Source organism: Kitasatospora sp. NPDC040550, assembly GCF_055594965.1.
This window is the reverse complement of record NZ_JBVIWC010000001.1, coordinates 379,952-495,048: the sequence shown is the minus strand read 5'-3', so window position 1 is coordinate 495,048 and position 115,097 is coordinate 379,952. Positions and strand designations below refer to the sequence as shown.

At 75.1% G+C, this 115,097-nt stretch carries 87 protein-coding genes and 1 pseudogene (2 of these 88 running past the window's edge); 43 read left to right on the top strand and 45 right to left on the bottom strand.

What is annotated here, in order from left to right; genetic code table 11:
- The 3 genes from ACZ58X_RS02210 to ACZ58X_RS02200 all read right to left on the bottom strand — a co-directional run.
- Positions 1-358 carry the 5' portion of an NAD(P)/FAD-dependent oxidoreductase gene (locus tag ACZ58X_RS02210; RefSeq protein WP_470331752.1) on the bottom strand. 875 nt of this gene lie to the left of the window's left edge, so 358 of the gene's 1,233 nt are visible here — the first part of the coding sequence; its start codon is at positions 356-358; its stop codon lies off the left edge, out of view.
- Between the two features lie 118 nt (positions 359-476).
- Positions 477-908 carry a nuclear transport factor 2 family protein gene (locus ACZ58X_RS02205; RefSeq protein ID WP_470331751.1) on the bottom strand — a complete coding sequence of 144 codons (432 nt, stop codon included), beginning with the start codon at positions 906-908 and terminating at the stop codon, positions 477-479.
- A gap of 7 nt (positions 909-915) precedes the next feature.
- Positions 916-1,719: an MBL fold metallo-hydrolase gene (locus ACZ58X_RS02200; RefSeq protein ID WP_470331750.1), complete on the bottom strand. Its 804-nt coding sequence runs from the start codon at positions 1,717-1,719 to the stop codon at positions 916-918.
- Positions 1,720-1,998: 279 nt separating this feature from the next.
- On the opposite strand from ACZ58X_RS02200, the gene ACZ58X_RS02195 reads away from it, so the two are divergent.
- Positions 1,999-4,770, top strand: a complete 2,772-nt coding sequence (locus tag ACZ58X_RS02195) for a SpaA isopeptide-forming pilin-related protein (protein ID WP_470331749.1) — start codon at positions 1,999-2,001, stop codon at positions 4,768-4,770.
- Between the two features lie 115 nt (positions 4,771-4,885).
- On the opposite strand, the gene ACZ58X_RS02190 is transcribed toward ACZ58X_RS02195, so the two are convergent.
- Together ACZ58X_RS02190 and ACZ58X_RS02185 are read right to left on the bottom strand one after the other, a co-directional pair.
- On the bottom strand, positions 4,886-5,455 hold the full coding sequence (locus ACZ58X_RS02190; protein WP_470331748.1) for a hypothetical protein: 570 nt from the start codon (positions 5,453-5,455) through the stop codon (positions 4,886-4,888).
- A gap of 31 nt (positions 5,456-5,486) precedes the next feature.
- On the bottom strand, positions 5,487-6,767 hold the full coding sequence (locus ACZ58X_RS02185; protein ID WP_470331747.1) for an MFS transporter: 1,281 nt from the start codon (positions 6,765-6,767) through the stop codon (positions 5,487-5,489).
- Between the two features lie 99 nt (positions 6,768-6,866).
- On the opposite strand from ACZ58X_RS02185, the gene ACZ58X_RS02180 reads away from it, so the two are divergent.
- Positions 6,867-7,961, top strand: coding sequence for a DUF5937 family protein (locus ACZ58X_RS02180; protein WP_470331746.1), 1,095 nt, complete (start codon positions 6,867-6,869; stop codon positions 7,959-7,961).
- A 65-nt stretch (positions 7,962-8,026) separates the two neighbouring features.
- Positions 8,027-8,878 (top strand): PhzF family phenazine biosynthesis protein, encoded by an 852-nt coding sequence (locus ACZ58X_RS02175; RefSeq protein ID WP_470331745.1) that lies wholly within the window; start codon positions 8,027-8,029, stop codon positions 8,876-8,878.
- Positions 8,879-8,928: 50 nt separating this feature from the next.
- Here ACZ58X_RS02175 and ACZ58X_RS02170 read toward each other — a convergent pair whose 3' ends face one another.
- The 11 genes and pseudogenes from ACZ58X_RS02170 to ACZ58X_RS02120 form a co-directional block, all read right to left on the bottom strand.
- Positions 8,929-10,158 carry an aminotransferase-like domain-containing protein gene (locus ACZ58X_RS02170; protein WP_470331880.1) on the bottom strand — a complete coding sequence of 410 codons (1,230 nt, stop codon included), beginning with the start codon at positions 10,156-10,158 and terminating at the stop codon, positions 8,929-8,931.
- 65 nt (positions 10,159-10,223) lie between these two features.
- The gene (locus ACZ58X_RS02165; RefSeq protein WP_470331744.1) at positions 10,224-11,375 is read right to left on the bottom strand and encodes an alpha-hydroxy acid oxidase; all 1,152 of its coding nucleotides are present in this window, start codon (positions 11,373-11,375) and stop codon (positions 10,224-10,226) included.
- The gene (hppD, locus tag ACZ58X_RS02160; protein ID WP_470331743.1) at positions 11,372-12,535 is read right to left on the bottom strand and encodes a 4-hydroxyphenylpyruvate dioxygenase; all 1,164 of its coding nucleotides are present in this window, start codon (positions 12,533-12,535) and stop codon (positions 11,372-11,374) included. Before hppD ends, ACZ58X_RS02165 begins: the two co-directional genes overlap by 4 nt.
- Positions 12,536-12,674: 139 nt before the next feature.
- The gene (locus ACZ58X_RS02155) at positions 12,675-13,964 is read right to left on the bottom strand and encodes an MFS transporter (RefSeq protein ID WP_470331742.1); all 1,290 of its coding nucleotides are present in this window, start codon (positions 13,962-13,964) and stop codon (positions 12,675-12,677) included.
- A 47-nt stretch (positions 13,965-14,011) separates the two neighbouring features.
- Entirely contained in the window at positions 14,012-15,043 is a 1,032-nt protein-coding gene (locus tag ACZ58X_RS02150) for a pyridoxal phosphate-dependent aminotransferase (protein ID WP_470331741.1), read from the bottom strand.
- Complete coding sequence (locus tag ACZ58X_RS02145) at positions 15,043-16,089, bottom strand: SAM-dependent methyltransferase (RefSeq protein WP_470331740.1); 1,047 nt, start codon at positions 16,087-16,089, stop codon at positions 15,043-15,045. The genes ACZ58X_RS02150 and ACZ58X_RS02145 overlap by 1 nt, the downstream gene beginning before the upstream one ends.
- A gap of 101 nt (positions 16,090-16,190) precedes the next feature.
- Positions 16,191-29,657, bottom strand: a pseudogene (locus ACZ58X_RS02140) (amino acid adenylation domain-containing protein); the annotation flags it as partial.
- A gap of 185 nt (positions 29,658-29,842) precedes the next feature.
- Positions 29,843-39,586, bottom strand: coding sequence for an amino acid adenylation domain-containing protein (locus ACZ58X_RS02135; protein ID WP_470331739.1), 9,744 nt, complete (start codon positions 39,584-39,586; stop codon positions 29,843-29,845).
- Positions 39,587-39,754: 168 nt separating this feature from the next.
- On the bottom strand, positions 39,755-39,967 hold the full coding sequence (locus tag ACZ58X_RS02130) for an MbtH family protein (protein ID WP_375891657.1): 213 nt from the start codon (positions 39,965-39,967) through the stop codon (positions 39,755-39,757).
- A gap of 107 nt (positions 39,968-40,074) precedes the next feature.
- The gene (locus ACZ58X_RS02125) at positions 40,075-40,233 is read right to left on the bottom strand and encodes a hypothetical protein (RefSeq protein WP_380405231.1); all 159 of its coding nucleotides are present in this window, start codon (positions 40,231-40,233) and stop codon (positions 40,075-40,077) included.
- Positions 40,234-40,579: 346 nt separating this feature from the next.
- Positions 40,580-41,941, bottom strand: coding sequence for an IS256 family transposase (locus tag ACZ58X_RS02120; protein WP_470331738.1), 1,362 nt, complete (start codon positions 41,939-41,941; stop codon positions 40,580-40,582).
- A 342-nt stretch (positions 41,942-42,283) separates the two neighbouring features.
- Here ACZ58X_RS02120 and ACZ58X_RS02115 point away from each other — a divergent pair, with 342 nt between their 5' ends.
- Both ACZ58X_RS02115 and ACZ58X_RS02110 read left to right on the top strand, forming a co-directional pair.
- A complete protein-coding gene (locus ACZ58X_RS02115) occupies positions 42,284-43,312 on the top strand; it encodes a helix-turn-helix transcriptional regulator (protein ID WP_470331737.1) in 1,029 nt (342 codons plus the stop codon).
- Between the two features lie 146 nt (positions 43,313-43,458).
- Complete coding sequence (locus ACZ58X_RS02110; protein WP_470331736.1) at positions 43,459-44,688, top strand: phosphotransferase family protein; 1,230 nt, start codon at positions 43,459-43,461, stop codon at positions 44,686-44,688.
- A 110-nt stretch (positions 44,689-44,798) separates the two neighbouring features.
- Here the strand turns inward: ACZ58X_RS02110 and ACZ58X_RS02105 are convergent, their stop codons facing one another.
- Positions 44,799-45,074 carry a ferredoxin gene (locus tag ACZ58X_RS02105; protein WP_470331735.1) on the bottom strand — a complete coding sequence of 92 codons (276 nt, stop codon included), beginning with the start codon at positions 45,072-45,074 and terminating at the stop codon, positions 44,799-44,801.
- Complete coding sequence (locus ACZ58X_RS02100; protein WP_470331734.1) at positions 45,071-46,291, bottom strand: cytochrome P450; 1,221 nt, start codon at positions 46,289-46,291, stop codon at positions 45,071-45,073. Before ACZ58X_RS02100 ends, ACZ58X_RS02105 begins: the two co-directional genes overlap by 4 nt.
- A gap of 624 nt (positions 46,292-46,915) precedes the next feature.
- On the opposite strand from ACZ58X_RS02100, the gene ACZ58X_RS02095 reads away from it, so the two are divergent.
- The 3 genes from ACZ58X_RS02095 (at position 46,916) to ACZ58X_RS02085 (ending at position 49,102) form a co-directional block, all read left to right on the top strand.
- Positions 46,916-48,001, top strand: coding sequence for an S-(hydroxymethyl)mycothiol dehydrogenase (locus tag ACZ58X_RS02095; protein WP_470331733.1), 1,086 nt, complete (start codon positions 46,916-46,918; stop codon positions 47,999-48,001).
- Positions 47,998-48,627: an MBL fold metallo-hydrolase gene (locus ACZ58X_RS02090; RefSeq protein WP_470331732.1), complete on the top strand. Its 630-nt coding sequence runs from the start codon at positions 47,998-48,000 to the stop codon at positions 48,625-48,627. Before ACZ58X_RS02095 ends, ACZ58X_RS02090 begins: the two co-directional genes overlap by 4 nt.
- Positions 48,628-48,700: 73 nt before the next feature.
- Positions 48,701-49,102, top strand: coding sequence for a pyridoxamine 5'-phosphate oxidase family protein (locus tag ACZ58X_RS02085; protein WP_470331731.1), 402 nt, complete (start codon positions 48,701-48,703; stop codon positions 49,100-49,102).
- A gap of 171 nt (positions 49,103-49,273) precedes the next feature.
- Here ACZ58X_RS02085 and ACZ58X_RS02080 read toward each other — a convergent pair whose 3' ends face one another.
- Positions 49,274-50,440, bottom strand: a complete 1,167-nt coding sequence (locus ACZ58X_RS02080; RefSeq protein ID WP_470331730.1) for an alanine--tRNA ligase-related protein — start codon at positions 50,438-50,440, stop codon at positions 49,274-49,276.
- Between the two features lie 268 nt (positions 50,441-50,708).
- Between ACZ58X_RS02080 and ACZ58X_RS02075 the strand changes: the two genes are divergently transcribed.
- On the top strand, positions 50,709-51,575 hold the full coding sequence (locus tag ACZ58X_RS02075) for an NAD-dependent protein deacetylase (protein WP_470331729.1): 867 nt from the start codon (positions 50,709-50,711) through the stop codon (positions 51,573-51,575).
- Positions 51,576-51,581: 6 nt separating this feature from the next.
- Here the strand turns inward: ACZ58X_RS02075 and ACZ58X_RS02070 are convergent, their stop codons facing one another.
- Entirely contained in the window at positions 51,582-52,415 is an 834-nt protein-coding gene (locus ACZ58X_RS02070; RefSeq protein WP_470331728.1) for an ATP-grasp domain-containing protein, read from the bottom strand.
- A gap of 161 nt (positions 52,416-52,576) precedes the next feature.
- On the opposite strand from ACZ58X_RS02070, the gene ACZ58X_RS02065 reads away from it, so the two are divergent.
- A complete protein-coding gene (locus tag ACZ58X_RS02065; RefSeq protein WP_470331727.1) occupies positions 52,577-54,004 on the top strand; it encodes an amidase in 1,428 nt (475 codons plus the stop codon).
- A 24-nt stretch (positions 54,005-54,028) separates the two neighbouring features.
- On the opposite strand, the gene ACZ58X_RS02060 is transcribed toward ACZ58X_RS02065, so the two are convergent.
- The 5 genes from ACZ58X_RS02060 to ACZ58X_RS02040 all read right to left on the bottom strand — a co-directional run bounded on the left by ACZ58X_RS02060 (position 54,029) and on the right by ACZ58X_RS02040 (position 56,909).
- Entirely contained in the window at positions 54,029-55,159 is a 1,131-nt protein-coding gene (locus ACZ58X_RS02060; RefSeq protein WP_470331726.1) for a mechanosensitive ion channel family protein, read from the bottom strand.
- 64 nt (positions 55,160-55,223) lie between these two features.
- Positions 55,224-55,427, bottom strand: coding sequence for a hypothetical protein (locus tag ACZ58X_RS02055; protein WP_470331725.1), 204 nt, complete (start codon positions 55,425-55,427; stop codon positions 55,224-55,226).
- A gap of 122 nt (positions 55,428-55,549) precedes the next feature.
- Positions 55,550-55,945, bottom strand: a complete 396-nt coding sequence (locus ACZ58X_RS02050; protein WP_470331724.1) for an SsgA family sporulation/cell division regulator — start codon at positions 55,943-55,945, stop codon at positions 55,550-55,552.
- Positions 55,946-56,041: 96 nt separating this feature from the next.
- On the bottom strand, positions 56,042-56,410 hold the full coding sequence (locus ACZ58X_RS02045) for a PRC-barrel domain-containing protein (protein WP_470331723.1): 369 nt from the start codon (positions 56,408-56,410) through the stop codon (positions 56,042-56,044).
- A 55-nt stretch (positions 56,411-56,465) separates the two neighbouring features.
- Entirely contained in the window at positions 56,466-56,909 is a 444-nt protein-coding gene (locus ACZ58X_RS02040) for an SRPBCC family protein (RefSeq protein WP_470331722.1), read from the bottom strand.
- 206 nt (positions 56,910-57,115) lie between these two features.
- Here ACZ58X_RS02040 and ACZ58X_RS02035 point away from each other — a divergent pair, with 206 nt between their 5' ends.
- The 5 genes from ACZ58X_RS02035 (at position 57,116) to ACZ58X_RS02015 (ending at position 61,576) form a co-directional block, all read left to right on the top strand.
- Entirely contained in the window at positions 57,116-58,048 is a 933-nt protein-coding gene (locus ACZ58X_RS02035) for an RNA polymerase sigma factor SigF (protein ID WP_470331721.1), read from the top strand.
- 142 nt (positions 58,049-58,190) lie between these two features.
- Complete coding sequence (locus ACZ58X_RS02030) at positions 58,191-58,634, top strand: STAS domain-containing protein (protein ID WP_470331720.1); 444 nt, start codon at positions 58,191-58,193, stop codon at positions 58,632-58,634.
- A 183-nt stretch (positions 58,635-58,817) separates the two neighbouring features.
- The gene (locus ACZ58X_RS02025; RefSeq protein WP_470331719.1) at positions 58,818-59,291 is read left to right on the top strand and encodes an ATP-binding protein; all 474 of its coding nucleotides are present in this window, start codon (positions 58,818-58,820) and stop codon (positions 59,289-59,291) included.
- A 276-nt stretch (positions 59,292-59,567) separates the two neighbouring features.
- Positions 59,568-60,566 (top strand): hypothetical protein, encoded by a 999-nt coding sequence (locus ACZ58X_RS02020; RefSeq protein ID WP_470331718.1) that lies wholly within the window; start codon positions 59,568-59,570, stop codon positions 60,564-60,566.
- On the top strand, positions 60,563-61,576 hold the full coding sequence (locus ACZ58X_RS02015; protein WP_470331717.1) for a hypothetical protein: 1,014 nt from the start codon (positions 60,563-60,565) through the stop codon (positions 61,574-61,576). The genes ACZ58X_RS02020 and ACZ58X_RS02015 overlap by 4 nt, the downstream gene beginning before the upstream one ends.
- Before the next feature lie 61 nt (positions 61,577-61,637).
- Here ACZ58X_RS02015 and ACZ58X_RS02010 read toward each other — a convergent pair whose 3' ends face one another.
- The 4 genes from ACZ58X_RS02010 to ACZ58X_RS01995 all read right to left on the bottom strand — a co-directional run bounded on the left by ACZ58X_RS02010 (position 61,638) and on the right by ACZ58X_RS01995 (position 66,057).
- On the bottom strand, positions 61,638-62,375 hold the full coding sequence (locus tag ACZ58X_RS02010; protein ID WP_470331716.1) for a hypothetical protein: 738 nt from the start codon (positions 62,373-62,375) through the stop codon (positions 61,638-61,640).
- Complete coding sequence (locus tag ACZ58X_RS02005; protein ID WP_470331715.1) at positions 62,372-63,616, bottom strand: 2-isopropylmalate synthase; 1,245 nt, start codon at positions 63,614-63,616, stop codon at positions 62,372-62,374. Before ACZ58X_RS02005 ends, ACZ58X_RS02010 begins: the two co-directional genes overlap by 4 nt.
- 189 nt (positions 63,617-63,805) lie before the next feature.
- On the bottom strand, positions 63,806-65,158 hold the full coding sequence (locus ACZ58X_RS02000) for a hypothetical protein (protein WP_470331714.1): 1,353 nt from the start codon (positions 65,156-65,158) through the stop codon (positions 63,806-63,808).
- A complete protein-coding gene (locus ACZ58X_RS01995; protein WP_470331713.1) occupies positions 65,158-66,057 on the bottom strand; it encodes a hypothetical protein in 900 nt (299 codons plus the stop codon). The genes ACZ58X_RS02000 and ACZ58X_RS01995 overlap by 1 nt, the downstream gene beginning before the upstream one ends.
- A 285-nt stretch (positions 66,058-66,342) precedes the next feature.
- On the opposite strand from ACZ58X_RS01995, the gene ACZ58X_RS01990 reads away from it, so the two are divergent.
- The 4 genes from ACZ58X_RS01990 (at position 66,343) to ACZ58X_RS01975 (ending at position 70,967) form a co-directional block, all read left to right on the top strand.
- On the top strand, positions 66,343-66,567 hold the full coding sequence (locus ACZ58X_RS01990) for a hypothetical protein (RefSeq protein ID WP_470331712.1): 225 nt from the start codon (positions 66,343-66,345) through the stop codon (positions 66,565-66,567).
- Positions 66,568-66,658: 91 nt separating this feature from the next.
- Positions 66,659-67,930 (top strand): RCC1 domain-containing protein, encoded by a 1,272-nt coding sequence (locus ACZ58X_RS01985; RefSeq protein WP_470331711.1) that lies wholly within the window; start codon positions 66,659-66,661, stop codon positions 67,928-67,930.
- 30 nt (positions 67,931-67,960) lie between these two features.
- The gene (locus tag ACZ58X_RS01980) at positions 67,961-69,196 is read left to right on the top strand and encodes an RCC1-like domain-containing protein (RefSeq protein ID WP_470331710.1); all 1,236 of its coding nucleotides are present in this window, start codon (positions 67,961-67,963) and stop codon (positions 69,194-69,196) included.
- 148 nt (positions 69,197-69,344) lie between these two features.
- Positions 69,345-70,967, top strand: coding sequence for a multicopper oxidase family protein (locus ACZ58X_RS01975; RefSeq protein ID WP_470331709.1), 1,623 nt, complete (start codon positions 69,345-69,347; stop codon positions 70,965-70,967).
- 49 nt (positions 70,968-71,016) lie between these two features.
- Here the strand turns inward: ACZ58X_RS01975 and ACZ58X_RS01970 are convergent, their stop codons facing one another.
- Together ACZ58X_RS01970 and ACZ58X_RS01965 are read right to left on the bottom strand one after the other, a co-directional pair.
- On the bottom strand, positions 71,017-72,756 hold the full coding sequence (locus ACZ58X_RS01970) for a methyltransferase (protein ID WP_470331708.1): 1,740 nt from the start codon (positions 72,754-72,756) through the stop codon (positions 71,017-71,019).
- A gap of 52 nt (positions 72,757-72,808) precedes the next feature.
- Positions 72,809-74,017 (bottom strand): 4-hydroxybenzoate 3-monooxygenase, encoded by a 1,209-nt coding sequence (locus ACZ58X_RS01965; RefSeq protein WP_470331707.1) that lies wholly within the window; start codon positions 74,015-74,017, stop codon positions 72,809-72,811.
- Positions 74,018-74,238: 221 nt separating this feature from the next.
- Between ACZ58X_RS01965 and ACZ58X_RS01960 the strand changes: the two genes are divergently transcribed.
- The 5 genes from ACZ58X_RS01960 to ACZ58X_RS01940 all read left to right on the top strand — a co-directional run bounded on the left by ACZ58X_RS01960 (position 74,239) and on the right by ACZ58X_RS01940 (position 79,026).
- Entirely contained in the window at positions 74,239-75,111 is an 873-nt protein-coding gene (locus ACZ58X_RS01960; RefSeq protein ID WP_470331706.1) for an SIS domain-containing protein, read from the top strand.
- Positions 75,112-75,190: 79 nt separating this feature from the next.
- Positions 75,191-76,057, top strand: coding sequence for a class II fructose-bisphosphate aldolase (locus ACZ58X_RS01955; protein ID WP_470331705.1), 867 nt, complete (start codon positions 75,191-75,193; stop codon positions 76,055-76,057).
- A gap of 123 nt (positions 76,058-76,180) precedes the next feature.
- Positions 76,181-76,939: a DeoR/GlpR family DNA-binding transcription regulator gene (locus ACZ58X_RS01950; protein ID WP_360234102.1), complete on the top strand. Its 759-nt coding sequence runs from the start codon at positions 76,181-76,183 to the stop codon at positions 76,937-76,939.
- 523 nt (positions 76,940-77,462) lie between these two features.
- Positions 77,463-78,182, top strand: a complete 720-nt coding sequence (locus tag ACZ58X_RS01945) for an aggregation-promoting factor C-terminal-like domain-containing protein (protein ID WP_470331704.1) — start codon at positions 77,463-77,465, stop codon at positions 78,180-78,182.
- Between the two features lie 79 nt (positions 78,183-78,261).
- Complete coding sequence (locus ACZ58X_RS01940) at positions 78,262-79,026, top strand: D-Ala-D-Ala carboxypeptidase family metallohydrolase (RefSeq protein WP_470331703.1); 765 nt, start codon at positions 78,262-78,264, stop codon at positions 79,024-79,026.
- A gap of 192 nt (positions 79,027-79,218) precedes the next feature.
- Here ACZ58X_RS01940 and ACZ58X_RS01935 read toward each other — a convergent pair whose 3' ends face one another.
- Positions 79,219-79,767 (bottom strand): helix-turn-helix domain-containing protein, encoded by a 549-nt coding sequence (locus ACZ58X_RS01935; protein WP_470331702.1) that lies wholly within the window; start codon positions 79,765-79,767, stop codon positions 79,219-79,221.
- 374 nt (positions 79,768-80,141) lie between these two features.
- Here ACZ58X_RS01935 and ACZ58X_RS01930 point away from each other — a divergent pair, with 374 nt between their 5' ends.
- On the top strand, positions 80,142-81,170 hold the full coding sequence (locus tag ACZ58X_RS01930; protein WP_470331701.1) for a DUF2690 domain-containing protein: 1,029 nt from the start codon (positions 80,142-80,144) through the stop codon (positions 81,168-81,170).
- A gap of 54 nt (positions 81,171-81,224) precedes the next feature.
- Here the strand turns inward: ACZ58X_RS01930 and ACZ58X_RS01925 are convergent, their stop codons facing one another.
- The 3 genes from ACZ58X_RS01925 to ACZ58X_RS01915 form a co-directional block, all read right to left on the bottom strand.
- Entirely contained in the window at positions 81,225-82,181 is a 957-nt protein-coding gene (locus ACZ58X_RS01925; RefSeq protein WP_470331700.1) for a phosphatidylinositol-specific phospholipase C, read from the bottom strand.
- Between the two features lie 97 nt (positions 82,182-82,278).
- The gene (locus ACZ58X_RS01920; protein ID WP_470331699.1) at positions 82,279-83,022 is read right to left on the bottom strand and encodes a class I SAM-dependent methyltransferase; all 744 of its coding nucleotides are present in this window, start codon (positions 83,020-83,022) and stop codon (positions 82,279-82,281) included.
- A gap of 177 nt (positions 83,023-83,199) precedes the next feature.
- Positions 83,200-83,448 (bottom strand): hypothetical protein, encoded by a 249-nt coding sequence (locus ACZ58X_RS01915; RefSeq protein WP_470331698.1) that lies wholly within the window; start codon positions 83,446-83,448, stop codon positions 83,200-83,202.
- A 623-nt stretch (positions 83,449-84,071) separates the two neighbouring features.
- Between ACZ58X_RS01915 and ACZ58X_RS01910 the strand changes: the two genes are divergently transcribed.
- Both ACZ58X_RS01910 and ACZ58X_RS01905 read left to right on the top strand, forming a co-directional pair.
- On the top strand, positions 84,072-84,443 hold the full coding sequence (locus ACZ58X_RS01910) for a hypothetical protein (protein WP_470331697.1): 372 nt from the start codon (positions 84,072-84,074) through the stop codon (positions 84,441-84,443).
- A 186-nt stretch (positions 84,444-84,629) separates the two neighbouring features.
- A complete protein-coding gene (locus ACZ58X_RS01905) occupies positions 84,630-85,253 on the top strand; it encodes a sigma-70 family RNA polymerase sigma factor (RefSeq protein ID WP_470331696.1) in 624 nt (207 codons plus the stop codon).
- A gap of 31 nt (positions 85,254-85,284) precedes the next feature.
- Here ACZ58X_RS01905 and ACZ58X_RS01900 read toward each other — a convergent pair whose 3' ends face one another.
- Positions 85,285-88,218 (bottom strand): AfsR/SARP family transcriptional regulator, encoded by a 2,934-nt coding sequence (locus tag ACZ58X_RS01900; protein WP_470331695.1) that lies wholly within the window; start codon positions 88,216-88,218, stop codon positions 85,285-85,287.
- Positions 88,219-88,469: 251 nt separating this feature from the next.
- On the opposite strand from ACZ58X_RS01900, the gene ACZ58X_RS01895 reads away from it, so the two are divergent.
- The 3 genes from ACZ58X_RS01895 to ACZ58X_RS01885 all read left to right on the top strand — a co-directional run bounded on the left by ACZ58X_RS01895 (position 88,470) and on the right by ACZ58X_RS01885 (position 94,590).
- Positions 88,470-88,943: a hypothetical protein gene (locus tag ACZ58X_RS01895; RefSeq protein ID WP_470331694.1), complete on the top strand. Its 474-nt coding sequence runs from the start codon at positions 88,470-88,472 to the stop codon at positions 88,941-88,943.
- Between the two features lie 85 nt (positions 88,944-89,028).
- The gene (locus ACZ58X_RS01890) at positions 89,029-91,773 is read left to right on the top strand and encodes an AfsR/SARP family transcriptional regulator (RefSeq protein WP_470331693.1); all 2,745 of its coding nucleotides are present in this window, start codon (positions 89,029-89,031) and stop codon (positions 91,771-91,773) included.
- Between the two features lie 315 nt (positions 91,774-92,088).
- Complete coding sequence (locus ACZ58X_RS01885) at positions 92,089-94,590, top strand: ATP-binding protein (protein ID WP_470331692.1); 2,502 nt, start codon at positions 92,089-92,091, stop codon at positions 94,588-94,590.
- Positions 94,591-94,707: 117 nt separating this feature from the next.
- Here ACZ58X_RS01885 and ACZ58X_RS01880 read toward each other — a convergent pair whose 3' ends face one another.
- Entirely contained in the window at positions 94,708-95,997 is a 1,290-nt protein-coding gene (locus tag ACZ58X_RS01880) for a serine hydrolase domain-containing protein (RefSeq protein WP_470331691.1), read from the bottom strand.
- A 327-nt stretch (positions 95,998-96,324) separates the two neighbouring features.
- Here ACZ58X_RS01880 and ACZ58X_RS01875 point away from each other — a divergent pair, with 327 nt between their 5' ends.
- The 3 genes from ACZ58X_RS01875 to ACZ58X_RS01865 all read left to right on the top strand — a co-directional run bounded on the left by ACZ58X_RS01875 (position 96,325) and on the right by ACZ58X_RS01865 (position 99,073).
- Complete coding sequence (locus ACZ58X_RS01875) at positions 96,325-97,317, top strand: phospholipase D-like domain-containing protein (protein WP_470331690.1); 993 nt, start codon at positions 96,325-96,327, stop codon at positions 97,315-97,317.
- 84 nt (positions 97,318-97,401) lie between these two features.
- The gene (locus tag ACZ58X_RS01870; RefSeq protein ID WP_470331689.1) at positions 97,402-98,316 is read left to right on the top strand and encodes an alkaline phosphatase family protein; all 915 of its coding nucleotides are present in this window, start codon (positions 97,402-97,404) and stop codon (positions 98,314-98,316) included.
- A gap of 157 nt (positions 98,317-98,473) precedes the next feature.
- Positions 98,474-99,073 (top strand): hypothetical protein, encoded by a 600-nt coding sequence (locus tag ACZ58X_RS01865; protein ID WP_470331688.1) that lies wholly within the window; start codon positions 98,474-98,476, stop codon positions 99,071-99,073.
- On the opposite strand, the gene ACZ58X_RS01860 is transcribed toward ACZ58X_RS01865, so the two are convergent.
- Entirely contained in the window at positions 99,061-100,089 is a 1,029-nt protein-coding gene (locus ACZ58X_RS01860; protein WP_470331687.1) for a TolB family protein, read from the bottom strand. The genes ACZ58X_RS01865 and ACZ58X_RS01860 overlap by 13 nt on opposite strands.
- A 156-nt stretch (positions 100,090-100,245) precedes the next feature.
- Positions 100,246-100,716: a nuclear transport factor 2 family protein gene (locus ACZ58X_RS01855; RefSeq protein ID WP_470331686.1), complete on the bottom strand. Its 471-nt coding sequence runs from the start codon at positions 100,714-100,716 to the stop codon at positions 100,246-100,248.
- Positions 100,717-100,818: 102 nt separating this feature from the next.
- Between ACZ58X_RS01855 and ACZ58X_RS01850 the strand changes: the two genes are divergently transcribed.
- Complete coding sequence (locus ACZ58X_RS01850) at positions 100,819-101,388, top strand: TetR/AcrR family transcriptional regulator (RefSeq protein ID WP_470331685.1); 570 nt, start codon at positions 100,819-100,821, stop codon at positions 101,386-101,388.
- Between the two features lie 64 nt (positions 101,389-101,452).
- Here the strand turns inward: ACZ58X_RS01850 and ACZ58X_RS01845 are convergent, their stop codons facing one another.
- A complete protein-coding gene (locus tag ACZ58X_RS01845) occupies positions 101,453-102,376 on the bottom strand; it encodes a chitosanase (RefSeq protein WP_470331684.1) in 924 nt (307 codons plus the stop codon).
- 210 nt (positions 102,377-102,586) lie between these two features.
- Between ACZ58X_RS01845 and ACZ58X_RS01840 the strand changes: the two genes are divergently transcribed.
- The gene (locus tag ACZ58X_RS01840) at positions 102,587-102,730 is read left to right on the top strand and encodes a hypothetical protein (protein ID WP_470331683.1); all 144 of its coding nucleotides are present in this window, start codon (positions 102,587-102,589) and stop codon (positions 102,728-102,730) included.
- A complete protein-coding gene (locus ACZ58X_RS01835) occupies positions 102,720-102,914 on the top strand; it encodes a hypothetical protein (RefSeq protein ID WP_470331682.1) in 195 nt (64 codons plus the stop codon). Before ACZ58X_RS01840 ends, ACZ58X_RS01835 begins: the two co-directional genes overlap by 11 nt.
- Before the next feature lie 7 nt (positions 102,915-102,921).
- On the opposite strand, the gene ACZ58X_RS01830 is transcribed toward ACZ58X_RS01835, so the two are convergent.
- Positions 102,922-104,205, bottom strand: a complete 1,284-nt coding sequence (locus tag ACZ58X_RS01830) for a DUF5685 family protein (protein WP_470331681.1) — start codon at positions 104,203-104,205, stop codon at positions 102,922-102,924.
- 211 nt (positions 104,206-104,416) lie between these two features.
- Here ACZ58X_RS01830 and ACZ58X_RS01825 point away from each other — a divergent pair, with 211 nt between their 5' ends.
- The 3 genes from ACZ58X_RS01825 to ACZ58X_RS01815 are packed head-to-tail and all read left to right on the top strand — an operon-like array spanning position 104,417 to position 107,176.
- Positions 104,417-104,980 carry a helix-turn-helix domain-containing protein gene (locus ACZ58X_RS01825; RefSeq protein WP_470331680.1) on the top strand — a complete coding sequence of 188 codons (564 nt, stop codon included), beginning with the start codon at positions 104,417-104,419 and terminating at the stop codon, positions 104,978-104,980.
- Positions 104,977-106,461, top strand: coding sequence for an MFS transporter (locus tag ACZ58X_RS01820; RefSeq protein WP_470331679.1), 1,485 nt, complete (start codon positions 104,977-104,979; stop codon positions 106,459-106,461). Before ACZ58X_RS01825 ends, ACZ58X_RS01820 begins: the two co-directional genes overlap by 4 nt.
- A 28-nt stretch (positions 106,462-106,489) precedes the next feature.
- Entirely contained in the window at positions 106,490-107,176 is a 687-nt protein-coding gene (locus tag ACZ58X_RS01815; RefSeq protein WP_470331678.1) for an alpha/beta fold hydrolase, read from the top strand.
- A gap of 86 nt (positions 107,177-107,262) precedes the next feature.
- On the opposite strand, the gene ACZ58X_RS01810 is transcribed toward ACZ58X_RS01815, so the two are convergent.
- The gene (locus tag ACZ58X_RS01810) at positions 107,263-108,675 is read right to left on the bottom strand and encodes a DUF2252 domain-containing protein (protein WP_470331677.1); all 1,413 of its coding nucleotides are present in this window, start codon (positions 108,673-108,675) and stop codon (positions 107,263-107,265) included.
- Positions 108,676-108,835: 160 nt separating this feature from the next.
- Between ACZ58X_RS01810 and ACZ58X_RS01805 the strand changes: the two genes are divergently transcribed.
- Positions 108,836-109,258: a ribosomal maturation YjgA family protein gene (locus ACZ58X_RS01805; RefSeq protein ID WP_470331676.1), complete on the top strand. Its 423-nt coding sequence runs from the start codon at positions 108,836-108,838 to the stop codon at positions 109,256-109,258.
- Positions 109,259-109,283: 25 nt separating this feature from the next.
- Here the strand turns inward: ACZ58X_RS01805 and ACZ58X_RS01800 are convergent, their stop codons facing one another.
- Complete coding sequence (locus tag ACZ58X_RS01800) at positions 109,284-110,066, bottom strand: SGNH/GDSL hydrolase family protein (RefSeq protein ID WP_470331675.1); 783 nt, start codon at positions 110,064-110,066, stop codon at positions 109,284-109,286.
- 223 nt (positions 110,067-110,289) lie between these two features.
- On the opposite strand from ACZ58X_RS01800, the gene ACZ58X_RS01795 reads away from it, so the two are divergent.
- Positions 110,290-111,171, top strand: coding sequence for an MBL fold metallo-hydrolase (locus ACZ58X_RS01795; protein ID WP_470331674.1), 882 nt, complete (start codon positions 110,290-110,292; stop codon positions 111,169-111,171).
- A gap of 223 nt (positions 111,172-111,394) precedes the next feature.
- A complete protein-coding gene (ddaH, locus tag ACZ58X_RS01790) occupies positions 111,395-112,219 on the top strand; it encodes a dimethylargininase (RefSeq protein ID WP_470331673.1) in 825 nt (274 codons plus the stop codon).
- 159 nt (positions 112,220-112,378) lie between these two features.
- On the opposite strand, the gene ACZ58X_RS01785 is transcribed toward ddaH, so the two are convergent.
- Together ACZ58X_RS01785 and ACZ58X_RS01780 are read right to left on the bottom strand one after the other, a co-directional pair.
- Complete coding sequence (locus ACZ58X_RS01785) at positions 112,379-113,560, bottom strand: globin domain-containing protein (RefSeq protein ID WP_470331672.1); 1,182 nt, start codon at positions 113,558-113,560, stop codon at positions 112,379-112,381.
- Positions 113,561-113,676: 116 nt separating this feature from the next.
- A complete protein-coding gene (locus tag ACZ58X_RS01780; RefSeq protein WP_470331671.1) occupies positions 113,677-114,120 on the bottom strand; it encodes an RrF2 family transcriptional regulator in 444 nt (147 codons plus the stop codon).
- A gap of 244 nt (positions 114,121-114,364) precedes the next feature.
- Between ACZ58X_RS01780 and ACZ58X_RS01775 the strand changes: the two genes are divergently transcribed.
- Positions 114,365-115,097: the beginning of a beta-propeller fold lactonase family protein gene (locus tag ACZ58X_RS01775; protein WP_470331670.1), read on the top strand. Its footprint extends 917 nt past the window's final position; only the first 733 of its 1,650 coding nucleotides appear in the window; the start codon lies at positions 114,365-114,367; the stop codon falls past the right edge of the window.

The following is a 115,097-nucleotide window of genomic DNA, read 5'->3' as shown; positions in this document are numbered from 1 at the left end:
CCGGCAGCCGGCGCGGCACCGAGCCGGTGGTCAACAGCAGCTTGTGGTAGCCGATCTCACCGTCGTCGGCGAGGGTCACCGTGCGGGCGGCCGGGTCGATCGCGACGACCGGGGTGCCGAGCCGCAGCGTGACGTCGTGCTCGGCGTACCACTGCGGCGGGTGGACGTGGAGCTTGTCCCGGGCCTCCTTGCCGAGCAGGTAGCCCTTGGACAGCGGCGGGCGCTCGTACGGGCGCTCGTGCTCCTCGCCGATCAGCACGATGCCGCCCCGGTACCCGGCCCCGCGCAGGGCCTCGGCCGCCTTGGCGCCGCCCAGGGAGGCTCCGACGATCACGATCGGCCGTTCGCTGCCCGCCATGCCCGACTCCTTGCTCTCCGTTGACGATCCGGGGTCAGCCTGCCGCCGAACGGGTGGTGTGTCGAGACCGCGCCGGGCGCGCCGCGCCGCGCTCGCCCGTTCGGGTGAACGGGGAGCCTTACGGCGTCATCGCCTCCCTGACCAGCGCGGTGTCGGTGAACTGCTCGAAGCGGACGATCCGGCCGCCGCGCACCACGAAGTGGTGGGCGACCCGTACCGCGAGCGGCCGTCCGGTGCCCTTGTGGACGGCCGTGTAACGGGCCAGGACCACCACGTTCTCGCCGTCCACCACGTACAGGTCGTCGTGCGCCGTCCAGTTGTCCCACTCGGCGGCCAGCCGCTCCATCACGTTGGCGGTGACGCCCTTCGGCGTGCGGTAGGTGCCGGCCAGCGGGAAGCCGGCCATCTCGGTCCACTCGACGTCGTCGGCGAGGGTGCCGCGCAGCGCGGCCAGGTCGCCCCGGGCGGAGGCCAGGTACTGGCGGCGCACCACGTCGGCGGGGGCGGCGGACTCGGCGAACCCGGCGACGTCCCTGGGGATCTCGATCACCGCGCGCTCACCCCCACGCCATCTCGCCCATGGCGACCTTGGTGCCGATGTCGACGGCGATCCGCAGCCCGAGGTCCGGGAAGCGTCGCTCCAGTGCCTCCTTCGCGGCGGCGGCGTCCGCGGCCCGGCCCAGTTCGGTCTCGAAGGCCCGCAGGTAGGCGCGGGTGTGGTCGAGGGCGTTGAGGTCGGTGGGCGCGTCGGCGACCCGGTGGCCGGCCGCCAGCCAGGTCGGGCGGAGCGCCTCCATGCCGTCCAACAGGTCGATCCAGGCGGCCCGTTGGGCGGCGGTCGGGGTGTCGGCCGTCCACACGTGCAGGCCCTCGAACAGCAGCACCCCGCCGAGCACCGCGCGGTGGTGGTGCTGCCACAGGTAGTGCCGGTCGGGGAGGTGGAAGTCGGCGCCGCGCAGTTCGAAGCGGTGGCCCTCGAAGACGATCTCGTCCCCGGTCAGCACCTCCGGCCGGACCAGCCGGGTCGGCAGCTCGGGGCCCAGGTGCGCCCAGGCGCGCAGCTTGTCCTCGTAGGTGTCCTGGATGTGCTGGACGGTCGAGGCGGTGGCCAGGAAGCGTGCGTGGGGGAAGGCCTCCTGGACCTCCTGGGCGCCGAAGTAGAAGTCCGGGTCGCCGTGGCTGACGAAGACTGTGGTCAGCCGCTTGCCGCTGGCGCGCACCCGCTCGACCAGCCGGCGCCCGTCGGAGCGGGTGAACCCGGCGTCCACCAGCAGGGCGTCGTTCGGTCCGGTGACCAGGACGGCGGTCTTGTTGAGCGAGCTGTCGGGGGCGTCGATGATCTCGAAGTCGAGAGCGCTCATGCTTCTGGGTCCTTCCTCGGGCCGGGCACGCCTCGTCGCCAGCATCCGTGCCGGGACCGGTCCGCGCCTGCCGGGGCAGCTGATCGGGTGCTCTAAGGGCGGTGCTCGGGCGACACCCCGTGCGCGTCGCCCGTCGCCCGGTCCCCGCCCCAGCAGACTTCCAGGGCCCCATCGTGTTCACGTCATGAAAGGACCGAGGTGAAGCCCAGTCAGAGACCGGCGGCACCACCCGTCGGCTGGCGACGCCGACTAGGCAAGGCGATGAGTTCCGCCCTGGCCTTGACGCTCGTACCCTTCGCCATCTCACTCGCCGCCCCCACGCAGGCCTCGGCGGCCGGCCTTCCGGGCGGGCTCGGGCCCTGCCTGGGCGCGGACTGCCCGGCGACGTTCCCCCCGGTCAACAACGGCTCCTTCGCGGGCCGCGATGCCGGGATCAACATCTTCGTCGGCGGTGACTTCAACGTCGGCGGCTCGGCCGCCGAGGCCGAGGGCCACGTGGTGACCCTCGGCAACTTCAACCAGAACAAGGCCGCCGGCGCCAGCTCTGGGTACAACATCGGCATCGTCGGCGTCGGCTCGCGGGTGCCCCCGCCCGACGGCGCGGACTTCCTCACCGCCGGTGGCAGCGTCACGGTCGCCCCGGGCCAGCGGCTGCTGGCGGACGGCGGCGTGGTCCGCTACGCGGGCACCGCCTCCGGCACCATCACCGGGACGACGATCCAGGACGCCCAGGCCGTCGCCGCCTACGCGCCGCTGCGCGGCCGACTGCAGTCGGCGAGCGAGTGCTACGCCGGGGTCGGCACACCCCGCCCGGCCACCGGGACGGCCGTCAACCAGGGCTACCAGACCCTGTTCACCGGCGACGGCAGCTCCGCGCTCCAGGTCTTCAACGTCGACTTCGACCTGGTCGGCAACGGCGGCTCCACCCAGGGCGTCGCGTTCGCCGGGATCCCCGCGAACGCGACGGTGCTGGTCAACCTGGTCGGCGGTGCCCGCACCATCAACACCTACAGCGGCACCTTCGACGACAACGACCCGTGGAACCAACTGCGCCCCCGTCTGCTGTGGAACTTCCCGACCGCGAGCACCGTCACCCTCACGGGCTCCGGGCAGTTCCAGGGCAGTGTGCTGGTCGGCAACCCGGCCAGCACCAGCACGATGAACCTGCCCGGCCTGAACGGGCGCTTCTTCACCACCGGTTCGCTGCTGCACAACTCCGGTTCGGGCATGACCGGCACCGAGTTCCACGCCTACCCGTTCAACGGCGACCTGCCCGACTGCGGCAACCCGCCGGTCCCGACCGCGTCGACCAGTGTGACCAAGGTCGACTCGGCGACCTCCCAGCCGCTCGCGGGCGCCACCTTCCAGTTGTGGCGGGAGACCAACGGCGTCGCCGGGCTGCAGACCTCGGGCACCACCCCGGACACCAAGGTCGGCGCCCCCTGCACCACCGGGGCGGACGGCGTCTGCTCCGTCGGTGACCTGCCGCTGGGCACGTACTACTGGCAGGAGACGGCGGCCCCGCCCGGGTACGACCTGCCGCAGCAGCCGGTGACGACGGTGGTGCTGGACACCAACGGGCAGACCGTCCCGGTCACCGTCGCCGACACCAAGTCACCGGTGGTGGAGACCGCGTCGACCAGTGTGACCAAGGTCGACTCGGCGACCTCCCAGCCGCTCGCGGGCGCCACCTTCCAGCTGTGGCGGGAGACCAACGGCGTCGCCGGGCTGCAGACCACCGGGGCCAATCCGGACACGGCGGTCGGCTCGCCCTGCACCACGCCCGCCTCGGGCGTCTGCTCGGCGACGGCCCTGCCGCTGGGGACGTACTACTGGCAGGAGACGGCCGCCCCGCCCGGGTACGACCTGCCGCAGCTCAATGTGACCGAGGTCGTGCTCGACACCAACGGGCAGAACGTCGGGGTGACGGTGGCCGACACCAGGACGGCGGCCCCGACCGCCTCCACGACCGTCACCAAGGCCGACTCCGCCACCGGGCAGCCCCTGGCGGGTGCGGTCTTCCAGCTGTGGCGGGAGACCAACGGCGTCGCCGGGCTGCAGACCACGGGTGCCAATCCGGATACGGCGGTCGGCTCGCCCTGCACCACGGGGGCGGACGGCGTCTGCTCGGCACACGGCCTGCCGCTGGGCACCTACTACTGGCAGGAGGTCTCCGCGCCGAACGGCTACGAGCTGCCCGACCTGAACGTGACGACCGTGCTGCTGGACACCGACGGGCAGACCGTCCCGGTCACCGTCCAGGACACCCGGACCGTCGCTCCGACCGGTGCCACCTCGGTGACGAAGGTGGACTCCGCGACCGGACAGCCGTTGGCGGGTGCCGCCTTCCAGTTGTGGCGGGAGACCAACGGTGTGCCCGGGCTGCAGACCACGGGTGCCAATCCGGATACGGCGGTCGGCTCGCCCTGCACCACCCCGGCCTCGGGCGTCTGTTCGGCCGACGGGCTGCCGCTGGGCACGTACTACTGGCAGGAGACGGCCGCGCCGGCCGGGTACGACCTGCCGCGGCAGCCGGTGACGACGGTGGTGCTGGACACCGACGGGCAGACCGTCCCGGTCACCGTCAAGGACGCCAAGACGGCCACGCAGACCGGGAAGACCACCGTCACCAAGGTGGACGCCGAGACGGGCAGGCCGTTGGCCGGAGCCGTCTTCCAGTTGTGGCGGGAGAGCAACGGCGTGCCCGGCCTGCAGACCACCGGGGCCGACCCGGACACGGCGGTCGGCCCGCTGTGCGCGACCGACGTCAACGGCGTGTGCTCGGCGGACAACCTCCCGCTGGGGACGTACTACTGGCAGGAGGTCGTCGCTCCCCCCGGGTACGAGCTGCCGCAGGACGCGGTGTCCACGGTCGAACTGACCAAGGACTGCCCGTGCGTGGAGATCACGGTCGCGGACAGCAAGAAGTGTCCGCCGGAGCCCTGCCCGCCGGAGCCGTGCCCGCCGGATCCGTGCGACCCGCCGGACCACCCGTGGGGGACGAACGCCGACCGCATCCCGGTGCCCGGCCTGCACGGGGGGCGCGCCTGACGGACCGTCCCGCGCGTGAGCGCCTGAACTGACGAAGTGGCCGGAGGAGCCCACGGCGGCACCTCCGGCCACCGGCGTGCCGGGACGTCAGTGCCGGGACGTCAGTGCCCGGACGTCAGTGCCTGGTCCAGAGGGTGAGGTCGCTGCTGGTGGCCACGGCCAGGGTGCGGCCGGTGGGGGAGAAGCCCGCGGCGCGGAAGGTCGACCAGGAGGAGTGGAAGACGTGCCACCAGGTCTCCCGGTGCTCCCCGCCGCGTGCGGGCTCCGTGCCGCCGACCAGCAGGACGCGGTGGTGCGGCCACTCGGGCGCCGGGACGTCGACGGACCAGCCGTCGTCCGTCCCGCTGTGCAGGCCGCCGCCCCACAGGCCGGCCACCGGGATCCGCAGGCCGGCGACCGGGCCGAGGCCGGGGCAGGAGAGGTCCGGGCCGTCCGGGTCCTCCTCCGGGTCGTACTCGCGCTCCAGCTTCTCGCCCGTCACGGCGTCGAACAGGCCGTGCCCGCTGCTGGAGACGGTCAGCACCAGGTCGTGCCCGGTGCCGGGGTGGACGGCGAAGCCGATGCCGAGCAGTCCGCCGACCGGGACGATCCCCCGGCCGACCGGCCGCCACGGCGCCGGCGGGGGGATCACCTCGGCGGCCAGGATCCGGTCGCGGAGCTGCTGCTGGAAGGGGGTCAGGGCCATGCGGACGATCATTCCACCGGCGGGCGGGGCCCTACTCCTCGGTACGGGCCAGCCGCAGCACCGCCAGTGCCCCGACCGCTGTGGTCAGCGCGAGCCCGCCCCACAGCAGGCCCGGCCCGGCGGCCAGGAGTGCCGTCAGTACGACCGGGGCCGCCGCCCGGCCGACCCCCATCGACAGCTCCCAGCGGGCCACCGCCCGCCCCAGCAGGTGCGGCGGCGCGGTCGCCGTCACCAGGGCCGTACCGGAGCCGGTGTAGAGGATCTCGCCGAGCGTGTACAGCACGGACACCAGCACGATGCCCACCGTGCCCGGGACCCCGCCCAGCGACCCGGCCGCCCAGAAACCCAGGTACGACAGGCTCAGCGCCGCCCCCGAGGCCGCCAGCACCGACTGCCGGGAGCGCTTCGCCAACCGCAGCACCAGCGCCAGTTGCAGCGCGATCACCAGCACGGTGTTGCCCACGAACACGCCCGAGGACCAGGCCGCGGAGGCGTGCAGCTGGAGCACCAGCAGCGCGGGCAGCGCCACCTCCAGCACGTCGAAGCAGAACGCGTACGGCAGGTTGGCCAGGCTCAACAGGGTGATCCGGCGCAGCGGTTCGCCGCCGTCCCCGGCCTCCCCGGCCCGCTCCACCACCGTCTGCGGTGCCCGGATCCGCAGCGAGGCCACCAGTGCGGCGGCCAGCAGGCAGGTCATGCAGGTCAGCCCGGCCAGCACCCGGATGACGTCCGTCCCGCCGGCCACCGCGACCGTCGCCAGGAGGGCGCCCGCGCCCATGCCCGCGTTGCGCACCGAGCGCCCGGCGGCCAGCGCCGCGTCCCGCAGCCGGCCCTCGGTCAGGGTGCTCACCACGGCGGTGTGGGTGGCCGGCCAGGACTGGCTGCCGATGCCGAACAGCACCGCCGCCGCGGTGAACAGCGGCAGCCCGTCCGCGGTGAGCAGGACCAGCGCGCCCGCCGCCCGCAGCACCAGGGTGACGGCCGCGGGCAGGGTGCGGGCGCCGGTGTCGATCCAACGGCCGGTCAGCGGCACCATCACCAGCCCGGCGACCATCCCGGCCGACAGGGCCAGGCCGACCGCCCCGGCGTGCAGGTGCAGCACCCCGATGCCGTACAGCAGCAGGAACGGGCGCAGCAGGCCGCCGCCCACCGCGTCGACGGCGAGCGCCGCCGCGTACCGGGGGCCGGCTGCGGCGGTCAGCAGGCCCAGCAGCGCGGACGGGCCGCCCCGGCCGGTGCCGGTCGGCGGGGCGGGCGGTTCGAGGGTGCGGACGGCGTCGTCGTGGCCGGACTTCTCCTGGATCAGGCTCATGGCCGTACGGTCCGCCCAGGTGGCGCCGCGTGTCGCGTGGATTGACGGTTGGCGTCAATCGGCGGGGGAGGGGGCGGGGGTGGTGGCAGGATCTGGAACGTGAGTGTGACCATCGACATCACGGGCCTGCCCGAGGAGCGGCTGCTCTTCGCGCCCTCGCCGCTGGCCGAGCTGAACGCCATGCTGCACGTGCTCGCCGAGCCCGCGCACCATCCGGCGTTGCAGGGCTGGGCGGCCTCCACCACGACGGCGATCCCGCCGGAGCTGTCCGAACGGCTGCTGGAGGCGGACTTCCTCTGGCGGTCCTCGCGGGCCGACTTCCTGGTGCCCGGTCAGCCCGCCGCCACCCTCGCCGAGGAGCTCGACGCCGTCGACCGGGTCGACGACGAGCTGTACGTGACCGCCGCCCTGATCACCACCTGCGGCTCCTCCCGGCTCAACCGGCGGACGGCCTCCCCGCTCACCGACCCGGCGGCCAACGAGCGCGCCCGCGAGCTGGCCCTCGCCCGCGGCCCCCGGCAGGCGGCCTTCGCGGACCGGCTGCTCGCCGACCCGCCCGCCGTCCGGGCGCTGGTGCGCCGGATGCTGGAGGACTGCGAGTCGGCGTTCTTTGCCGACGCCTGGCAGCGGGTCCTGCCGGGGCTGGCCGCCGATGCCCGGCACAAGGCCGACCTGCTCGCCCGCCGGGGCCTGGCCGAGGCGATCGGCGCGCTCTCGCCGTCCGTCGGCCTGGACGAGAGCGGCGGCCGGCGGCGGATCGTCATCGACAAGCTCCAGGACTCCGGCACCAGCGGCACCGACGGCAACGGGGTCACCTTCATCCCCACCGCCTTCGGCCGCCCCCACCTGCTGGCGGTGCACGCCCGGGGCTGGCGGCCGGTCCTGCAGTACCCCGTCGCCGAGGCCGGGCTGCCCGAGCCGGTCTCGCTCGCGCTCGTCCAGCAGCGGCTGGAGGCGCTCGCCCACCCGATCCGGCTGCGGCTGGCCCGCACCATCGCCCGCGGCCCGCACACCACCGGCGAACTCGCCGCGGCCTGGCAGCTGAGCGCCCCCGAGGTGTCCCGCCACCTGGCGGTGCTGCGCAAGGCCGGGCTGCTGGTCACCGAGCGGCGCGGGCGGTACATGCTCTACCAGCTGGACCTGTCCGGCAGCGCCCGGCTCGGCTCGGACCTGCTGGAGGCGGTGCTGCGGTGAGCGGGACGTACCAGAACGGGGGGAAGGGCGGGAACAGCGGGCAGTCGGAACACGTTCGTCCGGTCATGACCGACGACGCTCCTGAGATCCTCCGCTACGCCGCCTTCTCGAACCGGCCCGAGGGCGGCAACCCCGCCGGCGTGGTGCTCGACGCCACCGGACTGACCGCCGAGCGGATGCTCGCCGTCGCCGCCGAGGTCGGGTACTCCGAGACCGCCTTCCTGACTCCGGGCAGTGAGCAGGGCGCTTACCACGTGCGGTATTTCAGCCCGCTGCTGGAGGTGCCGTTCTGCGGGCACGCGACGGTGGCCGCCGCCGTCGCGGTCGCCGGGCGGTCCGGCCCGGGGCGGTACATGTTCAGCACCGCGGCCGGGGACGTCCCGGTCGAGGTCGAGCCCGGCGAGGACGGCCTGCGGGCGACGCTCACCAGCGTCGAGCCGAAGGTCGAGGAGGTGCCGGCGGCGGACGTCGAGGAGGCGCTCGCGCTGCTCGGCTGGTCGGCCGCCGACCTGGACCCGGCGCTGCCGCCGCGGATCGGCTACGCGGGCGCCCGGCACCTGGTGCTGGCCGCCGGCACCCGCTCCCGACTGGCCCGGCTGGACTACGACTTCGACGGGCTGGCCGCGTTCATGAACGCCCGCGACCTGGTCACCCTGCAGCTGGTCTGGCGCGAGGCCCCCGAGGTCTTCCACGTCCGCGACCCGTTCCCGGTCGGCGGCGTGGTCGAGGACCCGGCCACCGGCGCGGCCGCGGCCGCCTTCGGCGCGTACCTGCGCGAGCTGGGCGCGGTGACCGCCCCGGTCGTGCTGACGCTGCACCAGGGCGCGGACCTCGGCCGCCCGGGCGTGCTGCGGGTCGAACTGCGGGCGGAGGACACCCGGGTGCGGGTCTCCGGCACGGCGGTGGCGATCCCGTAGCGGACGGGGGAGGGGCGCCGGTCCCGGACCGGCGCCCCCGCTTTCCCGGGTCAGGACCGGGCGGCGAGCAGGGCGGCCAGCCCGTCCAGGCCCCGGTCGACGGTCGCCGGGTCCACCTGGCTGACGGAGAGCCGCAGTTGACGCTCCCCGCCCGCGCCGGGATAGAAGTGGGACATCGGCGTCCAGATCACCCCGTACCGCGAGGCGGAGAGCTCCAGCAGGGCGTCGTCCACCACGCACGGCACCGTGAGCACCAGGAAGAAGCCGCCGCGCGGCTCGTTCCAGGTCACCCCGCCGCCCGGCGGGAAGCGCCGGGCCAGGCCCGCCAGCACCAGGGCGAGGTTGCGCCGGTAGAGCGCGGCGACCTCGGTGTTGGCGGCCCGCAGGCTGTGGCCGTGTTCGAGCAGGGCGCCGCCGATCACGGCCTGGGCGATCGGCGAGGTGTTCACCGTGGTCATGCTCTTGATCATGCCGAGCAGGTCGGCCAGCAGGCCGGTGCCGCCCGCGCCGTCCGCCACCAGCTGGTCCGCCACCACGTAGCCGACCCGGGCGCCCGGGAGGGCCGTCTTGGCGAAGGACCCGAGGTGGACCACCCGCCGCGAGGTGTCCAGCGCCTTGAGCGAGGGCAGCCGCTCCTCGCCCGCGAACACGCAGTACGGGTTGTCCTCCAGGACCAGAAAGTCCTCCGCGGCGGCCAGCTCCAGCAGCTCCCGGCGCAGTTCCAGCGGCAGGCTGGCGCCGCTCGGGTTGGCGACGTCCGGGACCAGGTAGAGCGCCCGGGGCCGCAGCCCCTCGGCCCGGGCGGCGGCCAGCTGCCGGCGCAGGTCGGCGAGGTCGAGCCCGTCCGGGCCGTCGGCCACCGGCCGTACCGGCAGGTCCGCCAGCAGGGCGGCGCCGGTCAGTCCGACGTAGGTGGGCGAGACGGCCAGCACCACGTCCTCGGGGCCGCGGCGCAGCGCCCGCAGCACCAGGAACATCGCCTCCTGGCAGCCGACCGTCACCACGATCGACTCGGCGGGCACCTCGATGCCCTCGTCCACCGCGAGGTGTGCGGCGATCAGCTCGTGGATGATCCCCTTGGTCCGCCCGTACTGGAGCACCTGGCGCCGGGCCGCCTCCTCGGAGAGCCCGCGCTCGGTGCGCAGGTGCGCGGTGTAGCGGTCCAGGTGCCGGTGGACGGCGTCCAGGTCGAAGAACTGCTCGGCGGGGCGGCCGGCCGCGAAGGAGACCGCCTCCGGGTAGCGGATGGAGATCTCGTTGAGCAGGTTCATCGAGGTCATCGCCGGGTCGGCGAGGGAGGGGTGCAGGTCGGTCAGCCGCAGCTCGTGCGGCGGGGCGGTGACGGTCACGGGGCGCTCCAGGCGGGGCAGGGCAGGGGGGTGGTGCGCAGGGTGGTGGCGGCGGTCAGGTCGGCGCAGCCGGCCAGCCCGAGGGCGTGCCGCAGTTCGGCGGCCAGCAGCTCCAGCACCCGGGCGCAGCCCGGTTCACCGGCGGCTGCCAGGCCCCAGATCGCCGGGCGGCCGAGCAGCACCCCGGACGCCCCGAGGGCCAGCGCGGTGAGCACGTCCGCGCCGCCGCGCACCCCGCTGTCCAGCAGGACCTGGCAGGCCCGCCCGGCCAGCGCCTCGGCGACGGCCGGCAGGGCCGTCAACGAGGCCACCGCCCGGTCGAGTTGGCGGCCGCCGTGGTTGGAGACCACCACGGCCGCGGCGCCCAGCTCGGCGGCCCGCAGGGCGTCCGCCGGGTCGAGCACCCCCTTGACCACCAGCGGCAGCCGGGTGTGCTCGCGCAGCCAGCCGAGGTCCGCCCAGGTGACGGCGGGGGAGAGCAGCTCGGCGGTGTGCGCGGCCACCGCCGACACCTCGGCGGTGGCCCGGTGCGCCCGCCCGGCGGCGCCGCCCTCCAGCAGCGCCGCGCGGACGTCCCCGGGCAGGGCGAAGGCGTTGCGGGCGTCGCGCAGTCGGCGGCCCATGTACGGCACGTCGGCGGTGACGACCAGGCACTCGCTGCCTGCCGCCTCGGCCGCCGCGACCAGGTCGAGCAGCCGGGCGCGGTCGCGCAGCCAGTACAGCTGGAACCAGAGCGTGGCCCCGGTCGCGGCCAGCTCCTCGAAGCCGACGCTGCTGAGCGTGCCGACGGTGAACGGCACCCCCGCAGCGGCGGCCGCCCGGGCCGAGGCGAGTTCGCCCTCGGGGTGGAACAGCCGGTGGTAGGCGATCGGGGCCACCGCCACCGGCAGGGCGGACCGGCTGGTCACCAGGGTCGCGGAGGTGTCGCAGGCGGAGACGTCGGCGAGCACCCGGGGCACCACGGCCTGCCGGTCGAAGGCCGCCCGGTTGGCGGCCAGGGTGCGCTCCTGCTCCGCGCCGCCGGCCAGCCAGTCCCAGACCTGGGGGCTCAGCGCGGCCCGGGCCGCCTGCTCGTACTCGGCGACGGACAGCGGCTGCCGTGGCGCGGCGGTGCCCGCGCCCGGCGGGGTCGGGACCGGCGCGGTCATCGGGCGACTTCGCTGGCGTTGCGCTGGAGTTCGACGGCCTCGTAGAGGGCGCGGATGTTGTTGCTGCCGAAGTTGCGGGCCCGGATGCGCTCGATCACCTCGAAGAAGAAGGTGCCGCGCGGGTGCTGGGAGCGGGTGAAGATCTGGAACAGCTGGCCGTCGTGGTCCTGGTCGACCAGCAGGTTCAGCTCGCGCAGCTGGTCGAAGGAGTGCCGCAGCGGGGTCAGCCGGGCGGGCAGGGCGTCGAAGTAGGCGCCCGGGGTGCGCAGGAAGGGCACGCCGCGGGCGGCCATGGTGGAGACGGAGTGGACGGCGTCCTCGGAGGAGAAGGCCACGTGCTGGACCCCGGCGCCGCCGTGGTCGGCCAGGAAGGAGGCGATCTGGCCGCCGGCGTCCGGGGTGAGCGGCTCGATCAGGGTGAGGGTGACGCTGTGGTCGGGGCTCTGCACGACCATCGAGTCCATGCCGAGGGCGCCGACCTCGATCCGCTCCTCGAAGACCATCCGGAAGCCGAAGACCTCCTGGTAGTGCCGGACGGTCGCGCGCAGGTCGCCGGAGGGGACGCAGACCGCGAAGTGGTCGACGGAGCGCAGGCCGACCTCCGCGGCACCGGTCACGGGGGCCGCGTCGGGCAGGCCGGGTATCCGGCCGGCGGGGACGTCCGGGCCCCGCTCGATCAGGGTGTGCACCACGTCGCCGAAGGCACCGACCACGGCGGTGACGCAGCCGTCCGCGGCCTGCGGCGGGCGCAGCCCGTCGGCGCCCCGCCCGGTCAGCGCGCGGTAGGCGGCGGTGGCGTCCGGGACCCGCAGGGCCAGCGCGGCCACGCCGTCCTCGTGCCGGGCCAGGTACCCGGTGGCCGGGTGGCCGGCGGCCAGCGGCTGGGTGAGCAGCAGCCGGATCGCGGCCTGGCCGAGCAGGGCGGAGACGCAGCGCTCGGCGCTCCCGCCGCGCTCGGTGGGCGGGACGAGCAGGTCGAAGCCGTACTCCGCGGTCAGCCGGGCGACCTCGGCGGCGAGGTCGGTGACATAGAACTCGACGTGGTCCAGGGCGAGTTCGAGCGGCGACCCGGCATCGGTCGCGGCACCGGCGGTGAGGTCGGTGGGGTCAGTAGGGTCGGTGAGGTCGGTGGGGAGCTCGGGAGAGGAACGGTCGGGCATCTGAGGGGCTCTCTCGTGAGGAGTGCACGGAGGCCCACCCCGGCGGCGGTGCGGTGCGGCAGGGCCGCCGCCGGGGTGGGCCGGTGGCGAGGGGCGTGGTGCGGGGACGGGTGGTGCGGGGACGGGTGGTGCGGGACGGTCAGGTGGACTGGAGGCGCGGGGCAGGCTCGGCGTCCTCGGCCGGGACCGCGGCCGGGGTGAGCTCCCCGGCGGGCTGCTCCGCCGGCTCCTCCTCGTCCTCCTCGTCCTCGATCACCGCGTCGGGCTTGCCCAGCAGGTACAGGCCGGACAGCAGCGCGCCGATCACCATGGCGACCAGCACCGTGCGGAAGTCCAGCGCGGCCACCAGACCGGCGCCGACGCCGATGGCGATCGCCTGCGGGGCGGTGAGGGAGAGGTTGACGGCCGCCTGGGTGCGGCCCATCAGCTGCGGCGGGGTCAGCGACTGGGCGGCGGTGGCCAGGCCGACCACCCCGGCCGGCATGCCGGCCCCGGCGATCAGCAGACCGGCCGACACCACCCAGACCGAGGGCGCCAGCAGCAGCAGGGCGCCGACCCCGAAGGTGGCCGAGCCGAGCATGACCGTCTTCCGGGGGCCGAGCTTGCCGATCAGGATGCCGCCCAGCACCGAGCCGGCGAGCGCCCCGACCGCCTCCACCGTCTCCAGCACGCCCAGGAACTGCGGCGAGCGGTTCAGCCCGTGCTGGATGAGCGAGAACAGCACCGGCTGGAGGAAGCTGAGCACGGTCGCGGTGGCGGTGGTCGCGATCAGCAGCGGCAGCAGCGAGGCGGTGGAGCGCAGGTGCTGGAAGCCCGCCAGCACCTCGGTGCGCCAGTGCCGCCCGGACGGCTCCGGCGTGGACTCGGGCACCCGCAGCGCCAGGAAGGCGAGCGCGGCCGCGAGCAGGATGCCGATGTCGACCAGGGCGACGGCCCGGCCGCCGAGCCACCCGTACAGGCCGGAGCCGACCAGCGGGGCGACCAGGGTGGTGCCCGCCCGCATGGTCTGGGTGAACCCGACGGCCGCGCCAAAGTCCTGACGCTCCGTCAGGATCGTGCGCAGCATCGCGCTCTGGGCCGGGGTGAGGACGGCCCCGGCCAGCCCGTAGAGCACCGCGGTGCCGTAGATGATCCACAGGTGGCCGCGGCCGTCGACCAGCAGCAGCGGCGAGACCGCCACCGCCAGCCCGAGGTTGACCGTGACCAGCAGCGGCCGTCGGCGGACCCGGTCGGCGACCAGGCCGCCGAGCGGCAGCAGCAGCATCGGGACGGCGTAGCAGAACATGACCAGACCGGCCGCCGAGCTGCTCCCCGTCAGGACCTTGGCCCAGATGCCGAGGGCGATGAAGAGCGCGCTGTCCCCGAGGACGGACAGCGTCTGTCCCGCGATGTAGAGCCGGAACTCCGGCCGCGCCAGAAGTGGGTGCATGTCCTGTCCTGTCCTTGACTGCTGCGTTTGCGATGGATGGTGCGGGTCTAGCGGGGCGGCGCGGCGGCGGCCCGGTGGGCGCGGGTGAAGCCCTCCAGCACGGCGTCGTTGGCGTCCTTCTCGCCGACGGCGATCCGGATGCCCTGGTCCGGGTAGAACCGGACGGCCACCCCGAGCCGCTCCAGCTCGGCCTTGACCGGGAGCTGCTCCTCGGGCGAAGGCGCCGTCACCCAGAGGAAGTTGGTCAGGCTCGGCGGCACCGACCGGCCCAGGGCGAGCAGTTCGGCCCGCAGCCGGTCGCGCTCGGCGGCGATCTCGGCGATCCGCCGGTCCACCTCGTCCTGGGCGGCGACGGCGGCCAGCAGGCCCGCCTCCTGGAGCCGGTTCACCGCGTACGGCACCTGGACGGCGCGCACCCGCCGGGCCACCGACTCCTCGGCGACCGCGTAGCCGATCCGCAGCGCGGCCAGGCCGTGCGACTTGGAGAGGGTGCGCAGCACCACCAGGTTGGGCCACTCGGCGATCCGGTCCGGCACCGCCGGGGCGGCCCAGCCCCGGGCGAAGTCGACGTAGGCCTCGTCCAGCAGGATCAGCGCGGTGGCCGGCACCCGGCGGAAGAAGTCGGTCAGTTCCGCCCAGGAGTAGACCGTGCCGGTCGGGTTGTGCGGGTTGCAGAGCACGATGATCCGGGTCCGGTCGTCGACCCGTCCGGCGATCGCGGCCAGGTCGTGCCGGGCGTCCGGGCCGAGCGGGACGGACCGGGCCTCGGCGCCGGCGATCGCGCAGAACAGCGGGTACGCGTCGAAGCAGGGGTCGGAGTGCACCACGTTGTCGCCGGGGCGGACGACGGAGTGGAAGAGGTCCAGCGCGACGCCGGCCGAGCCGTGGCCCACCACGACCTGCGCGGCGGGGACGCCCTGCCAGTCGGCGATGATCCCGGCGAAGCGCTCCGGGCGGAAGTCCGGGTAGCGGTTCAGGTCGCCGACCGCCCCCGCCAGGGCGGTCAGCACGGACGGCAGCGGCGGGTACGGGTGCTCGTTCTGGGCCAGCAGGTGTCTGGCCCCGGAGGCGGCGGCCATCAGTCGGCCTGGAGGACGTAGAGCCAGCTGTGCGGGGTGGCCAGCGCCTCGACCCGGTCGATCCGCAGCCCGGCGTCGGTGAACAGCTGCTCGTAGGTCTCCTTGGTGTGCAGCGGCACGCCCATCATCGCGTGGGCCAGTTCGAAGCCGACCGAGAAGACCGGCATCGCGCTCTGGGATTCGCCCGGGCCGCGCAGCATGGTGTCGCCGAGCACGAAGGTGCGGGCCTTGGGGAAGGCCTCGCGCATCCGGGTGAAGATCGAGGAGCGGGTGCTCGGGTCGGCGAGCAGGTCGTGCAGCAGGAAGAAGCTCATCACGGTGTCGACCTCGGCCACCTCGGCGGCCTCGGCGTCGTTGTCGATCTGGGTGCCGAGCAGGCCCAGCACGTCGGCCCGGACGGCGGTGACCCGGTCCTGCATCCCGGCGGCGGCGATGTCGGCGCGGGCGATGTCGGTGGCCGGGCGGCTGATGTCGATGCCCAGGCCGCGGCTGCCCTCGCGCTGGGAGACCACCCGGCGGACCCGGGCGGAGGTGCCGCTGCCCAGGTCGGCGATGGTGCGGAAGTCGATGCCGGAGAGGACGTCGGTGAGCTGCGCGGCGAACATCGACTGGTCGCACTGGGCGGAGCCGAGGGCGACCATCGCCTCGTCGCGGAAGACGTCCGCGTTGTAGTGGTGCGAGCCGGTGCTCAGGTGCCCGGCGCGGCCGAACACGTCGTGGTAGCCGCCGACCGCCCAGGTGAAGTAGCCGCGGGCGGCGGCGATCTCGATGCCCGCCTCGGTGGGCAGGTAGCCGGCGCCGTCGGCCTTGAGGTAGCCGTAGTCGGCGGCGGCGCGCAGCACGGCCTCGGTGCGGGCGGTGTCGCCGCGCTGGGCGGCCGCTGCGGCGGCGGACAGCGCCTCGCCGCGGCCGATCTGCTCCAGCACGCCGATCCGGTCCAGCGCGAAGATCACGTTGGCGGCGATGAAGCCGTTGTAGGCGTCGGTCGACGAGATCGGCGCCGGGGTGACGCCGCGCCAGGTGTCGGGGATGACGGCAGTCTGCATCGGTGTGTCCATTCCTCGTGGTGGGCCGGGTCGCGGCCGCTTGGCGTGGTGGTGCGGTGGGTGTCGCGGTGGTGCGGGGGTGTCGATGGTGCGGGGGAGGCTCAGGGGCGGGGTGTGGGGTCCTGCGCCGGGTCGCGCAGGCGGTCGGCGAGTACCGGGCCGATGACCGCGAGGGCCTCCGGACCGGTCATCGCGCCGTGGGTGCTGGGCACTTCGTGGACCTCCAGCCGACCGCCCACGTGGGGCCGCCAGCTCTCGGGGTCGGGGGCGTCGGCCGGGCGGTCCTCGGCGGCGACGAACACCAGCGCGTCGCCGTCGTAGCCGGGCAGCGGGGCGTCGCCGGCCAGCGCCAGGTTGGCCAGGAAGACCTCGACCACCCGGGCCACCCCGGCGCCGCTCAGTCCGGCCAGCGGGCCCCCGCCGTGCCGGACCAGCTCGGCGTAGCCCGCCTCGTCGGCGGGCCAGTCGGTGATCTCGCCGGCCTGCTGGCCGAGGGACTCCAGGATCGCGGCGAGCAGCGCCGGGTCGCGGTCGTGGGAGCCGCCGGTGAACCGGGCGTACTCGTCCAGCTCCGGGTAGCCGTCCAGCACGGCGAGCAGTTCGACCCGCTCGCCCTGCTCCCGCAGCAGGGCCGCCACGGCGTGGGCGACCGGGCCGCCGAAGGACCAGCCCAGCAGGGCGTACGGGCCCTCGGGGCGGACCGCGCGCAGCTCGGCCAGGTAGCCGCGGGCCATCTCGGCCAGACTCGCCGGGTGGCGGGAGAGGTCGGCCAGGCCGGGGGCCTGGAGGCCGTAGATCGGCTGCTCGGCGTCCAGGTGGCGCAGCAGGCCGGTGTACACCCAGCTGATCCCGGCCGCCGGGTGCACGCAGAACAGCGGCGGGCGCGAGCCGCGGGTGCGGATCGGCAGCAGCACCGGGAAGTCCTCCTCGGCGGGGGCGCCGTCCCGGGCCGCGGCCAGCAGTTCGGCCAGCCCGGCGACGGTCGGCGCCCGGAACAGCGCCCGGACGCCGAGTCCGGCGCTGCCGGTCAGCTCGCGCAGCCCGGCGACCAGGCGCCCGGCCAGCAGCGAATGGCCGCCCAGTTCGAAGAAGTTGTCGTCGATGCCGACCCGCTCCAGGCCGAGCACGTCGGCGAACAGCCCGCAGAGCACCTCCTCCAGCGGGGTGCGCGGCGCCCGGCCGCCGCCCGCCCGGCCCGGCTCGGGGGCGGGCAGCGCCCGCTCGTCGAGCTTGCCGTTCGGGGTCAGCGGCAGGCGCTCCAGCGGCACCAGGGCGGCGGGCAGCATGTAGTCCGGCAGCTCGGCGGCCAGGTGGGTGCGCAGCGCGTCCAGGTCCAGCGGGCCGGCGTCCGGGGCCGGCACCAGGTAGCCGACCAGGCGCTTGTCGCCCGGGGCGTCCTCGCGCACCACCACGGCGGCGGAGGCCACCTCGGGTCGGCGGCTGAGCACCGAGCCGATCTCGCCCAGTTCGATCCGGAAGCCGCGGATCTTCACCTGGGCGTCGATCCGGCCCAGGTAGTCCAGTTCGCCGGAGGCCGTCCAGCGGGCCAGGTCGCCGGTGCGGTACATCCGGGTGCCGGGGGCGCCGAACGGGTCGGCGACGAAGCGTTCGGCGGTCAGCGCCGGGCGGCCCAGGTAGCCGCGGGCGAGGCCGGCCCCGGCGACGTACAGCTCGCCGGGCACCCCGGCGGGCACCGGGCGCAGCCGGGAGTCCAGCAGGTACAGCCGCAGGTCCGGGATGCCCGCGCCGATCAGCGACCGGGACTGCCCGGCGGCCGTGGCGGCGTCCAGCGGACGGTAGGAGACGTGCACCGTGGTCTCGGTGATGCCGTACATGTTGACCAGCACCGGCGCGTCCTCGGCGTGCCGCCGGTACCAGGGCGCCAGCCGGGCCAGGTCGAGCGCCTCGCCGCCGAACACCACCCGGCGCAGGGCGAGTCGCGCGCCGAGCTCCGGCTCCTCCTGGTCGGCCTGCATCAACTGGTAGAAGGCGGACGGGGTCTGGTTGAGGAAGGTGACCCGCTCGCGCACCAGCAGCTCCAGGAACTCCCGGGGCGAACGGCTGGTTCCGAAGGGCACCACGACCAGGCGGCCGCCGTGCAGCAGCGCGCCCCACAGCTCCCACACCGAGAAGTCGAAGGCGTAGGAGTGGAACAGGGTCCAGACGTCCTCGGGGCCCGGGGCGAACCAGTGGTCGGTGGCGGCGAACAGCCGGGCGACGTTGCGGTGCGGGACCACCACGCCCTTCGGCCGGCCGGTCGAGCCCGAGGTGTAGATGACGTACGCCGGGTGGTCCGGGCCGAGCGCGGGGGTGGGGGCCTCGGCGGACGTCCGGGCCAGTTCGGCGGCCGTCCCCGGGGCGTCGAGCAGCAGCAACGGCAGTTGCGGGTCGGGCAGTCGGGCGGCGGCGTCGGTGGTGGTGAGCAGCAGTGCGGGGGCGGAGTCGGCCAGGGTGTAGGCGATCCGGTCGGCCGGGTAGTCCGGGTCGATCGGCACGTAGGCGCCGCCGGCCTTGAGCACCGCGAGCACGGCGACCACCAGCTCCACCGAGCGGGGCAGCGCCAGCGCCACCAGGCGCTCGGGGCCGACGCCGCGGGCGGCGAGGAGCCGGGCCAGCCGGTTCGCCCGGGCGTCCAGCTCGGCGTAGTCGATCCGCTCGTCCCCGTCGACCACCGCCACGGCCTGCGGGGTCCGGGCCGCCTGGGCCGCGAACAGCTCCGGGACGGTGCGGAGTCCGACGGTCTCCGGTCGATCGGTGGGCGCGCTCCAGTGGTCCAGGATCAGGGTGCGCTCGGCGGGGTCGAGGATCTCCGCCGCGTCGACCGGGCGGGCCGGGTCGGCCAGTACGGCGGTCAGCAGCCGCTCGAAGCGCGCGCCGATCGCCGTCACCGTGGCCGGGGCGAACAGCTCCTCGGCGAACTCGACCACCACGCCGATCCCGGCCGGGGCGCCGTCGGCGGCCAGCCGCTCGCTGAAACCGAAGGCCAGGTCGAACTTGGCGAGTTCGGCCGCCGAGGGCTCCACCCGGGCGGGCAGGCCGGCGAAGTCCAGGGCGGCCTCGGCCTCGGGCCCGGCGGCGAAGGTCAGCATCACCTGGAACAGCGGGTGCCGGGCCGTCGAGCGGGCCGGGTTGAGCACCTCGACCAGGCGCTCGAAGGGCACGTCCTGGTGCTCGAAGGCGTCCAGGTTGGCCTGCCGCACCCGCTCCAGCAGCTCGAGGAAGCTCGGGTCGCCGGAGAGGTCGGTGCGCAGGACGAGGGTGTTGACGAAGAAGCCGATCAGGTCGTCCAGGGCCTCGTCGGTGCGGCCCGCGACCGGGGTGCCGAGCGGGATGTCGGTGCCCGCGCCCAGCCGGCCCAGGGTGGCGGCCAGCGCGGCCTGCACCACCATGAACACGCTGGTGCGGCTCTCCCGGGCCAACTCGGCGACGGCGGAGTGGAGTTCGGCCGGAAGCCGGAACTCGACGGTGTCGCCGCGGTGGGTGGGAGCCAGTGGCCGCTTGCGGTCGTAGGGGAGCGTCAGCTCCTCCGGGAGACCGGCCAGCGCCTTCTGCCAGTAGGCGAGTTGGATGTGCTGGGCGCCGTCCGGGTCGTCCTCCGCGCCGAGCAGCTCGCGCTGCCAGAGGGCGTAGTCGGCGTACTGGACGGGAAGCGGCCGCCAGTCGGGTTCCGCGCCTGTGCGGCGGGCCCGGTAGGCGGTGTCCAGGTCGCGCAGCAGCGGGCCGACGGACCAGCCGTCGCTGACGATGTGGTGCATCAGCACCAGCAGCACCTGCTCGCCCTGCGGAAGGCCGAACAGCGTCGCCCGCAGCGGGAGTTCGGCGGCCAGGTCGAAGGCCTCCCGGCTCGCGGCGGCCAGCGCCGCCCGCAGCTGCTCCTCGTCGGCCGCCGTGCGGGTGTGCAGGACGGGGTCGGCGCTCGGGGCGATCAGCTGGCGCGGCCGGCCGTCGGCGCCCGGGAAGGTGGTGCGCAGCACCTCGTGCCGGGCGACCACGTCGGTCAGCGCCGCAGCCAGGGCCCCGGCGTCGAGGGTGCCGTCGATCCGGAGTACCAGCGGGGTGTTGTAGAGCGCGCTCGGGCCCTCGAACTGGTCGATGAACCACAGGCGTTGCTGGGCGTGGGAGAGCGGGACCAGCTCCGGGCGCGGCCGGGGCAGCAGCCGGGCGCGGACCGGACCGGTGCCCTCGCCCAGCCGGCCGGCCAGGGCGGCCACGGTCGGGTGGTCGAAGAGGGCACGGATGGGGAGTTCGACGTCCAGGGCGGTGCGGATCCGGCTGATCAGCTTGGTGGCGAGGAGTGAGTGGCCGCCGAGGGCGAAGAAGTCGTCGTCGATGCTGAGGGCGGGCAGGCCGAGGGTCTCGGCGAAGAGTGCGCAGAGGGCCTTCTCGGTGGTGGTGCGGGGGGCGCGGCCTTCGGGGGTGCCGGTGTAGTCGGGGGCGGGCAGGGCGCGCCGGTCGACCTTGCCGTTGGCGGTGACCGGCAGCGCGTCCAGGGTGACGACCGCGGCCGGGACCATGTAGCCGGGCACCCGGTCGGCCAGGAAGGCGCGCAGTTCGCCGGGGGTGGCGTCGCCGGTGACGTAGGCGACCAGGCGCTTGTCCCCGGGTTGGTCCTCGCGGACCGTCGCCACCGCGTGCCCCACCGCCGGGTGGGCGGCCAGCGCCGCCTCCACCTCGGCGGGCTCGATCCGGAAGCCGCGGATCTTCACCTGGTCGTCGGCGCGGCCGAGGAACTCCAACAGGCCGTCCGCGCTCCACCGGACGATGTCGCCGGTGCGGTACATCCGCTCGCCCTTGCCGCCGAACGGGCAGGCCACGAAGCGCTCCGAGGTCAGCCCCGGGCGGCCGACGTAGCCCCGGGCCAGGCCGTTGCCCGCGAGGTACAGCTCACCGGGCACCCCGACGGGAACGGGCCGCAGGGCGTCGTCCAGCACGTACGCCCGGGTGTTGGCCAGCGGGCGGCCGATCGGCACCACGGCCGGGACGTCCCCGCCGGGCGTCATGGTGAAGGTGGTCTTGATGGCCGTGGTCTCCGTCGGCGCGTACACCGCGACCACGTCCGTCTCCGGGCAGGCCCGGAACAGCTGCCGGACGGCCTCCGGGGGCACCACGTCACCGCCGGTCCACACCTGGCGCACCCCGCGGAACGCCTCCGGGGTCTCCTCGGCCATCAGCCGCAGCAGACCGGAGGGCGCCTGCACCAGGGTGACGGCGTGCCGGGTGATGGTCGCGGCCAGCGCGGGCAGGTCGAGCTGTCCGGGGGCGGCCAGCACGATCCGGCCACCGGTCACCAGCGGCGCCCACACCTCGGTGGTGGAGGCGTCGAAGGCGGTGGGCGAGTGCAGCAGGACGCTCTCGTGGTGGCCCTGGCGGAAGTGCGGGTTGGTGAGCAGGTCGACGACGTTGCGGTGGGTCACCGCGACGCCCTTGGGGAGGCCGGTCGAGCCCGAGGTGTACATCACGTAGAGCAGCTGGCCGGGGTGGGAGCGGCGGCCGGCGGGGGGCCGGCCGGCGGGCGGGGCCGCGGGGGTCCCGACCGGGGACGTCTCGGTGACGTCGAGGGCCGTGACGCCGGTGCCGCTGTCGAGGACCGGGTGCTCGCGGTGCGCCGGGTCGACCAGGACGAGCTGCGCCCGGGTGTCGGCGAGGATGTGCCGCATCCGGTCCAGCGGGTAGCGGGCGTCCAGCGGGACGTACGTGCCGCCCGCCTTGGTGACCGCCAGGATCGCCGTCACCAGCTCGGCCGAGCGGTCCATCAGGATCGCGACCGGCTCCTCCACCGCCAGCCCGCGGGCCAGCAGCACGGCGGCCAGGGCGCCCGCCCGGGCGTCGAGTTCGGCGTAGCTCAGCCGCTCCGTGTCGGACACCACGGCCACCGCGTCGGGGGTGGCGGCCGCCCGGGCCTCGAACAGCTCGGGCAGTGTGCTGTCGGTGATCGGGACGGCGGTGTCGTTCCAGCCGGTGAGCAGCTGCTCGCGCTCGGCCGGGTCGAGGATCTCGATGGTGCCGATCGGTGCGTCCGGGTCGGTGGCGACGGCGTCCAGCACGCGCAGCAGCCGCTCGGCGAGGGTGGCGACGGTGGCGTGGTCGAAGAGGTCCGCCGCGTACTCCACGGCCGCGGCCACGCCGAGCGGCGTGCCGTCCTCGTCGTGCTGCTCGGTGAAGTTGAAGTTCAGGTCGAAGTGGGCCTGGGACTCGCCCGCGCCCTCCAGCGCCCCGCTCACCCCGCCCAGGGTGAGCACGGGGGACGGGCCGCTGCTCACGGTGAGGACGGTCTGGAAGAGCGGGTGGCGGGCCGGGGTTCGGGTGGGGTTGAGCTGCTCGACCAGGCGCTCGAAGGGCACGTCCTGGTGGTCGAAGGCGTCCAGGTCGGTGCGGCGGACGCGCGCCAGCAGCTCGCGGAAGCCGGGGTCGCCGGTGGTGTCGGTGCGCAGGACGAGGGTGTTGACGAAGAAGCCGACCAGGTCGTCCAGGGCCTCGTCGGTGCGTCCGGCGACGGGGGTGCCGAGCGGGAGGTCGGTGCCGGCGCCGAGCCGGGTGTACAGCGCGGCGACGGCCGCCTGCACGACCATGAACAGGCTGGCCCGGTTGGCGGTGGCCAACTCGGTGAGCCGCTGGTGCAGTTCGGCGTCCAGCCGGTACTCCACCGTCCCCGCGCGGTGGCTCGGGGCGGCCGGTCGCGGCCGGTCGTACGGGAGCGCCAGCTCCTCCGGCAGCTCGGCCAGGGCCTGCTTCCAGCGGGCGAGTTGGGCGTGCTGGGCGCTGGTCGGGTCGTCCTCGGTGCCGAGCAGGCCGCGCTGCCAGAGCGTGTAGTCGGCGTACTGGACGGGCAGCGGCCGCCAGTCGGGTTCCGCGCCTGTGCGGCGGGCCCGGTAGGCGGTGTCCAGGTCGCGCAGCAGCGGGCCGACGGACCAGCCGTCGCTGGCGATGTGGTGCAGCAGGACGGCCAGGGCGTGCCGCTCGGCGTTCAGCGAGATCAGTGAGACCCGGATCGGCAGGTCCTCGGCGAGCCGGAACACCGCCCCGGTGGCCTCGGCCACGGCGGCGCGCAGCTCCGTCTCGTCGGCCACCGTGCGGGTGTGCAGGGTGGGTGCGGCGCTCGCGGCGATCAGCTGGTGCGGCCGGCCGTCGGTGGCCGGGAAGGTGGTGCGCAGCACCTCGTGCCGGGCGACCAGGTCGGCCAGGGCATCGGCCAGGGCCTCGGTGTCGACGGCGCCGTTGAGGTGGGCGACGAACGGGGTGTTGTAGAGCCTGCTCGGGCCCTCGAACTGGTCGATGAACCAGAGGCGTTGCTGGGCGGGGGAGAGCGGCACCAGGGCGGGCCTGGTCTGCGGGCGCAGCGCCGGACGGGCCGGGGTGTCGACGGCGGGCAGGGCGGCGGCCAGGGCGGCGACGGTGGGGTGGTCGAAGAGGGCGCGGATGGGGAGTTCGACGTCCAGGGCGGTGCGGATCCGGCTGACCAGTTTGGTGGCGAGGAGTGAGTGGCCGCCGAGGGCGAAGAAGTCGTCGTCGATGCTGAGGGCGGGCAGGCCGAGGGTCTCGGCGAAGAGTGCGCAGAGGGCCTTCTCGGTGGTGGTGCGGGGGGCTCGGCCTTCGGGGGTGCCGGTGTAGTCGGGGGCGGGCAGGGCGCGGCGGTCGACCTTGCCGTTGGGGGTGACGGGGAGGGCGTCGAGGACGAGGACGGCGGCCGGGAGCATGTAGCCGGGGAGGCGGTCGGTGACGAAGGTGCGCAGTTCGCCGGGGGTGGCGTCGCCGGTGACGTAGGCGACCAGGCGTTTGTCGCCGGGCCGGTCCTCGCGGACCAGGGCGAGGGCCTGGCGGACGGCGGGGTGGGCGGTGAGGGCGGCCTCGACCTCGGCGAGTTCGATCCGGAAGCCGCGCAGCTTGATCTGGTCGTCGGCGCGGCCGAGGAACTCCAGCACGCCCTCGGCGGTGCGGCGGACGAGGTCGCCGGTGCGGTACATCCGGGTGCCGGGTGTGCCGTACGGGTCGGCGACGAAGCGTTCGGCGGTGAGGCTCGGGCGGCCGATGTAGCCGCGGGCCAGGCCGGGTCCGGCGAGGTAGAGCTCGCCGGGGATGCCGACCGGGACGGGGCGCAGCCCGGCGTCGAGGACGTAGGCCCGGGTGTTGGGCAGTGGGCGGCCGATCGGGACGGTGCCCGGCACCTCGGCCGGGGTGGTCATGCGGTGGTGGGTGGCGAAGGTGGTGGTCTCGGTGGGGCCGTAGCCGTCGACCACGGCCAGGCCGGGGCAGGCGGTCATGACGCGGCGGACGGCGGCGGGGGCGACCACGTCGCCACCGGTCCACACCTCGCGGAGGCCGGTGAAGAGGCTCGGCGACTCGGTGGCCATGACGTTGAACAGTCCGGCGGTGAGCCAGGCGGCGGTGACGCCGCCGTGCTGGATGGTGTCGGTGAGTTCGGTGACGCCGAGGCGTCCGGCGGGGGCGAGGACGAGGCGGGCGCCGGAGAGCAGTGGGGCCCAGAGTTCGTAGGTGGAGGCGTCGAAGGCGGTGGGTGAGTGGACCAGGACGCGTTCGTGGGCGCCGCCCGCGAAGGTGCCGCCGAGGGCGAGGTCGACGATCGAGCGGTGGGTGATGCCGATGCCCTTGGGGGTGCCGGTGGAGCCGGAGGTGTGCATCACGTAGGCCAACTGCTCGCCGGTGAGGGTGCGTTCGAGGTTGGCGGCGGTCTGTTCGCCGATGGTGAGGGTGGTCAGCCCGGCCAGCGCGGGGTGGTCGCGGTCGGTGACGGCGATCCGGGCGCCCGCGTCGGCGAGCACGGCCGCGAGGCGCTCCCGTGGTTGGGCGTCGTCCAGGGGGACGTAGCTGCCGCCGGCCTTGAGTACCGCGAGCAGGGCGATGACCAGCGCGGGGGAGCGCTCCAGCAGCAGGGCGACCGGGGTCTCGGTGCCGACGCCCGCCTCGACCAGGCGCAGCGCCAGGCCGTTGGCCCGGGCGTTGAGTTCGGCGTACGTCAGCTCGGTGGAACCCGCGACCAGGGCGATCGCCCCGGGCGTCGCGGCGGCCTGCGCCTCGAACAGCTCGGGGACGGTGCCCGAGGGCAGTTCCGCCACCGGTCCGTGCCAGCCGGTCAGCAGCTGCTCGCGCTCCGTCGGGTCGAGGATCTCGATGGTGCCGATCGGCGCGTCGGGGTCGGTGACGGCGGCGTGGAGGACGCGCAGCAGGCGCTCGGCGAGGGTGGCGACGGTGGCGTGGTCGAAGAGGTCCGCCGCGTACTCGATCGCGCCGGAGAGGCCGCCCGGTCCGCTCAGCTCGGCGAAGCCGAAGGAGAGGTCGAACTTGGCCACATTGAGGTCGAACTCCAGCTCACCGCACGGGAGATCGCCGAAGGTCTGCGGCGCCTTCGCCTGGTTCTCCAGGGCGATGAGCGTCTGGAAGAGCGGGTGGCGGGCCGGGGTGCGGGTGGGGTTGAGCTGCTCGACCAGGCGCTCGAAGGGGATGTCCTGGTGCTCGAAGGCGCTGAGGTCGGACTGCCGTACCCGGTCGAGGAGTTCGCGGAAGCTCGGATCACCGGAGGTGTCGGTGCGCAGCAGCAGGGTGTTGACGAAGAAGCCGACCAGGTCGTTGAGCGCTTCGTCGGTGCGTCCGGCGACGGGGGTGCCGAGCGGGAGGTCGGTGCCGGCGCCGAGGCGGGTGTAGAGGGTGGCGACGGCGGCTTGCAGGACCATGAACAGGCTGGCCCGGTTGGCGGTGGCCAACTCGGCCAGTTGCTGGTGCAGTTCGGCGTCGACGGTGAACTCGACCAGCTCGCCCCGGTGGCTCGGCGCGGCCGGGCGCGGTCGGTCGTAGGGGAGGGCCAGTTCCTCGGGCGCGCCGGCCAGGGAGTCCTGCCAGAAGGCGAGTTGCCGTCCGATCAGGCTGTCCCGGTCCTCCTCGTCGCCGAGGAGTTCGCGCTGCCAGAGGGTGTAGTCGGCGTACTGGACGGGCAGCGGCTCCCACTGCGGCGCGTCTCCGTGGCTGCGGGCCCGGTAGGCCTCACCCAGGTCGCGGAAGAGCGGGGCGACGGACCAGCCGTCGCTGGCGATGTGGTGCAGCAGGAGCAGCAGCACGTGCCGCTCGTCGGGGAGCGAGAACAGCGCTGCCCGGAGCGGCAGTTCGGTGGCGAGGTCGAAGGCGTGCGAGTTCGCCCGGTCCAGCAGTCCGGCCAGCTCGGTCTCGTCGGCGACGGCGGTGACGGTCAGGGTGGGCTCGACGGAGTCGGCGACCAGCTGGTGGGGCCGCCCGTCGGCGACGGGGAAGAGGGTGCGCAGCACCTCGTGCCGGGCCAGCAGGTCGTGCAGCGCGGCGGTCAGCGCCCCGGTGTCGACCGGGCCGGTGAGCCGGAGGGCGAAGGGGGTGTTGTAGAGGGCGCTCGGGCCCTCGAACTGGTCGATGAACCAGAGGCGTTGCTGGGCGTAGGAGAGCGGCACCAGCTCCGGGCGGGTGCGCGCCGTCAGCCCGGCCCGCACCGGGGTGGTGTCCGCGCCGAGATGCTGGGCCAGGGCGGCGATGGTGGGGTGGTCGAACAGGGTGCGCAGGGGGAGTTCGGTGCCGAGGGCGGTGCGGATGCGGCTGGTGAGCCTGGTGGCGAGCAGGGAGTGCCCGCCCAGGTCGAAGAAGTTGTCGTCGATGCTCGGTTCGGCGGTTCCGAGGACCTCGGCGAAGAGCGCGCACAGGGTCTGCTCGGTGGCGTTGCGGGCGGCCCGGCCGGGGGTGGCGGTGGAGTAGTCGGGGGCGGGCAGGGCGCGCCGGTCGACCTTGCCGTTGGAGTTGACCGGCAGGGCGGCCAGCGGCACGACGGCGGCGGGGAGCATGTAGCCGGGCAGCCGGTCGGTGACGAAGGCGCGCAGCTCGTCGAGCGGGGCGTCGCCGGTGACGTAGGCGACCAGGCGCTTGTCGCCGGGCTGGTCCTGGCGGACCGTCGCGAAGGCCTGCCGGACGGCCGGGTGGGCCGCGAACGCGGCCTCCACCTCGGCGAGTTCGATCCGGAAGCCGCGGACCTTGACCTGGTCGTCCGTTCGACCGACGAACTCCAGTTCGCCCGTAGTGCTCCAGCGCACCAGGTCGCCGGTGCGGTACATCCGGCTTCCGGGCGTGCCGTACGGGTCGGCGACGAAGCGCTCGGCGGTGAGCGCCGGGCGGCCGATGTAGCCGCGGGCCAGCCCGGGCCCGGCGAGGTACAGCTCGCCGGGGACGCCGACCGGGACCGGCCGGAGGGCGTCGTCGAGGACGTACGCCCGGGTGTTGGGCAGCGGGCGGCCGATCGGCACCACGGCGGCGGGCACCTCCTCGGGAGAGGTCATCGCGTGGCGGGTGGCGAAGGTGGTGGCCTCGGTCGGGCCGTAGGCGTTCACCACCCGCAGGCCGGGGCAGGCCTCCAGGACGCGCCGGATGCCCGCGGGCGAGGCGATGTCCCCGCCGGTCCAGACCTCGCGCATCCCGGCGAAGGACCGCGGGGCCTCGGTGGCCAGCACGTTGAACAGCCCGGCGGTGACGAAGGCGCCGGAGACCTGCTGCCGGCCGAGCAGGTCGGCGAGTTCGGCGATCCCGAGCCGCCCGGGCGGGGCGATGACGACACGGCCGCCGGAGAGCAGCGGGGCCCAGAACTCGTAGGTGGAGGCGTCGAAGGCGGTGGGCGAGTGCACCGCGACCCGGGCGAGGTGCTCCCCGGTGAAGGCCCCGCCGAGGGCGAGGTCGACGATCGAGCGGTGGGTGATGCCGATGCCCTTGGGGGTGCCGGTGGAGCCGGAGGTGTGCATCACGTAGGCCAACTGCTCGCCGGTGAGGGTGAGTTCGAGGTTGGCGGCGGTCTGTTCGCCGATGGTGAGGGTGGTCAGCCCGGCCAGCGCGGGGTGGTCGCGGTCGGTGACGGCGATCCGGGCGCCCGCGTCGGCGAGCACGGCCGCGAGGCGCTCCCGTGGTTGGGCGTCGTCCAGGGGTACGTAGCTGCCGCCGGCCTTGAGTACCGCGAGCAGGGCGATGACCAGCGCGGGGGAGCGCTCCAGTAGCAGGGCGACCGGGGTCTCGGTGCCGACGCCCGCCTCGACCAGGCGCAGGGCCAAACCGTTGGCCCGGGCGTTGAGTTCGGCGTACGTCAGCTCGGTGGAACCCGCGACCAGGGCGACGGCCTCGGGCGTCGCGGCGGCCTGCGCCTCGAACAGCTCGGGCACGGAACCCGCCGGAAGCTGCGCCGCCGGCCCGTGCCAACCGGACAGCAGCAGCTCGCGCTCCGTCGGGTCGAGGATCTCGATGCTGCCGATGGGCGCGTCCGGGTCGGCGGCGGCCGCCCGCAGCACCCGGGCGAGGCGCTCGCCGAGGGTGGCGGCGGTGGCGTGGTCGAAGAGGTCCGCCGCGTACTCCACGGCGCCGGTCAGACCGTTGGCGACGCCCAGCGCGTCGTGCTGCTCGACGAAGGCGAAGGACAGGTCGAACTTGGCGAGGTGCTGGTCGAGGACGTGCTCCCGGCAGTCGAGCCCGGCGAAGTCGGCGGGGAGGTCCTCGTCGCTGTCCAGCGTCAGCATGGTCTGGAACAGCGGGTGGCGGGCCGGGACGCGGGCCGGGTTGAGCTGCTCGACCAGGCGCTCGAAGGGCACGTCCTGCTGGTCGAAGGCGTCCAGGTCGAGGCGGCGGACGCGCGCCAGCAGCTCGCGGAAGCTGGGGTCGCCGGAGGTGTCGGTGCGCAGGACGAGGGTGTTGACGAAGAAGCCGACCAGGTCGTCCAGGCCCTCGTCGGTGCGCCCGGCCACCGCGGTGCCGAGCGGGAGGTCGGTGCCCGCGCCGAGCCGGGTGTAGAGGGCGGCGACGGCGGCTTGCAGGACCATGAACAGGCTGGCCCGTTCGGTCGCCGCCAACTCGGACAGGCCCGCGTGCAGTTCGGCGTCCAGGTCGAGCTCGGCGGCGCCGCCCAGCCGGGTGGGCGCGGTCGGGCGCGGCCGGTCGTAGGGCAGGGCCAGCTCCTCCGGTGCCTCGGCCAGGGCGCGCTGCCAGTGGGCGAGTTGGGTGGCGAGCACGCTGTCCGGGTCGTCCTCCTCGCCGAGGAGTTCACGCTGCCAGAGGGTGTAGTCGGCGTACTGGACGGGCAGCGGCTCCCACTGCGGCGCGGTGCCGGCGCGGCGGGCCCGGTAGGCGGTGTCCAGGTCGCGGAAGAGCGGGGGGACGGACCAGCCGTCGCTGGCGATGTGGTGCATCAGCACCAGCAGCACGTGCTCCTCGGCGGAGAGCGAGAACAGCGTGCAGCGGATGGGCAGTTCGGTCGCGAGGTCGAAGACGTGCCCGGCCGCCGCGGCCAGCCGGGCGGTCAGGTCGGCCTCGTCGGAGACCGGGACGGCGGCCACCTCGACGGCGGTGACGGCGGGGCTCCGCGGCTCGGCGATCGACTGCTGCGGGCGGCCGTCGACGGCGGGGAAGGTGGTGCGCAGCACCTCGTGCCGGGCGAGCACGTCACGCAGCGCGACGGTGAGGACGGCGGCGTCGAGCCCACCGGTCAGCCGGACGGCGAACGGGGTGTTGTAGAGCGCGCTCGGGCCCTCCAGCTGTTCGATGAACCACAGCCGCTGCTGCGCGAACGACAACGGGATCACGGTCTGCCTCCGACGGATGACGTGCTGAGTGGGGACTGGGCGGTCGGGCCACCGGGGACGGCCGGTGGCCCCGCCCGACCTGCGACGAGCGGTGATCTGTGCGGACCCGCGCGGACCGGTGAGGATCTGCGTGGACCTGCGCGGACCTGCGTGGACCTGCGTGGACCGGTGAGGGCCTACGCCGGGCCGCCGGGCCGGCGCATCGGCCGGAGGGCGGGCCGGGCCTTGCGGGCCGCGGGCAGCGCGTCGGCGAGCTCGCCGACCGTGGGGTGGTCGAAGAGGGTGCGGATCGTCATCTCGACGCCCAGGGCGGTGCGGATCCGGCTGACCAGTTTGGTGGCGAGGAGTGAGTGGCCGCCGAGGTCGAAGAAGTCGTCGTCGATGCTGACCGAGGCCAGCCCGAGCACCTGGGCGAACTGCTCGCACAGGCTCCGCTCCTGGGTGGTGCGGGGGGTTCGGCCTTCGGGGGTGCCGGTGTAGTCGGGGGCGGGCAGGGCGCGGCGGTCGACCTTGCCGTTGGGGGTGACGGGGAGGGCGTCGAGGACGAGGACGGCGGCCGGGAGCATGTAGCCGGGGAGGCGGTCGGTGACGAAGGTGCGCAGTTCGCCGGGGGTGGCGTCGCCGGTGACGTAGGCGACCAGGCGTTTGTCGCCGGGCTGGTCCTCGCGGACCAGGGCGAGGGCCTGGCGGACGGCGGGGTGGGCGGTGAGGGCGGCCTCGACCTCGCCGAGTTCGATCCGGAAGCCGCGGATCTTCACCTGGTCGTCGGCGCGGCCGAGGAACTCCAGCACGCCCTCGGCGGTGCGGCGGACGATGTCGCCGGTGCGGTACATGCGCTCGCCCTTGCCGCCGTACGGGCAGGCGACGAAGCGTTCGGCGGTGAGGGCCGGGCGGTCGAGGTAGCCGCGGGCCAGGCCGGCTCCGGCGACGTACAGCTCGCCGGGGACACCCACCGGGACGGGCTGGAGGCCGTCGTCCAGGACGTACGCCCGGGTGTTCGCCATCGGTCGGCCGATCGGCACCGTGTCCGGCACCGAATCGGCCGTGGGCAGAGGCAGTTGGGTCGCGCAGAGGGTGATCTCGGTCGGGCCGTAGAGCACCCGCACGCCGATCCCGGGGACGGCCGCCAGCACCCTGCGCACGGCGGGCGCGGAGACCACGTCCCCGCCGGTCAGCACCTCGCGCACCCCGGCGAAGACGCCCGGGTCCTCCTCGGCGATGACCCGGAACAGGCCGGCGGTGACGTGCACGTGGGTGAGCCCGTGCGCCCGGACCAGCGCGCCGATCGCGGCCGCGTCCAGGTCGCCCGCCGGGGCGACGACCACCTGGCCGCCGGAGAGCAGCGGCGCCCAGATCTCGTAGGTCGAGGCGTCGAAGGCGTGCGGGGCGTGGAACAGCACCCGCAGGCCGTCGGGGTGCTGCCAGCACGGGTCGGTGGCGAGCTGGACGACGTCCCGGTGGGTGACGGCGATGCCCTTGGGCGCTCCGGTGGAGCCGGAGGTGTGCATCACGTAGGCGAGCTGTTCCGGGTGGACGGCGGGGCGGTGGGAGCGGCGCCGCAGCGGGCCGTCGAAGCGCTCCGGGGTGAGCGTCAGGACGGGGCAGGGGGCGTCGGCGGCGAGCGGGTGGTCGCGGTGGGCCGCGTCGACCAGGACGAGCGCCGCCCCGGTCTCGGCGGTGATCCGCCGCAGCCGCTCGGCCGGGTGCCGGTCGTCCAGCGGGACATAGCTGCCGCCCGCCTTGAGGACGGCCAGCAGGGCGGTCAGCAGCTCGGCGGAGCGGTCCATCAGCAGGACCACCGGGGTGTCGGCGCGGACGCCCGCCTCGGCGAGCTCGGCGGCCAGGTGTTCGGCCCGGGCGTCGAGTTCGGCGTAGCTCAGCCGTCCGCCGTCGGTGACCACGGCGGGGGCGTCGGGGGTGGCGGCGGCCCGGGCCTCGAACAGCTCGGGCAGGGTCGCGTCCGGGACGGGTACGGCGGTGTCGTTCCAGCCGGTGAGCAGTTGTTCGCGCTCGGCCGGGCCGAGGACGTCGATGGTGCCGATCGGCGCGTCGGGGTCGGCCGTGACGGCGCGCAGCACCCGCAGCAGGCGCTCGGCGAGCGCGGTGGCGGTGGTGTGGTCGAAGAGGTCGGTCGCGTACTCGATCGCCACCGTCAGGCCGGCCTGCGGGCCCTGCTCGGTGAAGCGGAAGGACAGGTCGAACTTGGCGACGTCCAGCTCGAAGGGGTGCTCGGCGCAGGCCAGGTCGCCGAAGGCGGTCGGGACGGCCGCGCGGCTCTCCAGGGCGACGAGCGTCTGGAAGAGCGGGTGGCGGGCCGGGGTGCGGGTGGGGTTGAGCTGCTCGACCAGGCGCTCGAAGGGGATGTCCTGGTGGTCGAAGGCGTCCAGGTCGGTGCGGCGGACGCGGTCGAGGAGTTCGCGGAAGCCCGGGTTGCCGGAGGTGTCGGTGCGCAGCAGCAGGGTGTTGACGAAGAAGCCGACCAGGTCGTCGAGGGCGTCGTCGGTGCGTCCGGCGACGGGGGTGCCGAGCGGGAGGTCGGTGCCGGCGCCGAGGCGGGTGTAGAGGGTGGCGACGGCGGCTTGCAGGACCATGAACAGGCTGGCCTGTCGACCGGTGGCCAACTCGGCGAGCGCGGCGTGGAGTTCGGCGTCGACGACGGCCGTGGCCAGGCCGCCGCGGTGGGTCGGCACGGCCGGGCGCGGGCGGTCGTAGGGCAGCGCCAGCTCCTCCGGGGCGTCCGCCAGGGCCTGTTGCCAGTGGGCGAGTTGGGCGCTCAGCAGGGCGCTGGGCCGCTCCTGGTCGCCGAGCAGCTCGCGCTGCCAGAGGGCGTAGTCGGCGTACTGGACGGGCAGGGGCTGCCACTCGGGTGAGGTCTGGGCGTGACGGGCCCGGTAGGCGGTGGCGAGGTCGCGGAAGAGCGGGGCGACGGACCAGCCGTCGCCGGCGATGTGGTGCATCAGCACCAGCAGGACGTGCTCGTCGTGCGGCAGCGAGAACAGCGTGGCGCGGACGGGCAGGTCACGGGCAAGGTCGAAGACCTCCCGGCCGGCCTCGGCCAGGGCGGCGCGCAGAGCCTCCTCGGAGGCCACCGGCACCGCCCGCAGGGGGAGTTCGGGGGCGTCGGTGACCAGCTGGTGCGGCTGGCCGTCGGTGGTCGGGACGAGGGTGCGCAGCACCTCGTGCCGGGCCACCACGTCGCGCAGCGCCCGTTCCAGGGCGGGGCGGTCGACCGCGCCGGTGAGCCGGACCGCGACGGGGGTGTTGTAGAGGGCGCTCGGGCCCTCGAACTGCTCGATGAACCAGAGGCGTTGCTGGGCGGGGGAGAGCGGCACCAGGGCGGGCCTGGTCTGCGGGCGCAGCGCCGGACGGGCCGGGGTGTCGACGGTCGGCAGGGCGGCGGCCAGGGCGGCCACCGTCGGGCGGTCGAAGAGGGTGCGGATCGGCAGCTCCGCGCCCAGGGCGGTGCGGATCCGGCTGACCAGCTTGGTGGCGAGCAGGGAGTGGCCGCCGAGGGCGAAGAAGTCGTCGTCGATGCTCACCGAGGCCAACCCGAGCACCCCGGCGAAGAGTTCGCACAGCGCCCGCTCGGCCCCGGTGCGGGGGGCGCGGCCTTCGGGGGTGCCGGTGTAGTCGGGGGCGGGCAGGGCGCGGCGGTCGACCTTGCCGTTGGGGGTGACCGGCAGCGTGTCCAGGACGACGATCGCGGCCGGGAGCATGTAGCCGGGCAGGCGGTCGGTGACGAAGGCGCGCAGGTCCTCGGGGGTGGCCCCGCCGGTGACGTAGGCGACCAGGCGCTTGTCACCCGGCTGGTCCTCGCGGACCACGGCGACGACCTGGCCGACCGCCGGGTGGGCGGTGAACGCGCCCTCGACCTCGCCGAGTTCGATCCGGAAGCCGCGCAGCTTGATCTGGGCGTCCGCTCGACCGACGAACTCCAGTTCGCCCGTGGTGCTCCAGCGCACCAGGTCGCCGGTGCGGTACATCCGGCTTCCGGGTGTGCCGTACGGGTCGGCGACGAAGCGTTCGGCGGTGAGGCTCGGGCGGCCGATGTAGCCGCGGGCCAGCCCGGGTCCGGCGAGGTAGAGCTCGCCGGGGATGCCGACCGGGACGGGGCGCAGCCCGGCGTCGAGGACGTAGGCCCGGGTGTTGGGCAGCGGGCGGCCGATCGGGACGGTGCCCGGCACCTCGGCCGGGGTGGTCATGCGGTGGTGGGTGGCGAAGGTGGTGGTCTCGGTGGGGCCGTAGCCGTTCACCACCCGCAGCCCGGGGCAGTGCTCCAGCACCCGGCGCAGTGCGGCCGGCGAGACGATGTCCCCTCCCGTCCAGGCCTCGCGCAGCCCGGCGAAGGCCTGCGGAGCCTCGGCCGCCAGCACGTTGAACAGGCCGACCGTCATCCAGGCGGCGGTGACGCCGCCGTGCTGGATGGTGTCGGTGAGTTCGGTGACGCCGAGGCGTCCGGCGGGGGCGAGGACGAGGCGGGCGCCGGAGAGGAGCGGGGCCCAGAGTTCGTAGGTGGAGGCGTCGAAGGCGGTGGGTGAGTGGACCAGGACGCGGTCGTGGGCGCCGCCCGCGAAGGTGCCGCCGAGGGCGAGGTCGACGATCGAGCGGTGGGTGACGCCGATGCCCTTGGGGGTGCCGGTGGAGCCGGAGGTGTGCATCACATAGGCCAACTGGGCCGCCCGCCAGGGGAGATCGAGGTTGGCGGCGGTCTCCTCACCGACGGCGAGGGTGGTCAGCCCGGCCAGCGCGGGGTGGTCGCGGTCGGTGACGGCGATCCGGGCGCCCGCGTCGGCCAGCACGGCCGCGAGGCGCTCCCGTGGTTGGGCGTCGTCCAGCGGGACGTAGCTGCCGCCGGCCTTGAGCACCGCCAGGACGGCCACCACCAGCGCGGGGGAGCGCTCCAGCAGCAGGGCGACCGGCGTCTCCGCCCGCACCCCGGCCGCGACCAGGCGCAGCGCCAAACCGTTGGCCCGGGCGTTGAGTTCGGCGTACGTCAGCTCGGTGGAACCCGCGACCAGCGCGATCGCCCCGGGCGTCGCGGCGGCCTGCGCCTCGAACAGCTCGGGGACGGTGCCCGAGGGCAGTTCCGCCACCGGTCCGTGCCGGCCGGTCAGCAGCTGCTCGCGCTCCGCCCCGGTCAACACCTCGACGGTGCCGAGGAGTTCGGCCGGGTCGGCGACGATCCGGTCGAGCAGGGCGAGGAAGCGGTCCAGCAGCGTACGGGCCTCGGCGGGGCCGAAGGCGTCCGGCTGGTGGTCCAGCCGCAGCTGGAGGCCGTCGCCCGGGGTGAGGGCGAGCAGCAGCGGGTAGTGCGCGCTGTCGACGTCCTCGACCAGGGTGACCCGGGTGGCGCCGCTCGGGTCGGCGGTGTCCAGGGCGGACGGGTCGGGGTAGTTGCCGTACACCGTGACGGTGTCGAACAGGCTGCCCAGCCCGGCGAGTTGCTGGATCTCGGTGAGGCTGAGGTGCTGGTGGTCCAGCAGCGCGGACTGCTCGTGCTGGAGGCGCAGCAGCAGCTGCCCCCAGGACTCGGCCGGGTCGAGGGTGATCCGCACCGGAACGGTGTTGATGAGCAGGCCCATCATCCGCTCGACGCCCGGCAGGTCGTGCGGCCGACCGGAGACGGTGGTGCCGAAGAGCACGTCGGTGCGGCCGGTGAGCCGGGCCAGCAGGACGCCCCAGGCGGCCTGGACGAGGGTGTTGAGGGTGACGCCGTAGCGGCGGGCGGTGCGGCCGAGCGCCTCGGTGGCGGCCGGGGTGAGACCGGTGTGCAGGCGCAGCGGCAGCCGGGGGGCGGCGGTGGTGCGGCCGGGGGCGAGCAGGGTGGGCTCGTCCACGCCCGCGAGGGCCCGGGCCCATGCGGTGCGGGCGGCGGCGCCGTCGCGCCGGGTGATCCAGCGCAGGTACTCCCGGTAGGGGGCGGCCGGGGGAAGCGGCTGCCGGAAGTAGAGGGCCCAGAGTTCCTCGGCGAACAGCGGGGTGGACCAGCCGTCCAGCAGGATGTGGTGGGCGGCGGCGATCAGCCGGTGCCGGCCGGGGGCGAGGGTGAGCAGGGTGTAGCGCAGCAGCGGCGGCCGGGCGAGGTCGAAGCGGCGGCCGTACTCGGCGGCGGCGATCCGGTCGGCCTCGGCCTCCGGGTCGGCGTGGCCCGTCAGGTCGAGGACGGTGAAGGGCAGTTCGGCCCGGTCCGGGACGGCCTGGACGGGCGGTCCGTCGGGGCGCTGGTGGAAGCCGGCCCGGAGGTTGGGCTGGCGCAGCAGCAGGGCCTCGGCGGCGGCGCGCAGCCGGTCGGCGTCGACCGGGCCGGTGAGGTCGAAGGTGCAGACCGAGGTGTAGACGTCGGCGCCGTCGGTGTCGTACGCGGCGTGGAAGGCCATGCCCTGTTGCAGCGGGGAGGTCGGCCAGACGTCCACCAGGCCTGCGGGGGCGTGGAGTTCGGCGAGCCGGTCGATCTCGTCCTGACCGAGGGCGACGAGCGGGAAGTCGGCGGGGGTGTGCCCGCCGGCGTCCGGCCGTTCGGCGTGCTCGGCGAGCGCGCGCAGGGCGGTGAACCAGGCCTCGGCGAGGGCCCGCACCCGCCCCTCGTGGAGCAGTTCGCCGGCCCAGGACCACTGGGCGACCAGCAGCGGGCCCTGCGGGGTGTCGACGGTGGTGGCGTCCAGGCCCAGCACCCGGCCGAGCGCGAGGTCGGGGGCGGCGCCCTCGGTCATCGCCTCGGCTCCGGCGAGCACGTCCTCGGCGCTGACGCCCTCGGGCTGGAAGCGGCCCAGGTAGTTGAACTCGACCTGGGGATCGGCGTGTTCGGCGAGCACCTCGGCGGTGGCCGGGTTGAGGTGGCGCAGCAGGCCGTAGCCGATGCCGTTGTCGGGGACGCCGCGCAGCTGCTCCTTCACCAGGCCGAGGGCCCGGCCGAGCGCCGGTCCGGCGTCGGTGACCTCGGCCCAGGTGAGCGGGCCGGGGGCGAGCCGGACGGGGTAGACGGAGGTGAACCAGCCGACGGTGCGGTGCAGGTCGACGCCCTCGACCACCTCCTCGCGGCCGTGCCCCTCGACGTTCACCAGCACGGCGCCGTCGGGGTCCGTCGAGTCGCCGCGCCAGTGGGTGAGGGCGAGGGCCAGCGCGGTCAGCAGGACGTCGTTGACCTGAGCGTGGTAGGCGGCGGTGACCTCGGTCAGCAGGGCTTGGGTGGTGTCGGCGGGGAGTACGACGCGCAGGGTGCCGCCGGTGGCGTAGGTGTCCTTCGCCGGGTCCAGCGGGCGCTCGCCGAGCAGTGGGTCCGGGGTGGCCAGTGCGGCTTGCCAGTACGGGAGTTCGGCGGCCCGGCGGTCGGTGCGGGCCTCGGCGGTGAGGCGCTGGGCCCAGCGCCGGAAGGAGGTGGGCACCGGCGGGAGCTCGGGCGTGCGGCCCGCGCGGGCGGCGGTGAGCGCGGCGAGCAGGTCCTCCTCGACGATCCGCCAGGTGACGCCGTCCACCACCAGGTGGTGGATCACCAGCAGCAGCCGGGCGGGCCGGTCCGGGCCGGTGTCGAAGCGGACGGCCTGGAGCATCCGGCCGTCCTCGGGGGAGAGCCGGTCGCGGGCGGCCTCGGTGGCGGCGCGCAGGGCGTCCGGGTCGGCCGGGCCGGTGGCGGTGCGCAGCACGCCCTCGGCGCGGACGGCGCCGGGGGCGGGGACGTGCAGCGTCCAGGGGCGTTCGGCGAGCGGGGAGGTGCGGGCGCGCAGCAGGTCGTGGCGGTCGAGCAGGGCCTGGAGGGCCGTGGTCAGGTCCCGGTGGCCGGTCCCGGCGGGGAGGGTGAGCAGGGTGGACTGGTAGAAGCTGCCGACGGCGCCCCGCTGCCGGGACAGCCAGTGCACGATCGGGGTGGGCGGCACCTCGCCGAGGCCGGCCCCGGCCGGTTCGGCGGCGACCGGGCCCTCCAGCGGGCGGGCGAGCAGGGCCAGCGCCTCGACGCTGGGCGCCTCGAAGACGGCGCGGGGGGTGAGCCGGAGTCCGGCCCGCCGGGCCCGGGAGACCAGCTGGATGGCGACGATGGAGTCGCCGCCGAGCTCGAAGAAGGAGTCGGCGACCCCGACCCGGGGCAGCCCCAGCACCTCGGCGAAGAGCCGGGCGAGGGTGTGCTCCACCTCGCCGGCCGGGGCCCGGCCGCCCTCCTCGGCGGCGCCGAGCGCCGGCGCGGGCAGGGCGCGCTTGTCCACCTTGCCGTTGGGCGTCAGCGGCATCCGGTCCAGCACCACGACGACGGGCACCATGTGGTCGGGCAGCTGCCCGGCGCAGTGGGCGCGCAGCTCGGCCGGGTCGGCGGTGCCGACGGTGTAGCCGACCAGCCGTCGCTCGCCCGGGCGGTCCTCGCGGACCACCACCACCGCCTGCCGGACCCCGGGGTGGGCGGAGAGGGTCTGCTCGATCTCGCCGAGCTCGACCCGGAAGCCGCGGATCTTCACCTGGTCGTCGGCCCGGCCGAGGAAGTCCAGCTGGCCGTCCGGGCGGAGGGTGCCGAGGTCGCCGGTGCGGTACATCCGCTCGCCGGGGGCGCCGAACGGGCAGGCGACGAAGCGGTCGGCGGTCAGGCCGGGGCGGCCCAGGTAGCCGCGGGCCAGGTGCGGGCCGGAGACGTACAGTTCGCCGACGGTGCCCGGCGCGACCGGGCGCAGCCGCTCGTCCAGCAGGTGGATCCGTACGTCCTGGCAGGGGTGGCCGATCGGGGGCTGCTCGGTGCCGGTGAGCGGCTCGCTCATGGTGACGATGACGGTGGTCTCGGTCGGCCCGTAGCTGTTGAGCATCAGCCGGTCCCGGCCGAGCCGGGCGGCCAGTTCGCGCGGGATGGCCTCGCCGCCGCCGATCAGGGTGCGCAGGGTCGGCAGCGGGGCGTCCGGCAGGGTGGCGGCCATCGCGGTGGCGACGTCGGCGTGGGTGACGCCGTACCGGTCGATCAGCTCGGCCAGTGCCTCGCCGACCAGCTGGCTCTGCTCGCCGGGGAGGACGAGCGCGGCGCCGGTGGTGAGCGCCACGGCCAGGTCGGAGACGGAGACGTCGAAGCTGAGCGAGGCGGCCTGGAGCACCCGGCTGCCGGGGCCGAGGCCGGTGACGGCGACCTGGGTGCCGACCATGCTGGGCAGCCCGGTGTGGGTGACGGCCACGCCCTTGGGCAGGCCGGTGGAGCCGGAGGTGTAGATGACGTACGCGGTGTGGTCGGCGCTCAGCGGCCGGACCCGCTCGGCGGTGGTGAACGGGGTGCCGGGCCGGTCGGCCAGGTCGGCGAGGTGCCCGGGGGAGTCGAGCAGCAGCCGGGGGGCGCCGGTGTCGGGCAGCCGCTCGGCGGTGCCGGCGGTGGTGAGCACCAGTGCGGCGCGGGAGTCGGTGAGCATGTGGCGCAGCCGCTCGGCGGGGTAGGCCGGGTCGGCGGGCAGCCAGGCGGCGCCGGTCTTGGCCACGGCCAGGATCGCGGCGACCGCCTCGGGGGACTTGGGCAGGGCGAGCGCGACCACGTCCTCGGTGCCCAGGCCGCGGGCGGCGAGCACCCGGGCCAACCGGTTGGCGCGGGCGTCCAGTTCGGCGTACGTGAGGGTGGTGGACCCGGCGTACAGCGCGGGGGCGTCCGGGGTACGGGCGACCTGGGCGTCGACCAGGGCACTGAGGGTCGGGCGCGGGTCGGGAGCGGCCGGGGCCGGGTCGGCCAGCCGGGTGGCCAGGCCGGCCGGGGTCGGGGCGTCCAGCAGCAGCGGCAGCGGCACCCGGAACCCGAGCTCGGTGCGCACCCGGGCCAGCAGCCGTACGGCGGCGGGCCGGTCGCCGCCCAGCTCGAAGAAGCCCGCCGCGGGGTCGACCGACTCCCGGCCGAGCACCTCCGCGAACAGTCGACAGAGCGCCTCGGCCGGTCCCGGCCGCGGGTCGGTTCTGTGCGTCTGCTGGTCCCCGGACATCTGCTTCTCTCTCCCTCGTTGCTGCGTGACCCGCGGGCGGTCGGCCCGGTCGGCGTGGTGGGCCGGTGGCCGTACGGCGGACAGTCGGTGACGGACCGCCGGTGACGGACCGCCGGTGACGGCCGCTCAGTGGACGGGCCGGTCAGTGGGCGGCCGCTCAGTGGCCGGTCAGTGGCCGCTCAGGTGGGCGACCAGGCTCTTCGGCCGCAGGTCCTGCCAGTTCTGCTCCACGTACTCGACGCACTCCGGCCGGCGGGCCGCGCCGAAGACCTGGTGCCAGCCGTCGGGCACCGGGCTGAACACCGGCCACAGCGAGTGCTGGCCCTCGTCGTTGGCCAGGACGAGGTAGTCGGCCTCGGGGTCGTCGAACGGGTTCGCCATCGTCGGTTTCCTCTCTGTTCGGAGAATTGCGAGGAGGGGGGAATTTCCTCGGCGCGCGGTGAACGGCTCATGTCGGTCGGCGGTTCACCGAGTTCGCCCCAGTGCGTTCACGGGCCCCAGCCGGAGTCGTCCCCGTGCACGGCCGAGGGACCTGCGGCAACGGTGGACTGGTACGGTGCGGCATGGATCTGGAGGCCGATCCCGGCGACCAGCAGAACGGCGAGAATCCCGAGCATCTTGTGAATGCGAACGGCAAGATTCGTCATGGCGAATTCCTCTTCCTGAGGCGGGCGGTGTGTGCGCTCCTCGCTGTGAATGAATCCTGCCGAGGCCCAAACTGGCGTGGAAGCTCTGGCCGTTATCGGGATCACGCAATGCGGGAACCGGAAGCGTGAACAGACTGTGTCAAAATCGGGCAGAACTGATGCAATGAGCACCTGGGTCTGTCAGATCAGTGGTGGGAGGGCGGGCGCACGAAGGCCCGGCCCGTGGCCGGAACCCACCCCGGAGGTCGGGCGTGCGGGGTCGGGGAGGTCGGGAGCGCCCACGGCAGCTCGCTGCCGGTCTTACAGAGACCATCTCAACTACTGCTCAATACAAGGGAGTTGGGCGTCAGAGCCGAGCGCCCCGGCGCAACTCCGCGCGGACGGCCGGCCAGTCCCCGGTCCACGGCCGGCGGGCCCCGGCCGGCGACTCCAGGGCGAGGGTCGCCAGGTAGACGCGCTTGAGCGCGGCCCGCTCGTCCCGCACCCGCCCCGCGGCCTGCTCGATCCGGCGCAGCCGGGCGTGTAGCCGCTCCAGCGCACCCCCGCCCGCCAGCAGCCGCCGCGCCTCCGGACCGAACCGGAACCCCGGGGCGAGCAGCGGCCACGCCGCCCGCCAGACCCGGAACACCTCGCGGTGGCCCGGACCCCACTCCCGCTCGGCCCGGCCCAGCCGCTCCAGCGCCGCCGCCTCGGTGGGCGCGGTACAGATCTCGTGCAGCACCCGGGCCAGCCCGCCCCAGTCCTCGCCCGGCGCGTGCCGCAGCGCGGCGTGCAGCAGGTGCGCCACCGAGGTGTGCACCACGGTGCGCGGCCACCGCGCGGCCGCCGCCTCGGCCAGCCCCGCACCGGCGGCGCCGACCAGCACCCAGATCTCGCGCACCCCGCGCTCGGCCAGCCCGGCCAGCACCTGCGGCCACTGCTCGCCGTCCGCGGCCGGCCACAGGCCCAGCACCTCGCGCAGCCCGTCCGTGGAGATCCCCAGCGCCAGGTGCACCAGCGGGCCGCCCGAACGCCCGCTGCGCACCGAGTCGACGAAGACCACCGGGTACACCGGGTCCAGCGGGCGCCCGCGCCGGTCGGCGAGCTCCTCGAGCACCTGGTCGGTGATCACCGAGACGGTCTCCCGGCTGATCTCCACCCCGTACACCTCGGCCAGGTGCGCCACCAGCTCGCCCGAACTGAGGCCACGTGCGGTGAGCGAGACCACCAGCCGGTCCAGCCCGGGCAGCCGGCGGGCCCGGGGGCGGACCGTACGGGGGGCGAAGCTGCCCTCCCGGTCCCGGGGGACCCGCACCTCGACCGGCCCGATCTCGGTCAGCAACCGCCTGGCCCGGGCGCCGTTCGGGCCGTTGGGGCCGCGGTGGCCGGCCGGCCCGCCGGAGCCGCCCGGGCCGCCGGCCGCCCCCGTGGGGTTGTTGGTGCCCGGGCCGCGCAGGTGCTCCTGGAACTCCAGCTCCAACGCGCGCTCGATCAACTGCTTGGCCAGCGCCTGGAGCAGGCCGCCGTCGCCGAGCAACTGCACCGAGCCCGCGCCGACCTGGGCCGCGGCCGCCTCGGCGAGCTGCCGCACCAGCCGCTGGTCCACCAGGCCGGCAGGGTTCACCAGGCCGGCAGGGTCCACCAGGGCGGCCGGATCCACCAGCCCGGTCGGGTCCACCGGGCCGGGCCGCTCCATCGGCGGGGGCGGGTCGGGATCAGCTCGCAACAAGGGGGTGCCCTCCGTCCGTCCGTCGGCCGGGCCGGTCCACCGGCCCTTCGCTCCGGCCGCCCTGACGGGGCGACGCGCGCCATGCGGCGGCCATCCGCCCGTTACCGTGGCCGGGTACGGTCGTCCTCGCCGTCACCACCGTCGGACGCCGTTGCCGGGCATGCCCGGTTTCGCCGTCAACCGCTGATTTCCGCGCCTTTAGGGCGTACACTCGCGGCTGTCGTGGCCCGGGGGGGATGCGTCCGCACGGCAGGTGAGCACCATCCTGCCCTTCCGGACGTCTGGCTGTTGCCGGTGCGGGCATTCGTGAAAGCGCAATGCCGAAGCCGGAAGGATGCCCAGATGTGCCTATCCCAGGACACCAGCGCGGAAAAGGGGACACCCCAACTGTGTGACCGGGGGGTCGAGTTCTACCGGCTCGCACTCGCCGAGGGCGGCGCCAGCGCCGGACAGGCCCCGGAATGCCTGCTCAGCATGGGCCTGCTGCGCACCCTGCCCGGCGCCGGGCACCGGCTCGCCGCCGTCCCGCCCGACCTCGCGGTCACCGGCCTGACCCGGCCGCTCGAACTCGCCGTGCTGGCCCACCAGGAGCAGCTCGCCGAACTGCGCACCGCCTTCACCGCCGCCGAGCACGCGTACCGCGACGTGATGAGACAGGCCCAGCTCCCGATCCGCCTGCTGGCCGGCGAGGAGATCAACCCGGCGCTGGAGAAGGCCGTCGCCGCCTGCACCGAGGAACTGCGCACCGCGCAGCCCGGCGGCGGCCGCGGCGCCGACCACCTCGCCGCCGCCCTCCCGCGCGACCTCGCCCTCGCCGAACGCGGCGTCCGCCAGCGCACGCTGTACCAGCACACCGTCCGCTCGCACGGCCCGACCCTCGCCTACATCGAGCAGGTCTCCGCCCGTGGCGCCCAGGTGCGGACCCTCAACGAGGTCTTCGACCGGATCATCATCTGCGACCGCTCCACCGCCTTCATCCCGGCCGGCGCCCAGCGCGAGGCCGCCGCGGTGCTCATCCAGTTCCCGCCCCTGGTCGAGTACCTGCTCAAGATCTACGAGTTGATGTGGGAGCGCGCCGAGCCCGTCACCTACCTGGAGGGCCACCACCGCCCCCAGCTGCTCACCGACCGCACCCGCCGCAACGTCCTGCGGCTGATGGTCAACGGGTTCACCGACGAGGCGATCGCCACCCGCCTCGGGATGAGCACCCGTACGGTCTCCAGTCACATCCAGAAGGCCAGCGAGCTCCTCGGCAGCCGCAGCCGGGGCCACCTCGGCTACATCATCGCGCGCGAAGGCGTCCTGGACGAGCCGCTCGACGACCTGACGTCGGCCCCGGTGACAGCTTCCCGGGTGACAGCTCCCGGGTGACAGCTCCCGGGTGGGACGGGCCGGGCGGGAACCCCACCAGGAGGCTTCGGGCAGCGCAGCCTCGCGGACGGGCCCCGGCGACGGGCCCGTCCGGCCCCGGGGAAATCCGCTCGCCTCCACCTCGCTCCGTGGGCGAAGCTGCTCGGATGCAGCGAGCGAACAGCCGGACCGTGACCGTCGACCTCACCCACGGAGGCGCCTACTACGGGCAGTTGGGCCCCTTCGAGACGGACCTCGGCTGGTGGTCCGCGGTGGACGGCGTGGTCGCCCGGGCCACCGAACTGGCCGGCGTGCCGGTGCTGGTGACCAGATTGCTCGACGGCCACAGCGCGGACCCGGGCCACGGCGGCCGGGTCCGCTACCACGCCGAGGCGCTCCGGGCACCCGCCACCCTGACACCCCGCCCGCCGGACGCCGGGACGGCCGCCCTGCTGGCCCCCGCCGCCCGGCGGGCCGCCTGGGCCACCCCGGACGGGCTGCGCGCGGCGCTCGGCTGGGCGCGGGAACGGCTCGCCGACCTCGGCCGGCCGACCGGGCCGGCGCGGCAGATCCGGACCTGGAACCTGTCCGGCCTCTTCCGCTTCCCTTCCCCCGTCGGGGCCGACGCCTGGTTGAAGACCACCGGCCCGGAGTTCAACGCCGCCGAGGGAGAGGTGATCGCGCTGCTCGGCGGCGTCGACCCCACCCTCGTCCCGCCGGTGCTCGCCGCCGACCCGGCCGCCGGCCGACTGCTGCTCGACCACGTCCCCGGCGAGGACTGCTGGAGCCCGGGCGAGGCGACCGTCGCCGACGTCGTCCCGCGCTTCGTCGCCGCCCAGGCCGCACTGGCCCGGCGGCCCACGGCCCTGGCCGGGCTGCGCGACCGCACGCCCGCCACCCTGCACGCCCAGCTGACGGCGCTGCTGGACCGGCTCCCCGCGGAGACCGACCTGACCGCGTCCGAACGCGACCGGCTGCGCCGGTTCGCTGCCGAACTGCCCGCGCTGCTGGACGAACTGGCCGCCTGCGGCCTCCCGGAGACGCTGCTGCACGGCGACTTCCACCCCGGCAACTGGCGCACCGGCGACGCCTGCCCGGTCGTGGTCGACTACGCCGACGCCTGCCTCGGCCACCCGGCCCTGGACGGGCTGCGCCCCCGCGCCTACCTCACCCCGGCGGCCTGGCGCCACCACGCCGAGGTCTGGACGGCGGCCTGGCGCGCACACGCCCCGGGCTCGGACCCGCACCGCGCCCTCGAACTCGCCGCTCCGCTCCACCACGTGTTCTACGCGCTGCGCTACCAGGAGTTCCTGGACCACATCGAGCCCAGCGAACGCCCGTACCACGAGGGCGACCCGGCCGCCGAACTGCGCGCCGCCCTGGCCGCCACGTCCTGACCGTTCTCCCCGTGCTGACCGTCCGGCCCGGTGGCGCCTGCTGCCGCAGTCTCAGCAGGCGCCACCGGGATCACGGGTCACGGGGCTACGCGGCCACCCGGTCCGGCGCGTCACTCGGGCGGTTCGATCCGGTGGCCGCCGCGGGCCGAGAGCAGGGTGAGCGCCTCGACCGGACAGAACTCCACCGCCTCGGTCAGCCCGTCCGTCAACTCCGCTCCGCCGTCGGCGTACCCGGCCACCGGCCGGGCCTGCCCGTCGGAGTCGAGGGCCAGCGACTCGGGGGCGCTCAGGGCGCACATCCCGGAGCCGATGCAGCGGTCCCGGTCGACCCGGACCAGCACGGGTTCGGCCGGCGCGGCGTCGGCGGGCCCGGTCGGGCCCGTCACCAGGTGACCCGCAGCGTGTTGGGGCTGCGGGTGAGCAGCCCGCGCCGCCAGTCGATGTCCTGGGCCGTGTCGGCCATCCGCAGCGCGGGCAGCCGGCGGGCCAGCCGGTGCAGGGCGAGTTCCAGTTCCATCCGGGCCAGCCAGGCGCCCAGGCAGTGGTGCGGTCCGGCGCCGAAGGTGAGCATCGGTGCGGCCAGCGGGGAGAACAGCTCGGTGCGCAGGTCCCCGGTGAAGACCTCCGGGTCCTGGTTGGCGGCGCCGGTGTCGGCGGCGACGACGCTGCCGGCCGGGATGACCACCCCGCCGATCTCGACGTCCTCCACCGTGCGGCGCAGCAGCCCGGGCATGTGCTCGGCGGCGTCGCCGAGCGGTACGGCGCGCAGGATCTGCTCGGTCGCGGCGGCGGCGCTGGCCTCGTCGGAGGCGAGCCGCTGCCAGGCGTCCCGGCCGTCCTGGAGCAGGTAGACCAGGGCGTTGCCGAGGCTGGTCATGGTGGTCTCGTGACCGGCCACCACGAGTCCGATGACCAGGGCGATCAGCTGCCCCTCGGTGATCGAGCCGTCCTCGGCGGCGGCCGCCAGCAGGCTGCTGACCAGGTCCTCGCCGGGTTCCGCGCGGCGCTCGGCGATCACCTCGGCGCCGAAGCCCGCGAACTCGGTCATCGCGGTGGCGATCGCCTCGGCGCTGTAGGCGGTGGTGGAGAGCGCGTGGTCGCTCCAGTGGGCGAGCCGCTTGCTGTCGAGGTTGTCCAGGCCCATCAGCCGGCTGATCACCAGGACCGGCAGCGGCCGGGTGTAGGTGGCGACGATGTCGGCGGGCGAGCCGTGGTCGATCAGTTCGTCGATCAGCGACTCGATCACCGAGGCGACCCAGGGCTTCCAGCGGGCGATCGCGCGCGGGGTGAAGGCCCGTTGCACGGTGCGGCGCAGCCGCTGGTGCTCGGTGCCGTCGATGTTCAGCATGCTCTGCGGGTCGTCCAGGATGTTGGGCGTGACCATGAGCGGTGGGGCGTCCGGCGCGTAGAGCGGCGCGCGGCCGAGCCGCGGGTCGGTGAGCACCTGCCGGACGTCGGCGTGCCGGCTGACCAGCCAGACCGGCGTGCCGGTGGGCAGCGCCGTGAGCCGGGGCGGACCGGGCTCCAGGTGGCGCAGGCAGTGCATCGGGGGGAGCGGGGCGGTGCCGGTGCCGGCACCGGTCGCACTGTTCTCGGTGGACATCCGTACTCCAGACTCCAGGGCAGGGACCGCGCGGGGCGGCCCGACGGGGGGTGGATCCGGGGTTCGTGCGGGGACGGGCGGTTCGGCCGGGGCGGCTCGACTCGGGGCCGGCGGTGCGGTGGGACGTGGTGGGACCGGGCACGCTGCCCGCGCGGGGGCGCGGGCCCGTGCGCGGGATGGCGCGGGATGGCGCGAAACGTGCGGGGGCGTACGGTCGGTACGCGCCCGGCACGAGCGGCGCGCGGTGGCGTGCCGTCAGGTGGGGCGGGTGTGCTGAGCGTGGTCGCGTGGACCGTCTCTGCTACGACCGTACGTGGACGGCGGGGTGCCCGTCTGCGGCACTTCCAGCCAACGGCGGCGCTTTCCGGGCAGTTCGTGGCACGTTGACGGGCGCTCGGCGCCGCCCGCGCGCCCCTGGTCGGGGGCCGCGCCGGGGCCGCGCGGGGGCGAGCGCCGGTTGGGCCCGGCAGGACTGCCGGGCATGCCGGTGGCACGTGCGCCCGGCCGGGCGGGCGCTACCCTTCGTAGGCACTCCTTCGGAAGTGCTTCTAGAGTTCTCCCGCAGTCGTTTGTCGCAGGTCACGCCGGTGCGTAGCCGTACCGGCCGACGGAGGTGGAAATCGGATGGCCCAGCAGGTCAAGGCAGTCATCGCGCGCGCCAAGGGCGCACCCGTGGAGGTGACCACGATCGTGGTGCCGGATCCGGGTCCGGGCGAGGCGGTGGTGCGGATCCAGGCGTGCGGCGTCTGTCACACCGACCTCCACTACCGCGAGGGCGGCATCAACGACGAGTTCCCGTTCCTGCTCGGCCACGAGGCCGCGGGCGTCGTGGAGTCGGTGGGCGAGGGCGTCACCGAGGTCGAGCCGGGCGACTTCGTCGTCCTCAACTGGCGTGCGGTGTGCGGCCAGTGCCGGGCCTGCAAGCGTGGGCGCCCGCAGTACTGCTTCGCCACCCACAACGCGAAGCAGAAGATGACGCTGCTGGACGGCACCGAGCTGTCCCCGGCGCTGGGCATCGGCGCCTTCGCCGAGAAGACCCTGGTCGCGGCCGGCCAGTGCACCAAGGTCGACCCGGCCGCCGACCCGGCCGTCGCGGGCCTGCTGGGCTGCGGCGTGATGGCGGGCCTCGGTGCCGCGATCAACACCGGCAACGTCGGCCGCGGCGACACCGTCGCCGTGATCGGCTGCGGCGGCGTCGGCGGGGCGGCCGTGATGGGCTCCCGGCTGGCCGGCGCGGCGAGGATCATCGCGGTGGACATCGACGACCGCAAGCTGGAGAAGGCCCGCTCCCTGGGCGCCACCCACACCGTCAACTCCCGCACCACCGACCCGGTCGAGGCGATCCGCGAGCTGACCGGCGGCAACGGCGCCGACGTCGTGGTGGAGGCCGTCGGCCGCCCCGAGACGTACAAGCAGGCCTTCTACGCCCGCGACCTCGCGGGCACCGTCGTCCTGGTCGGCGTGCCGACCCCGGAGATGACCCTGGAACTGCCGCTGCTGGACGTCTTCGGCCGCGGCGGCGCGCTCAAGTCCTCCTGGTACGGCGACTGCCTGCCCTCCCGGGACTTCCCGATGCTGATCGACCTCCACCTCCAGGGCCGCCTGGACCTGGACGCCTTCGTCACCGAGCGGATCGGGCTCGACGAGGTGGAGCAGGCCTTCGAGCGCATGCACCACGGCGACGTCCTCCGCTCGGTGGTGATCCTGTGACCGCCCGGGTGGACCACCTGGTCACCGCCGGGACCTTCGAACTCGACGGCGGCAGCTGGGAGGTGGAGAACAACGTCTGGATCGTCGGTGACGACGAGGAGGCGGTGGTGATCGACGCCGCGCACGACGCCGCGGCCATCGAGGCCGCCCTCGGCGGCCGCCGGCTGCTGGCGATCGTCTCCACCCACGCCCACAACGACCACGTCGACGCCGCCCCGGAGCTGGCCGCACGCACCGGCGCGCCGATCCTGCTGCACCCGGACGACCTCCCGCTGTGGAAGCTCACCCACCCCGAGCGGCTCCCGGACGGCGAACTCGCCGACGGGCAGCGGATCGAGGTGGCCGGCACCGAGCTGACCGTGCTGCACACCCCGGGCCACGCGCCCGGCGCGGTCTGCCTCCACGCCCCCGGCCTCGGCACCGTGTTCACCGGCGACACCCTTTTCCACGGCGGCCCGGGCGCGACCGGACGCTCCTTCTCGGACTTCCCGACCATCATCGAGTCCATCCGCGAGCGGCTGCTGTCGCTCCCGGCCGACACGGTGGTGCGCACCGGCCACGGCGACCCGACCACCATCGGCGCCGAGGCCCCGGCCCTGCCGGAGTGGATCGCCCGCGGCCACTGAGGCCCCGGCCGCAGGCCACCCACCGTCCGGCCCCCGGGGAGTACGCCGCCCCGGGGGCCGTACGATCGCGATCATGGCCCATGACCCGCGTGACCTCGACGACGCCTTCCTCGCCTTCTGGCGCGAGCGGCACATCTCCACCCTCACCACCACCCGGCCCGACGGCACGCCGCACGTGGTGCCGGTCGGCGTGACCTTCGACCCGGAGACCGGCACCGCCCGGGTGATCACCAGCCGCACCAGCCGCAAGGCCCGCAACGTGGCGGCGGCCGGCCCCGAGGGCCTGCGCGTCGCGGTCTGCCAGGTGGACCGGGCCCGCTGGTCCACCCTGGAGGGCGTCGCGGTGCTGCGCGACTCGGCCGAGCAGGTCGCCGACGCCGAGCGCCGCTACGCCGAGCGCTACCGCCCGCCCCGCGAGAACCCCGACCGGGTCGTCATCGAGATCACCGTCACCGCCGTGCTCGGCCGCGCCTGACCCCACCCCTCCCGCGCCCCGCCCGTGCGCCGCGCCGGACCGGTCCCGCGTCCGACGGCCGGGCGACGTCCGTGCCGGCGGAGCCGTCATCGGCCGGTGATCCGCCCCGCCGCGTACTCCACGTACCGGGGCGGAACGGTACGGCGGACCGTCCCGCCCCGCCGCCGTCCGTCACCGCGACCGCAGTTCGAGGACCAGCTCGCGCGGCAGGCCGTGGGTGTCGTGGAGGTAGCGCAGGTCGTCCTCGCCGAGCGGGCCGCGGTAGCGGGGGCGGGAGAGCAGCCGGCGGCCGCGCTCCAGCAGGCGGTCGAAGCGCTGCTCCTCGTCGAGCAGCACCCGGCGCACCGACTCCGGGTCCACGTCCTGGCCGAAGCGGTCCAGGGTGTGCCGCACCAGCTCCTGCGGCAGGTCCCCGAGCCCGCGCTGCGGGTCGTCGCGGCGCAGGACGGTGAGGACCCGGCGGACCAGGCGGCGCAGCACGTAGCCGCGGCCGGTGGTGCCGGGGCGGACGCCGTCGCCGATCACCACGACGGACGAGCGCAGGTGGTCGCAGACCAGGCGCAGCGACGGCTCGTCCAGCTGCCACAGCGGCGGCAGCAGGCGGCGCCAGGGGTCGAAGACGTCGCACTCGAAGACCGAGGAGCGGCCCTGGAGCAGCGAGGAGAGCCGCTCCAGGCCGAGCCCGGTGTCCACGTTGCGTTGGGGGAGCGGCACCAGCGAGCCGTCGTCGAGCCGGCGGTGACGCATCATCACGTGGTTCCACACCTCCACCCAGCGGTCGTCCTCGGTCGGGGTCGACCGCGGCGGGGTGTCGCCGGTCCAGAGGAAGATCTCCGAGTCGGGGCCGCAGGGGCCGGTCGGCCCGTTGGACCACCAGTTGTCCTCGACGGTCAGCTCGACCGGGACCCCGCGGTCCTGCCAGAGCTCCAGCGAGCCGGTGTCCGGCCCGACCCGGTCGTCCCCGCCGAAGACGGTGACGTGGAGCCGGCCCGGGTCGATGCCGAGGCCGTCGGTGAGCAGTCCGTAGCCCCAGTCGAGGCTCTGCGGGCCCTCGTAGTCGCCGAGCGACCAACTGCCCAGCATCTCGAAGACGGTGAGGTGGGTGCGGTCGCCGACCTCGTCCAGGTCGGTGGTGCGCAGGCACCGCTGCCGGTTGACCAGCCGCCTTCCGAGCGGATGCGGACGGCCCTCCAGGTACGGGGTGAGGGGGTGCATGCCGGAGGTGGTGAACAGCACCGGGTCGCCGGGCGGGGGCAGCAGGGTGGAGCCGGTGATCCGGCGGTGGCCGCGGTCCTCGAAGTACTCGGTGAAGACGCGGACGAGCTGGTCGGTGTTCATGGCGGTGGCTCCTTCTCGGGGGAGGGAGGCGCCGGAGAACGAGCCGCGCGATCATCGGGACCGGGGGAGCGAACGCCCCGGGAACACCACCGGCGGACCGTTTCCGGTCGCCGGGGGAGGGGGGTACGTCAGGCGGCGGCAACCGGCGAGCTGGCGGCTCGCGCGGCTGCGCCGGTGCTTCGGTCCATGACGTCCATGCCCCCGAGGGTAACGCCCCGGCCCCACCGGGGACCACCGGTTTCCGGGCCGCCGTCCTACCCTGGACGGCATGGACGCGCTCGCGACGACTCCCGGCGGTACGGCGGCCGATGCGGCCGGCCTGGCGGCGCTGGTGCGGCTGCTGGCCGGGCGCGGGGCGGTGGTGCTCAGCGGGGCCGGCCTGTCGACCGAGTCCGGGATCCCGGACTACCGGGGCGAGACGGGCAGCCGGCGGCGCGCGGCGCCGATGACCTTCCAGGAGTTCACCGGGAGCGCGGCGGCCCGGCAGCGGTACTGGGCGCGCAGCCACGTCGGCTGGCGGGCGATCGCGGGGGCCGAGCCGAACGCCGGGCACCGGGCGGTGGAGCAACTGCGGCGGTCCGGGCACGTGTCGGCGGTGATCACCCAGAACGTGGACGGCCTGCACCGCGCGGCCGGCACCCGGGCGGCGGTGGAACTGCACGGCGGGCTGCACCGGGTGGTCTGCCTGGACTGCCGCCGGACCAGCCCGCGCAGCGAGCTGGACCGCCGGCTGGAGGCGCTGAACGGCGGTTTCCGGGACGGCCCGGCCCGGGTGAACCCGGACGGCGACGCCGAGTTGGCGCCGGAGTCGGTGGCCGCCTTCCGGGTCGCCCCGTGCGCGGTGTGCGGGGGAGTGCTCAAGCCGGACGTGGTCTTCTTCGGCGAGAGCGTGCCCCGGCCGAGGGTCGAGCGCTGCTTCGAACTCGTCGACGCGGCCCAGGGGTTGCTGGTGCTGGGCTCCTCGCTCACGGTCATGTCGGGGCTGCGCTTCGTGCGCCGGGCGGCCCGCGCGGGCACGCCGGTGGTGATCGTCAACCAGGGCGCGACCCGCGGGGACGAGCTGGCGGTGGCCCGGGTCGGCCTGCCGTTGGGCGCGGTGCTGACCGAGGCCGCCCGGCGGGTCCGGGTCGCGTGACGGGCGTCAGGACGACCCGACGAAGGCGTGCAGCGCGGCCTTGAGGGCGTCGACGAAGCGGTCCCGGACGGCCGGGCCGACCAGGTCGAGCGACAGGTAGGGGTTGAGGTCCTCCAGCTCGACCAGGAGCAGCTCCCCCTCCGGGGTGCGGCAGGCGTCGACCCGCTGGATGCCGTGCTCGATGCTGTTCCAGGCGATGAAGCGCCGGGCGAACTCCAGGTCGGCGGCGGTGGGTTCGTACGGTTCGAGGTGCCAGCGCCGCTCCGGGTCGGGGGCGTGCAGGGCGTACTGGAAGGCGTCGTCGACGAAGTAGAACGAGACCTCGTAGCGGAACGGCACCAGCGGCTGGATCAGGACGTCCCGGGCCTGCGCGACGGTGTCGAGCCGCTCGCGGGGGACGATCCGCAGGCCGATGGAGTCGGCGCCGAGCTTCGGCTTGACGACGTACTCGGGCACCTCGGGCAGCCGGTCGAGGTCCGCGACCCGGTCGACGGTGGGGATGACGGGGTGCCCGGTGGCGGTGAGGTGGAGCAGGTACTCCTTGCCGGCCTGGTCGGCGCTCCCGGTGAGCTGGTTGTAGACGCGGGTGCCGCGGTCGAGTGCCCGTTCCCGGAAGCGCTCGTACGCGGCGCGGTGGTTGAGCACCGGACCGCTGTTGCGGACCAGGACCAGGTCGAAGCGGTCCAGCAGCGCGGCCGCGTCGAGCGGGTGGCAGAGGGCGAGGTCGAAGTCCTCGCGCAGCCGGGTGGAGAGCTGGATGTCCTCGTCGCAGTACCGGCGCCCCCGGGCCTGGTAGGCGAGGTCGGTGACGAGCAGGACGCGGGGCTTGGCGGCGGTCATGACTCTCCTGATGATCATTCGATCCGTTCACCCTAACGCCGACGGGTCGGACGGATCCGCTGCGGGTTCGTAGTAATGCGCTTGCATCGGTTCCCGGGGCGCGGTGTGATGGACCCGCGATGCGATGCAAGCGCATCGGAACGAATCGGAGGGGAAACACGATGAGTGCCGCACCGACCACCACCGCCCCGTGGCAACGGGGCGCGACCGAACTGGGCGCCGCCGTCGCCCGTGGCGAGCTCACGGCGGCCGAGGTGGTGGAGAGCCACCTGGAGCGCATCGCGGCCGTGAACCCGGCCGTCAACGCCGTCACCCAGCTGCTGGCGGACACCGCCCGCGAGGCCGCCCGGGAGACCGACCGGCGCCGCGCGGCCGGCGAGCCGCTCGGCCCGCTGGCCGGGGTGCCGTTCACCGTGAAGGAGAACATCCGCGTCGCGGGCCGGGCGACCACCCACGGCGTGCCCAGGTTCCGCGACCACGTCGCCGCGACCGACGCCCCGCCGGTGCGCCGCCTGCGCGCCGCGGGCGCCATCCCGATCGGCCACGCCAACATGTCCGACCTGTCGATCTCCTCCGACGCCGAGAGCCAGCTCTACGGCCGGACCTACAACCCGTGGGACAGAGGCAGGAGCCCGGGCGGCACCAGCGGCGGCGACGGGGTGGCCGTCGCGGTCGGCATGGCGGCGCTCGGCCTCGGCAACGACTCCGGCGGCTCGGTCCGACTGCCCGCCGCGTTCAACGGGGTCGCCGGGCTCAAGCCCAGCTACGGCCGCTTCGCCGCCGACCACCGCATCCTCGGCCAGGAGCCGATGCTGGCCTCCCAACTCGTCCCGGTCGACGGCCCGTTCGCCCGCTCGGTCGCCGACCTGCGGGCCGCCTTCGAGGTGCTGGCGGGCGCCGACCCGGAGGACCCGAGGACCGTCCCGGCCCCCCTCCGCGGGCCCCGCCCCACCCGCCCGATCACCGTCGGCGTCGTGGTCGACCCGGCCGGCATCGGCGTCCATCCCGAGATCGGCGCCGCCGCCGTCGAGGCCGCCGAGGCCCTGGCCGAGGCCGGCTACGCGGTCGAGGAGGTCAGGATCCCCCGGCTGTTCGAGGCCCTGGAGTGCTACGGCAAGCTGATCATGACCGAGTTCGGCCTGAACTGGTCCCGGATCCGCCAGCTGCTCACCGAGAAGGGCGCCCGCAACCTCGACCTGTTCCTGGAACGCACCCCGCACACCGACCTCGGCGAGTTCCTCCGGCAGACCGGCGTCCGGCTCGGCCTGCAGCGCGATTGGGCCGCGCTGCTGGAGACCCACCCGCTGCTCCTCACGCCCACCTGCCCGCACCCCGTCCCCGGGGTCGACGTGTTCTCCGAGGACACCGACGCCGAGGGCCACGCCCGGCTGACGCTGCCCAGGGCCGTGTGCGCGGTGACCTCGCTGATCGGGGTGCCCGCGGTGAACGTGCCCAGCGGGTTCGCGGACGGGCTGCCGCAGAGCCTCCAGCTGATCGGCCGGATGTACCGCGAGGACCAGTGCCTGGACGCCGCCGAGGTGCTCGAACGCCGCTTCGGCACGCTGACGCCGATCGACCCGCGGCAGTAGCGCGCGGGTCGATCGGCCGGGCCGTCACGGCGGCGGGGTGCGTGGTGGGGGTGTGCGTGGTGGGGGTGTGCGCGGACCCGGGGCCGGCCGGGGGGTACGGGGGTCCCCCCGGTCGTCCGGGTCCCGCGCGGGCGCCTCCGCCACCGGGATGCGCGGCAGCGCGTACGGGTGCCGGTCGCGCAGGTAGCCGATCAGGTGCTCGCGGAGCCGGCAGCGCAGTTCGAAGGCGTCGCCGCCGTCCGCCGCCGTGGCCAGCACCCGGACCACGATGGTGGTCGGCGTGGTGTCGACCACCTGGAGGGCGCTGCCCCGGCCGTCCCAGAGCTCGCACTTGGCCAGGTAGTCCTCGAACTCCTCGCGCAGCAGCCCGATCGGGGCGTGGTGGTCGAGGTGGAGCAGCGCGGTGCCGGTGATCCGGCTGGAGCGGCGGGACCAGTTCTCGAACGGCCGCCCGACGAAGTACGACATCGGCATCATCAGCCGCCGCTGGTCCCAGGTCTCGATCACCACCGCGGTCAGGGTGATCTCCTCGACCGTCCCCCACTCGCCGGCCACCACCACGACGTCGCCGATCCGGGCCAGGTCGCCGAAGGCCAGCTGCACCCCGGCGAAGACGTTGGCGAGGGTGCTCTGGGCGGCCACGCCCGCCACCACGCCGACCAGCCCGGCGGAGGCCAGCAGGCTGGTGCCGACGCCGCGCACCGCCGGGAAGGTCATCAGCACCGCGCCCAGGGTCACCACGGCGACCACCGCCTGGCAGATCCGGCCGAGTAGGACGGCCTGGGTCCGGGCGCGGCCCGCCCAGGCCGGCTCGCGGCGGTGCACGGCGAGCCGGGCGGCGCCCTCCGCCAGGATCGCCACCAGCCGGCCGCACAGCCAGCCGCCGGAGGTGATCGCCAGGATCACCGCCAGGTGCCGCAGCCCCTCGCGGGCGGCGGGCGGGGCGGCGATCCACGGCAGCGCGGCGGAGAGCAGCAGACAGGCCGTCAGCGCCAGCACCGGGTGCCGGCACCGGCGCAGCACCTCCGGCACGTCACCGGCACCCCGGGGGGCCGACAGCCGCCGGGCCGCGAACCGGACGGCCCGGTCCAGGCCGTAGGTGAGGAGGGCGGCCGCGACGCCGACGACGGCCAGGCGGAGCAGGCTCCACCACATGTCCGGCTCTCCTTTCCGCTGCTGGCGAGCGAGTTGGGGGCAGGGGCCCCGGGGGTGGGCCGGTTCAGTCGGGCGGCTCGACCGGGTGGGGCCGGCCCGGCTGCGGGGCGGCCGGTTCGGGGGCCGGCCGGTGCACCGGCCGCGGGGCCGGCGGGGGGACGGGCGAGCCGGGCGGGGGCGGCGGGTCGGGCAGCAGCGGCCTGGGCGGCTGCGCCGGGGGCTCGGGGGCGGGCGGGGGCTGGCCGGGGCGGGCGGGGGCGGTGGTCATGGACGGGTGCTCCTCTCGGTGCGGTGCCGTACTGCCCGGCGGGTTCGCCGGGCGCGGCGTGTTCGGTGCACTCGGCGCGGGTGGCGGGCCGGTGGTGCGGTCACAGGTGGCCGGCCGGTGGTTCAGGCGGCCAGTAAGTCGTGCAGGCCGCGGTCCCAGTCGATCCGCTCGTGCTCCCGCCCCGGCGGGACGAGCCGTACGGTCCGGGCCAGGAACCCGGCGACCGCCGTCGCGGGGGCCGCGAGCAGGGCGACGCCCTCGGCGCCGGCCAGCGCGATCAGGACCTGGGTGTCGTCGAACGGCGTGACGTGGACGTCGCCCTCGCCGGCGGGCGCGTGCAGCCCGGCGAGCAGCAGGTCGCGGGAGAGCGACCAGACCGCGTTCGCCTGGTAGGAGGTGAAGTCCAGCTCGGCCGCGTGGGGTTCGTCGTCCCGGTAGGACCAGTCGACGTCCAGGTCCCGGCTGCGGTCGTCGCCGGTCATCAGTCGCATGGTGATCCGGGTGGTGAGACGTTCCATGGAGGGTTCCCCTTTCCCGGGTGTCCGGACGGGGGAGCCCGTAGGCCGCCCCCGTCCGTCGTCGCTGACTGTCGGTCTGTGCTTCCGGTGGCCCGGTCAGAGGATCCGGCCGCCGTAGTACGGGTCCCAGTAGGGCCCGAAGCGCCCGCGGGTGTCGACCTCCTGGTCGGGCCCGTCGGCGTCGAGGTCGGGGCTGTTGCGGATCTCGTCCCTGGAGCGGTCGACGTACACCTTCTGCTCGCCGATCTCGATCCGGGTCACGGTGCCGGCCGGGAGCAGGACGCGCCGGCCGAGGATCCACGGTCCGGTGTCGACGACCAGGTACTGCTCGTCGACCTGCTCGGACAGCTTGTCGACCTTGCCGATCGCGCCGTCGGTGGCCTCGACGTGAAAGCCGATGAGGTCGGTGCCGGCGGTGTGTCCGGCGGAGGTGCGGAACTCCCAGATGGTGCGGCGTGCGGTCATGACTGCCTCCGTTTCGTCTCGTCCGGTAGGGCTCGGGTGCCCCCGATGCGGGCGTTCATGCCCCCGGGGTGGTGCCGGTCGCGGCGTCCTGCTCGACGTGGTGCTTGAAGTCGTTCAGGTCGTCGATGATCCGGCGGTCGACGAAGCCGAGCGCCTCGGCGAGGTGGGCCCAGAGCCCGTGCGGTTCGACCTCCAGCTGGAGCATGATCCGGGTGGTGCGCTCGTCCACGTGGTGGAAGGTCACCACGCCGCTGTGCCGCACCGGGCCCGTCCCGCCGTCCCAGGCGACCCGCTCGCCCTCCACCACCTCGGTGGTCACGGCCTCGAACTCCCGGCGGCCGCCGGCCGTTTCGATCACCCAGCTGCTGGCGCCGCCGCCGGAGACGTCCACGCTGACCACACCGCGCATGAACCGCGGGAAGTCCTCGCAGTGCACCCAGTGCCGGTAGACCTCGCCGAGCGGCGCCGCGATCTCGACCGATTCCTCGATCCGTCCCATCGTCCGGTCCTCCTTCTCCTCCTCGCGCTCCGGTCCTGTCCCGTCCGGGTGCCCCGTTCCCCGGGCGGCATGCGCGGGGTGTGGCGGGCGTCACCACGACGCGGCCCGGGTCGTTCGTTCACGCAATCCTCACAAGGGGAACCGGCATGGAACGGGCCACGGCGGGTAACCGGGGACGGACCGTACGCCGAGGGGAAAGGACCGACATGGCCACGACCAGTGACGAACTCCTCCACCGCGTGACCGCCCCGGCCCCGGGCGAGGCCGCGACGGCCGCCCACCGGGCCGCCGTCGACGGACTCCCGGGGCTCCCGGGGCTCCCGGGACACCCGGAGCTGCCGGAGCTCGCCGGGATCGAGGACCCGCAGCGGGTCGCGCCCGCCGACGCCCGGGAGCTGACCCGGGTGCTGCTGGCCCGGCTCGCCACGCTGGAGGAGGGCACCCGGGAGTACTCGTACGTCCGGGCCACCCTGATCGAACTCAACCTGTCGCTGGTGCGCTTCGCGATCCGCCGGGTCGGCAACCGCCGGGAGCCCGAGGAGGACCTGCTCCAGGTCGGCTCGCTCGGCCTGATCAAGGCGATCGACCGCTACGACCCCGACCACGGCGCCGAGTTCGTGACCTTCGCGCTGCCGACCATCCTCGGCGAGATCCGCCGCCACTTCCGGGACTCCACCTGGGCCGTGCACGTGCCGCGCCGCCTCCAGGAACTGCGCATCACCCTCGCCAAGGCCCGCGACGTGCTGTTCCAGCGGCTGGGCCGGGCGCCCACGGTGGCCGAGCTGGCGGAGCACCTCGACCTGTCGCCGGAGGAGGTGATCGAGGGCCTCGCCGCGGCCAACGGCCACACCGCCGGATCCCTGGACGCCCCGGTGACCGAGAGTGAGGAGGACCGGGGCCCGCTCGCCCAGCGGCTCGGCGAGGAGGACCCGCGGTTCGACACGGTCGAGAACCTGATCGCCCTCAAGCCCCTGGTCGCCGCCCTGCCGGAACGCGACCGGCAGATCCTGTCGATGCGCTTCGGCGAGGAGCTCACCCAGTCGCAGATCGGCGCCCGCCTGGGGCTGTCCCAGATGCACGTCTCCCGGCTCCTCAGCCGGACCCTGAAACACCTGCGCGCGGACCTCACCGCCGACTGAACCGCCGCACGGTCACCGGGCGCACCGCCACACCGCGCACGCCACCCGCCGCCACCCGGCCGGGTCGCCCCCCGGCCTGGTCTCGGGCCGGGTGGCGTGCGTACGCTCGTGGAGCACACCCGTTGAGGGGAACACGACGACGATGCCAGCCGAGAAGACGATGCCCGCAGAGAACGAGTCCGTGACCGTGCCGCCGACCACCGCACCCTCCGACGCCACCGGGGCGGTTGCCCCGTTCGGGCCCGACCTGGCCGTGCACACCTGGTGCACCGACGCCGGGGCGACCGTCTGCGCCCTCGCGGGCGACCTCGACATCGAGACCCTGGGCCCCGCCAGGAGCACCCTCGACGCACTGGTGGAGCAGCGCCCGCCGCTGCTCGTCGTCGACCTCGCCCAGGTCGCCTTCTGCGACTCCTCCGGCCTCAACCTGCTGCTGCAGACCCGGATCTCGGCCGCGGCGGCGGACGTGGACTTCCGGCTCGCGGCGCCGTCCGGCACGGTGCAGCGATTGCTGGAGCTGACCTGCACGGACACCGTGTTCTCGCTCCACCCGACCGTGGAGGCCGCGGCCACCGCACCCCGGTGAGTTCCGCGGCCGCCCGTCGGCACGCATAATTCGTCGGTGGTCGGGAAACCGAGCAGACGACAGCGGAACGCGTGGAACACAGCGGTACGCAGTGGCACACAGCGGTACGAACCGGTGACGGCGCCAGGAGCACGGCGCCGGAACCGAACGGGAACCGAACCGGAACCGAAGGGGAACCCGCACATGACGACCAGCCGGGCCACCCTGGACGGCGACCGGCCGGGCACCGGACCCACCCTGCCGCCCGGCGGCCAGCGCCGGCGCCTGCACCTGGCCGGGCAGCCCAAGCCCGTCGCCCGGGCCCGGGCGTACACCGCGCAGGCCGTCGCCGACTGGTCCTGGCCGACCGGCCCGGCCGGGGCCGAGGACGACATCGTGCTGTTGGTCGCCGAACTGGTCGCCAACGCCATGCTGCACGCGGGCGGCCCCGTCGACCTCGTCCTGGACGCCTCCGCGGCTCGGCTGCGGATCGAGGTCAGCGACCGCTCGACCGATCTGCCCGAGCCGCGCCGACCGCACCGCCCGGGCCTGCCGGGCGGGCACGGGCTGTTCATCGTGCAGAAGGCCGCCACCCGCTGGGGCGCGGTGCCGCACGACGACGGCAAGACGGTCTGGGCCGAGATCGACGCCCGGCCCCCGCAGCGGCCCGGCGACTGACGGGCGCACCGACGGGCGCAGTGGCGGGCGCAGTGGCGGGCGCGCCGACGGGCGCACTGACGGATCATCGAATGGCGCACGATCACGCGCCGACCGTTCGCCCGCGATGCGACTCTCGCGGAGGATGGGGAAGCCGACGCACCCCCGGTGCCGGAGCACCCTGGCACCGGAGCACCGGAGCACCGGAGCACCGGAGCACCGTGGCACCCGGGCACCGGAACCACCGGGCAGGGCCGATCCGGTCGGCACCCCCTCCGAGGAATGAGGAGAGCACCCGTGGTCGTCTCCGCACGCCCGCCGACGTGGCGGCACGCCGCCCGGTTCGCGCTGCTGGTCCCCGGCGTCGCGACAGCCGTCCTGATCCCGCTCGCGGTCCCGAGCGGCGCCGCCGACGGCGATGCCGCGCCCCCGGCGCTGCCGGTGGCCCAGGCGCTGGACGGGGCCAAGCCGTTGGCCTCCGCAGCGGAGGTGACCAGGCTGTGCGACAAGCCCTCGGCGTGCAGCTTCCGGATGTACGACCGGGCGCCGCGCGAGTTCATGGGCGCCGTGCTCTCGGTGGGCAACGCGGCGATCAACTGCACCGACTCGGACATGGAGATCGACCGCACCGTCACCTTCGTGACCAGCAGCACCGACAACATCAGCGGCGAGATCTCCGGCACCGCCACCCTGGAGGGCGGCGTGGACACCACGGTGACCGCCGCGGCCACCGGCACCGTGAAGCCGGGCATGACCAACAGCGTCAACCAGATCGGGCCGAACAAGGACACGGGCCCGTACACGGAGGACAAGGTGGAGAACACCGTTGCCTTCCCGGTGACGGTCGGCGGCTCCAACGCGCTGCACCTGGGCGCCAAGGCCACCTACGCACAGGCCTTCAAGGCCTCCTTCTCGCGCGAGTGGCAGGTCCAGAGCACCGAGTCGACCAGGGTGGTCTTTACCGTCAGCCCTGGTGACGAGATCCAGTTCGGGGTGCTGAACGCGACGGCGCGCACGGTCGGGGAGCTCGCGGTGAACGGCACCGGCAAGCTGATCAAGAACGTGACGGTGGACAGCCCCTCCACCGTCAACGTCAGCTCGGTGGTCGCCCAGACCTTCGCCCGGCCGGACAAGTGCCTGTCGCTGCGCCCGAGTTCGGGCTCCGGCGGCAACCCGGGCCCGGGCGGGCGCCGGTCGGCCGGCGGCGGGCTGGTCGAGACCGCGCCGGAGCGGCCGGGGCGGGTGCCGGACGCCGTGTACGTCCGGACCGCCCAGGGCACCTGGGAGCAGCGGTGAAGCGCCGGGCCGGGCACGCCGTGCCGTACCGGTCGTTCGTCCTGACGGCCGCGCTGGCCACCCTGCTGGCATCGGTCGCGCCCGCCCTCGCCGAGGGCGGCGCCGACGCCCCGGCGGCCGACCCGGACGCACCGCTGGTGGCGCAGGCCTTCGACGGGGACACCCCGCTGCCCGACGCCCGCGCCGTGGCGCACGGCTGCGGGCAGGACCACGGGTGCTCGTTCCGGATCATCCCGGGGCTCTCCCGGGAGCGCACCACGGCGGTGGTCTCGGCCGGGAACGCGGTGATCAACTGCACCAACAAGCCGATGACGGTGGAGCGGACGGTGTCGCTGGAATCGAGCACCACCGACAACATCGCGGGCGAGATCTCCGGCAGCGCGACCCTGGTGGGCACCGTCGACAACACCACCACGGTGGAGGCCAGCGCCGGCGTCGACAACACCACCGGGATCAGCCACACGGACCACGGCCCGTCGGCGGACAAGGGCCCCACCACGGACGTCGTCAACGGCGCCACGCTCGGCGTCGGCGGCACGGTCTCCGGCTCCGCCGAGCTCAAGCTCAGCGCGCAGGCCAGCTACGCGCTGGCCTTCCAGGCCGCGTACTCCCACACCTGGAAGCGGACCAGTACCGAGACCACCCAGGTGAAGTTCACCGTCAAGTCGGGCGACGAGCTGCAGTTCGGGGTGCTGAACGCGATGACCCGCACGGTCGGCGAGCTGAGCGTGAACGGCACCGGCAAGCTGGTGAAGAACATCGTGGTGGACAGTCCGTCGAGCGTGAACGTCAGCACCGTGGTCGCGCAGACGTTCAGCGCCCTGAACTACTGCCTCACGGTGCGTCCCGGCTTCACCCCGGCGCCCGACCCCACGCCGGGCCCGGGGGGCCGCGCGGCGGCCGCTGGCCCGGAGGGCGGCCTGGTCGAGGTGCCGCCGCACCGGGGCGGAGCCCGGCCCACCGCCCAGTACCGCCGGACACCCGAGGGGAGTTGGGCACCGCTGGTCTGACCCCGGCCGTCGAGCGGCCCGGCCGCCCACCCGTACGCACGGGCGGGCGGCCGGGCCGCGCTCACGGCAGGAACGCGGCGCGGACGCGCGCCAGGTAGGCCTCGGCCCCGGGGTACGGCCGGTCCTGGGCCCCGGGCCGGTGCAGGTCGAGCCGACCGTCCGGGTGCAGCCGCAGGGTCGTGGTGGCCGCCCGGCCGCCCTGGTCGCCCCGGCCGCTGTCGGAGCCCTCGGAGCCCTCGGAGCCGTCCGGGCCCTCGGAGCCGTCCGAGTCCTCGGGGTCGGCGGGGGAGAGCGGGCCGAGGACGGGCACGGTGGCCGGGAACATCGCGAGGGCCCCGGCCGCCGTCGCCGCGGGCGGGCGACCGGTGCGGTTGGCGCTGCTCACGTACAGCACCGGGTGGTCCGCGAGCAGCGGCCGCAGGGGCTCCCAGCGGGCGCCGAACAGCAGGGTCCAGCCGTCCCGGGTGGCGGGCGCCAGCCAGTCGGGCCGTGCCGCGCCCGGGCGCAGCGGGAGCAGCAGGGTCACCCGCTCCTCGGTGAGCAGCCGGCGGGCGGCGGCGGCCAGGGCGGGGGAGAGGTCGAGGACGGCGCCGAGCCGCGCCAGGGTGCCCGGGTCGTGCGCCCAGAGGGCGACGGCCTGCTCGGCGGGCCGGCCCTTGGCGGTGTTGACGGCCCGTGGGTCGGTGCCGGCCACGACGTGGGTCAGCGGGGCCGGGTTGGGCAGCACCACCGCGGTGCCGCGCCGCAGGGCGGCGCGGGCGCCGTCGAGGTCGACGGGCCCGGTGGTCCCGGCGGTCATGCCGAGGCCCCGGTCGGCGCGGAGCGGAGGCCGACCAGGTAGGCGGCGAAGGCCGCGTCCTCGACGACGGCCCGGCCGGTGCGGTAGGCCCGGGACTTCACCCAGGCCAGCGCGGCCCGGGCCTGCTGCTCGTCGAGCTGGTGGCCGAGCCGGGCGGCGACGGCCCGGACCACCCGGAGGCTGGCCAGTTGGGTGAGCACCACGCTCGGCGCGATGCCCAGTACGGCCTCGGGGTCGAAGGGCTGGAACAGCTGCGGGTGGACGAAGGGCGTGCCGGTGGAGAGGGTGCCGACCCCGCTGCCCACGACGGGGGTGGTGACGCTCAGCGGGACGCCGGTCTCCCCGGAGACGGCCCGGGCGAGCTGCGGCAGCGCGGTGAGGTCCGGGGCGGTCCACCAGGCGGGGGTGTCGTCGCCCACCAGCCGCGCCGCCCGGGCCGGGTCGTGGGCGAGCAGGAACAGCAGTTGTTCGGTGGCGGCCATGCCGCTGCGTTCGGCGATGCCCAGCCAGGAGGCGGACACCACCCGGACGCCCGCCCGCAGCGCCTCCAGGGTGTTGGCCAGGCCGAGGCCGAGGTCGTTGTGCAGGTGGCAGCCCAGGACCACGTCGTCCTCGGCCGCCGCCCGGACCCGGCCGAACAACTCGGCCGCCTCGTGGGGAAGTTGGATGCCGACGGTGTCGGCCAGCAGCACGGTGCCGGCCCCGGCGGCGGTCAGCGCGCCCGCGTGGTCGGCCAGCAGGCCGTGGTCGGCGCGGGAGGCGTCGGCGAAACAGAGGTCGACGGCCACCCCGTCGTCCAGGGCGCGGGCCTCCTCGATCAGGGCGGCCGCCGACTCGAGCGCCTCCCGGGCCGGCCGGTGGGTCATGGTCCGGGCCATCGGCTCGGAGGCGGGGACGACCACCATGACCCGGGCGTGCGCGGTGCCCCGTACCGAGGCCACCGCCTGCCGGACGTCCGCCGCCCGGCCCCGGCACACGGCGGCGACGCTGACCGTGCCCTCGGCCTCCACAGCGACCCGCCGCACCGCCTCGTACTCCTCCTCGCACACCGCCGGGAAGCCGGCCGCGAACACCACGTGCCGGGGCCCGTCCGCACCGAACATCCGGCCCTGCTCACGGGCCAGCCGGACCCGGAACGCGGCCGACATCAGCGTCTTGGCCTGGGCGCCGTCCCGCGCCGACTCCTCCCACAGCACCACCCGGCCCGCCCGCGCGGACTCCCGTATGACGTCCCGCTCCACCGCAACCCCCGAACCCGCCCGGCCCCCGCCGACGGGGGCAACCGGGTCGGGACTCTAGGCGGCGGGCGGGGCCGGCGGGGGCGGGCCGGGAAACTGCCGCCGTTCCGGCACGGAATTCCCGGATCCGCTTGCCAGGGCGGCAGTTCGGCGGTAGAGGGGGTTCAGGGGTGCAAGCGGGTTCTGGCCGGTTCAGGGAATGAGCGGGACGGACCTGGTCTCCACCCCGGCGGGCGGGGCGTCGACGGTGACCAGGCGCTTGTCCGGCCCGGCACCGTTGTCCGGGGTGCCGGCGGTGGGCCGGGCGGAGCCGCAGCGCTGGAGCTCGACCTCGGTGAGCGGGCCGGTGCGCTGGAAGTACCGGTCCGGCAGTGAGGTGGCCGGGACGTCGAAGGTCGCGTCCAGCCGGTACTTGTTGCGGGCGTTGCTGAAACTGCCCGCCACCCGCTCCCGGGCCGGCTGCACCTCGATCCAACTCACCTCGCCCGGCTGGATGGTGGGGTTGAGCGCCTTGGTGCCGGTCCGGCTCCAGGTGAGCGGGTTGCCGGTGGAGACGGCGGCCGGGTTGCCGCCCGCCGCGCTGAACCCGGCGGCGGCCTGGGCGGCCAGGTTGGGGCGGCTCTGCGAGATGTCGGAGCGGCTGGGGGTCAGCGGGGTGCCCTTGAGCGCGTAGTACTGGGTGAGGTTGTCGTACGGCGGCTCGGTGACCTCGATCCGCCGGTCGTCGACGACGGCGTTGCGGCTGCAGTTGAGGTAGACCTCGCCGACGATCCTGGTCTGGCCGTAGTACTGGTAGGAGGACCCCTTGTCCACGGTGAACACGCAGCTGGTCGCCGAGCCCTCGCAGTCGTCCACCGCGATGCCCGGCTCCAGCGGCTCGTTGCCCTGGTACGCCTTGGGGCCGGGCAGTTGCTCCTTGCGGACCTTCTGGTCGACCGGGGCCGGGGTCTGCCGGGCGGTGACGTTGGTGATCAGCGGGCCGCAGGAGCGCGAGTCGCGCTGCTCGGCGGAGTCGAAGGAGACCATCGGGTTGTCCTCGGGCGCGTCGAAGCCGAAGGTCCGCCCGGTGGTCCAGTTGGCGGTGCCGACGGTGTCGGCGCCCTTGGTGGTGACCTGCGGGTCCGGCGGGTTCCCGGGGGCGATCAGCGAGACGTTGTACGTCTGGCCGTCCTTGAGCTGCGCGGACGTGCAGCGCCGGTCCACGCCCGGGCTGTCGTCCCAGCTCAGCGTAACGTGCGAGCCCGCCTTCACGCCCCACAGCCGGGTGCGCAGGGCGAGCGCCGCGCCGTTCCAGTTGAGCGAGGCCGCCTGGTAGCCGGCGGGGTGCTGGGCGAGGGCCTTGCCGAAGACCACGCCGTTGTTCTCCGGCGACCAGTCGGCGTGCCCGGCGGCGGTCCCGTTGTCGGGGGCGACGGGCTGGGCGAAGGTGCCGTTGGCCACCGGGACGTCCACCGTGTCGGCGGCCCGCGCGGGCGGCGCGGCGGCGAGGGCGAGGCCGGCCGCCGCCAGGGAGGACCCGGCACGGAGCAGGAGGCGGCGCCCCATCAGCAGACCCACCAGTCGCCCGGCGGGACCACGGCGTCACCGGGTTTCACCCCGTCGGTGAGCGCGTTGGGCAGGGTGCACAGCTCGGAGACGGCCGTGTTCGGGTCCTGGTCGCGGGGGACCTTGTTGAAGGCGTCCACCGCCTGGGTCTGCTTGTCGACGCCGTCGTGCTGCTCCTTGCCGTTCCCGGCGACGCTCGCCAGGCAGTCCTTGTTGCTGGGCGGGCACTTGGAGATCTGGTCCTTGTTGTCGGCGACGTCCTTGCACTGCGGGCTGCTCGCCGCGTCTCCCGAGCACGGGTCCTGCTGGGGCGGGGTCTGGAGCGGGGCGGTCTGCTTGGCGGCGACGTTGGTGATGAGCAGGCCGCAGTTGAGGTAGTCGGTGGTCGTCGAGGCGAAGGTGATCTGCGGTGCGTCCTCGGCCGCGGTGAAGGAGTAGGCCCGCCCCAGGTACCAGTTCGCGCTGCCGTTGGGGGTGTTGGTACTGAAAGCGCCCGGGGTGTTGGCCGGGCCCGCCACCGACACGGTGTACGTCCGTTTGGCGGCGCCCTGGGGCGGGCAGCTGTCGGGGTTGTCGTCCCAGGTCAGCGTCACCGTGGCGCCCGCCCGTACGCCGCGCAGCCGGGTGCTGAGCGGGACCGCCTTGCTGCCCCAGTGCAGCGAGGCCGCCTGGAAGCCCTGCGGGTGGGCGGCGCGGGCGGCCGAGCCGACCCCTCCGCCGGTCCAGCCGTCGACGCCGGAGACCCAGGTGGTGCCGGCGGGGACGGTGGGCGAGGAGAACGTGCCGTTCGGGACCACGGCCGGCTGGGTGTCCTCCGCCCCCGCCGGCGTCGGCGTCGCCAGGGCGATGGTGCCACCGAGGGTGACGGCTAGAAGTCTGGCGCGTTGCGCTCGCAGCACGGTCTCTCCCACTGAAATCGGCGGATGTGGCGGGCAGTTGCGATCGACGGCGCTCGATGATCACCGGGCCCCGGCGCTCCATGCTTCGGGCCCCGGTCACGGTCCGCAACAGCTGACGGTCCGATAGGGCGACGGCGAACGATCGGGCTGCGCCAACAAGGTGGAAACCCCCTCGCCACCGCACGACCGTTCCGATCATGGGGCAGGTATTCCGAGAATCCGATCTTCATTCCCACCCTGGCCGTGCGGCCGTGCCGTCGCGCGGCCCGCACCGCGAGGGACGACATGTCACCCCATTCCGGAACGGCCCGAGCCCCGAAGATCTGCGTCCTGCTCCTCGCCCTGCCCCTGCTGGGCGCGACCCCCGCCGCCGCGGCCGCCCCGGCCGGGGTCCGCCCGGTGTCGCCCTGCGGCGAGGGCGCCACCCAGGCCCACCACCGGCCGCTGCCGCCGCCCGCCCAGGTCATCGGTGGGCCCGTCCGCCGCGGCCCGGCGCGCCCCTGCCTCTGACGCACCGCCGGCACGACCCCGAGCGGCGGCCCGCTCCTGCCGTCGCCCGGGCATCCCCATGCCCCCGTACCCGCCCGAACGTGAGGAAGAGATGCACCCGCTGCACCGCAAGCTCCGCGCCCTGCCCGCGACCGCCGCCCCCGCTCTGGTGGCGAGCCTGGCCCTGCTGGGCTCCGTCGCGCTGCCCACCTCCGCCGCCTCCGCGTACGACCTGCGGTTGCGCGCCTGGGGGCTGAACACCAGCGGACAGCTGGGCGACGGCACCAAGACCCAGCGGCTCACCCCGACCTCGGTGGTCGGACTGTCCGGGGCCGAGCTCAACGCCGTCGCCGCCGGGGGCACCGGCGGCTCCACCGGCAGCGGCTTCGGCCTCGCCCTGCTCGCCAACGGCACCGTCGAGGCCTGGGGCAAGAACGACAAGGGCCAGCTGGGCAACGGCGCCACCAGCACCACCGACGAGTGGGCGGTGCCCGGCCTGGTCGCCGGGCTCGGCGGGGTCGACGCGATCGCCGCGGGCGGCTCGCACGCCCTCGCCCTGTTGAAGGACGGCACGGTGATGTCCTGGGGCCTCAACGACAAGGGCCAGTTGGGCGACGGGACCACCACCAACGCCTCGCTCCCGGTGACCGTCGCCGGGCTCGCGGACGTGAAGGCGATCGCGGCCGGCGACACGTTCAGCATGGCGCTGCTCAAGGAAGGCACGGTCAAGACCTGGGGCAACAACGACAAGGGCCAGCTCGGCGTCACCCCCAAGCCGGCCAGCTCCACCGCCACCGTGCCCAACCCGACCCCGGCCACCCGCACCACCGCCGTCCAGGTGCCCGAGCTGACCACCGTCAAGGGCATCACCGCCGGGGCCTCGCACGCCCTGGCGCTGCTCGCCGACGGCACGGTGATGTCCTGGGGCCTCAACGACAAGGGCCAGTTGGGCGACGACACCGCGACCACCACCACGCCGGCCGTCAACAACAACAAGCCCTACCCGGTGCAGGTGTTGGAGCTCAGGAACGTCACCGCGCTCGCCGCGGGCGCCACCCACAGTGTCGCCCTGCTCCAGGACCGCACCCTGCGCGCCTGGGGCAACAACGCCAACGGCCAGGTCGGCGACGGCACCACCACCCAGCGCAACACCAGCGTGCCGATTCCCGGCGTGACCGCCGTGGTCGGCATCGCCTCCGGCGCCAGCCACAACCTGGCGGTGCTCGGCGACGGCACCGTCCAGTCCTGGGGCCTCAACGACAAGGGCCAGCTCGGTGACGGCACCACCACCCAGCGCCTCACCCCGGTGCAGGTGCTGGCCAAGTCCGGCAGCGTCGCCATGGTCGCCGCCCCCTCCAACGGCAGTTTCAGCCTGGCGCGCTGACCTCCCACCCCTTCATCAGGAAGGCAGCACATGACGAACTCCCCTACCGCGCACCGGAACCGGCTGCGTCCGGCGCTCGCCGCCGCGGTGGCCGCACTGACCGCGCTCGGCCTGGCGGCGGTGCCGGCCGGCACCGCGCACGCCCAGGAGAAGCGCCTCAAGTCCTGGGGCAACAACCGGTCCGGCCAGCTCGGCGACGGCACCTGGACGGACTTCCGCACCACCGCCACCACCGTGCTGGGGCTGACCAGCGCCGAGGTGGTGAAGATCGCCGCCGGCGGTGCCGGGCCCACCAACGGCCACGGCCTGGCGCTGCTCACCGACCGTACGGTCCAGTCCTGGGGCGCCAACGGCTCCGGCCAGCTGGGCGACGGCTCGGTGTTCAGCCACAACGCGCCCGGCCAGGTGGTCAACCTCGCCAACGCCACCGACATCGCCGCGGGCGGCTCGCACAGCCTCGCACTGCTGGCCGACCAGACCGTGGTGGCCTGGGGGAAGAACAACTACGGCCAGCTGGGCAACGGCACCAACACCGACAGCAGCGTCCCGGTGCGGGTCGAGGGCCTCAACAAGGTGATCGCGATCGCGGGCGGCCTCCACCACAGCCTCGCGCTGCGCGAGGACGGCACCGTCTGGGCCTGGGGTTACAACATCAACGGCCAGCTGGGCGACGGCACTTCGGCCAGCCGCAACGTCCCTTCCCCGGTCAGCAACCTGACCGGGGTGACCAGGATCGCCGCCGGCTGCAACCACAACCTGGCCCTGGTCGGCCCGCCGAGCGGCCCGTCCAAGCCCACCAGCGGCAACGCGGTGAAGGCCTGGGGCTACAACGCCACCGGCCAGCTCGGCGACAACAGCACCATCAGCCGCTACACCCCGGTCGACACCCAGGGCATCTGGCTGGGCGGGGTCTCGCAGATCGCGGCGGGCTGCAACCACAGCCTGGCCGTCACCGACAGCGACAACAAGCTCAAGGCCTGGGGCCAGAACACCTCCGGCCAGCTCGGCGACGGCACCACCGACTACCGGATCACCCCCGTCCCCGTCCCCGGGGTCACGGGCGTGCAACTGGTGGCCGGCGGCCGCGAACACACCGTCGCCCTGCTGGGCAACAACACCGTGCAGTCCTGGGGCGCCAACGGCTCCGGCCAGCTGGCCAACGGCACCACCACGGACAGCAGTACGCCGGTGACCTCGCTCACCGCGCTGACCGGCGTCGACAAGATCGCCGCCCCGGTCGGCGGCGATTTCAGCCTGGCCAACTGACGCTCCGGTAGCGGACGACCGCCCGGCCCCGGCGTTGCCTCCCGCCGGGGCCGGGCCGGCGGCGCTGAGGTCATGATCGGGCCGTGTTCGGCGGGCGCCCGGTGTGCTTTCCGGGCCCCTTGTCCGATGTGACCTAGATTGCCCGACCATGAGCGAAAATGTCGGAATCAGTCGTCGATCGCTGCTCAAGGCGCTGCCCACCGCCGCGCTGGTGGCCGCGTCCGACGGGATCCTCTCCCGGCGGTACGCGGCGGCCGCCCCCGCGCCGCAGCCGTTCCCCCAGCCCGCCCTGCGGACCACCCGGCGGGTGCCCGGCCGGGCGGGGGCGGTGCTGGAGCAGACGCTCGACGTGCGGTTCACGGACACCGTCGTCCCCGGCCACGGCACGGTGACCACCCGCACCTACAACGGGACGATCCCCGGCCCCACCCTGCGGCTGCGCGCCGGGGACACCCTGCGGCTGACCCAGGTCAACGGCCTGCCGCCGAACGAACCCCACGACGGTGACCACAACCGGCCGCACGGCTTCAACAGCTTCAACCTGCACACCCACGGCCTGCACGTCGACCCGACCGGGGAGGCCGACAACGTGCTCCGGGTGTTCGAGCCGCGCACCGTCGACGAGGTCGAGGCCGGCGCCCCGGAACCCCGGTACGTGACGACGATCGACGTCCCGGCCGGCCACCCGGCCGGCACCTTCTTGTACCACCCGCACCTGCACGGGGCCACCTCCGTGCAGATCGTCGGCGGGATGGCCGGGGTCCTGATCGTCGAGGGCGACGTCGACGAGGTGCCCGAGATCGCGGCCGCCGCCGACCTGGTGGTCTGCGTCAACGAACTGCGGCTCAAGGACGGCAAGGTCCCCGACTTCACCTCCGGCAACGCGCTGGCCGCCGTCCCGGCCGTCCTGACCGTCAACGGCGCGGTCAACCCCACCGTGACGCTGCGCCCGGGCGAGGTGCAGCGCTGGCGGCTGGTCTGCGCGACGGCCTTCACCGCGCCGGTGCTGCGGCTCACCGGCGGCGGCCGGGACCTCACCCTCCACCAGATCGCCCAGGACGGCGTGACCTTCCCGGCCGCGGTCGCCACCGACGCCGTGCGCCTGGCCATGGGCAACCGGGCCGACGTCCTGGTCCGGGCCGACGACCCCGGCAGCTACGAACTGCGGGTCGACGGGCGGACCGCGCCGCTGATGACGGTCGAGGTGACGGGCGAGGCCCTCGACCCGCCGATGGACCTGCCGACCGTCCTGCCCGCCGGCAAGCCCTTCCTCGACGAGGGGGACCTCGCGAACCCGGACGCGGACCGCGAGGTGGTCTTCCACGTCGATCCGGGCGTCTTCCCGGGCTCGTTCCCCAACGCCTTCCGGATGCTGGGGAGCCACCCGACCCCCGCCGCCGACCCCGCCGGCGACCCCGCCCAGGACCCGGCCTACGGCCTGTTCGACCCCGGCTACGTCAACCACACCCTGGAACTCGACACCGTCGAGCGCTGGACGCTGCGCACCGCCGAGACCAACCCCGCCTTCCAGCACCCCTTCCACCTGCACACCAACCACGTCCTGGTCACCCACCGCAACGGCGAGCGGCTCGACCCGCCGGTCTGGCAGGACACCGTCGACCTGGCCGGCGGCAGGCCGGGCGACACCGTCACCTTCCTGGTCCGGTACGAGGACTTCACCGGCCGGGCCGTCGCCCACTGCCACCAGCTCCAGCACGGGGACCTCGGGATGATGCAGAACGTCGAGTACGTGGCGCCGCGCCGGTCCTGACCCGCGCTCGGGTGCCCCGCCGCCGGGGCGGCGGCGGGGCACCCGAGCACTACGCGCGGCTGCCGGCCGGGGCGGGGGACGGGCCGGTCGGGGCCGGGACGGCGGCCCGGCGGGCGTGCAGGACGGCGGCGCCCAGCGGGAGCGGGCGGTGGCCCAGCAGGTGCAGCCCGGCGTCGGCGAGCAGCCGGCCGTAGTGGTCGGCGCGGCGCTCGCGGCCGCCGGTGTTGGCCATCATGTGCAGGTCCCACGCGGTGGCCAGCGAGGTCGACCCGTCGGCGGGCAGCAGCCGTTCGACGATCAGCAGGTCGGCGTGGGCGGGCATCACCCGGGCGCAGTGCCGCAGGATCTCGGCGCAGCGCTCGTCGTCCCAGTCGTGCAGCACCCGGGACAGCACGTAGACGTCGCCGTCGCCGGGGACGTCGGCGAAGTCGCCGGTCACGTACCCGCAGCGCCCGCCGAGGCCGGCCGCGTCGAGGCGGCGGCGCGCGGCCTCGACGGCGTGCGGGCGTTCCAGCAGGACGCCGCGCAGCCGGGGGTGGGCGGCGAGCAGCCGGCCGAGCAGTTCGCCGTTGCCGCCGGCGATGTCGACGACGGTGCCGGCGGGAGCGCGGGAGCCCGCGGCGGTGATGACGGGGTGGTCCGGGAGCGGCTCGAACATCCGGGAGCCGGCGGCCATCGACAGGTCGAAGAGTTCGGCGAGTTCGGGGTCGCGGGCGAAGTGGTCGAAGTGGTTCTCGCCGAAGAGGTGGTCGAAGGCGGCCTCCCCGGTGCGCACGGTGTGCTCCAGCTCCGCGAAGGACCGGTAGAACGGGCCGCCGTACATCAGCGCCAGCGGCCGCATCGACGCCGGGGCGTCGGCGCGCAGCAGGGCGCCGGTGCCGGTCAGCCGGTAGCCGTCGGGGTGTTCGGCGACGACGCCCAGCATGGTGAGGTAGCGCAGCAGGGTGGCGAGGCTCTGCGGGTCGGCGCCGAGGGCCTCGGCGAGCTGCCGCGGCGCGGTGGCGGTGCGGGTGTCCAGGGCGTCGGGCAGGCCCAGCCGGGCGCTGACCGCCAGGGCCTGGGTGGTCCAGGCGCCGGTGAGCTGGTGCAGCAGGGTCTCGGCCGAGCGCTGGGTGGGGTCCTCGTCCAGGTGGTCGGCGAGCACCGTGCGGTGGTCGCCGCGGGCGTGGAGCTCGACCCGGCGGTAGCCGGTGCGGGAGCCGGCCGGGGTGGTGAAGTAGAGGACGGTGGAGTCCTCGTGGGGGTTGTAGCCGCCGCCGTCGGGGGCGGCGCCGTGCCGGGTGAGCAGCGCGCACAGGCCGCGCAGCGCCAGCGGGTCGGGGTGGGCGACGTCGAAGGCGAGGTGGGCCTCGTGCTCGTGGGCGCGCTCGTGGTCGGCGAGTTCGGCGAGTTCGGCGAGGTCGGAGCCGGGCGGCACGGTGAGTACGAACACCTCGACGCTGCGTTCCCCGTCGGGGCCGGGCACCGGCGGGCGCAGGATGCGGACGTCGAGCTCGGCCTCGGCGCGGCCGTGCCGCCGGGCGAGCCGGCTGCGGACCACCACGCTGGGCTGCGCGGGGGCATCGGGTTCCAGTCCGCAGGAGGCGAGTTGGGAGCGGAGCGCGGCGTTGTCCGGGGGCAGGACGAGCAGGGCGGCGTGCGAGAAGCGGCAGCGGTCGGCCAGGGCCCGCAGTTCCGGTCCGTCGAGGTCGGGCAGCAGCAGCGGGAGCAGGGTCGCGGTGTCGTGCTCCCTGACGAACTCGGCCGTCGCCCGCAGGCGGGCGGTGTCGTCCGGGGGTGTCGCGGTCATGGGGAGGGCGTCCTTGGTGCGGGGGCGGGGGTGCCCGGTGGGCAGGGCGGGGTCAGATGCCGACGTAGTTCTCGGCGAACCAGTCCTGGTGGGTGCGCGAGGTGCGCAGGGATTCGACGCGGGAGCGCCGCATGGCTTCGTGGAAGAACGATTCCTCTGCCGGGCCGACGGAGGAGTGCAGGAGCTGGATCATCCAGTGCGCGAACTCCTGGGCCCGCCATATGTGGGTGAGGCAGCGCGCGGAGTACCGGTCGAGCGCCCGGGCGTCGCCCCGGTGGAGCTCGTCGATCAGCGCCTCGGCGAGCAGTTCCGCCTCCAGGACGGCCAGGTTGGCGCCCTTGGCGGCGGCCGGGGCGGGGAGGCTGGCGGCGTCCCCGGCCAGCAGCAGCGAGCCGTACCGGAGTCGGTCGAGCACGTCCGACTCCAGGTGGACGACGGAGCGGTGGAGGATCCGGCCGTGGTGCAGCGGCCCGTGCTCGTCGGCGCGCAGCCGCCGGTCGAGCGCGGTCCGGATCCGGTCCTCCGACCAGGCGTCGGCGGGGGTGCCGGGCCGGCACTGGAGGTAGTAGCGGGTGATGTCGGCGGTGCGGGCCATGTGGCCGGCGAAGCCGTCGGGGTGCATCGCGTAGCCGACGGCGTCCATGCTCGGTGGCGCCTCGGCCAGCAGGGCGAGCCAGGAGACGCCGTGGTCGCGGTGGTACCGGCGGGTGTCGGCGGGCAGCGAGCGCCGGGCCGCGCCGTGGCGGCCGTCGCAGCCGGCCACGTAGCGGGCCCGCCAGCGGCCGGGGCGGCCCTCGGCGTCGCGCGCGGTGACGGTGGGGGCGGGGCCGTCGATGCCCTCGACGACCTGGGCCTCGGTCCGGAAGGCGATCCGGCCGCCCGCCGCCAGGTAGTGCGCCAGGAGGTCGGAGACCAGGTCCTGTTGGGGGTAGACGGTGTGGTGTTCGCGGCGGCCGAGGGCGCCGTAGTCGAGCCGGAAGCTGCCGTCCTCGGTGCGGAACTCGCAGGTGCCGTGCGGTTTCCCGTGGCGGTGCAGGCCTTCGGCGAGGCCGTGGCGGTCCAGGACCCGGACGGTGTTGGCGGCGAGGAACCCGGCCCGGGCCCTGGTCCGGACGTGGTCGGGGTCGGCCCGTTCGAGGACGACGCAGTCGACCCCGGCGGCGTGGAGGAGGTTCCCGAGGGTGAGTCCGGCCGGTCCGGCGCCGAGGATGACGACATCGGCGGTTTCCTGGGCTGTTCGGCCTGTCTGACGTTCAGTCACAGTACGGGGAGCATAGCCACCGCTGGATACAACGAAGCGCCGGAATCCCTCGGATCGGTGAATAGGGTGATGATCTTCACCGATGCTTCGCACAATCGCCGACTGCGGGGTGCCCTGCTCGAAGCTGATCGGGACTGCGCACTATTGCGTAATGATGGAGATCTCGACTATAAATCGATCATCTTCACGCACATTCGTGCAGTCTCGCGCAGGAGGACCTGATGGCCCACGTCGACGAAGAGATCGCCAGCCAGCCCGACTGCTGGCAGCGCGCCCTGGAACTGGCCCCGCAGCACCTGCCCGAACCCGGCGAGCGGGTCGCGGTCATCGGCTGCGGCACCTCGCTCTACATCGCCCAGGCCTACGCGGCGCTGCGCGAATCCCTCGGACTCGGCGAGACCGATGCCTTCGCCGCCTCCGAGTTCCCGCTCGGCCGCCGGTACGACCGGATCGTCGCGCTCACCCGCTCCGGTACCACCACCGAGGTGCTCGACGCCCTCGCCCGGGTGGGCGGCACCGAGACGGTCGCGATCACCGCCGACCCCGGGACCCCGGTCGGCGCCGCCGCCCGCCACCTGGTGGCGCTGGAGTTCGCCGACGAGCGGTCCGTCGTCCAGACCAGGTTCGCCACCACCGCCCTCGTCCTGCTGCGCGCCCACCTCGGCGCCGCCCCCGCGGACCTGCCCGCCCAGGCCCGTACGGCGCTCGCCGAGCCGCTGCCGCAGGGCGCCCTGGAGGCGCGGCAGTTCACCTTCCTCGGCACCGGCTGGAGCTACGGGGTGGCGAACGAGGCCGCGCTCAAGGTCCGGGAGGCCTCCGCCGCCTGGACCGAGGCCTACCCGGCGATGGAGTACCGGCACGGCCCGATCAGCGTCAGCGGCCCCGAGGGCCTGGTCTGGTTCCTGGACACCCCGCCGGCCGGCCTGGCCGACCAGGCCGGGGCGACCGGGGCCGCGATCAGCGTGCCCGCGCTCGACCCGCTGGCCGAACTGGTCCGGGTCCAGCGCCTGGCCGTCGGCCTCGCCGTCCGGCGCGGCCTCGACCCCGACCGGCCGCGCCACCTCACCCGCTCGATCGTGCTGGACCAGCCGTGACCGGCCGGCCGCCGGAGCACCCGCCCGGCCCGGCCACCCGCCCCGCCCGTCCGCTGACGGCACAGCCCGGAGGAGCACCGTGACCCTGGTCGGAACCGAAGAGATCGTCGCGCCCGCGGTCAGCAGCGGCCGCGGCGTGGGGGCGTTCAACGTCATCCAGCTGGAACACGCCGAGGCCATCGTCGCGGGGGCCGAGGCCGCCGGGGTGCCGGTGGTGCTGCAGCTCAGCCAGAACGCGGTGCACTACCACGGCGGTCTGGCGCCGATCGGCGCGGCGACGCTCGCGGTGGCCCGGGCCGCCGCCGTGCCGGTGGCCGTCCACCTGGACCACGCGACCGAGCGGCCGCTGGTGGCGCAGGCGCTCGCGCTGGGGTTCGGCTCGGTGATGTTCGACGCCTCGGCGCTGCCGTACGAGGAGAACGTGCGCACCACCGCCGAGGTGGCCCGGCAGTGCCAGCAGGCGGGCGTCTGGGTGGAGGCCGAACTCGGCGAGGTCGGCGGCAAGGACGGGGTGCACGCCCCCGGCGCCCGGACGGACCCGGCGCAGGCTGCCGAGTTCGTCGCCCGCACCGGCGTCGACGCGCTGGCCGTGGCCGTCGGCACCTCGCACGCCATGCTCACCCGCACCGCCGCGCTGGACCTCGGCCTGATCACCGCGCTGCGGGCCGCCGTCCCGGTGCCGCTGGTGCTGCACGGCTCCTCCGGGGTGGCGGAGCCCGTCCTCGCGGCGGCGGTCGCCCACGGGATGACGAAGGTCAACATCGCCACCCACCTCAACAAGGCCTTCACCGAGGCGGTCCGCGGCCGGCTCGCCGCCGACCCCGCACTGGTGGACACCCGGACGTACCTGGGGGAGGGGAGGACAGCGGTGGCCCGTGAGGTCACCCGGCTGCTCGGCGTGCTGACCGCGCCCCGGCCGGCGGACCGGGCCGGCGTCTCGCCCTGAACCGGCCTTTCGCCCCGAACCGGCGTCCGCCGCCGGGGTGCGCGGTTCGCTGCGCGCGGGTGCGCGGACCTGTCCGCGGGTGCAGTCACCGACCGTCGAGCCGGGCTGAACTACACTCCGTCCATGCTCAAAGCTGATCGCGCCGCCAGGATCGTCTCGCACATCGCCGAGGCGGGGAGCGCGGACGTGCGGACGCTCTCCGACCTGCTCGGGGTGTCCGACGCGACCGTGCGCCGGGACCTGCAGGAACTGCAGGACCAGGGGCTGCTCCAGCGCACCCGCGGCGGTGCGGTGACCGGGGCGGTCAACCTGGAGATCCCGCTGCGGCACCGGAGCGACCAGCAGGCGGAGGAGAAGCGCCGGATCGCCCGGGCCGCCGCCGAGCTGGTGCCCGACGGCGCCGTGGTCGGCCTGACCGGTGGCACCACCACCACCGAGCTGGCCCGGGTGCTCGCCGAGCGCGGCAACCTCACCGTGGTCACCAACGCGGTGAACATCGCCGCCGAGCTGATCGTCCGCCCCGAGGTCCGCCTGGTCGTGATCGGCGGCCTGGCCCGCTCGGCCAGCTACGAGCTGGTCGGCCCGGCCGCCGAGCGGATGCTCGACCAGTACCACCTGGACCTCGCCTTCATCGGCGTGGACGGCCTGACCGTCCAGCAGGGCTGCACCACCCACGACGAGATGGAGGCCCAGACCGACCGGGCGTTCCTGCGCAGCAGTGCGCACACCGTCGTGCTCGCCGACCGGACCAAGGTCGGCCGGGTCACCTTCGCCTCGATCTGCCCGCTCACCGACGTCCACGACCTGGTGACGGACGCGGGGCTGCCGGACGCCCAGGAGCAGGCGATCGCCGAGAGCGGCGTCCGGGTGCGGCGGGCCTGACGAGCGGGGCTTGACGAGCGGGGCCCGGCAGGCGGGCCCGGCGCACCCGGACGCCGGGGTTCGTCGTCCCGGGACGCCGCCGAGGTGCGGACGTGCGGACCCCGGCCGAGTCCGAGGCCACCCCTGCCCCCGAGCCGTCAGCACGCCCGGGGGCAGGGGTCCTTCCGTCACCGCCCGCTCCCCGAGGGACCAGGTCGTCCCGTATGAACGCGGTTGCCCCCGCCTCCGCCCCCGTCGGCACCGGCGCCCTGCCACCGGCGTCGCACGGCCCTGCCACCGGCGTCCCACGGCCCGGTCACCGGCCTCCCGAGGGCCCGTCGGAGCCGTCCCGCGCCCGTTCCAGGCCCGTTCCAGGGCCGTCCCAGGGCCGTCCCAGGCCCGTCCCACGGCCCCCGCCCACCGTCCCCGGCGCACCCGGGACGTCCCTGGTGCCGCCGACCCCTGGAGGGACGGGCGGCCGCCCCCCGAGAGTGGGCGGCACCGCTTGATCGACCGACAGGCACCCGACGGAATGGGATCGACCGTGAAGAAAACCTCGGCCCTGCGCGCACTCGCCGCGGGCGTGCTCGCCGCCGCCGTGCTGGCCCTGCTGCCCGCACAGGCCCAGGCCACCGACAGCACCACCTGGATCCAGCGCAACCTGGTGGGCATCGGCTACCTCGCGAGCAGCGGCGTCGACGGCGACTACGGCCCGCAGACCACCGCCGCCGTCCGCAGCTTCCAGCACGACAACGGCCTCGACGAGGACGGCGTGTACGGCGCCCGCACCGAACTGGCCCTGCACAACAAGGTCGCCGAGGTCCAGCGGGTGGCCGGCTCGGGCGCCGACGGCGCCTACGGCGACGGCACCACCAGCGCTGTCAGCACCTGGCAGCGCTCCCACAGCCTGAGCAACGACGGCATTGCCGGTCCGGCCACCATGAACGCGATGGGCGTCGCCCGCACGGTGCAGATCACCGCCCAGTGGAAGTTCCCCGGCCACGGCTGGAGCGTCAGCGGCCAGTTCGGCTGCCTGGACCAGATCTACAACCACGAGAGCGGCTGGAAGGTCTACGCGACCAACCCCTCCTCCGGCGCCTACGGCATCCCGCAGTCCCTGCCCGGCGACAAGATGGCCAGCGCCGGCTCCGACTGGCGGACCAACCCGGCCACCCAGCTCCAGTGGGGCCTGGACTACATCCAGAGCCGCTACGGCAGCCCGTGCAACGCCTGGAGCTTCTGGCAGTCCCACAACTGGTACTGACCGGCGGACCGGCCCTGACCGGTCACCCGCACCGCCCCGTACGACGTCCTCCCCTGTCGACTCCTCGAAGGAGCACGTGGTGAACAGCTCTTCCCTTGACCGTCGCGCCCTGCTGCGCTACGGCACCGGCGCGGTGGCCGCCGCCGGGCTCGCCGCGGTGGCCAACATCGGCCTCGCCCGTCCGGCCGCCGCCTACGGGTGGTCCGGCAACCTCGGCCAGGGTTCCTCCGGTCCGGCCGTGACCGAGCTCCAGATCCGGGTCGCGGGCTGGGCGGCGGACTCCGCCTCGCAGACCTGCGTCTCCGTGGACGGCTCCTTCGGCCCCGGCACCGCGGCCGCGGTGCGCCGGTTCCAGGCCGCCTACGGGCTGAGCGCGGACGGCGTGGCCGGCCCGCAGACCTTCGGCGTGCTGAACTCGCTGGAGAAGTCGGACGGTTCCACCGCCCACTTCAACTGGTCCGAGTTCACCAGCCACGACGGCTCGGGCTTCGGCGGCGGCAACGTCGGCGCCGCCGAGGTGAAGGAGAACGTGCGCCGCACCATGTACAAGCTGGAGGCGCTGCGGAAGAAGGCGGGCGACCGCGCGATCACCATCAACTCCGGCTTCCGCAGCACCGCCTACAACGCCTCCGTGGGCGGGGCGGGCAACTCCATGCACACCTACGGGGTGGCGGCCGACACCGCGGTCTCCGGCCTGTCCACGCTGGACGTCTACCGGATCGCCGAGACCTGCGGCTTCTCGGGACTGGAGACCCACACCGTCTCCTGGCAGCACGTGGACAGCCGGATCGAGCACTCCAACTACGGCTCGGGCTTCTGGTGGTGGCAGGACGGCGTCGCGTAACGGCGGACGCCACAGCGGCGGCGGCACCGCGCCCTCCCCAAGGGCGCGGTGCCGCTCTGTTGTGTGCCGGTCGTGCCGGTCGTGTCGGTGGTGCTGGGTTGGGCTGGGTGGTGCTGGTAGCGCCGGCGGTGCCGGCGGTTCGTCGAGGTTCCTGTGCTGCCCACAGGGACCAGGGCGGTCGGGTGCGGCCGGTCAGGCCTCGCGCCGCAGGGACCGCCGGCCGGCGGCCGCCAGGACCCCGCCCGCGCCGACCGCGAGCGAGACCAGGGCCACCCGCCGCAGCAGGGTGGCCTGCCGAAGGTGCGGGCACTCCGGGTGGTCCTCCCGGCCCGGGGCGTCGGCCGAGGGTCCGTCGGCCGGCCCGGACGGGGAGGCGGTGCCGCCGGGCCCGGGGACGTCCGGCGCGGCCGACACGAGGCGTCGGCTCTCCGCGAGGTGCCAGAGCTCCAGCAGGAGCTCGGCATCGCCCCCGCAGACCAGCGCGATGCTCTGCACCGCGCCGCGCGGGGGGAACTGCTTCCCGTTCACCCAGCGCTCCCACGAGGACTTCGCGTAGTGGGTGCGTTCGCTGAGCCGGGCGTAGGTGAGGCCCGACCGGTTCTTCAAGGACTGCAGCTCGCCGGCGAGCCGGTCGGCGGGTGAGGCGGCTGCTGCCGCTGCTGCGGGTGACGCGAGTGAGGTGAGTGACGCTAGTGACTCAGGTGATGGTGACGTGATCTCGGACGCGTGGTGGCGGCCCATGAGGTTTCCCCGAACTTCCTCTGAGATGACCGTTGTGGTGCATGGATCCGAACTTCACCGGGCGCCCCCGTCTGCTCCGACTGTGGCGAAGTCTTTATCCGGACCAGAACCGGTGTTGACTCCTGGGCTACCCGGCGCGGCCAACTCTGCGCGATCGGGCACCGATCTTCGACCGTCTCCGGGGCTTCTGAGACGCCGCGCGTCGTCCCCAGGGCCCTGAGCTGCGGGTTGGGACGCGGATCAGGAAACCCTTGAGACGATCCGCCGGGGTGCGGCTCGAACCGGACGGGAGCGCGGGGCGGGAGAGATTAAACTGATCATCCGAAAGTTGATCAGTTTGCGCCTGCCGTCGACCTGCCAGAGGTGCCCCCCACGTGAGTCAGTCCTGGAAACCGCTCCCTGACGACCTTTCGGAACCCGCCCGACGCCTGGTCGAGGAACTGCGCGCCGTCAAGGACACGCACCGGATCTCGCTCGCCGAACTCGGCCGGCTGACCTACCTCAGCAAGGCCTCCTGGGAACGCTGGCTGAACGGCAAGCGTCTGATCACCTCGCAGGCCCTGGCCGGCCTGATCGCCGCGCTGGACTGCGACGCCGTGCTGCTCACCTCCCTGCTGCGGCAGGCCGAGGCCGCGCGCGACGCGGAGGCGACGCCCGGCACCGCGCCCGCCGTGGCCCCGGCCGCCGCCGTTGAGCCCGCCGCCGTTGAGCCCGCCGTCGCCCCCGTACCCGTTCCCGTCCCACTGCCCGTCCCGGTGTCCCTCCCCGCCGCCCGCGTCGCCCTCTGGCGGCGGCCGCAGGCCCTGGTCGCGGTCGCCGCCGTCGCCGTGCTCCTGCTGGTCGCGGGCCTCTACCTGCACGGCCTGGACGGCGGTGGCAGCGCCGCCGCGGCCTCCTCGGGGCACGTGCCCGCGCCGACCGAGCCGACCGCCCCGATCGCCCCGCCCGCGGTGAGCACGGGTGCCCTGCCCGCCCAGCTCTGCCAGTCCGCCGGCTGCGCCGGCAAGGACCCGCAGGCCATGGGCTGCGAGGCCGACGACCGCACCGTGCTGACCGGCACCATCGGCAGGGTCGTGCTGTACCTCCACTACAGTCCGCGCTGCCGGGCCGCCTGGGCCGGGATCACCGACGGCTCCCCGGGGGACAGCGCCACCATCTACACCGGCACCGGGGGGCACGAGACCGCCCTGATCCACTGGGGCTACGACAACTACTCGATGATGGTGGACGCCGACGCGCCCGACGCCGTCCTGCGGGTGTGCGGCCACCGGGACGGCGGCGACGACTGCACCCAGCCCCTGTCCGGCGCCGCCGCCCGCTCGCGGGCCCTGTCCACCACCCCTTCGCCCAGCCCCACCCCCACCCCCACGCCCGCCCTCACGCCGACGGTGAAGCCCTCCTGAGGATCCCTCCGGAGGGCGGGCCGGGGCCCCGGCCACCGGAACGGCCACCGGTGCTCAGACGAAGTTCTTGTCGACGAGCATCTGCAGCACGTTCACGTGGAGGTCCGGGAAATCCATCGGGACGATGCCGAACCGGGCGCGCTGCCCGGTGCGCGCGCTCAGGTACGGGTAAACCGCCCGGTCCATCACGGCCTGCGAGCTGGTCCGGGGCCAGTAGCCGCCCGCGTAACTCAGGAAGTTCACGAACATCCGCGGATATCCCGGATTGGCGAAGGCCTTGTCGAACTGGGCGACGACGTACCGGCCCTTGTCACCCAGCGGGTCGGTGCCGCCGGTCTGCCAGACGTCCTGGGTGTCGAACCAGGCGTTCTGGCCGCTGGACCAGTCGATCAGGCCCCAGGGGTTGGCGAAGTCGGCGAGCAGCACCACCTTGCCGCGGGCCGTGCCGAGGGTGGGCCAGCCGTAGAGGTGGAACAGGCCGCGGTACCCCAGCGCGTCCAGGTAGTGGTCGACCCGCCGCTGGAACTCCGGGTCGTCGAGGGCCTGGCCGCCGGCCCGCTCGTTGCGCAGGCGCATCAGGAGCGTCTCGCCCGGGTGCGCCGCCAGGAAGGCGCGGCACTGGTCGAGCACGTCCTGCAGCCGGATGTGCTGGTAGTTGTCGGCGTGGTAGATCCCGAGTTCGTCGGGCGCGCCCTGGAGGCCGTTGCAGCGGATGTCGAGGAAGCGGACACCCTCCTGCAACTGCTGGGGGACGCCCCAGTTCTGGGTGTGCGACCACTCGGTGCCGTACCAGGGGTTCTGGCAGCAGGAGTCGTGGGTGCCCGGGACGGTGAGGTCGAGCAGGGACAGGTTGCCGTCCAGCCGGCCCATCCAGCTGTCCGTCGGCACCCCGCCCGGGGTGGCCGGGCCGCCCGCGGCCCGGGCGGCGGGTGCCCCGATCAGGCCGGCGACGGCGGCCGCGCCGCCCGCCCCCGCGCCCCACCTGAGAAGATCACGACGTGCGATGCCCATGGCCCGGCTCCCTCCGCCCCGCGAGCGGCTGCGACGACAAGTCCTGACGATCGGTCCGTCCTGACACTGGTCCAACGCCGCCGCGGCGTCAACGGGTTCAGCGCGGCCCGGACAGCCGGCCGTCCGGGCCGACCGCCAGCCACCAGGCGGGCAGCTCGATCCGGTCGCCCTCGGGGGTGAACTCGGTCAGGGACAGCGGCAGTTCGCCGCTGGCGAGGACGGTGAGGCCGGCCGAGCCGAGCAGTCCGTCGAAGGCCGCGTCGGCCACCTCGGCGGGGGCGAGTCCGTGGGCGAACACCGGGCGCAGCTTCGCCGGCGGCCCGGCCGGGGACTGGGCGAGCCCCTTGAGCACCTCCTTGGCGGACGCGGCCAGTTCGACCAGGAAGGCCCGGCCGCGCGATCCGAGCAGGGCGGCGACGGCCTCGGCGACCGGTCGGCGGTCGGCCGGCTCGCTCTGGTGGATCACCCCGCGCACGTACACGTTGGCGTCGCCCAGGCGCTCGTGCAGGGCCCGGACGGCGGCCGGGTCGGTGGCGTCCAGCTGGGCGAACTCGGCCCGCCCGGCCGGGTCCTGGCGCCGGGCGAGCTCGACGGCGGTGCCGGACAGGTCGACGCCGACGGCCCGGGGGAAGTGCTCGGCGAGGAAGCGGGTCTGGCGGCCGTTGCCGCAGCCCAGGTCGACCAGCGGCAGGTCCGGGTCCTGCAGGTGGGGCCGGAACAGGGCGAGGTGGCGTGCCGCGGTGAGGGCCGGCTCGGCGTCCCAGATCACCGCGCCGGGTTCCTCGGGGGCCTCGCTCCAGAAGCCCTCCCAGGCGTCCCGGTACCGATTCGTCACGCTCATGGCGGGGGCCTTCCGGAGGTCACGCACGGTGTCGTCACGCACCGTGTCGGGACCGTGTCTACCGGTGCCCGATCCGGAAGGGCAAAATCACCGGCGCGGCCCGCCGGGTACCGGCGCACGACGGCCGCCCCGCGCCCTCCTGAGGAGAGTGCGGGACGGCCGTCGGGGCCGGTGGCCTCAGCGGCCGGGGTGCCAGTCGGCTTCGAGCGCCGTGCTGCCGTCCGCGCGGGTGACGGTGTGCCAGTGGGCGTGCAGTCCGCCGGCGGGACGGTCGGTCGAGCGCGGCGCGCCCATCGCGCCCAGGACGGGACTGTCCAGGGGGCTGGCGGCCAGCCGCTCCAGTACCTGGGAGAACGCGGCGCGCAGCCCGTGACCCCGGCGGCGGACGTCGGGCACGACGGAATGGAACGCAGCGACCACGGACATGCGACTCACCTCCGGAAGGACCTGCGGAACGTGCAGGTGCGTCCCTCAGCTTGCGCCGGTCCGCCCTTGCGCCCGCCCGGATTGACGCACTGCTGACGCGTCGCTGACGGGCCCCTGACGGTCGCGCCGTTCCGGGGTTCGTACCCGCCCCGGGGCCGTTCCTCATGCACCGGTCGAACCTGACCGACGACCGGCTCGCCCCCCCCGGGCGCCGGCGGGCATCCTGTCCACCTACCGCAGGTGGCACCCGGCCGACACCCCGATGGTCAACCAGACCCTCACCGACGCCCCTGCACGTCGGCAGCACCCACCGCCACCCGTACCGGACCCCGGCGACGCCGCCGAAGAAGTGACGCCCCACCCGGTGCAGGCGGCCGGCCGGGGGCAGCCGCCCCGGCCGGCCGCGCCGCTGCCCGGCGGCGCGGCCGGGCCCGGGGTTTTCTCATCACCGACCGGCACAATGCTTCCGGCCCGACCGGGCCTGGCGGCGGACGGACCGACGGACGGAACGGTGGTTTCGGGCCGTAGCCGTACCGACCGGTACGGTCGGTGGGCTGCGGCTGAACCCCGACCGGGGCGGGCGCCGTTGAGCGGGACGGAACGGGACGGGGGAGGAACGCCGGATGGAAGCGGACGGGCCGGAGGTGCGGGAGTACATCGCGGCCCTGGTGCAGATGGGCGCACCGGTGGTGCCGGGGCCCTCCGGGCTGGCGGTGCCGGCCTGCGGCGCGGCCGAGGTGACGGCCGTCGCCCGGCGGCTGGCGCTGGGGGTGCTGCCGGAGCGGCAGCGGCGCGCGGAGCCCACCCCGGGGCTGCTCGGCCTGGCCCGGGCGCTGGTGGTGGACGAGCACCCCTCCGCACCGGGGTGGACGGTGGCCGAGCGGGAGCGGCTGGCCGGCTGGGTCGCGGTGCTGATCGAGTACCGGGGCGAGGACGGGGTGCAGGACCTGGTGGAGGCGCTCAACGACGGCCCGGCGGCAGCCGGCACGGACTGAGCCCGCCACCGACCGGTCCCGGCACGACGGGGCGGCACCCGGCACCGCGCCGGGTGCCGCCCGGTCCGGGCGTTGGCGGATCGTTGGCAGGTCCTTGGCGGCGCCCGGCAGGCTGCTGTCTGCCGCCACGGGGGATGTCCGGCGGAAGCCCTGCCATGTGCCCTTGCCCGACCTGAGAGGTAGCGCGTGTCGAAGCAGTCCGTCGCTCCGTCCACGTCCGTCGCCCAGCCGCCCGCGGGCCCCCCTGTCGACCCCGTCGCTGCTCCGGAGCCGGCCCCGGCCCGACGGACCCTCGACCCCGACACCCTGGCCGAGATCCACCGGCTGCACGGCGGCTACCTGCTGCGCGCCCTGCTGCGCAACACCGGTGGCGACCGCGGCAAGGCCGAGGACATCCTCCAGGAGACCCTGCTGCGCGCCTGGCAGCACCCGGAGGCCCTGGCCGCCGGCCCGGAGCACAGCCGCCCCTGGCTGTTCACCGTCGCCCGCCGGATCGCGATCGACCACTACCGGATGGCCGCCGCCCGCGCCCAGGAGGCCATCGGCGAGCCGGTCGAGGACCGCCCGCTCGCCGAGGACCCGTACGAGCAGGTGGTGGTCGCCCGGGACATCGCGCTGGCGCTGCGGCGGGTGCAGAAGCACCACCGCGAGGTGCTGGTCGAGCTGCACCTCAAGGACCGCTCGGTGCTGGAGGCCTCGGCGCAGCTGGGCGTGCCGCCGGGGACGGTCAAGTCCCGCAACTTCTACGCCGTCCGGGCCCTTCGGCCGGTGCTGGCGGCCGAGCACGGGTACGCGCCGGCCACCGGCTGAGCCCCGGCACCGACCCCCGTGGTCAGTACACCTAGGCGACCGGACCGTCCACGGCGGTCCGGTCGCCGCCGGGTGCTCCGCCCGGCGGGCCGCCGGTTGTGCAGCCGGCCTCCGGCCCGTCCCCGGCGCGCAGGCTGAGCGAGGCCTCCAGACCGGCCGTGAACTCGCTGCGGTGCCCGGCCAGCCGGTCGTGCCGGCGGAAGCGCTCCAGCGCCGAGGCCAGCCGCTGCCGCACCTGCGGCGCGCGGCCCCGGGCCACCAGGTGGGCCGCGTAGGACTGTTCGGTGACCGCGTGGAGGTAGAGCAGGCCCGCCTCCTCGCAGGCGGCCAGCAGCCGGTGCCAGGCCAGGTCCGCGGCGTGGTCCCGGACGGTCGGCGGCAGGGCCTGCGCCTCGGTCAGCAGCGACCACAGGTGCACCTGGGTGACCGGGCGGGGCGGCAGCAGCTCCCGGGCCTCCCGGGACAGCCGCTGGGCGGCCGTCGGATCGCCGGTCGCCAGGCTCACCCAGCCCTGGTGGACCAGGGCGTCGACCAGCCGCTTCCGGTCGCCGGACCGGACGGCCAGCGCGGTCGCCTCCGCCGCCAGCCGCTGCGCCCCGGTGGAGTCCCCGAGCATCGCGGTGACCAGGGCCAGCGTGCCCTGGGCCCGGACCCGCGCCGAGGCGGCGGCCGGCCCCTCGGCGGACTCGACGGCCGCCACCGCGCGCCGGGCCGCCTCGGCCGACTCGTGCCGGCGCTCCAGGGCGACCAGCGCCTGGGCCCGGCAGTTGTGCAGGAACGCCACCGCGACCGGGTCGGCGCAGCGCTCCGCCGCCGCCAGACCGACCTCGGCGCGGGCCAGCCAGTCGGTGAAGCGGCTGGCGCCGTAGTAGAGCGAACCGGTGGTCAGGGCCAGCCGCCAGGCCCGGTCCGGGTCGCTGACGGCGGCCTCGTCGATCAGGGCCCGGAGCACCGGCTCCTCGGCGCGGAACCAGTCCAGCGCGGTGCGGATGTCCACGGCGGGCGGGACGGCCTGCGGGGTCCGGGCGGGCGCCCCGGCGTCCTCCTGGCCGGGATCGAGGTAGCTCCCGCAGTGCTGCAGCGCGGCCCGGTAGTGGTCCAGCAACCGGGCCCTGGCCTGCTCCCGGAGCTGGTCCGGCTGTTCGGCCAGCAGCTGGACGCCGAACAGCCGGACCAGCTCGGTGCGGTGGTACCGGCCCGGGGCGGTGCCGGTGAGCAGGTGGCGGGAGGCCAGTTCGCCGAGCGCCCGGTGGGCGGAGGCCGGGTCGGTGTCGAGCAGGGCGGCGGCGGCCTGGCCGTCCACCTCCGGGCCCGGGTGGACGGCCAGCAGGGCCAGCAACCGGGCCGCCACCGGCGGCAGCTGGCGGTGGGTGAGGAGCAGCTGCTGACGCAGGCCGGTGCGCTCGTCGAGCTCCAGGGCGGCCAGCCGGCCCTCCTCGTCGGCGAGGTCGGCGACCAGCGCGGCGACCGTCCAGTCCGGGTGGGCGGCCAGCCGCGCGGCGGCGATCCGCAGGGCGAGCGGCAGGCCCTCGCAGAGCCGGACGAGTTCGGCGGCGGCGGCCGGCTCGGGGCGCAGCCGGTTCGGCGTCAGCAGGTGCTCCAGCAGGGCCAGGGCGTCGTCCTCGGGCAGGGCGGTCAGCCGCAGCAGGGCGGCGTCGTCGGTGGCGACCAGCTTCTCCAGGGAGCAGCGCGCGGTGACCACGGCGGCGCAGCCCGGGCCCGCGGGCAGTAGGTCGGCGAGCTGCTCGGCGTCGGCGGCGTCGTCCAGGACGACCAGCAGCCGGCGGCCCCGGGTGCGCTCGCGGTAGAGCGCCGCCCGGCCGGCCCGGGTGGCCGGGACGGCGCACTCCGGGACGCCGAGGGCGCGCAGGAAGCGGCCGAGGACGGCGCCGGGCTCGGCCGGACCGGCCGGGTCGAGGCCGCGCAGGTCCGCGTACAGCCGGCCGTCCGGGAAGCGGTCGGCGGCCCGGTGGGCCCAGGCAGTGACCAGGGCGCTCTTGCCGGTCCCGGCGGGGCCCACCACCAGGGCCGGCCCGTCGGTGGTCCGGTCGGGGGCGCAGGCGCGGTCCAGCCAGCGGAACTCGGCGGTGCGGCCGATCAGTTCCACGCGCAGCCCGGGCAGCTGCTGGGGGACCGTCGGACGCGGTTCGGCGGGCGGGGGAGCGGCGGCCGTCCCGGTGCCGGGGGCGGCGGGCGGGGCCGCGCTCGGCACCGCGGCCGGCGCCGGCCGGTCGTCCGCCAGCACCTCGGCGAACGCCGCCCGCAGCGCCGGCCCGGGCCGGATGCCCAGCTCGCGGTCCAGCCGCAGCCTGGTCCGGTGGTAGGCGCTCAGCGCCTCCGCCGGCCGTCCGGCCTGGTGCAGGCAGCGCATCAGCAGCGCGACCAGTTCCTCGCGCAGCCCGTCCCGCCGGACGCTCTGCTCCAGCAGCGGCACCGCCGCCGCCCCCGCGCCCTGCCCCAGCCGCAGCGCGGCCCAGCGGAGCAGGGCCGCCGTCGCGGACTGCTTCAACTGCTCCGCGGTGGCGGCCCGCAGGGGGGTGTCCGGCAGGTCCGCCAGCGCCTCCCCGCGCCACAGCCACAGCGCCTCCTCCAGCAGCGCGACCGCCTCCCCGTCCGCACCGCGGTCGGCGCGGTCGGCGGCCCGGCCGGCCAGCCGCGCGAACCGCAGCGCGTCCACCTCCTCGGCCGGCCCGCTCAACAGGTAGCCGTGGGCCCGGGTGTGCAGCTCGAACGGGGTGTCGGCGAGCACCTTGCGCAGCGCCGCCACGTGCCCCTGCACCGCCGCCCGGGCACTGGCCGGCGCCCGCTCCCCCCACAGCAGCTCGCAGAACTGGTCCATGCCGACCACCTGCCCCAGCCGCAGTGCCGACAGCGCCAGCACCGCGCGCCGCTGCGCCCCCGCCAGCGTGGCGAGGCCGCCCGCCGCGAGCCGCAGCTCCACCGGCCCGAGCAGCCGAATCCGCACCCGTACCCCCACCTCACCTCACCCGAGACCGACGGCGACCCTCCGGGACGGAGCAGTCGTCCTGCCCGCACCGGCCCGGTTCGTGCCCGGACGCTCGTCGCCGCGCGGGCCGCCAGGGGTACAGAGTCCCAGGAGGGGCCGGATGGTTGCCTGCCGCGGGCCCGAGGGCCCCGCGGCGGCCCGCGGCGGCCCACGGCGGGGGCGCGGACGCCGGTTGCCGCAGCGGTGCCCGGGCCGGATAGCGTGCGGGCATGGACGAGCACTCCGAGAGACACGTGAACGCCCGGTACGAGCGGCTGGCCCAGCGGGTCCGCGACGAACTCGCCGCCGCCGGGCTGCCGGTGACGGCCCCCGGACTGGACCGCGGCCTCGCCACCGGCGCCGAGGTCCGGGTCAGCACCTGGAACCAGCACTTCGGCGCGGCGGACCCGGAAGTGCTGGTCAGCTGGCACGTCAGCCCCCGGCTGCGCGACCGGGCCGGCGAGGAGGCGCGGCGGGCCGACGGCGAGACCCCGGCGGTCCGGCAGTCCGGCGAGGCCCGGACGGCGATGGCCACCGCGATGATCGCGATCCTCACGGCGGCCGGCTACACCGCGCGCGACCACGGCAACGAGTACGCGCCGTACGACGTCCAGGTCCTCGCCGGGCCCGACCGCCGCACCGCACCCGCCTGGGCCGACCGCGAACCGGCCCCCGGCGGGCCGGACGGCGGGCCCGGGAACTGAACCGCGCAGGTCCGCCCCGTCGTCCTTCCCTACGGGGGCGACGGCGCGGCACCGGAGGCCGACGACCCCCGACGGGAAGGGGAGCATGGAGATCGAGCTGCTCGGGCCGATGACGGTCCGGCGGGCCGACGGCACGGTGGTCACCCCCTCGGCCCCGAAGCGGCGCGCGCTGCTGGCGGCGCTGGCCGTCCGGCTGAACCAGCCGGTGGGCGCCGAGGAACTGATCGAACTGGTCTGGGACGGCGCCGCGCCGCCGACCGCGCGGGCCGCCCTCCAGGGCCACGTGGCCGCGCTGCGCCGACGACTGGACGACCCCCGGCTGGTGCTGGGCACCCGCGGCGGCGGGTACGTCCTGGAGGGCGACGCGGACCGGGTCGACCTGGTCCGCTTCGGCGCGCTGCACGACCGGGCCGGGGTGCTGCTCCCCGGCTCCGCCGCCCGGCTCGGCGCCGACGACCCGGCCGTCCCGCTGCTGCGCGCCGCGCTCGACCTGTGGCGCGGCCCGGCGCTCGCCGACTGCGGCTCCGAGCTGCTGCGCACCCGCACCCTCCCGGACCTCACCGACCTGCGGCTGCGCACCCTGGACCGGCTGGCACAACGGCTGCTGCTGGCCGGCCGCGGCGGCGAACTGGTCGCCGAACTCGGCGAGGCCGCCGACGCCCACCCGGGCCGCCAGGCGCTGGCCGCCCGGCTGGTCCAGTGCCTGGAGCAGGCCGGCCGCGGACTGGAGGCCCGGGCCCGGTACGACCGGGCGCTGACCCGGCTGTCCGGGCCGCCCGGGCCGGAACTGCGGCTGGCCGGCGAACAGTTGGCCCGGCACACCCCGCCCGACCGGCGCTTCGTCGGCCGCGCCGCCGAACTCGCCGGCCTGCACGAGGCGCTGGCCGTCGCCGCCCGGACCGGCCGTCCGATCCTGGTGACCGGCCCGGCCGGGGCGGGCAAGACCGCGCTCGTCCAGCACTGGGCGGCGCAGCGCTTCCCGGACGGCGTGCTCCGCGCCGACCTGCGTGGCACCCACCCGGACGGGCCGCGCGAACCCGCGGACGTCCTGGCCGGGTTCCTCACCGACCTCGGCGTCGCCCCCGAGGGCGTCCCCGACGGGCTGGAGGAACGCGCCGCCCGCTACCGCGCCCTGCTCGCCGACCGCCGGATCCTGATCCTGCTGGACGACGCCGCCGACCACCCCCGGCTCGCCCCGCTGCTGCCCGGCCGACCCGCGACGGCCGGCTCCGTCCTGGGCCCGGTCGCCGTCGTCACCAGCCGCGACCGGCTGCGCGAACTGCTGCTCCACGAGGACGCCCTGGCGCTCCCGCTCGGCCCGCTCGGCGCCGAGGACGCCCGCGCGCTGCTCGCCCGCGCCCTCGGCCCGGACCGCCCCGCCACCGCCCCGCAGACCGCCGCCGAACTCGACGAACTCGCCGACCGCTGCGACCGCCTGCCGCTGGCCCTGCGCCTGGCCGCCGCCCGGCTGGCCGCCCGCCCGGACTGGACGCCGGGGGACCTCGCCGCCGAACTCGCCGACGAGCAGACCGGCCTGACCGCCCTGGCCGGCGCCGGTGACGGGCCCGACCCGAGCGGCATCACCGCCGCCCTGGACCGCACCTACCGGAGGCTGCCGCCCGCCGCCGCCCGGCTGTTCACCCTGCTGGGACTGCACCCCGGCGCGGTCATCGACACCGCCACCGCCGCCGCCCTCGCCGACCTGCGACCCGCCGCCGCCCGCACCCTGCTGACCGCGCTCGACGCCGTCCACCTGCTCGCCGAGACCGCCCCCGGGCGCTACGCCCGCCGCGAGCTGGTCCGCCGCTACGCCGCCGGGCAGGCCGCCGAACTGGACTGCGAGGAACGGTTCGGCGCCCTCGACCGGCTGATCGCCCACTACCTGGAGCTGACCGCCCCGTGGGGCCCGGACGGCAGCGGCGACAGCGCGGGTGGTGGCGGTGGCGACGGTGCCCGGCCGGCGGCCTGGTTCCGCCGGGAGGAGAGCGCGCTGCGCGCCGTCGTCCTGTGCGCCGAGCAGTACGGGCGCACCGGCGCCGCCTGGCTGCTCGCCCACCGGATCGGCCGGCTGTACGAACTGTCCGGGGACACCGGCGGCGAGGACCGGGCGCACCGGCGGGCCGTCGCCGAGATCGGGCTGCGCGCCGCGAAGGCCGCCCGGGACGACGCGGCGCTCGCCCGGCTGGGCACCGACCTGGCCGTCCTGCACGTCCACCGGGCGGCTCACCGCACCGCCCTGGAGCAGCTCGGCGCCGCCGTCGCGGCCGCCGACCGGGCCGGGGACGCGCTGCTGCGCCACCACTGCCGCCGCCGGGTGGCGGCCGCGCTGGCCCGGGCCGGGCAGTACGACCGTGCGGTGCCGCTGCTCACCGAGCTGGTGACCGCCGCCCGCGCCCCGGCCGCCGGGCACCTGCTGGTCGGGGCGCTCACCGAGCTCGCCGAGGCCCTGGTGCGGGTCGGTGCCCCGGACCGGGCGCTGGCGCACGCCGACGAGGCGGTCCGGATCGCCACCGACCGTACGGCCCGGGGGCGTTCGGGCCCTGCCCGGCCGGGCGCGGAGCGTTCCGGTTCCGCCGGGTCGGTCCGGACCGACCGTGCGGCGGTGCTCGCCACCCACGGCCGCGCCCGCGCCCTGCACGCCCTCGGCCGCCGGGACGCGGCGCTGTCCTCGGCCCGGCTCGCCGTCGCCCTCGGCCGTACCGTCGGCGACCCGGCCGTGGAGGCGCGCTCGCACGGGCTGCTGGCCGACCTGCTGTTCGCGTTCGGCCGCAGCGTCGAGGGCACGGAGGCCAGACAGCGGGAACGGGCGCTCGCCGCGGGGGAGCGCTGAGGGGCGCTCAGCGGCGGCTCAGCGGCGGCTCCGGGTGGACCAGGGGGCCGCTGGGGGCCTCGGGGTGGTCGGGGTGGTCGGGGGAGAGCACAACTGCCTCCCCGGGCCGACCGGAGCAGGCGGAACTACAGGCGGTTCCGCTGGGCGGATCCACCCGCCGGGCGCCCGTGTCCCCGGCATCCCCGCAGGCCGCGGCCGGGTACGCGCGGTCCGTCCCACGGGGCATACTTCTGCCTGAGACGATCTGCCCGGCGTGCGGCCCGGCAGAACTGCGGCGGAACCGCGCGAGCGCGGACCAGGGGGCGGGGCGGGGAGATGGTGCTTGCGAGCGGAACCGGGGAGTTCGGCCACCTGCTGGCCGGCCACCGGGTGACGGCCGGGCTGACCCAGGAGGACCTGGCGGCCACGGCCGGGGTCAGCCTGCGGGCCCTCGGGGACATGGAGCGCGGCCGCACCCGGGGACCGCAGCGGCGCACCGTGCAGGCGCTGGCCGCCGCCCTGGGCCTGGACGGCCCGCAGACCGCCGCGCTGGAGCGGGCCGCCCAGTCCGGCCGCCCCCGGGGCGTGCGGCAGGTGCCCCCGCAGGGCCCGGCCACCGCAGCCGTCGGTCCGTCGGCCGGCTCCGTCGGGCCGTCCGCCGCCCCGGACGGCCAGTCCACCGCACCCGGCGGGCCGCACCGTGCCGCCGGGGCGGCGCCCGGACCGGGTCCGGCCCCGGACCAGGCACCGCCCGGCGGCCCCGAGGCCCGCACCGACCCGCCGGTGCCCGGCGCCCTCGCCCTGCCACGCGACCTGGCCGACTTCACCGCCCGCGAGCAGGCCCTCGCCGAGCTCGCCGCGCTCACGGCTGACCGCCGACCCGCCCACCCCCGGGTGGTGCTGATCAGCGGTCAGCCCGGCCTGGGCAAGACCGCCTTCGCCCTGCACGCCGCCCACGCCCTCGCCCCGGCCTTCCCGGACGGCCAGCTCTCGCTGGACCTCGGCGGCACGGCCGCCACCCCGCTGCCCGCCCGGGAGGCGCTCGGCCAGGTGCTGCGCGCCCTCGGGGTCAAGGACGGCGCGGTGCCCGCCGGGACGGAGGAGCGGGCCGGGCTGTTCCGCGCCCTGGTGCGCGACCGCCGGCTGGTGCTGGTGCTGGACGACGCCGTCGACGAGAGCCAGGTGCGCCCGCTGCTGCCCGGTGCCGGCCCCGCCGTCACCATCGTGACCAGCCGGCACGCCCTGCCCGGGCTGGAGGCCGTGCACCGGCTGCGGCTCGACGTGCTCTCCCCGGTCGAGGCCACTGCCCTGCTGGCCCGGATCGCCGGGCCGGAACGGGTCGAGGCCGCGCCGGCCGCCGTCGCCGACCTGGCCCGGCTGTGCGGCTACCTGCCGCTCGCGCTGCGGATCGCCGGGCAGCGGCTGGTGGCCCGGCCGCAGCAGCCGGTGGCCCAACTGGCGCGCCAGCTCGCCGCCGAGGAGAACCGCCTCGACCTGCTGGAGACCGGGGACCTGGCGGTCCGTCCGGCCTTCGAGCTGTCCTACCGCCGGCTGCCCGCGGAAGCCCGGCTGGTGCTGCGGCGCTGCGCGCTGACCGCCGGGCAGGACTTCACTGCGGCCGTCCTGGCCCACTACGCGGGGCTGCCGGCCGGGCGCACCGAGCTGGTCCTGGAGCAGCTCGTCGACGCCGGCCTGGTGCAGTCCGCCACCCCGGAGCGCTACCGGCTGCACGACCTGGTGCGGCTGTACGCGGGCGAGCGGCTGGCCGCCGACGAGCCGGCCGGGGCCGTCGCCGAGGCCCGTACCGAGGCTGGGCGCCGACTGCTGCGCGAGGCGGCCGGGCACGGCCTGCGCTTCGACCCGGACCACACGGCGACCGCGGGCGCCGCCCCGGCCGGCGTCTCCGGTTCTGCCGATGCCTCCGCCTCCGCCTCCGCCTCCGGTTCGGCCTCCGCCTCCGTCGACGGTTCCGCGCTGCGGCTCACCGAGTCGGCCCGCTGGCTGGAGGAGGAGCACCCGGAGTGGCTGGCCGCGCTGTACCGGGCCCAGCGGGAGGGCCGCCACCGGGAGGTGATCGACACCGCCGAGGCCATGCACTGGTTCTCCGACCGGCTGCTGAGCTGGGACCTCTGGGGCGAGGTGTTCCAGCTGTCGGTGGACGCGGCCCGGGCCTGCGGTGACCGGCGGGCCGAGGCGGTGCACGTGAACTACCTGGCCTGGACGTACGTCACCTGCCTGCACCGCTACCAGCGCGGCATCGAACTCGCCGGTGAGGGGCTGGAGCTGGCCCGTGCGCTGGGCGACCACGAGCAGCAGGGCTGGGCGCTCACCTACCTCGGCTCCGGGCTGCGGAACCTGCAGCGCCACCGGGAGGCGAGCGAGAGCTACCAGCGGGCGGCGGACGCCTTCGCCGAGGTCGACAACCGGGCCGCCATGATCGGACGGCTGGTCACCCTGCGCGGCGCGGCGACCTGTCTGCGCGAGCTGGGCCGGGCCGAGGAGGCGGTGGACGTCCGCCGCCGTGCGCTGGCCGGCGCGCTGGAGCTGGTGGAGCGCTGGTGCTCGCCGCTGATGCACCTGCTGGCCGCCATGACGGCGCACGAACTCGGCCAGGACCGGGCCGCGTTGAGGCGCTGGCCGGCCGCGGAGAAAGCCTACCGGCAGGCCCTGGTGCACTACGAGGCGGTCGGGCGCCCGGACAGCATGACCAAGGCGCTGACCGAGCTGGGCACCGCGCTGATCGAGCAGGGGCGGGCGGACGAGGCCCGCGAGATCCTCACCGATGCGCTCACCGACCTGAGCGCGGACGGCCGCCCGGGCCGGGCCGTCGTGCCGTAGCGACGGTCCGGCCCGGGCGCCCGGTGCGGGACCAGGGCGTGTCGGGTCCGGGCGTCAGGTCCGGGCGTTCGTTCCGGGTGTTCGGTCCGGGCGTCCGGTCCTGGGCCGGGCGTGGGGTCAGATCCGGGTGTCCTCCACCACCGGCAGCCCCTGGTCGTGCTGGACGGTCCGCTGGTTCTGCTGGGCCGGGGCGTTGCCGGTGCGCGGCGCGACCTTCGCCGGCGCGGGCTTCTTCCCGCAGAAGGCCGGCTCCAGGGCGTTCATCAGGCCCTGGGTGACCGAGCCGTTGTTGGAGGCGTTGGCGAAGACCACCACCGAGCGCCGCCCGTCCGGGGTGGCGAAGGACTGGGTCTGGAAGCCCTGGACGATGCCGCCGTGCCCGTACACGTCGCCGCAGGTCAGCGAGATGCGGCGGAGCCCCAGCCCGTAGGAGACCTTGGCGGTGGGGGTGGGCAGCGCGGCCTCCATCTGGCGGAGGGAGTCGTCCGAGACCAGCCCGCCGTCGCCGCCGGCCATCAGCGCGGTGAGGAAGCGGTCGAGGTCCTCGGCGGTGGAGATGACGGCTCCGGCGGCCCACACCCAGGAGCCGTTCTGCTCGGTGGAGTCCAGCAGCGGCTTGGTGCGGTCGTCGTTGGTGAGGTAGCCGGTGACGTGGGAGCCGTCGATCCGCTGGTCGGGGACGACGAAGGAGGTCCGGCCCAGGCCGAGCGGCTCGATGATCCGCTCGCGCAGCACGTCGGCGTAGGGGCGGCCGGTGAGGTGCTCGACGGCCAGGCCCAGCAGCACGAAGTCGGTGTTGGAGTAGGAGTAGCGGCTGCCCGGGGTGTACTGCTGCCCGTGCTTGACGGACATCGCGACCAGGTCGGCCGGGGCGTACACCGTGGTGCGGATGCGGGCCTCGAAGGCGCTGGTGGTCTCCTCGCCGGCCTGCTCCAGCAGGTCGTTGGTGTGGTCGTAGACGCCGGCCCGGTGCTCCATCACCTGGCGGCCGGTCATCGTCCAGCCGTCCGGGAGGGTGCCGGCCGGCAGGTAGTCGCGCAGCGGCTTGTCGAGGTCGATCCGGCCCTCCTGCGCCAGCTGCATCACGAGAACGGCGGTGAACATCTTGCTGTTGCTGCCGACCCGGAACCTCCACGAGGAGTTCATCGGGGTCCCGTCCAGGTCGGCCTTGCCGACGGTCAGGGAGCGGGTCAGCTCGTCGTCGCCGTGGTCGCGGATCACCGCGAAGGCGCCGGGAGCGCCGGCGGCGGTGGTGGCTTGAAGCGCGCTCTGCACCCCCGCGGTGTCGGGGGTGGGCAGGGCCGGGCCGTCCTGGCCGGCGGCCAGGGCCGGTACGGCTCCGGTGGCGGCCAGGACGGCAGCGGCGGCGGCCACCGCCAGCGGACGCAGCAGACGGGTCTTCGCCATGTTCCTCGGCTCTCTCGTGCGCTGACGCGGTGTCGGGTCGCGTCGGGTCGATGATCACTATCACCGGTCCGGGCGGGCCGTGGCAATGTGAACCTTCGTGCCCGCTTCGTCCGTTGTCGGGTCGTTTTGCCGGGGCACGATCCGTTCTCCGGCCCGGGGGCAAGGTTTTACCTCCCGTCATCTACCCGCGTTGACCACCGCGACCGCATGCTGTTCGGGCCGTTCCGTTCAGCGTGTCCATGTCGTCCACACGGGTCATGCCATCTGACGCGTCCGCCCCCGGTGCCGCCACGCGCCGACTTCCCCCTCACCGACCATGGAGTCCCCATGCCCCTGGCCACCTTCGCGCGCCGTGCCGGCGCCCTGCTGCTCGTCGGCGCCGGCCTGATATCCGCCTCCGGTGCCGCCCACGCCGAGGCCGTCACCGGCACCTACTCGACGATCGTCTTCCCGGACCAGGACCACAGCGCGGTCTACGGCCTGATCAACTCGGCCACCAAGTCCGTCGACGTGACGATGTACGAGCTGCGCGACACCACGGCCGTGAACGCCCTGATCGCCCGTCAGCGCGCCGGGGTGCGGGTCCGGGTGATCCTGGACGGCAAGCACAGCTCGGTCAACGGCGCCGCCTACTCCGCGCTCAAGGCCGCCGGCGTCGGCGTGACGTACTCCTCCTCGGCGTTCGTCTACACCCACCAGAAGACCGTCACCGTGGACGGCGCCAAGTCGCTGATCCTGACCGGGAACCTGGACGCCACCTACTACTCCAGCAGCCGCGACTACGGGGTCGTCGACACCGACGCCAACGACGTCGCCGCGATCGAGCAGGTCTTCGCCGCCGACTACGCCAAGACCTCGATCACCCCCTCGGACGGCGACAACCTGGTCTGGTCGCCCACCGACTCGCAGGACCGCCTGCTGGCGCTGATCAACGGCGCCCGGACCTCGCTGGACGTCGAGGAGCTGGAGTTCGGCGACCCGGCCCTGGTCGACGCCGTCGCCGCCGCCGCCGACCGCGGTGTCACCGTCCGCGTCGTCGGGATGAGCCCGGACAGCTACGGCTCCTCCTTCGACGAGGTCACCGCGGCCGGCGCCAAGGTGGTCACCTACTCCTCCACCACCGGCCTGTACATCCACGCCAAGGCCATCGTCGCCGACTACGGCACGCCCACCGCCAAGGTGTTCGCCGGCTCGGAGAACTTCTCCGACAACTCGCTGAACAACAACCGCGAGCTGGGCCTGATCGTCTCCGACTCCGGGGTGCTCAGCACGATCGAGTCGACCTTCGCCACCGACTTCGCCAACGGCACGCCCTACTAGGCCGGTTCGGTCGCACTCCGGGTAGCTCAGTCACCTCCCGTCCGGGCGGCCCCGCCGGGGCCGCCCTCCACCCGAGGAAACGTCATGACTTCGTCCGCGAAGCCCCTGAACGACGCCCCCCGTCCGCGCTCCCGCTCCCGTCGCACCGCGACCGCGATCGGCTCGGCCGCCGCACTGGTCGCCGCCTCCGCCGGCCTGTGGGCCGCCACCGCCAGCACCGCGCAGGCCGCCGGGCTGCCCACGCCCGACCACATCGTGGTCGTGGTGATGGAGAACCACGCCTACAGCCAGGTCATCGGCAGCAGCAGCGCCCCCTACCTCAACAACACCCTCAAGGCGGGCGGCGCCAACCTCACGCAGTCCTTCGCCATCACCCACCCCAGCGAGCCGAACTACTACGCGCTGTTCTCCGGCTCCACCCAGGGCCGGGTCGACGACAGCTGCGTGACGGTCGGCGGCTTCCAGGCCCCGAACCTGGCCTCCGAGGTGCTCGCCGCCGGGAAGACCTGGGCGAGCTACAACGAGACCCTGCCCAGCCAGGGCAGCACGGTGTGCAGCAGCGGCAAGTACGCGCAGAAGCACAACCCCTGGTTCGGCTTCGGGAACGTCCCGCTCAACAGCGCCAAGACCTTCGCCCAGTTCCCGACCGACTACACCACGCTGCCCAACGTGTCGTTCGTGATCCCGAACCTGTGCAGCGACATGCACGACTGCTCGGTCGGCACCGGTGACACCTGGATCAAGAACAACCTCGGCGGGTACGCCGCCTGGGCGCAGAGCCACAACAGCCTGCTCGTCGTCACCTTCGACGAGGACAACAGCCTGTCCGGCAACCGCATCCCGACCCTGGTCTACGGCGCCCATGTGACGCCGGGCAGCAGCAGCTCCACCACCTACAACCACTACAACGTGCTGCGCACCCTGGAGGACCTCTCCGGGGCGAGCGGCCACGCGGGCAACGCGGCCGGCGCGACGGACATCACCGGCATCTGGAACTGACCCCGCACAGCCGACCGGCACCCCGGACCGGCGACCGCCCCGCGGTCGCCGGTCCCACCGTCGGCCCCTCCGTTCCGGCGCCGCTCCCGCCCACGATTCGGGTCGGCCGGGGCCGGTCGGTAGCGGCGCCGGGCGCCCGGCTGGTATCGATGGGGGCGTGCGATTCGAACAGGTGCCGATGCCGGAGCAGGTGGGGGAGCGCCCCCGGGACGCCCGCGGGTACCCGGTGCCGGCGATCACGCCGTGGCGGGACGGGCGGCCGCAGTTCGCGCTGACCGACCACGGGCGCAGCGCCGACTGCGCGCTGGAGCGCCGCTGTTCGGTGTGTGGCGCCCTGATGCCGCGCGGCCCGGTCTGGCGGGTGGTCGGGCCGGCGGAGAGCGCCGCGATCGCGGAGGCGCTCGGGGCCGGGCGCCCGTACCGCAACCTGGCGCCGACCATGGAGGGCCCGGGGCACCGCGCCTGCATGCTGTACGCGTCGATGGTGTGCCCGTACCTGGCCCGGCCCAACGCCCGTCGGCGGGTGAGCGCCGAGGGCGCGGGGGAGGGGCTGACCGCCGCCGCCGTCCGTGGCGCGGCGCGCGGCGGGACGGGGGCGGTGGTCGGGTTCGGCGACTACGAGTACGCGGTCACCGAGGAGCGGGTGCTGTTCCGCTTCCTCGACCTGGTCGAGTTCCTGCCGCACGAGTCGGCGGACGAGCACCTCGCGGAGCTGCGCGCCGAGTTGGCGCGTCCGACCCCGGATCAGGGCCGGTAGACCGGCAGGCCCTTGATGGTGGAGACCTGGACCGGCGCCGCCGAGCCGTCGGCCGGCACGGTGCTGATGCCGTCCGGGGTGCGGGCCGCGACGGTCCTGCCGTCGGGGGACCACGCGGGCTCGGTGTAGTCGGTGCCGGCCGAGGGGGTGAGGTCCTTCTCGGTCGTCCGGTCGTGCTCGGTGGAGCGGGTGAACAGGTGGTCGTGGCCGTTCACCGAGCGGACGAAGACGATGTTCCCGCCGTCCGGGGACAGTGCGGGCTGGGAGCCCTTGCCGATGTCCCGGGTGGCCGGGCGGATGTAGTCGTCGTAGATGTACACCTCGCCGGCCGGGGTGTTGGCGTACGCGATGTCGGCCTGCTGCCCGCCGGCGTTGGCCCAGGTGTTGCCGGTCTGCGGCGGCTGCGGGGCGCCGGCCGCGTCGCCGGCCTCGGAGTTGTGCGGGGCGAGCTCCTCGACGGCGCCGCCCTTGGCGGGCACCTTCTCCAGCCGCAGCACGCCGCCCTTGCCGGAGGTGAACACGATGTTGTTGTAGCGGTCGGTCTCGTCGGGCACCGCGCCGCCGCTGGGCCCCTTGTCGGCGTGCTGCCAGGTCGGGTGGGACCAGGTCTCGCCGCTGGGGGCCTTGGCGAGGGTCGTCCTGCCGCTGCCGTCCGGGGCGGCGGTCAGCAGGTTGCCGTCGCCGTCGACGAAGACGACCTTCTTGCCGTCGGGGGACCACGCGAGGTCGCGCACCACGGTGCCGAAGTCGACCGTGGTGCCGTTCATGGCGACCGTCCGGGTGCCCGTGCTGATGGTCAGGTGGTTGGCCGCGGAGGTGCCGTTGACCTCCTTGCCGCCCGGCGCGGGGCTGCCGGAGTGCGATCCGCCGCCCGGCGCCGCCGTGACCGGGGCGCTGGGGGCCGCGGTCGATCCGGAGTCGCCGTTCTCGGGGCCGCAGGCGGAGAGCAGGACCGCGCCCGCGGTCGTCATCAGGGCGATGGCGGCGGCGGTGCCGAATCTGTTGCGCACGGACATCTCTGGGTCCCCCTCGGGTGGTGCAGTTCGCTTCCGAGAAGGAGGTTCCCAAGGCCGGGTCCGTGGCCGGTGCGCGCCGCGTCACAGCTGTGGAACAGTGCGGGGCCCTTCGCCGGACAGGGCGTCAACCTTCGGGTACGGAACGGGCGGGGGCGCTCAGAGCCCGAGCTCGGTGAGGCCGGGGTGGTCGGCCGGGCGGGCCCCGGCGGGCCAGTGCAGGAGGCGCTCCCCGGGGGCGATCGGCAGGTCGTTGATGCAGGCGAGCCGACGGGCCATCAGGCCGTTCGCGTCGAACTCCCAGTTCTCGTTCCCGTACGAGCGGTACCACTGCCCGGCGTCATCGTGCCACTCGTAGGCGAAGCGGACGGCGATCCGGTCGCCGTCGTGCGCCCACAGCTCCTTGACCAGGCGGTAGTCGAGTTCGCGCTGCCACTTGCGGGTGAGGAAGGCGGCGATCTGCTCGCGGCCGGTGAGGAACTCGGCCCGGTTGCGCCAGCGGCTGTCGGGCGTGTAGGCGAGGGCGACGCGCCGCGGGTCGCGGGTGTTCCAGGCGTCCTCGGCGGCGCGGACCTTGCGGTGGGCGGACTCCTCGGTGAAGGGGGGCACGGGAGGGCGCTGTTCGGTCACGGGATTCTCCTCGGGAACGGGCATTCCGCCGGTGAGAACGATCGTTCTCATCTCAGTCGCTACCCTAGGAGAATCATCGTTCTCACGCAAAGGGCACGGCAGATGGAACAGGTGGACCCACGGACCCGGATCCTCGACGCGGCCGAGGAGCTGTTCTACGGACGGGGCGTCCAGGCGGTCGGGATGGACGCCGTCCGGGCCGCCTCCGGGCTGACCATGCGCCGCGTCTACCAGCACTTCCCGGCCAAGGACGAGCTGGTCGAGGCCTACCTGCGGCGGCGCGACGCGCGGTGGCGGGCGAGCCTGGCCGTCCACGTCTCCCGGGCCGGCGGCACGCCCCGGGAGCAGGTGCTCGCGGTCTTCGACTGGCTCGGCCGGTGGTTCGCCGAGCCCGGGTTCCGCGGCTGCGCCTTCGTGAACTCCTTCGGCGAGCTGGGCGCCACCAGCCCCGCCGTCGTGGCCGCCGCCCGGCACCACAAGGCGGAGTTCGCCGGCTACCTGGCCGGCCTGGTCGATGCCGCCGGTGCCCCGCCCGCCACCGCCGCCCAGCTCGCGCTGCTCGCCGAGGGCGCGATCACCGTCGCCGCCGTGCACGGGGACCCGGGCGCCGCCACCGAGGCCCGCGCGGCCGCCGCCCTCCTGCTGGACGGGGCGGCACGCGCGCGGACCTGAACACGGTGGCCGCCCGGGGCCGGGGTCCGGGCCCGCACTCCCGGACCCCGGGGCGGACGGCGGCTCAGCCGATGGTGTAGCCGGAGCCGTAGGCGGTGATGGTGAACGGGCCGTCCAGGTCGTCGTTGCCGGTGGCGGCGATCCGCCGCAGGCACTCGACCCGGTCGACGGACTTGCGCCACTCCTCCGCGGTGGAGGAGTTGGCCGGGTTGTTCAGGTCGTCGATCCGGACGTCGAAGAAGGCGTCCAGCCAGGCGCGCTCACCGGCGGCCGAGGGCGCACCGACCTTGGCCGTGGTCCGGCCGATCAGCGCGGGCAGGGCGTCGTACTCGCTGCCGTTGCCGTGCTGGATGGAGGCGTCGTAGAGCTCGGCGCGGGCCAGCGCGGTGGTCAGGCCGAGCCGGTCGGCCTGGTCCATGGCCGGGGTGAAGTAGCGCTGGTCGACCTGCTCGTCCTGGACCTGCCGGAAGGCCGGGTCCTGGGCGGCCTGCTGCCAGGCGGCGATGTAGTCGGCCTCGGGCAGGCCGCTGGTGTCGCCGCTGCCGGCGGCGGCCAGGCGCTCCAGTTCCGGGACGAAGCGGGCGAGCGGGTTGTCGGGGGCGACGGCGGTGTAGGCGCGGACCACCGTGAGGGCGTCGCCGTCGTTGGTGGTGAACCCGGCCCGGCCCGCGGTGACGCCGCGGCCGTCGTGGATGTTCTCCGCGTAGCCGTACTGGATGGTGGTGGTGCCGTTCTCGAAGACGCTGACCAGCTGGTCGGCGCGGCGGCGCTGGTCGGGGGTGAGCCCGCCGGCCGCTGCCCGGGGGGTGGCGCCCGCCTGCCGGGCCGCGACCGCCGGGGCGGCGGGCCGCTCCGGTGCGGCCCGGGCCGGGTCCACGGCCCAGGCGCCGCAGGCGGCGGTGGACAGGAGGAAGGCGGCGAGCGCGGTCCCGGTGGTCACTGCCCGGGCGGTGTTCCTGGTCGTCCTGCTGGAGGCGCTGCGGTCCATGGGGAAGTCGTCCTCTCGGTGGGGGGAAGAGGTCGTGCTCGGATCCGACGATTCCTAGTTAGGAAACCTTCCTAACGATGGGAATTGAACCACCACCCGATGCCCCCGCCAAGCCGTCGGGCGGGGTGGAGTTCGGTGCGGGTACGCCCCTTCCGCCCCACGCGTCCCTCGTTTATCGCCCGTTGATCGCCGCCGCCTAGCGTCGGGACCATGGACGACAGGACGGCCGAGTGGCCGGGGGCGGCGCCCGAGGGGCGGATGACCGAGCAGGACGCCGAGCGGTTCCGGCAGTTGCTGGCCGGGTTGGAGAACTCGCTGGCGGCGGACCGGGAGGTGGCGGGGCGTGAGGCCTGAGGCCGCCGGACCGCGCGGCCCGGTGGCGGTGCTGCCGCTCTGGCGGCGCGCGGAGGAGTACCGGGACGCGGACCGGCCCGGGGTGCTGCGGGGGCACCCCGGGCCGGTGGCGTCGGATCAGCCGGAGCCGGAGCCGGAGTCAGGGGAGAAGGAGGCGCCGGTGTCGGTGTCGGAGGAGAGCTGACCGAACGTCAGCAGTCGCACCCGCAGTCGCAGCCGTCACAGCCGCAGGAATCGCAGCAGTCGCACCCGCACTTGCCGCACTCGCAGCAGCCGGGGTCGCAGCAGTCGCAGGCGCAGGCGCTGCAGCCGTCGTGCCGCTCGCAGAAGCCCTTGCGGCGCTCCCGGCTGAACGGGTCGTCGTGCTCGCAGCAGAGCAACTGGCAGGAGCAGGCCATCAGGGCCCACACCGCGCACCCGGCGAGCAGGTTGCGCGGGTGCGGTGGCTTCCCGCCGAGCGGCGGGCCGAAGCCCGGGCCCTGCGGCACCCACGGGGGGAGGGGCGCCTGGTCCGGGGCCTGGCCGGGCGGCACCTGACGCGGCGGCGCGTCCCGCGGGGTGTCGGCGGCGGCGTGCTCGGCCCCGGCCGGGCCGCGGCGGCAGCTCGCGGCGTGCCCGGCCCGGCCGAAGACCCGGTCCACCGCGGTCTCCGTCTCGTGGGCGAGCAGCACGTGCACCAGGGCCCGGTCGGTGAGCTCGACCTCCCGCAGCGCGAGCCGGATACCGTGCACGGCGTCCCGGCAGAGGCGTTCGGCCTCGGCGCGGTCGGTGCCGGTGGCGGTCAGCGGGTTCCAGGCGCCCGTTGCGGCGTCGGCCGCCTGGTCCTCGGCGGCGTCCAGCAGGTGGGCGAGCCGGCCGAACAGCCGCCCGGCCTCGGCGAGCGGGGCGGCGTTGCCGGGGCGCCCGGCGATCACGGCGGTGTGCGCGAAGGCGGCGGAGGTGGCGGTCTCGGTGGGTTCGGTGACCAGCAGGACGGAGCCACCGGGCCGCAGCGAGCGTTCCACCTCGCCCTGCCGGGAGGCGGCGTCGAGCAGGACGGCGGTGTCGAAGCCGACCGTGGAGGCGCTGCCCGCGCTCTGCCGGTCCCAGCGCCTGGTCACCGCGCGGGCCCCGGCGGCCACCGGGCGGCGGGCGAACACGCCGTCCCGGTCCTCGACGTGGTCGCGGATCTTCACCGAGGCGAGCGCGAGCGAGACGGCGGCCGCCAGCCGGGCGCCCTCGCCCTTGGCGACGGAGGCCGTGCGCATGCCGCGCAGCGGGCAGGGCCCGGCCGTGCGGCGCCAGTTGGAGTCCTCCCGGGCGGCCTGGGCCTCGACCAGGACGGAGATGATCAGGCCGTCGTAGTTGGTGGCGGTCCGGGCGAGCTGCCCGTGGTCGTCCCGCAGGGCGAGGCAGAGCCCGCACAGGTGCGCCATCCAGGAGGTGCGGAGGCGTTCGGACAGTCGGTGGCTGCACGGTCTGATGATGCCGAACACGATCGTTGGTCCCCCTTGCCGGTGGGCCGCGGAGTGGCCCCTCGGGCCGCTGACCGGCCCCTTTGTCGCCGAACATCATATGATCGCCGGCTCGGCGACGGCCGACCGGCGACCGAACCGAGGCCGCCCCGAGACCGAGCCGCCGTCAGACCTTCACCGTCCCCGGAGAACTCCCGGGAGGTGATCTCACATCCGGGATAGCATCACGGATATGGGAATCGACACGGCCGCCGACGAGCGGCTGGCACAACGGCTCGCCGAACTACGGGTCGAACGCGGCTGGACCCTGGAGGAGTTGGCGCAACTCGCCGACGTCAGCCGGTCCACCCTCTCCCGGGTGGAGCGGGCCGAGGTCAGCCCGACCGCCGCCCTGCTCGGGCGCCTGTGCACCGTGTACGGGCGGACCATGTCCCGGCTGCTCGCCGAGGTGGAGTCCGGCCCCGCCCGGTTGGTCCGGGCCGGGGAACAGCAGCTCTGGCGCGACGAGGCCACCGGCTTCGTCCGCCGCTCGGTCTCCCCGCCGCACGGCTCGCTGCACGCCGAGATCATCGAGGGCCGGCTCCCGGCCGGCGCCGACATCGCCTACGACCGCCCCTGCCTGCCCGGACTGGAACACCACCTCTGGCTGTTCGAGGGGCAGTTGGAGCTCACCCTGGACGACGAGGCCGAACTGCTCGGCCCCGGTGACTGCCTGCGCTACGGCTCCGGCAGCATGCGCTTCCGCAGCCTCGGCCCGGAGGAGGCCCGCTACGCCCTGGTGGTGGTCGAGTCATGAGCACCGCCACCGGCCCGATACCGCAGCGGGCGGGCAGGCAACGCTTCGACGCCGCCGGGCGCCGCGTCCTGCTGGTCTGCGTCGCGGGCGGCTTCACCACCCTGATCGACCAGTCTGTGCTGAACACCTCCATCCCCGCCCTGCGCGAGACCCTGCACGCCCAGCCCGCCCACCTCCAGTGGATCGTCGCCGGGTACTCGCTCGCCTTCGGCCTCGCGCTGATCCCCGGCGGACGCCTCGGGGACGTCAAAGGCCGCAAGTGGTTCTTCGTCACCGGCCTGGCCCTGTTCACCGCGGTCAGCCTGGTCTCCGCGACCGCCACCGCCCCGGAGGTGCTGATCGCCGCCCGACTGCTCCAGGGCGTCGGCGCCGGACTGGTCAACTCCCAGATGATCGGCACCCTCCAGGACGTCTTCGAGGGCCAGCTGCGCGCCCGCGCCCTCGGGATGTACGCCGTCACCGGCAGCCTCGCCTTCGCCCTCGGCCCGCCGGTCGGCGGCCTGGTCCTGGCGGCGGCCGGCCCCGAACTCGGCTGGCGGCTGACCTTCCTGCTCAACGTCCCGTTCGGCCTGGCGACCCTGCTGCTCGCCGTCCGGCACCTGCCCGCGCCCCGACCGGCCAGCCGGCACGCCGACCTCGACCTGCTCGGCCTGCTGCTGGTCGGCGCGCTCACCCTGGTCCTGATGCTGCCCTTCGTCCAACCGCCCGGCCGGGCCGGCTGGCTGGCCTTCGGCGCCGGCGCCCTGGCCCTGCTCGGCGCACTGGTCGGCTGGCAGCGCCGCTGCGCCCGGACCGGCGGGCACCCGCTGATCCACCCCGCCCTCAGCCGCTCCGCGCCGTACGCGCTCGGCACGGCCACCGCGATGGCCCAGTTCGGCTCCTCACTGGCCGCCTCGCTCGTCCTCACCATGTTCCTCCAGGACGGCCTGGGACTGTCCCCGATGGGCGCCGCCCTGGTCTCGCTGCCCTCCGCACTGGCCATGGCGGCGGCCTCCGCGCTCGCCTGGCGGGTGGTGCAGCGGCTCGGCCGGCGCACCGTCACCCTCGGGATGACCGGCTCCGCGCTCGCCATGCTGCTCAGCGGCGCCGTCGCGCACTGGGCCCCGACCGCCGTGCTGCCCTGGCTGCTCGCCCTGCTCCAACTGCTCAGCGGCGCCTCGGTCGGCCTGATGGGCTCCACCAACCAGGCCTACGTGCTGCGCCACGCGCCCGCCGAGGCGGCCGGGGTCAGCGGGGCGATCCTGCAGATGGCGCAGCGGATCGCGGCGGCCGTCGCGGTCTCCGCCCTGTCCGGGGTCTACCTGCGCGAGACGGCCGGGGGCGGCGGCCACCGCTCCGCCTACCTCGCGGCGAGCCTGGTCTGCGCGGCGGTGGCCGGACTGGCCGTGCTGGCCTCCGTGTTCGCCGGCCGGGCGACCGGGCCGGAACGCACCCCCGACGACACCGCCCCGGTGCGCCGAGGGCGAACGGCCGTCCGGTAGCAGCCGGTCGGCGCGTACGGTGGCGGTCATGACGACAGTACGAACGGTGGAACTGCCCGGCATCACGCTCGCCTACCAGGAGAGCGGACGCCCCGACGGCCCGCCACTGGTGCTGCTGCACGCCCTCGGCGAGCGCGCCGCCGACTGGGACCCGGTGCTGCCCGCCCTCGCCCCCGACCACCACGTGTACGCGCTCGACCTGCGCGGCCACGGCGACAGCGGCCGCACCGACCGCTACGGCCTGGCCGAGATGCGCGAGGACGTGCTCGCCTTCCTCGACGCGCTCGGCCTCGCCCGGGTCGACCTGGTCGGCCACTCGATGGGCGGCGTGGTCGCCTACCTGCTCGCCCAGGCCGCGCCCGAGCGGGTCGACCGGCTCGTCCTGGAGGACATCGCCGCCCTGTACCCGCGCCCGTCGAGCGTGCCGCCCGAGGGCGCGGACGAACCGGCGCACTTCGACTGGGCGATGGTCCGGGCCGTCAAGGCGCAGATCGACACCCCCGACCCGGCCTGGCGGGAGGGCCTGGCCCGGATCACCGCCCGCACCCTGGTCGTCGCCGGCGGCCCCACCAGCCACATCCCGCAGGAACGGGTCGCCGAACTCGCCCGGCTCGTCCCGGACTGCCGCCTCGTCACCATCGAGGCCGGGCACCTGGTGCACCGCACCCGGCCCGCCGAGTACGTCGCCGCCGTGGCGCCGTTCCTGGCGTCCTGAGCCACCGGGCCGGTTCCACCCGAACCGGCCGGTCGACGCCCTCGGCCGCCGGTGCCCTCGGCTGCCGGTGCCCGGTACGACCCCCCTCAGACCCCCTGCTCCGCGGGCAGCCGCCCGCTGCGCACCGCCGCCAGCAGCTCGGCGTGGTCGGCCTCGGTACGGTCCGCGTAGGCGACGGCGAAGGCGGCGACCGCCTCGTCCAGCGCCTCGTTCTTGCCGCAGTACCCGGCCAGCAGGCCCGGGTCGGCGGTGTGGGCGTGCGCCCGGGCGAGCAGCGCGCCGGTGATCCGGGCGTAGTCGTCCAGCTGGCCCGGCAGCAGCGCGGCCGGGTCGACGCTGCCCTTGCGGTTGCGGAACTGCCGTACCTGGTAGGGGAGTCCGTCCACGGTGGTCCACCCGAGCAGGGTGTCGCTGACCACCTGCATGTGCTTCTGGCCGAGCACCACGCGCCGGCCCTCGTGCTCCTCCGGCCGCTGCCCCCGGCCGCCGTCCAGGTACGGCAGCAGGACGGACGGCCGGGCCTCCTTCACCTGGAGCACCAGCGGCTGGTCCCGGTGGTCGGTGAGCAGCACGACGTACGAGCGGGTGCCGACGCTGCCGGTGCCGACCACCCGGAACGCCACGTCCTGCACCCGGTAGCGGGACAGCAGGGTGCGCACCTCGGCGGGCACCGTCGCCACGTACGGGCCCAGTGCCTCGGCGACCGCCCGGGCGGTCGCGTCGGTGACCTCGGTGAGCACCGGCGGGGCGGCCGTGAAGCGCCAACCGCCGTCCGCGGTACGGGTGGTGCTGCGGGCGGCGAAGCGGGCGCTGGTGTTGCCGAGGGCCTTCGCGCCGACCTTGCCCAGCACCTCGGTGAGGTCGTGCGCCTCGGTGAAGGACACCAACTGCTCGTCCGCCACGGCGTTCCAGGCGTCCAGGGCGGGCAGCTTGGCGAGGGTGCGCATGGTGCGCCGGTAGGAGCCGGCGGCGTGCGCGGCGGCGGCCCGGGCGGTGGTCTCGCTCGCCCCGGTCTCCCGCCCGGCCAGCACCAGGCTGGTGGCCAGCCGCTTGAGGTCCCACTCCCAGGGACCGGGCACGGTCTCGTCGAAGTCGTTGATGTCCATCACGAGTTGGCCGCGCGCGTCGCCGTACAGGCCGAAGTTGGCCGCGTGGGCGTCCCCGCACAGCTGCGCGGTGACGCCGGTCACCGGCGTGCCCGCGAGGTCGGCGGCCATCAGCCCGGCCGACCCGCGCAGGAACGCGAACGGGGTGGCGGCCATCCGGCCCACCCGGATCGGCACCAGCCCGGGGATCCGGCCCGCGTTGGAGGCCTCGATCGCCGCCACGGCGGTGGGTCGGTCGGGCGCGGGCGCGAACTCCGCGTGCCGCTCCCGGGGGACGCGCTCGCGCAGGGCCTTGCCCTGCTCGCGGGCCCGCTGCGCCCGGCCGTCCGGGCCGGTCGCGAATCCGGGGACGCCGAACTGCCGCCGTGTCTCGCTGCCTCTGTTCTCCGTCACTGTCCCCGCCCCGCCCGCCCTGCTCGAACTCCCGCCCGTGACCTGCACGGATGGCTCAACAGGGGGAGTGACGTCCGGGATGGCGCGGTGGTTCCCGGGGCCACTGGGTCCGGTGGGCCCGCTGCGCCGCGCGGGCGGAGCAGGACCTACCGTGGGGCGGATGACGGAACTTCGGAACGGCCTGACGGTACGACTGCCCGCCGCCGCGGCCGTGCTGGTGACGGTGGCGGCGGGCCTGGGCGTGCGTGCCGTGCTGACCGGTGAGGTGGCCAAGTGCGCGGGCGACGCCCTCTACACCGTGCTGGTGTACGCCCTGGCGGTGCTGGTCGTGCCCCGGGTGCGGCCGGTGCGGGCCGCCCTGGTGGCGGCCGCGGTGAGCTGGGCGGTGGAGCTGTTCCAGGCCACCGGCCTGCCGGACGCCTGGGGGCGGCACAGCCCGCTGGTGCACCTGGTGCTCGGGTCGACCTTCAACCCGCCGGACCTGTTCTGGTACCTGGTCGGCGCGGCGGGTGCCGCGCTGTCGCACCGGGCGCTGCGGGCCGGTCGGACCGGCCGGGTCGCAGCACCCGGTGCGAACGCCTGACGGGGCGTCACGAGCTGATGGAGCGTCAGAGCGGCATCAGATCGGGGCGCTTGGCCTCGACGTGGTCGCCCGAGGACTCCCCGCGCAGGCGCCGGCCGACCCAGGGGATCAGGTACTCGCGGGCCCACTGGAGGTTCTCCCGCCGCTGGTCGGCGGGGGTGAGCACGCGGGCGGTCGGCCACGGGGCCTCCGGGTCGTCCTGGGTGCGCAGGCCGAGCGAGCGGGCGGCCAGCAGGGCGACCCGCTGGTGGCCCTCGGGGGAGAGGTGCAGCCGGTCCTCGCTCCACGCCCGGCGGTCCTGCACCGCGCGCAGCGACCACAGGTCGGCGACCTTGCAGTCGTAGCGGTCGGCGACCGCCCGCATGTGGCCGTTGTAGGTGGCGATCTTGCCGCGCAGGTGCCTGATCAGCGGCACCTCGCGGGTGTCGAAGCCGGTGCAGATCAGCACCGTCCCGGCGTTCTCGGCGAGTTGGGCGATGGCGGCCTCGAAGCGGACGGCCACCTCGTCCGGGTCGCTGCCGGGTCGGAGGATGTCGTTGCCGCCGGCGCAGAAGGTGACCAGGTCGGGCTGGAGCCGGCGGACCTGCGGCACCTGCTCGGCCACGATCTGGTCCAACAGCCGCCCCCGCACCGCCAGGTTGGCGTAACGGAACCCGCCCGGCGGCCGCCCGTCGGCGAGCAGCCCGGCCAGGCGGTCGGCCCAGCCGGCGAAGGCGCCGTCGGCACCGGGGTCGTTCAGACCCTCGGTGAAGCTGTCCCCGAGGGCGGCGTACGAACTGAGGTCAAGGGTCTCCTGGAGGTTCGGCATGAAAGAGATAGTTCACCCATTCAAGTGACCTACGCCACCGTAGGTGAGCCTGGCCGAACGTGAGATGGGCCACGTACCCTCTACGGCCCCGCCGGGTCGCAGAGCGCCCGGCCCGGGAAAGCACAAGGTCCGCTCCCCCTTCCGCTTTCCGGCCCGCCCGGACGATGCTCGAAGGACGGCCCGCCGCTCCGGCCGCCGTACCTTCCCTGGGGGAACACCGGCCATGAACAGCTCCGAGAACTGGACCGTCGACGACCGCTGCACCAACTGCGACGTCGCCCGGCAACTCGCGCCCGACCTGATCCGGGAGCGCGACCGCAAGTCCGAGCTGGTCCGCCAGCCGCGCGACGAGGCCGAGCGCCGTCAGCTGCTCGCCGCCGCCCACGCCTGCCCGACCCGCTCGATCCGCCCCGGCAACGGCCCGCTCGACCGGGCCACCGACCCCTTCCCGCTGGCCCTCGACGAGGCCGCCGAGGTGCTGCTGCTGGGCCACAACTCCCGGCAGACCGCGGGCGCCACCGCCTACCTCTGCCGCCGCCCCGACGGCTGGGTGATGATCGACACGCCCCGCTGGAGCGAGGCCCTCGCCGCCCGCTACGAGGCGCTCGGCCCGGTCACCGACGTCCTGCTCACCCACCGCGACCACGCGGCGCACGGCCGCGCCTACGCCGACCGGCTGGGCGCCCGGCTCTGGATCCACGAGGGCGACCTCGCCGCCGCCCCGGACGCCGACCGGGTGCTGCGCGGCACCGACCCGGTGGAGGTCTCGCCCGGCCTGGTCGCCCACCCCTTCCCCGGCCACACCCGCGGCAGCGTGCTGTACGTCGCCGACGAGCGGTACTGCTTCAGCGGCGACAGCCTGTACTGGTCCCGGACCAGCCGGGACATCGAGGTGCAGGAGGCGGTGACCTGGTACTCGATCGAGGAGCAGGCGGCCTCGCTGGAGCGCGGCCTGGACGCGCTGCGCTTCGAGTGGCTGCTGCCCGGCCACGGCGACAAGCACCGGATGCCCGCCGAGGAGGCGGACCGCCGGCTGCGCGCCCTCGCCGTCCGGGCCCGCGCGCTGCGGACCGCGCCGGTGGACTTCGCGGCGGTGCGCTGGTGAGCGGTCAGGCCCGCCGGTGAGCGGCCCGGCCGACTGGTGACCGGCCCGACCCACCGCGGAGCCGGCGCCGGTCCGTGCGCCGGGGCTCGCGCCGGGTGCGCGGGGGGTTGCGCCCGCCGGGGGCGCCCGCGCGGGTGTGCGAGCGGGGATCGCGGGGCAGCCGCCTCAGCAGCGACCCGCAGCTCCGCTCCCGAACTCCCCGCGATCCTAGGACGGTTGAGCAATGCCCACGCACACCCCGGCACGTACGGCGCGGCCCCGGCGCTACCTGATGTGCCGGCCGACGTACTTCACGGTGGACTACGCGATCAACCCGTGGATGGACCCGGCGCAGCCCACCGACACCGCGCTCGCCGTCCGCCAGTGGGAGCGGCTGCACCGGACCTACCGCCGCCTCGGCCACACCGTCGAACTGATCGACCCGGTGCCCGGCCTGCCCGACATGGTCTACGCCGCCAACGGGGCGACCGTGCTCGACGGCCGCGCCCTGGTGGCGACCTTCCGCCACCGGGAGCGGGCCGCCGAGTCCGAGGCCTACCAGTCCTGGTTCCGGCTGCACGGCTACCGCGCGGTGCGCCGCGCCGGGTACGTCAACGAGGGCGAGGGCGACCACCTGGTGGTCGGGCGCCGGGTGCTCGCCGGTACCGGCTTCCGCACCTCGCGGGCCGCCCACGCCGAGGCGGAGGAACTGTTCGGCGTCCCCGTGGTCAGCCTGACCCTGGTCGACCCGCGCTTCTACCACCTGGACACCGCACTGGCGGTGCTCTCCGACGACCAGGTCATGTACTACCCAGAGGCCTTCGACGCCCACAGCCGCTCCGTGCTGCGCACCCTCTACCCGGACGCGATCCTCGCCGACCGGGCCGACGCCGAGGTGTTCGGACTGAACGCGGTCTCGGACGGCCGCCGGGTGCTGCTCCCGGACACGGCCAAGAACCTGGCGGGCCGGCTCGCCGAGGAGGGTTACGAGCCGATCCCGGTGGACGTCTCCGAACTGCTCAAGGGCGGCGGCGGGGCGAAGTGCTGCACCCTGGAGCTCAGGCCCTGACCGCGTCCGGCCGCTGACCGCACCGCGACCGCCGGGAACGGCGGCGGCCCGCCCGTGGTCGTGCCGAGCGGGCCGCCGGCGCCCCGGTGACTCGGACGCCCTGGGGACTCGGACCCCGTGGGGACTCGGACGCCGTCGGAACTCGGACGCCCTGGGACGTCAGGCGCCCAGCCAGAGGTCCGGCCCGAACACCTCGTAGTGGATGGCCGCCGCCGGGACACCCGCCGCGAGCAGCTGGGCGCGCACGGCGCGCAGGAAGGGCAGCGGTCCGCACAGGTAGGCGGTGGTGCCGGCCGGGACGTCGACGGTCGACAGGTCGACCCGGCCGGTGCGCTCGGCCGGCCAGTCGCCGAGCGGCTGCTCGTAGAAGACGTGGGCGGTGGCGTCGGCGAGCCTGGCGGTCAGCTGCTCCAGGTCGGCGCGGAAGGCGTGGCTGAGCTGGTCGCGGTCGCCGTGCACCGAGACGATCCGCCGGGTGGAGCCGGTGGCGGCGAGGTGGTCGAGCATCGCGGTCATCGGGGTGTTGCCGATGCCGGCGGAGGCGAGCAGCACCGGGCCGTCGCCGTCGGCGAGGCTGATGTCGCCGAGCGGGGGCGCCAGTTCGACGGTGCCGCCGGCGTGCAGGTGGTCGCGCAGGTGGCCGGAGACCTCGCCGCCGGGCTCGTGCTTGACGCTGAACCGCAGGGCGCCGTCGGCCCCGCCGGACAGGCTGTACTGGCGGATCTGGTGGGCGCCGTCGGCGAGTCGGGTGCGCACCGAGACGTACTGGCCGGGGCGGGAGGCGGGGGTGGGGCGGCCGTCGGCCGGGCGGACCAGGTAGCTGGTGACGGTCGAGGTCTCCTGGTGGCGGGTGATCACCGTGTACGGGCGCCACAGGTCGGCCGGGTCGCCGCCGGCCGCGGCCTCGGCCCGCAGCCGGTCCTCGATCGCGATCAGCGCGTTGGCCATCAGCCAGTACACCTCGTCCCAGGCGGCGGCGACCTCCGGGGTGACGGCCTCGCCGAGCACCTCGACGATCGCGGCGAAGAGATGCTCGCGGACGATCTTGTACTGGGCGCTCTCGATGCCGACCGAGACGTGCTTGTGGGCGATCCGGGCGAGCATCGCGTCCGGCCGCTGGTCGGGGTGGGCGATCAGCGCGGAGGCGAAGGCGGCTATCGAGCCGGCCAGCGCCTCGCGCTGGGTGCCGTTGGCCTGGTTGCCCCGGTTGAACAGGTCGCGCAGCAGCTCGGGGTGGGCGGCGAACAGCCGGTCGTAGAAGCGCGGGGTGATGTCACCGATCGCGGCGCCCACGACGGGCAGGGTGGCCTCGACGACCTCGGCGGACTTCGCGGACAGCATCAGAGGGACTCCTGACGGGTAGCTGAGAACAGGTAGCTGAGAACAGGTAGCTGAGAACTGGTATCTGAGACTCTTATTCAACGACGCGGGTGCCGACCGACCCCTCGGGGGCGGGGTCAGTCGACGGGTCGGGCGGTGAGGCCGAGCAGGACCGGTCCGGTGGGGGAGGCCACCAGCTGGTCGATGCTGAGCGGGTCGAGCGCGGCGAAGAACGCCTCCTGGGCGGTGCGCAGCGCTCCGCGCAGCCGGCACGCGGCCCGCAGCGGGCACGGCGGGTCGTCCTCGCAGCCGACCACGTCGCCGACGCCCTCCAGTTCGCGCAGCAGCAGGCCGAGCGAGCCGGTCCGCCCGGCGAAGGTGATCATCAGCCCGCCGCCGCGACCGCGCCGGGCCTCCACCACCCCGAGGTGCTGCAGCCTGCTGACCACCTTGGCCGCGTGGGTGTACGGCACGCCGACCGCCGCGGCCACCTCGCGGGTGGTCGGGTTCTCGCCCTCGCCGATCACGGCGAGCCGCATGGCGATGCGGAGGGCGATGTCGGTGCTCTTGGTCAGCCTCACGATCGAAACGCTAGCGAATGCGACTCCAGAACTCCAATTTCCTGCCCGACCGCTACCCGACGGTGACCCCGACCGCATCTCGGTCGAATCTGAACAGTTGGCGACATTACCGATCAACTCCTGACGTGCCGTCACCACGCGATCTACGCTTCGCAGCGGCTCCGGAGCCACATCCCTTCCGCAGCACCCCTTCCGCAGCATCCCTTCACCACCTCCCCCTGGCTCGACCTCCCCTGGAGAATCCGTGAGATCACCGCGCGCACCCCGGCGCACCTGGACGGCCGTGGCGGCGATATCCGCAGCCACGGCCGCGCTGCTCTCCCAGCCCGCCACCGCCGAGGCCGCCGCGCCCCCGCCGACCGTGGCGGCCCACGTGCCGGTGGCGCCCTACCCGGCCGGTGTGGCGCTCACTCCGGACGGCGCCCGGGCCTACGTGACCAGCCAGAGCACCGGCACGGTCAGCGTGCTCGACACCGCGAGCCGGACGGTGACCGGCAGCTTCACCGCCGGCACGGGCTCGTACGCGGTCGCCGTCTCGCCCGACGGCAAGCGCGCCTACCTGACCCACCACCTGGACAACGCGGTCAGCGTCGTGGACACCGCGAGCGGCACCGTCACCGCGACCGTCCCGGTCGGCGTCCAGCCCTGGGGCCTGGTGCTCTCCCCGGACGGCGGCCGCGCCTACGTCAGCAACGCCGGGGCCGGCACCGTGAGCGTGCTGGACACCGCGAGCAACACCGTCACCGCCACCGTCCCGGTCGGGGCCGAGCCGCACGGGCTCGCCGTCTCGCCCGACGGCAAGCGGCTGTACGTCGCCGCCTCCGGCGCCAAGGCGGTGAACGTGGTCGACACCGCGAGCAACGCGGTGAGCGCCACCGTCGCGGTCGGCCACAGCGCCTTCGGCCTGGCGCTCAGCCCCGACGGCAGCCGACTGTGGGCCGCCGACGGGGACGACAGCACGGCCGCCGTGCTCGACA

Bases quoted from the DNA above. Each gene is read 5' to 3' on its own strand.
- ACZ58X_RS01875 (WP_470331690.1), top strand. From the start codon at position 96,325: ATGCCCCTGGCCACCTTCGCGCGCCGTGCCGGCGCCCTGCTGCTCGTC.
- ACZ58X_RS02155 (WP_470331742.1), bottom strand. From the start codon at position 13,964: ATGCACCCACTTCTGGCGCGGCCGGAGTTCCGGCTCTACATCGCGGGA.
- ACZ58X_RS02190 (WP_470331748.1), bottom strand. From the start codon at position 5,455: ATGGCCCTGACCCCCTTCCAGCAGCAGCTCCGCGACCGGATCCTGGCC.
- ACZ58X_RS02100 (WP_470331734.1), bottom strand. From the start codon at position 46,291: ATGTCCACCGAGAACAGTGCGACCGGTGCCGGCACCGGCACCGCCCCG.
- ACZ58X_RS01925 (WP_470331700.1), bottom strand. From the start codon at position 82,181: ATGGGCATCGCACGTCGTGATCTTCTCAGGTGGGGCGCGGGGGCGGGC.
- ACZ58X_RS02075 (WP_470331729.1), top strand. From the start codon at position 50,709: ATGGACGCGCTCGCGACGACTCCCGGCGGTACGGCGGCCGATGCGGCC.
- hppD (WP_470331743.1), bottom strand. From the start codon at position 12,535: ATGCCCGACCGTTCCTCTCCCGAGCTCCCCACCGACCTCACCGACCCT.
- ACZ58X_RS02080 (WP_470331730.1), bottom strand. From the start codon at position 50,440: ATGAACACCGACCAGCTCGTCCGCGTCTTCACCGAGTACTTCGAGGAC.
- ACZ58X_RS02130 (WP_375891657.1), bottom strand. From the start codon at position 39,967: ATGGCGAACCCGTTCGACGACCCCGAGGCCGACTACCTCGTCCTGGCC.
- ACZ58X_RS01975 (WP_470331709.1), top strand. From the start codon at position 69,345: ATGAGCGAAAATGTCGGAATCAGTCGTCGATCGCTGCTCAAGGCGCTG.
- ACZ58X_RS01815 (WP_470331678.1), top strand. From the start codon at position 106,490: ATGACGACAGTACGAACGGTGGAACTGCCCGGCATCACGCTCGCCTAC.
- ACZ58X_RS02000 (WP_470331714.1), bottom strand. From the start codon at position 65,158: ATGGGGCGCCGCCTCCTGCTCCGTGCCGGGTCCTCCCTGGCGGCGGCC.
- ACZ58X_RS02035 (WP_470331721.1), top strand. From the start codon at position 57,116: ATGGCCACGACCAGTGACGAACTCCTCCACCGCGTGACCGCCCCGGCC.
- ACZ58X_RS01820 (WP_470331679.1), top strand. From the start codon at position 104,977: ATGAGCACCGCCACCGGCCCGATACCGCAGCGGGCGGGCAGGCAACGC.
- ACZ58X_RS01910 (WP_470331697.1), top strand. From the start codon at position 84,072: ATGGAAGCGGACGGGCCGGAGGTGCGGGAGTACATCGCGGCCCTGGTG.
- ACZ58X_RS02110 (WP_470331736.1), top strand. From the start codon at position 43,459: ATGCAGCGAGCGAACAGCCGGACCGTGACCGTCGACCTCACCCACGGA.
- ACZ58X_RS02115 (WP_470331737.1), top strand. From the start codon at position 42,284: ATGTGCCTATCCCAGGACACCAGCGCGGAAAAGGGGACACCCCAACTG.
- ACZ58X_RS02040 (WP_470331722.1), bottom strand. From the start codon at position 56,909: ATGGGACGGATCGAGGAATCGGTCGAGATCGCGGCGCCGCTCGGCGAG.
- ACZ58X_RS02010 (WP_470331716.1), bottom strand. From the start codon at position 62,375: ATGACCGCCGGGACCACCGGGCCCGTCGACCTCGACGGCGCCCGCGCC.
- ACZ58X_RS01950 (WP_360234102.1), top strand. From the start codon at position 76,181: ATGCTCAAAGCTGATCGCGCCGCCAGGATCGTCTCGCACATCGCCGAG.
- ACZ58X_RS02135 (WP_470331739.1), bottom strand. From the start codon at position 39,586: ATGTCCGGGGACCAGCAGACGCACAGAACCGACCCGCGGCCGGGACCG.
- ACZ58X_RS02200 (WP_470331750.1), bottom strand. From the start codon at position 1,719: ATGAGCGCTCTCGACTTCGAGATCATCGACGCCCCCGACAGCTCGCTC.
- ACZ58X_RS01845 (WP_470331684.1), bottom strand. From the start codon at position 102,376: ATGGACCGCAGCGCCTCCAGCAGGACGACCAGGAACACCGCCCGGGCA.
- ACZ58X_RS02060 (WP_470331726.1), bottom strand. From the start codon at position 55,159: ATGTGGTGGAGCCTGCTCCGCCTGGCCGTCGTCGGCGTCGCGGCCGCC.
- ACZ58X_RS01970 (WP_470331708.1), bottom strand. From the start codon at position 72,756: ATGACCGCGACACCCCCGGACGACACCGCCCGCCTGCGGGCGACGGCC.
- ACZ58X_RS02150 (WP_470331741.1), bottom strand. From the start codon at position 15,043: ATGGCCGCCGCCTCCGGGGCCAGACACCTGCTGGCCCAGAACGAGCAC.
- ACZ58X_RS01915 (WP_470331698.1), bottom strand. From the start codon at position 83,448: ATGTCCGTGGTCGCTGCGTTCCATTCCGTCGTGCCCGACGTCCGCCGC.
- ACZ58X_RS02055 (WP_470331725.1), bottom strand. From the start codon at position 55,427: ATGACCACCGCCCCCGCCCGCCCCGGCCAGCCCCCGCCCGCCCCCGAG.
- ACZ58X_RS01870 (WP_470331689.1), top strand. From the start codon at position 97,402: ATGACTTCGTCCGCGAAGCCCCTGAACGACGCCCCCCGTCCGCGCTCC.
- ACZ58X_RS01895 (WP_470331694.1), top strand. From the start codon at position 88,470: ATGGACGAGCACTCCGAGAGACACGTGAACGCCCGGTACGAGCGGCTG.
- ACZ58X_RS01980 (WP_470331710.1), top strand. From the start codon at position 67,961: ATGACGAACTCCCCTACCGCGCACCGGAACCGGCTGCGTCCGGCGCTC.
- ACZ58X_RS01960 (WP_470331706.1), top strand. From the start codon at position 74,239: ATGGCCCACGTCGACGAAGAGATCGCCAGCCAGCCCGACTGCTGGCAG.
- ACZ58X_RS01920 (WP_470331699.1), bottom strand. From the start codon at position 83,022: ATGAGCGTGACGAATCGGTACCGGGACGCCTGGGAGGGCTTCTGGAGC.
- ACZ58X_RS02025 (WP_470331719.1), top strand. From the start codon at position 58,818: ATGACGACCAGCCGGGCCACCCTGGACGGCGACCGGCCGGGCACCGGA.
- ACZ58X_RS02175 (WP_470331745.1), top strand. From the start codon at position 8,027: ATGACCGACGACGCTCCTGAGATCCTCCGCTACGCCGCCTTCTCGAAC.
- ACZ58X_RS01860 (WP_470331687.1), bottom strand. From the start codon at position 100,089: ATGTCCGTGCGCAACAGATTCGGCACCGCCGCCGCCATCGCCCTGATG.
- ACZ58X_RS01990 (WP_470331712.1), top strand. From the start codon at position 66,343: ATGTCACCCCATTCCGGAACGGCCCGAGCCCCGAAGATCTGCGTCCTG.
- ACZ58X_RS01880 (WP_470331691.1), bottom strand. From the start codon at position 95,997: ATGGCGAAGACCCGTCTGCTGCGTCCGCTGGCGGTGGCCGCCGCCGCT.
- ACZ58X_RS02065 (WP_470331727.1), top strand. From the start codon at position 52,577: ATGAGTGCCGCACCGACCACCACCGCCCCGTGGCAACGGGGCGCGACC.
- ACZ58X_RS01840 (WP_470331683.1), top strand. From the start codon at position 102,587: ATGGACGACAGGACGGCCGAGTGGCCGGGGGCGGCGCCCGAGGGGCGG.
- ddaH (WP_470331673.1), top strand. From the start codon at position 111,395: ATGCCCACGCACACCCCGGCACGTACGGCGCGGCCCCGGCGCTACCTG.
- ACZ58X_RS01985 (WP_470331711.1), top strand. From the start codon at position 66,659: ATGCACCCGCTGCACCGCAAGCTCCGCGCCCTGCCCGCGACCGCCGCC.
- ACZ58X_RS02145 (WP_470331740.1), bottom strand. From the start codon at position 16,089: ATGCAGACTGCCGTCATCCCCGACACCTGGCGCGGCGTCACCCCGGCG.
- ACZ58X_RS02030 (WP_470331720.1), top strand. From the start codon at position 58,191: ATGCCAGCCGAGAAGACGATGCCCGCAGAGAACGAGTCCGTGACCGTG.
- ACZ58X_RS01805 (WP_470331676.1), top strand. From the start codon at position 108,836: ATGACGGAACTTCGGAACGGCCTGACGGTACGACTGCCCGCCGCCGCG.
- ACZ58X_RS01935 (WP_470331702.1), bottom strand. From the start codon at position 79,767: ATGGGCCGCCACCACGCGTCCGAGATCACGTCACCATCACCTGAGTCA.
- ACZ58X_RS01825 (WP_470331680.1), top strand. From the start codon at position 104,417: ATGGGAATCGACACGGCCGCCGACGAGCGGCTGGCACAACGGCTCGCC.
- ACZ58X_RS02045 (WP_470331723.1), bottom strand. From the start codon at position 56,410: ATGACCGCACGCCGCACCATCTGGGAGTTCCGCACCTCCGCCGGACAC.
- ACZ58X_RS02095 (WP_470331733.1), top strand. From the start codon at position 46,916: ATGGCCCAGCAGGTCAAGGCAGTCATCGCGCGCGCCAAGGGCGCACCC.
- ACZ58X_RS02125 (WP_380405231.1), bottom strand. From the start codon at position 40,233: ATGACGAATCTTGCCGTTCGCATTCACAAGATGCTCGGGATTCTCGCC.
- ACZ58X_RS02050 (WP_470331724.1), bottom strand. From the start codon at position 55,945: ATGGAACGTCTCACCACCCGGATCACCATGCGACTGATGACCGGCGAC.
- ACZ58X_RS02170 (WP_470331880.1), bottom strand. From the start codon at position 10,158: ATGACCTCGATGAACCTGCTCAACGAGATCTCCATCCGCTACCCGGAG.
- ACZ58X_RS01885 (WP_470331692.1), top strand. From the start codon at position 92,089: ATGGTGCTTGCGAGCGGAACCGGGGAGTTCGGCCACCTGCTGGCCGGC.
- ACZ58X_RS01800 (WP_470331675.1), bottom strand. From the start codon at position 110,066: ATGCCGAACCTCCAGGAGACCCTTGACCTCAGTTCGTACGCCGCCCTC.
- ACZ58X_RS01785 (WP_470331672.1), bottom strand. From the start codon at position 113,560: ATGCTGTCCGCGAAGTCCGCCGAGGTCGTCGAGGCCACCCTGCCCGTC.
- ACZ58X_RS02165 (WP_470331744.1), bottom strand. From the start codon at position 11,375: ATGACCGCGCCGGTCCCGACCCCGCCGGGCGCGGGCACCGCCGCGCCA.
- ACZ58X_RS02185 (WP_470331747.1), bottom strand. From the start codon at position 6,767: ATGAGCCTGATCCAGGAGAAGTCCGGCCACGACGACGCCGTCCGCACC.
- ACZ58X_RS02085 (WP_470331731.1), top strand. From the start codon at position 48,701: ATGGCCCATGACCCGCGTGACCTCGACGACGCCTTCCTCGCCTTCTGG.
- ACZ58X_RS01795 (WP_470331674.1), top strand. From the start codon at position 110,290: ATGAACAGCTCCGAGAACTGGACCGTCGACGACCGCTGCACCAACTGC.
- ACZ58X_RS01890 (WP_470331693.1), top strand. From the start codon at position 89,029: ATGGAGATCGAGCTGCTCGGGCCGATGACGGTCCGGCGGGCCGACGGC.
- ACZ58X_RS02070 (WP_470331728.1), bottom strand. From the start codon at position 52,415: ATGACCGCCGCCAAGCCCCGCGTCCTGCTCGTCACCGACCTCGCCTAC.
- ACZ58X_RS01850 (WP_470331685.1), top strand. From the start codon at position 100,819: ATGGAACAGGTGGACCCACGGACCCGGATCCTCGACGCGGCCGAGGAG.